Annotated in this window: 104 protein-coding genes and 1 tRNA gene (2 of these 105 only partly in view); 48 read left to right on the forward strand and 57 right to left on the reverse strand. The window is 72.1% G+C overall.

Features of this window, described 5'->3' with window-relative positions:
- Positions 1-1195 carry the 3' portion of a helix-turn-helix domain-containing protein gene (locus ACFQ58_RS14705; RefSeq protein ID WP_376951900.1) on the forward strand. The gene continues 320 nt to the left of window position 1, outside the view, so the window shows 1195 of its 1515 coding nt (coding positions 321-1515); its start codon lies off the left edge, out of view; the stop codon is at positions 1193-1195.
- A 39-nt stretch (positions 1196-1234) separates the two neighbouring features.
- Here ACFQ58_RS14705 and ACFQ58_RS14710 read toward each other — a convergent pair whose 3' ends face one another.
- Complete coding sequence (locus ACFQ58_RS14710) at positions 1235-1783, reverse strand: hypothetical protein (RefSeq protein ID WP_376951901.1); 549 nt, start codon at positions 1781-1783, stop codon at positions 1235-1237.
- Between the two features lie 115 nt (positions 1784-1898).
- Here ACFQ58_RS14710 and ACFQ58_RS14715 point away from each other — a divergent pair, with 115 nt between their 5' ends.
- The gene (locus ACFQ58_RS14715) at positions 1899-2975 is read left to right on the forward strand and encodes a serine hydrolase domain-containing protein (protein ID WP_376951902.1); all 1077 of its coding nucleotides are present in this window, start codon (positions 1899-1901) and stop codon (positions 2973-2975) included.
- A gap of 41 nt (positions 2976-3016) precedes the next feature.
- On the opposite strand, the gene ACFQ58_RS14720 is transcribed toward ACFQ58_RS14715, so the two are convergent.
- Positions 3017-3814: a glycoside hydrolase family 16 protein gene (locus ACFQ58_RS14720; RefSeq protein WP_376951903.1), complete on the reverse strand. Its 798-nt coding sequence runs from the start codon at positions 3812-3814 to the stop codon at positions 3017-3019.
- Between the two features lie 158 nt (positions 3815-3972).
- Between ACFQ58_RS14720 and ACFQ58_RS14725 the strand changes: the two genes are divergently transcribed.
- Both ACFQ58_RS14725 and ACFQ58_RS14730 read left to right on the forward strand, forming a co-directional pair.
- Positions 3973-5421, forward strand: coding sequence for an NAD(P)/FAD-dependent oxidoreductase (locus tag ACFQ58_RS14725; RefSeq protein WP_376951904.1), 1449 nt, complete (start codon positions 3973-3975; stop codon positions 5419-5421).
- A complete protein-coding gene (locus ACFQ58_RS14730; protein ID WP_376951905.1) occupies positions 5418-5792 on the forward strand; it encodes a cupin domain-containing protein in 375 nt (124 codons plus the stop codon). The genes ACFQ58_RS14725 and ACFQ58_RS14730 overlap by 4 nt, the downstream gene beginning before the upstream one ends.
- Before the next feature lie 31 nt (positions 5793-5823).
- Here the strand turns inward: ACFQ58_RS14730 and ACFQ58_RS14735 are convergent, their stop codons facing one another.
- From ACFQ58_RS14735 to ACFQ58_RS14750, 4 genes are all read right to left on the reverse strand, one after another.
- Positions 5824-7524 carry an alkaline phosphatase D family protein gene (locus ACFQ58_RS14735; protein WP_376951906.1) on the reverse strand — a complete coding sequence of 567 codons (1701 nt, stop codon included), beginning with the start codon at positions 7522-7524 and terminating at the stop codon, positions 5824-5826.
- A gap of 165 nt (positions 7525-7689) precedes the next feature.
- A complete protein-coding gene (locus tag ACFQ58_RS14740) occupies positions 7690-8445 on the reverse strand; it encodes a winged helix-turn-helix transcriptional regulator (RefSeq protein ID WP_376951907.1) in 756 nt (251 codons plus the stop codon).
- An 11-nt stretch (positions 8446-8456) separates the two neighbouring features.
- Complete coding sequence (locus tag ACFQ58_RS14745) at positions 8457-8915, reverse strand: VOC family protein (protein ID WP_376951908.1); 459 nt, start codon at positions 8913-8915, stop codon at positions 8457-8459.
- Between the two features lie 92 nt (positions 8916-9007).
- Positions 9008-10693: a PucR family transcriptional regulator ligand-binding domain-containing protein gene (locus tag ACFQ58_RS14750; protein WP_376951909.1), complete on the reverse strand. Its 1686-nt coding sequence runs from the start codon at positions 10691-10693 to the stop codon at positions 9008-9010.
- Positions 10694-10804: 111 nt separating this feature from the next.
- Here ACFQ58_RS14750 and ACFQ58_RS14755 point away from each other — a divergent pair, with 111 nt between their 5' ends.
- From ACFQ58_RS14755 to ACFQ58_RS14765, 3 genes are all read left to right on the forward strand, one after another.
- Positions 10805-12355, forward strand: a complete 1551-nt coding sequence (locus ACFQ58_RS14755) for a CoA-acylating methylmalonate-semialdehyde dehydrogenase (protein WP_376951910.1) — start codon at positions 10805-10807, stop codon at positions 12353-12355.
- 20 nt (positions 12356-12375) lie between these two features.
- The gene (locus ACFQ58_RS14760) at positions 12376-13782 is read left to right on the forward strand and encodes an aspartate aminotransferase family protein (RefSeq protein ID WP_376951911.1); all 1407 of its coding nucleotides are present in this window, start codon (positions 12376-12378) and stop codon (positions 13780-13782) included.
- A 226-nt stretch (positions 13783-14008) separates the two neighbouring features.
- Entirely contained in the window at positions 14009-15496 is a 1488-nt protein-coding gene (locus tag ACFQ58_RS14765) for an FAD-dependent oxidoreductase (protein ID WP_376951912.1), read from the forward strand.
- On the opposite strand, the gene ACFQ58_RS14770 is transcribed toward ACFQ58_RS14765, so the two are convergent.
- The 4 genes from ACFQ58_RS14770 to ACFQ58_RS14785 all read right to left on the reverse strand — a co-directional run bounded on the left by ACFQ58_RS14770 (position 15493) and on the right by ACFQ58_RS14785 (position 18792).
- Complete coding sequence (locus ACFQ58_RS14770) at positions 15493-16275, reverse strand: Pr6Pr family membrane protein (protein ID WP_376951913.1); 783 nt, start codon at positions 16273-16275, stop codon at positions 15493-15495. The two genes, ACFQ58_RS14765 and ACFQ58_RS14770, sit on opposite strands and share 4 nt — an antisense overlap.
- Before the next feature lie 34 nt (positions 16276-16309).
- Complete coding sequence (locus ACFQ58_RS14775) at positions 16310-17164, reverse strand: amino acid ABC transporter ATP-binding protein (protein ID WP_376951914.1); 855 nt, start codon at positions 17162-17164, stop codon at positions 16310-16312.
- The gene (locus tag ACFQ58_RS14780) at positions 17151-17816 is read right to left on the reverse strand and encodes an amino acid ABC transporter permease (protein ID WP_376951915.1); all 666 of its coding nucleotides are present in this window, start codon (positions 17814-17816) and stop codon (positions 17151-17153) included. The genes ACFQ58_RS14775 and ACFQ58_RS14780 overlap by 14 nt, the downstream gene beginning before the upstream one ends.
- Positions 17817-17973: 157 nt before the next feature.
- A complete protein-coding gene (locus ACFQ58_RS14785) occupies positions 17974-18792 on the reverse strand; it encodes an amino acid ABC transporter substrate-binding protein (protein ID WP_376951916.1) in 819 nt (272 codons plus the stop codon).
- A 256-nt stretch (positions 18793-19048) separates the two neighbouring features.
- On the opposite strand from ACFQ58_RS14785, the gene ACFQ58_RS14790 reads away from it, so the two are divergent.
- Positions 19049-21424 carry an arylsulfatase gene (locus ACFQ58_RS14790; protein ID WP_376951917.1) on the forward strand — a complete coding sequence of 792 codons (2376 nt, stop codon included), beginning with the start codon at positions 19049-19051 and terminating at the stop codon, positions 21422-21424.
- A gap of 155 nt (positions 21425-21579) precedes the next feature.
- Positions 21580-21909, forward strand: coding sequence for a hypothetical protein (locus ACFQ58_RS14795; protein ID WP_376951918.1), 330 nt, complete (start codon positions 21580-21582; stop codon positions 21907-21909).
- A 66-nt stretch (positions 21910-21975) separates the two neighbouring features.
- Here ACFQ58_RS14795 and ACFQ58_RS14800 read toward each other — a convergent pair whose 3' ends face one another.
- Positions 21976-22623: a GNAT family N-acetyltransferase gene (locus ACFQ58_RS14800; protein ID WP_376951919.1), complete on the reverse strand. Its 648-nt coding sequence runs from the start codon at positions 22621-22623 to the stop codon at positions 21976-21978.
- 184 nt (positions 22624-22807) lie between these two features.
- On the opposite strand from ACFQ58_RS14800, the gene ACFQ58_RS14805 reads away from it, so the two are divergent.
- From ACFQ58_RS14805 to ACFQ58_RS14815, 3 genes are all read left to right on the forward strand, one after another.
- Positions 22808-23578, forward strand: a complete 771-nt coding sequence (locus tag ACFQ58_RS14805; protein WP_376951920.1) for a FadR/GntR family transcriptional regulator — start codon at positions 22808-22810, stop codon at positions 23576-23578.
- Entirely contained in the window at positions 23559-24302 is a 744-nt protein-coding gene (locus ACFQ58_RS14810) for a hypothetical protein (protein ID WP_376951921.1), read from the forward strand. Before ACFQ58_RS14805 ends, ACFQ58_RS14810 begins: the two co-directional genes overlap by 20 nt.
- Before the next feature lie 107 nt (positions 24303-24409).
- Positions 24410-25774 (forward strand): NAD-dependent succinate-semialdehyde dehydrogenase, encoded by a 1365-nt coding sequence (locus ACFQ58_RS14815; RefSeq protein ID WP_376951922.1) that lies wholly within the window; start codon positions 24410-24412, stop codon positions 25772-25774.
- A 50-nt stretch (positions 25775-25824) separates the two neighbouring features.
- Here ACFQ58_RS14815 and ACFQ58_RS14820 read toward each other — a convergent pair whose 3' ends face one another.
- The gene (locus ACFQ58_RS14820; protein ID WP_376951923.1) at positions 25825-26973 is read right to left on the reverse strand and encodes a flavin-containing monooxygenase; all 1149 of its coding nucleotides are present in this window, start codon (positions 26971-26973) and stop codon (positions 25825-25827) included.
- Positions 26974-27060: 87 nt separating this feature from the next.
- Positions 27061-28695: a LuxR C-terminal-related transcriptional regulator gene (locus ACFQ58_RS14825; RefSeq protein ID WP_376951924.1), complete on the reverse strand. Its 1635-nt coding sequence runs from the start codon at positions 28693-28695 to the stop codon at positions 27061-27063.
- Between the two features lie 223 nt (positions 28696-28918).
- On the opposite strand from ACFQ58_RS14825, the gene ACFQ58_RS14830 reads away from it, so the two are divergent.
- A complete protein-coding gene (locus ACFQ58_RS14830) occupies positions 28919-30442 on the forward strand; it encodes an APC family permease (RefSeq protein WP_376951925.1) in 1524 nt (507 codons plus the stop codon).
- Here the strand turns inward: ACFQ58_RS14830 and ACFQ58_RS14835 are convergent.
- The 4 genes from ACFQ58_RS14835 to ACFQ58_RS14850 all read right to left on the reverse strand — a co-directional run bounded on the left by ACFQ58_RS14835 (position 30439) and on the right by ACFQ58_RS14850 (position 34592).
- Positions 30439-30813 carry a hypothetical protein gene (locus tag ACFQ58_RS14835; protein WP_376951926.1) on the reverse strand — a complete coding sequence of 125 codons (375 nt, stop codon included), beginning with the start codon at positions 30811-30813 and terminating at the stop codon, positions 30439-30441. The two genes, ACFQ58_RS14830 and ACFQ58_RS14835, sit on opposite strands and share 4 nt — an antisense overlap.
- A 94-nt stretch (positions 30814-30907) precedes the next feature.
- The gene (locus ACFQ58_RS14840) at positions 30908-32530 is read right to left on the reverse strand and encodes a LuxR C-terminal-related transcriptional regulator (protein WP_376951927.1); all 1623 of its coding nucleotides are present in this window, start codon (positions 32528-32530) and stop codon (positions 30908-30910) included.
- Between the two features lie 49 nt (positions 32531-32579).
- Positions 32580-34208, reverse strand: a complete 1629-nt coding sequence (locus ACFQ58_RS14845) for a LuxR C-terminal-related transcriptional regulator (RefSeq protein WP_376951928.1) — start codon at positions 34206-34208, stop codon at positions 32580-32582.
- Positions 34209-34235: 27 nt separating this feature from the next.
- The gene (locus ACFQ58_RS14850; RefSeq protein WP_376951929.1) at positions 34236-34592 is read right to left on the reverse strand and encodes an iron chaperone; all 357 of its coding nucleotides are present in this window, start codon (positions 34590-34592) and stop codon (positions 34236-34238) included.
- Between the two features lie 85 nt (positions 34593-34677).
- On the opposite strand from ACFQ58_RS14850, the gene ACFQ58_RS14855 reads away from it, so the two are divergent.
- Positions 34678-34947 (forward strand): acylphosphatase, encoded by a 270-nt coding sequence (locus ACFQ58_RS14855; RefSeq protein WP_376951930.1) that lies wholly within the window; start codon positions 34678-34680, stop codon positions 34945-34947.
- Between the two features lie 37 nt (positions 34948-34984).
- Positions 34985-35206 (forward strand): hypothetical protein, encoded by a 222-nt coding sequence (locus tag ACFQ58_RS14860; protein WP_376951931.1) that lies wholly within the window; start codon positions 34985-34987, stop codon positions 35204-35206.
- 104 nt (positions 35207-35310) lie between these two features.
- On the opposite strand, the gene rplA is transcribed toward ACFQ58_RS14860, so the two are convergent.
- The 6 genes from rplA to ACFQ58_RS14890 form a co-directional block, all read right to left on the reverse strand.
- Positions 35311-36000, reverse strand: a complete 690-nt coding sequence (rplA, locus tag ACFQ58_RS14865; protein WP_092672806.1) for a 50S ribosomal protein L1 — start codon at positions 35998-36000, stop codon at positions 35311-35313.
- A 98-nt stretch (positions 36001-36098) separates the two neighbouring features.
- Positions 36099-36527, reverse strand: coding sequence for a 50S ribosomal protein L11 (rplK, locus tag ACFQ58_RS14870; protein WP_092672809.1), 429 nt, complete (start codon positions 36525-36527; stop codon positions 36099-36101).
- 172 nt (positions 36528-36699) lie between these two features.
- Positions 36700-37623 carry a transcription termination/antitermination protein NusG gene (gene nusG / locus ACFQ58_RS14875; RefSeq protein WP_376951932.1) on the reverse strand — a complete coding sequence of 308 codons (924 nt, stop codon included), beginning with the start codon at positions 37621-37623 and terminating at the stop codon, positions 36700-36702.
- A gap of 66 nt (positions 37624-37689) precedes the next feature.
- The gene (secE, locus tag ACFQ58_RS14880; RefSeq protein ID WP_376951933.1) at positions 37690-37965 is read right to left on the reverse strand and encodes a preprotein translocase subunit SecE; all 276 of its coding nucleotides are present in this window, start codon (positions 37963-37965) and stop codon (positions 37690-37692) included.
- Between the two features lie 41 nt (positions 37966-38006).
- Positions 38007-38079 (reverse strand) — tRNA-Trp (locus ACFQ58_RS14885).
- A gap of 64 nt (positions 38080-38143) precedes the next feature.
- Positions 38144-41266: a hypothetical protein gene (locus ACFQ58_RS14890; protein ID WP_376952033.1), complete on the reverse strand. Its 3123-nt coding sequence runs from the start codon at positions 41264-41266 to the stop codon at positions 38144-38146.
- Positions 41267-41450: 184 nt separating this feature from the next.
- Between ACFQ58_RS14890 and ACFQ58_RS14895 the strand changes: the two genes are divergently transcribed.
- The 3 genes from ACFQ58_RS14895 (at position 41451) to dgt (ending at position 44788) form a co-directional block, all read left to right on the forward strand.
- The gene (locus ACFQ58_RS14895) at positions 41451-41864 is read left to right on the forward strand and encodes a hypothetical protein (RefSeq protein ID WP_376951934.1); all 414 of its coding nucleotides are present in this window, start codon (positions 41451-41453) and stop codon (positions 41862-41864) included.
- A gap of 180 nt (positions 41865-42044) precedes the next feature.
- A complete protein-coding gene (locus tag ACFQ58_RS14900; protein WP_376951936.1) occupies positions 42045-43262 on the forward strand; it encodes a pyridoxal phosphate-dependent aminotransferase in 1218 nt (405 codons plus the stop codon).
- A 14-nt stretch (positions 43263-43276) separates the two neighbouring features.
- Entirely contained in the window at positions 43277-44788 is a 1512-nt protein-coding gene (gene dgt, locus ACFQ58_RS14905; RefSeq protein ID WP_376951937.1) for a dGTP triphosphohydrolase, read from the forward strand.
- Here dgt and ACFQ58_RS14910 read toward each other — a convergent pair.
- Positions 44785-45684, reverse strand: coding sequence for a LysR family transcriptional regulator ArgP (locus tag ACFQ58_RS14910; RefSeq protein WP_376951938.1), 900 nt, complete (start codon positions 45682-45684; stop codon positions 44785-44787). The two genes, dgt and ACFQ58_RS14910, sit on opposite strands and share 4 nt — an antisense overlap.
- 70 nt (positions 45685-45754) lie before the next feature.
- On the opposite strand from ACFQ58_RS14910, the gene ACFQ58_RS14915 reads away from it, so the two are divergent.
- The 9 genes from ACFQ58_RS14915 to ACFQ58_RS14955 all read left to right on the forward strand — a co-directional run bounded on the left by ACFQ58_RS14915 (position 45755) and on the right by ACFQ58_RS14955 (position 55578).
- A complete protein-coding gene (locus tag ACFQ58_RS14915) occupies positions 45755-46474 on the forward strand; it encodes a LysE/ArgO family amino acid transporter (RefSeq protein WP_376951939.1) in 720 nt (239 codons plus the stop codon).
- A gap of 316 nt (positions 46475-46790) precedes the next feature.
- Complete coding sequence (locus ACFQ58_RS14920) at positions 46791-47795, forward strand: isopenicillin N synthase family dioxygenase (protein WP_376951940.1); 1005 nt, start codon at positions 46791-46793, stop codon at positions 47793-47795.
- A gap of 227 nt (positions 47796-48022) precedes the next feature.
- A complete protein-coding gene (locus ACFQ58_RS14925; RefSeq protein WP_376951941.1) occupies positions 48023-48859 on the forward strand; it encodes a YciI family protein in 837 nt (278 codons plus the stop codon).
- Positions 48856-50181, forward strand: a complete 1326-nt coding sequence (locus tag ACFQ58_RS14930) for an RNA polymerase sigma factor (RefSeq protein ID WP_376952034.1) — start codon at positions 48856-48858, stop codon at positions 50179-50181. The genes ACFQ58_RS14925 and ACFQ58_RS14930 overlap by 4 nt, the downstream gene beginning before the upstream one ends.
- 92 nt (positions 50182-50273) lie before the next feature.
- Complete coding sequence (locus ACFQ58_RS14935; protein WP_376951942.1) at positions 50274-51173, forward strand: ABC transporter ATP-binding protein; 900 nt, start codon at positions 50274-50276, stop codon at positions 51171-51173.
- Positions 51170-52057: an ABC transporter permease gene (locus ACFQ58_RS14940; RefSeq protein ID WP_376951944.1), complete on the forward strand. Its 888-nt coding sequence runs from the start codon at positions 51170-51172 to the stop codon at positions 52055-52057. Before ACFQ58_RS14935 ends, ACFQ58_RS14940 begins: the two co-directional genes overlap by 4 nt.
- A 36-nt stretch (positions 52058-52093) precedes the next feature.
- Entirely contained in the window at positions 52094-53296 is a 1203-nt protein-coding gene (locus ACFQ58_RS14945; protein ID WP_376951945.1) for a sensor histidine kinase, read from the forward strand.
- Positions 53293-53958, forward strand: coding sequence for a response regulator (locus ACFQ58_RS14950; RefSeq protein ID WP_376951946.1), 666 nt, complete (start codon positions 53293-53295; stop codon positions 53956-53958). The genes ACFQ58_RS14945 and ACFQ58_RS14950 overlap by 4 nt, the downstream gene beginning before the upstream one ends.
- Before the next feature lie 33 nt (positions 53959-53991).
- Positions 53992-55578: a phosphatase PAP2 family protein gene (locus tag ACFQ58_RS14955; RefSeq protein ID WP_376951947.1), complete on the forward strand. Its 1587-nt coding sequence runs from the start codon at positions 53992-53994 to the stop codon at positions 55576-55578.
- Here ACFQ58_RS14955 and ACFQ58_RS14960 read toward each other — a convergent pair.
- The 5 genes from ACFQ58_RS14960 to ACFQ58_RS14980 form a co-directional block, all read right to left on the reverse strand.
- Complete coding sequence (locus tag ACFQ58_RS14960) at positions 55575-56831, reverse strand: UDP-N-acetylmuramate dehydrogenase (protein ID WP_376951948.1); 1257 nt, start codon at positions 56829-56831, stop codon at positions 55575-55577. The two genes, ACFQ58_RS14955 and ACFQ58_RS14960, sit on opposite strands and share 4 nt — an antisense overlap.
- Position 56832: 1 nt before the next feature.
- Positions 56833-57279 (reverse strand): MaoC family dehydratase, encoded by a 447-nt coding sequence (locus ACFQ58_RS14965; protein ID WP_376951949.1) that lies wholly within the window; start codon positions 57277-57279, stop codon positions 56833-56835.
- Positions 57279-57725 carry a MaoC family dehydratase N-terminal domain-containing protein gene (locus ACFQ58_RS14970; protein WP_376951950.1) on the reverse strand — a complete coding sequence of 149 codons (447 nt, stop codon included), beginning with the start codon at positions 57723-57725 and terminating at the stop codon, positions 57279-57281. The genes ACFQ58_RS14965 and ACFQ58_RS14970 overlap by 1 nt, the downstream gene beginning before the upstream one ends.
- A gap of 54 nt (positions 57726-57779) precedes the next feature.
- Positions 57780-58358, reverse strand: a complete 579-nt coding sequence (locus ACFQ58_RS14975; protein ID WP_376951951.1) for a DUF937 domain-containing protein — start codon at positions 58356-58358, stop codon at positions 57780-57782.
- Between the two features lie 135 nt (positions 58359-58493).
- Positions 58494-59111 (reverse strand): TetR/AcrR family transcriptional regulator, encoded by a 618-nt coding sequence (locus ACFQ58_RS14980; protein ID WP_376951953.1) that lies wholly within the window; start codon positions 59109-59111, stop codon positions 58494-58496.
- A 184-nt stretch (positions 59112-59295) separates the two neighbouring features.
- Here ACFQ58_RS14980 and ACFQ58_RS14985 point away from each other — a divergent pair, with 184 nt between their 5' ends.
- The 4 genes from ACFQ58_RS14985 to ACFQ58_RS15000 all read left to right on the forward strand — a co-directional run bounded on the left by ACFQ58_RS14985 (position 59296) and on the right by ACFQ58_RS15000 (position 63536).
- Positions 59296-60570 (forward strand): MFS transporter, encoded by a 1275-nt coding sequence (locus ACFQ58_RS14985; RefSeq protein ID WP_376951954.1) that lies wholly within the window; start codon positions 59296-59298, stop codon positions 60568-60570.
- Positions 60567-62216, forward strand: coding sequence for an amidohydrolase (locus ACFQ58_RS14990; RefSeq protein WP_376951956.1), 1650 nt, complete (start codon positions 60567-60569; stop codon positions 62214-62216). Before ACFQ58_RS14985 ends, ACFQ58_RS14990 begins: the two co-directional genes overlap by 4 nt.
- Positions 62217-62440: 224 nt before the next feature.
- The gene (locus ACFQ58_RS14995) at positions 62441-62884 is read left to right on the forward strand and encodes an ArsR/SmtB family transcription factor (RefSeq protein WP_376951957.1); all 444 of its coding nucleotides are present in this window, start codon (positions 62441-62443) and stop codon (positions 62882-62884) included.
- A gap of 1 nt (position 62885) precedes the next feature.
- On the forward strand, positions 62886-63536 hold the full coding sequence (locus ACFQ58_RS15000) for an SRPBCC family protein (protein WP_376951958.1): 651 nt from the start codon (positions 62886-62888) through the stop codon (positions 63534-63536).
- A gap of 15 nt (positions 63537-63551) precedes the next feature.
- Here the strand turns inward: ACFQ58_RS15000 and ACFQ58_RS15005 are convergent, their stop codons facing one another.
- Both ACFQ58_RS15005 and ACFQ58_RS15010 read right to left on the reverse strand, forming a co-directional pair.
- Entirely contained in the window at positions 63552-64217 is a 666-nt protein-coding gene (locus tag ACFQ58_RS15005) for a LuxR C-terminal-related transcriptional regulator (RefSeq protein WP_376951959.1), read from the reverse strand.
- Entirely contained in the window at positions 64210-65400 is a 1191-nt protein-coding gene (locus ACFQ58_RS15010; RefSeq protein WP_376951960.1) for a PspC domain-containing protein, read from the reverse strand. Before ACFQ58_RS15010 ends, ACFQ58_RS15005 begins: the two co-directional genes overlap by 8 nt.
- 113 nt (positions 65401-65513) lie before the next feature.
- On the opposite strand from ACFQ58_RS15010, the gene ACFQ58_RS15015 reads away from it, so the two are divergent.
- Together ACFQ58_RS15015 and ACFQ58_RS15020 are read left to right on the forward strand one after the other, a co-directional pair.
- Positions 65514-67061 carry a PspC domain-containing protein gene (locus ACFQ58_RS15015; protein ID WP_376951961.1) on the forward strand — a complete coding sequence of 516 codons (1548 nt, stop codon included), beginning with the start codon at positions 65514-65516 and terminating at the stop codon, positions 67059-67061.
- On the forward strand, positions 67058-67423 hold the full coding sequence (locus ACFQ58_RS15020; RefSeq protein ID WP_376951962.1) for a hypothetical protein: 366 nt from the start codon (positions 67058-67060) through the stop codon (positions 67421-67423). The genes ACFQ58_RS15015 and ACFQ58_RS15020 overlap by 4 nt, the downstream gene beginning before the upstream one ends.
- Positions 67424-67538: 115 nt before the next feature.
- On the opposite strand, the gene ACFQ58_RS15025 is transcribed toward ACFQ58_RS15020, so the two are convergent.
- From ACFQ58_RS15025 to gabT, 6 genes are all read right to left on the reverse strand, one after another.
- Positions 67539-69098: an APC family permease gene (locus ACFQ58_RS15025; RefSeq protein WP_376951964.1), complete on the reverse strand. Its 1560-nt coding sequence runs from the start codon at positions 69096-69098 to the stop codon at positions 67539-67541.
- Positions 69095-69982, reverse strand: a complete 888-nt coding sequence (locus ACFQ58_RS15030; RefSeq protein WP_376951966.1) for a universal stress protein — start codon at positions 69980-69982, stop codon at positions 69095-69097. The genes ACFQ58_RS15025 and ACFQ58_RS15030 overlap by 4 nt, the downstream gene beginning before the upstream one ends.
- Positions 69979-71379, reverse strand: a complete 1401-nt coding sequence (locus tag ACFQ58_RS15035; protein WP_376951968.1) for a flavin monoamine oxidase family protein — start codon at positions 71377-71379, stop codon at positions 69979-69981. Before ACFQ58_RS15035 ends, ACFQ58_RS15030 begins: the two co-directional genes overlap by 4 nt.
- Positions 71380-71480: 101 nt before the next feature.
- Positions 71481-72950 carry an NAD-dependent succinate-semialdehyde dehydrogenase gene (locus ACFQ58_RS15040; RefSeq protein ID WP_376951969.1) on the reverse strand — a complete coding sequence of 490 codons (1470 nt, stop codon included), beginning with the start codon at positions 72948-72950 and terminating at the stop codon, positions 71481-71483.
- A 38-nt stretch (positions 72951-72988) separates the two neighbouring features.
- A complete protein-coding gene (locus tag ACFQ58_RS15045) occupies positions 72989-74266 on the reverse strand; it encodes a Glu/Leu/Phe/Val dehydrogenase (RefSeq protein ID WP_376952035.1) in 1278 nt (425 codons plus the stop codon).
- Positions 74267-74286: 20 nt separating this feature from the next.
- Positions 74287-75645, reverse strand: a complete 1359-nt coding sequence (gene gabT / locus ACFQ58_RS15050; protein WP_376951970.1) for a 4-aminobutyrate--2-oxoglutarate transaminase — start codon at positions 75643-75645, stop codon at positions 74287-74289.
- Positions 75646-75788: 143 nt separating this feature from the next.
- On the opposite strand from gabT, the gene ACFQ58_RS15055 reads away from it, so the two are divergent.
- The 3 genes from ACFQ58_RS15055 (at position 75789) to ACFQ58_RS15065 (ending at position 78517) form a co-directional block, all read left to right on the forward strand.
- Complete coding sequence (locus ACFQ58_RS15055) at positions 75789-77339, forward strand: PucR family transcriptional regulator (protein WP_376951971.1); 1551 nt, start codon at positions 75789-75791, stop codon at positions 77337-77339.
- A 164-nt stretch (positions 77340-77503) separates the two neighbouring features.
- Positions 77504-77692, forward strand: coding sequence for a DUF1918 domain-containing protein (locus ACFQ58_RS15060; RefSeq protein WP_376951972.1), 189 nt, complete (start codon positions 77504-77506; stop codon positions 77690-77692).
- A 42-nt stretch (positions 77693-77734) separates the two neighbouring features.
- Positions 77735-78517, forward strand: a complete 783-nt coding sequence (locus ACFQ58_RS15065) for an SGNH/GDSL hydrolase family protein (protein ID WP_376951973.1) — start codon at positions 77735-77737, stop codon at positions 78515-78517.
- Positions 78518-78531: 14 nt separating this feature from the next.
- Here ACFQ58_RS15065 and ACFQ58_RS15070 read toward each other — a convergent pair whose 3' ends face one another.
- Both ACFQ58_RS15070 and ACFQ58_RS15075 read right to left on the reverse strand, forming a co-directional pair.
- A complete protein-coding gene (locus tag ACFQ58_RS15070) occupies positions 78532-79026 on the reverse strand; it encodes an FBP domain-containing protein (RefSeq protein ID WP_376951974.1) in 495 nt (164 codons plus the stop codon).
- A gap of 68 nt (positions 79027-79094) precedes the next feature.
- Complete coding sequence (locus tag ACFQ58_RS15075; protein ID WP_376951975.1) at positions 79095-80411, reverse strand: aminotransferase class V-fold PLP-dependent enzyme; 1317 nt, start codon at positions 80409-80411, stop codon at positions 79095-79097.
- Positions 80412-80701: 290 nt separating this feature from the next.
- On the opposite strand from ACFQ58_RS15075, the gene ACFQ58_RS15080 reads away from it, so the two are divergent.
- Entirely contained in the window at positions 80702-82345 is a 1644-nt protein-coding gene (locus ACFQ58_RS15080) for a stealth family protein (RefSeq protein WP_376952036.1), read from the forward strand.
- A 24-nt stretch (positions 82346-82369) separates the two neighbouring features.
- Here the strand turns inward: ACFQ58_RS15080 and ACFQ58_RS15085 are convergent, their stop codons facing one another.
- The 4 genes from ACFQ58_RS15085 to ACFQ58_RS15100 all read right to left on the reverse strand — a co-directional run bounded on the left by ACFQ58_RS15085 (position 82370) and on the right by ACFQ58_RS15100 (position 87617).
- On the reverse strand, positions 82370-83317 hold the full coding sequence (locus tag ACFQ58_RS15085) for a phosphodiesterase (RefSeq protein WP_376951976.1): 948 nt from the start codon (positions 83315-83317) through the stop codon (positions 82370-82372).
- Positions 83318-83713: 396 nt separating this feature from the next.
- On the reverse strand, positions 83714-84307 hold the full coding sequence (locus tag ACFQ58_RS15090) for a hypothetical protein (protein WP_376951977.1): 594 nt from the start codon (positions 84305-84307) through the stop codon (positions 83714-83716).
- A 128-nt stretch (positions 84308-84435) separates the two neighbouring features.
- Positions 84436-86796, reverse strand: coding sequence for a phosphoketolase (locus tag ACFQ58_RS15095; protein ID WP_376952037.1), 2361 nt, complete (start codon positions 86794-86796; stop codon positions 84436-84438).
- On the reverse strand, positions 86796-87617 hold the full coding sequence (locus tag ACFQ58_RS15100) for a universal stress protein (RefSeq protein ID WP_376951978.1): 822 nt from the start codon (positions 87615-87617) through the stop codon (positions 86796-86798). Before ACFQ58_RS15100 ends, ACFQ58_RS15095 begins: the two co-directional genes overlap by 1 nt.
- Positions 87618-87812: 195 nt before the next feature.
- Between ACFQ58_RS15100 and ACFQ58_RS15105 the strand changes: the two genes are divergently transcribed.
- The gene (locus ACFQ58_RS15105; protein ID WP_376951979.1) at positions 87813-89450 is read left to right on the forward strand and encodes a GAF domain-containing protein; all 1638 of its coding nucleotides are present in this window, start codon (positions 87813-87815) and stop codon (positions 89448-89450) included.
- Positions 89447-90088 (forward strand): response regulator, encoded by a 642-nt coding sequence (locus ACFQ58_RS15110; RefSeq protein WP_376951980.1) that lies wholly within the window; start codon positions 89447-89449, stop codon positions 90086-90088. The genes ACFQ58_RS15105 and ACFQ58_RS15110 overlap by 4 nt, the downstream gene beginning before the upstream one ends.
- Positions 90089-90186: 98 nt before the next feature.
- On the opposite strand, the gene rhaS is transcribed toward ACFQ58_RS15110, so the two are convergent.
- From rhaS to ACFQ58_RS15130, 4 genes are read right to left on the reverse strand one after another with little or no spacing between them, the layout of a single operon-like run.
- Positions 90187-91236, reverse strand: coding sequence for a rhamnose ABC transporter substrate-binding protein (gene rhaS / locus ACFQ58_RS15115; protein WP_376951981.1), 1050 nt, complete (start codon positions 91234-91236; stop codon positions 90187-90189).
- A gap of 52 nt (positions 91237-91288) precedes the next feature.
- Positions 91289-92365, reverse strand: a complete 1077-nt coding sequence (locus tag ACFQ58_RS15120) for an ABC transporter permease (RefSeq protein WP_376951982.1) — start codon at positions 92363-92365, stop codon at positions 91289-91291.
- The gene (locus tag ACFQ58_RS15125; protein WP_376951983.1) at positions 92362-93402 is read right to left on the reverse strand and encodes an ABC transporter permease; all 1041 of its coding nucleotides are present in this window, start codon (positions 93400-93402) and stop codon (positions 92362-92364) included. Before ACFQ58_RS15125 ends, ACFQ58_RS15120 begins: the two co-directional genes overlap by 4 nt.
- Positions 93399-94982 carry a sugar ABC transporter ATP-binding protein gene (locus tag ACFQ58_RS15130; RefSeq protein ID WP_376951984.1) on the reverse strand — a complete coding sequence of 528 codons (1584 nt, stop codon included), beginning with the start codon at positions 94980-94982 and terminating at the stop codon, positions 93399-93401. Before ACFQ58_RS15130 ends, ACFQ58_RS15125 begins: the two co-directional genes overlap by 4 nt.
- An 82-nt stretch (positions 94983-95064) precedes the next feature.
- Here ACFQ58_RS15130 and ACFQ58_RS15135 point away from each other — a divergent pair, with 82 nt between their 5' ends.
- The 4 genes from ACFQ58_RS15135 to ACFQ58_RS15150 all read left to right on the forward strand — a co-directional run bounded on the left by ACFQ58_RS15135 (position 95065) and on the right by ACFQ58_RS15150 (position 98342).
- On the forward strand, positions 95065-96081 hold the full coding sequence (locus ACFQ58_RS15135) for a LacI family DNA-binding transcriptional regulator (protein WP_376951985.1): 1017 nt from the start codon (positions 95065-95067) through the stop codon (positions 96079-96081).
- 78 nt (positions 96082-96159) lie between these two features.
- Positions 96160-97062 carry a VOC family protein gene (locus ACFQ58_RS15140; RefSeq protein WP_376951986.1) on the forward strand — a complete coding sequence of 301 codons (903 nt, stop codon included), beginning with the start codon at positions 96160-96162 and terminating at the stop codon, positions 97060-97062.
- Complete coding sequence (locus tag ACFQ58_RS15145; RefSeq protein ID WP_376951987.1) at positions 97059-97691, forward strand: alpha/beta hydrolase; 633 nt, start codon at positions 97059-97061, stop codon at positions 97689-97691. The genes ACFQ58_RS15140 and ACFQ58_RS15145 overlap by 4 nt, the downstream gene beginning before the upstream one ends.
- Positions 97692-97772: 81 nt before the next feature.
- A complete protein-coding gene (locus ACFQ58_RS15150; protein ID WP_376951988.1) occupies positions 97773-98342 on the forward strand; it encodes a GIY-YIG nuclease family protein in 570 nt (189 codons plus the stop codon).
- 151 nt (positions 98343-98493) lie between these two features.
- Here ACFQ58_RS15150 and ACFQ58_RS15155 read toward each other — a convergent pair whose 3' ends face one another.
- Positions 98494-100347, reverse strand: a complete 1854-nt coding sequence (locus ACFQ58_RS15155) for a DEAD/DEAH box helicase (protein WP_376951989.1) — start codon at positions 100345-100347, stop codon at positions 98494-98496.
- Between the two features lie 199 nt (positions 100348-100546).
- Between ACFQ58_RS15155 and ACFQ58_RS15160 the strand changes: the two genes are divergently transcribed.
- On the forward strand, positions 100547-100834 hold the full coding sequence (locus ACFQ58_RS15160; RefSeq protein WP_376951990.1) for a HesB/IscA family protein: 288 nt from the start codon (positions 100547-100549) through the stop codon (positions 100832-100834).
- A 172-nt stretch (positions 100835-101006) separates the two neighbouring features.
- On the opposite strand, the gene ACFQ58_RS15165 is transcribed toward ACFQ58_RS15160, so the two are convergent.
- Positions 101007-103022 (reverse strand): FG-GAP-like repeat-containing protein, encoded by a 2016-nt coding sequence (locus tag ACFQ58_RS15165; protein ID WP_376951991.1) that lies wholly within the window; start codon positions 103020-103022, stop codon positions 101007-101009.
- 175 nt (positions 103023-103197) lie between these two features.
- Between ACFQ58_RS15165 and ACFQ58_RS15170 the strand changes: the two genes are divergently transcribed.
- Positions 103198-103746, forward strand: coding sequence for a hypothetical protein (locus ACFQ58_RS15170; protein WP_376951992.1), 549 nt, complete (start codon positions 103198-103200; stop codon positions 103744-103746).
- Here ACFQ58_RS15170 and ACFQ58_RS15175 read toward each other — a convergent pair.
- Positions 103656-104528 (reverse strand): helix-turn-helix transcriptional regulator, encoded by an 873-nt coding sequence (locus ACFQ58_RS15175; RefSeq protein ID WP_376951993.1) that lies wholly within the window; start codon positions 104526-104528, stop codon positions 103656-103658. The two genes, ACFQ58_RS15170 and ACFQ58_RS15175, sit on opposite strands and share 91 nt — an antisense overlap.
- Positions 104529-104629: 101 nt before the next feature.
- On the opposite strand from ACFQ58_RS15175, the gene ACFQ58_RS15180 reads away from it, so the two are divergent.
- The 3 genes from ACFQ58_RS15180 to tal all read left to right on the forward strand — a co-directional run bounded on the left by ACFQ58_RS15180 (position 104630) and on the right by tal (position 108222).
- Positions 104630-105937, forward strand: coding sequence for a multidrug effflux MFS transporter (locus ACFQ58_RS15180; RefSeq protein WP_376951994.1), 1308 nt, complete (start codon positions 104630-104632; stop codon positions 105935-105937).
- Between the two features lie 25 nt (positions 105938-105962).
- On the forward strand, positions 105963-107021 hold the full coding sequence (locus tag ACFQ58_RS15185; protein WP_376951995.1) for a zinc-dependent alcohol dehydrogenase family protein: 1059 nt from the start codon (positions 105963-105965) through the stop codon (positions 107019-107021).
- An 88-nt stretch (positions 107022-107109) separates the two neighbouring features.
- Complete coding sequence (gene tal / locus ACFQ58_RS15190; protein ID WP_376951996.1) at positions 107110-108222, forward strand: transaldolase; 1113 nt, start codon at positions 107110-107112, stop codon at positions 108220-108222.
- Between the two features lie 44 nt (positions 108223-108266).
- Here tal and ACFQ58_RS15195 read toward each other — a convergent pair whose 3' ends face one another.
- The 7 genes from ACFQ58_RS15195 to ACFQ58_RS15225 form a co-directional block, all read right to left on the reverse strand.
- The gene (locus tag ACFQ58_RS15195) at positions 108267-108773 is read right to left on the reverse strand and encodes a DUF2231 domain-containing protein (protein ID WP_376951997.1); all 507 of its coding nucleotides are present in this window, start codon (positions 108771-108773) and stop codon (positions 108267-108269) included.
- A 63-nt stretch (positions 108774-108836) separates the two neighbouring features.
- Positions 108837-109154, reverse strand: coding sequence for a YciI family protein (locus ACFQ58_RS15200; protein WP_376951998.1), 318 nt, complete (start codon positions 109152-109154; stop codon positions 108837-108839).
- A 174-nt stretch (positions 109155-109328) separates the two neighbouring features.
- Complete coding sequence (locus ACFQ58_RS15205; protein WP_376951999.1) at positions 109329-110225, reverse strand: phosphogluconate dehydrogenase C-terminal domain-containing protein; 897 nt, start codon at positions 110223-110225, stop codon at positions 109329-109331.
- Positions 110222-111016, reverse strand: coding sequence for a sugar phosphate isomerase/epimerase family protein (locus ACFQ58_RS15210; RefSeq protein ID WP_376952000.1), 795 nt, complete (start codon positions 111014-111016; stop codon positions 110222-110224). Before ACFQ58_RS15210 ends, ACFQ58_RS15205 begins: the two co-directional genes overlap by 4 nt.
- Positions 111013-111789, reverse strand: coding sequence for a triose-phosphate isomerase family protein (locus ACFQ58_RS15215; protein ID WP_376952001.1), 777 nt, complete (start codon positions 111787-111789; stop codon positions 111013-111015). The genes ACFQ58_RS15210 and ACFQ58_RS15215 overlap by 4 nt, the downstream gene beginning before the upstream one ends.
- The gene (locus ACFQ58_RS15220; RefSeq protein WP_376952002.1) at positions 111789-112259 is read right to left on the reverse strand and encodes a ribose-5-phosphate isomerase; all 471 of its coding nucleotides are present in this window, start codon (positions 112257-112259) and stop codon (positions 111789-111791) included. Before ACFQ58_RS15220 ends, ACFQ58_RS15215 begins: the two co-directional genes overlap by 1 nt.
- On the reverse strand, positions 112252-112409 hold the end of the coding sequence (locus ACFQ58_RS15225) for a dihydroxyacetone kinase family protein (RefSeq protein ID WP_376952003.1). Its footprint extends 1609 nt past the window's final position; 158 of the gene's 1767 nt are visible here — the last part of the coding sequence; its start codon lies beyond the right edge, outside the window; the stop codon is at positions 112252-112254. The genes ACFQ58_RS15220 and ACFQ58_RS15225 overlap by 8 nt, the downstream gene beginning before the upstream one ends.

Genomic DNA, 112409 nt, shown 5'->3' on the forward strand with positions numbered 1-112409 from the left:
CGCCGTCGAGCGCGCGCAGCGGGGACCGGTCTTCGCCGCCCTCGGCCTCGAGCCGTTCCGCGTGGCCAAGACGATGTCCGACCAGACCCTGCAGACGATCCTCGCCCTGCACCACGAGATCGACCGCCTGCACCGCGAGCGCGCGGCGACGCCCGAGGAGGCGCGTCGTGCCAACGCCCAGCTGCGCGCCGAGATGCGCGCCCGCGACAACTTCTACCCCGAGCTCGAGGCGAAGGCCGCCGAGTTGCTCGAGGCCGTCGGCCACTCGGGCGGCCCGGTCTCGCACCAGCTCGTCGCCGACATGGCCAGCCACCTCGGGTACTCGCTGCACTACGTCGGCGACCTGCCGCATTCGACGCGGTCCGTGACCGACAAGCGCAACGGGCGCATCTACCTGCCCACGCAGCAGTCCCCATCGCGCGACTCGCGTTCGCCGATCCTGCAGGCGCTCGCCTCGCACCTGCTCGGACATGAGGAGCCTGCGAGCTACGGCGACTTCCTGCGCCAGCGGATCGAGACGAACTACCTCACGGCCGCCATCCTGCTGCCCGAGCAGGCCGCAGTGCGCTACCTCACCGAGGCGAAGAACCTGCGCCGCATCTCGATGGAGGAACTGCGCGACCACTTCGCGGTCTCGTACGAGACGGCCGCGCACCGGTTCACGAACCTCGCCACGGCGCGCCTCGACATCCCGGTGCACTTCATGAAGGTGCACGAGTCGGGCACCATCATCAAGGCGTACGAGAACGACGCGGTGCGCTTCCCGTCCGACGCGCTCGGCGCGGTCGAGGGCACCACGGTCTGCCGCAACTGGACCGCGCGGACGGTGTTCGACATCGAGGACCGCTTCAGCCCGTGGTACCAGTACACCGACACGCCCACGGGCACGTTCTGGTGCACCTCGCGGATCGAGAAGGCCAAGGAGGGCGAGTACTCGGTGTCGGTCGGCGTGCCGTTCGAGCACGTCAAGTGGTTCCGCGGTCGGGAGACTCCGCATCGTGCGGTGTCGCGCTGCCCTGACGAGTCGTGCTGCCGCCGCGCGCCGTCGGCGCTCTCCGAGACGTGGGCGGATGCCTCGTGGCCGGCCGCGCGCACGCCCACATCCCTCCTCGCGGCGCTGCCGACCGGCACGTTCCCGGGCGTCGACCAGACCGAGGTGTACCAGTTCCTCGAGGCGCACGCGCCTCGAGGATGACCGACGCGGGCTCGAGGCGCACGCGCCTCGAGGGTGCGGCTACTCGACGACCGGTTCGGATGCCGCGAGCTCGCGGAACCACGTGAGCGCGGCGCGGTGCGCCATCACGCCGTAGTCGAGCGTGGCGCGCTGGAAGCGGAACACCTCGCGGTACTCGGCCGGGATCGACGCCGCCTGGGCGTCGAGCGCCACCGCGTATCCCTCGAGACCGGCGAGCTCGCCCTCCAGCTCGGCCGCGATGCCGTCGATGATCTCGCGGCGCTCGTCGGCGTCCTCGACGAGCCCGAGCAGGAACAGCCGCGAGAGCGCGGCGACCTCGAGGTCGCCGCCGGCCAGGGGCGATCGGATCCAGGCGTGGAAGGCGGACGTCCCGCCATCCGTGATCGCGTAGATCTTCTTGTTGCGCCCGCCCTCGATCGCCTCGCGGACGGTGACGTGCTCGGCGGCGAGCAGCCCGCGCAGTGCGCTCTGGAGGCTGCCGAAGCTCGCGCGGTAGAACAGCGATGGCCCCTGCTCGAACTGCTTGTTCAACGAGTACAGCGTCTGCGGCCCGAGCAGCAGGAGCAGGCCGAGGATCACGTTGCCCACAGGCACTCCCTTTCTCGCGGGTCGGCTCTTGCCGGGATCGGCCCGGATCAGTATATTCCTACTCGTGATATCCCGTTTCGTGATATCACGAGACGGGATGAAAGGATTCTCGCAGATGACCGCCGCGAACGAGTTCGCCACGCGACTGGATCGGCATCTCGCCCGGACGACGGCTCGCCGGGGTGCCCTCGGAGCGCCGCAGGTCGCGGTGAGCGCCCCGCGGCTCGGCATCGAGTACCGCTCGGGCGAGGCTCGACCGTTCCATGTCGCGAGCGTGGGCAAGCTCTTCACCGCCACGCTCGTCATGCAGCTCGTCGAATCCGGCGTGCTCGCGCTCGATGGGCGGGTCAGCGGGCTCCTGCCCAGCGCCGAGCTCGAGCGGTTGTTCGACACGACTGATGAGCCCGATGTCGCGGGCACCGCGACGCTCGCGCAGCTGCTCACCCACACGGCCGGCGTCGCCGACTACTTCGAGGGCCCCGTCACCGCCGGGCACACATTGGTGGACCTCGTCGTCGACGAGCCCGACACCCTCTGGACGCCGGCCGACCTGCTCTCCTTCAGCCGCGACCGGCAACGACCGGTGGGCCGCCCCGGCGAGCGCTTCGCGTACTCCGACACGGGATACGTGCTGCTCGGCCGCATCCTCGAGGAGGCGACGGGCCAGGCATTCCACGACCTCCTCCGCGAGCGGATCTTCGCGCCGCTCGATCTTCGCGACAGCTGGCTCTGCTTCCACTCGACCCCGGAGAATCGGCCCGCCGACACCGGCATCGCCCCGCTGTGGATCGGCAGGCATGAGCTCAGCCGCGCCCGCAGCCTGAGCTGCGACTGGGCGGGCGGCGGGATCGCGAGCACACCCGAGGACCTGCTCGCGTTCAGCTCGGCACTCCACGGCGGCCGCCTCCTGACGCCCGAGAGCATGGCCTACCTGGCCGAACCGCGCCATCGGTTCCGTCCCGGCATCCGCTACGGCGCGGGCATGATGCAGCTGCGGTTCGAGGGCTTCTCGCCGTTCCTCCGTGGGATGCCGCGCCCGGTCGGGCACCTCGGCGTGCTCGCGACGCACGTCTTCCACGATCCCGTGCACGAGGCAGAGATCGTGCTGAACTTCGCGTCCACGAAGGAGATGGTCCGCAGCGTCCGCACGCTCATCGAGGTCGAGCGACTGCTCGCCCGCGCGGCCGGCTGAGCGACCGGCGCGGGCGCCGGCGGGCGCCGCCGGCATGACCGTCACCCGAGCCGGTACCCGCGCACCGCGTGCACCGCGAACGACTCGGGATACGCCGCGGCGGCCGGCGGCGCCGGCGGGAACGCGAACACGTCGAGCATCAGCTGCATCGGGTACTGCGGCGACTGCGCGACGCGCTTGACGACGACCCCGTCGATCGAGAACACGACCTCGTCGGGTCGCCAGTCGACGGCGTACCGGTGCGGCTCGCGCACGTCGCCCGCGAACGGCAGGCGCTCGAACTCGTCGGTGATCGACGGGTCGCCGAACGGATGCACGCCCATGCCGACGAGCGCACTGCCGTCGGGGCGGATGTCGCGACCGAATACCTCGAACACGCAGATCTCCGCCGACTGCGTCGGCTCCTCCTCGAGCCCGATCATCCACAGCGCGGCCATCGCGTGCTCGTCGATGCCGTCGATCGCGACGGCCGCCTCGACGCGGCCGAAGTGCGGCGTGTAGCAGCGCCGGTCGCCCTGCGCTTCGTGCACGACGAGCCCGTCGCGGAACGGGTGCTGCCCGACATCCGACCCCACCGGACCAGACCGGACGGCCGTCTGCAGGTTCGACACCTGGGTCGCACCGTCGTACGCGGGCGACCAGGCGGGCTGGCCGGCATCGACGCGCAGCCGCAGCACCCCGTCGCCGACGTCGTAGCGGGCGCGCGTGCGCTCGCGGCTGGACCATTGCGGCAGGTAGTACGGCAGCCACTGGTCGAGGTCGAGCTCGGGACCCGAGAAGTCGGCATCGAACTCGAGCAGGTCGGGCGGGGGCGGGGGCACGGGCGGGGCGGGCGGCATGCCGCGATCCTGCCCTCACCTCCCGACATCCGGCGCATGGCCGACCGTGGCGACGGACGGATCGTCCGGCGAGACCGCCGAGCCGGGACACCGCGCTATTGTCCACGCGTGCAATAGATGCGAGGATGGGGGCAACGACCGACTTGGAGTGATCCCCCGTGGGAACGACCGTCTACGAACGCCGCCGCCCCGCGGCATCCGTCATCGAGCGCAGCGTGGCCGACACCCGGCAGTCCGTGTTCTGGCTCGAGGACGTGCCCGACGAGGCGAAGCAGCCCCGGCCCCGCCTCGAGGGCACGCGCGTCGCCGACCTCGCGATCGTCGGCGGCGGCTACACCGGCCTGTGGACCGCCGTGCTCGCCAAGCGCGCCGACCCCGACCGCCGCGTGGTGCTGCTCGAGGCCAAGCAGGTCGGCTGGGCGGCCTCCGGCCGCAACGGCGGCTTCTGCGAGGCGAGCCTCACGCACGGTCGCGACAACGGCCTCTCGCGCTGGCCCGCGGAGATGGACGAGCTCGACCGGCTCGGCCTGGCCAACCTCGACGCGATCGAGGCGAGCGAGGCCGAGTTCGGCATGGACGTCGAGTTCGAACGCAACGGCTCGCTCGACATCGCGGTCGAGCCGCACCAGGTCGAGTGGTTGCACGAAGCGGCGGCCGATGCGGCCTCGCGCGGCGACGACAGCGTGCGACTGCTCGACGAGCACCAGGTGCGCGCCGAGCTGGACTCGCCCGTGTTCCTCGGCGCCGTGTGGAACACGCGCACGAGCGCCATCCTGCACCCGGCGAAGCTCGCCGCCGAACTCGCCCGCGTCGCCGAGGAGGCGGGCGTCGAGATCTGCGAGCACTCCCCCGTGACGCGCCTCGACACCCCGGGTTCGACCGGCGTCGTGCGACTCACCACCGAGCACGGCCGCGTCGACGCGACCCGCGCGGTGCTCGCGACCAACGTCTTCCCGTCGCTGCTCAAGCGCAACCGGTTCATGACCGTGCCCGTCTACGACTACGTGCTCATGACCGAGCCGCTCTCTGCCGAGCAGCAGGCATCGATCGGCTGGGCGCACCGGCAGGGCGTCGGCGACATGGCGAACCAGTTCCACTACTCACGGCTGACGCGCGACGGCCGAATCCTCTACGGCGGGTACGACGCGATCTACCACGCGGGCGGCCGGATGCGAACGCGCTACGAGGATCGCCCCGAGAGCTTCGCGAGGCTCGCGAGCCACTTCTTCACGACCTACCCGCAGCTCGAGGGCCTGCGCTTCACGCACCGGTGGGCCGGGGCGATCGACACCTCGACGCAGTTCACGGCGTTCACCGGGCTCGCCCGCGACGGCCGCGTCGCGTACGCGTCGGGCTTCACCGGCCTCGGCGTCGCGTCGACCCGCTTCATGGCCGAGACCATGCTCGACCTGCTCGCCGGCCGTGAGACCGAGCGCACCGCGCTCGAGATGGTGCGGTCACGCCCGATGCCGTTCCCGCCCGAGCCCGCGGCATCCGTCGGCATCAACCTCACGCGATGGTCGCTCGACCGCGCCGACCACCGGCAGGGCCGGCGCAACCTGCTGCTGCGCACGCTCGACGCGGTCGGCCTGGGGTTCGACTCGTGACCGGCGAGACGCACCCCGTGCAGCTCGCTGCGGGTGCGGTGACGGATGCCGCGACGCGGCCGCTCGCGCACGAACCCGTGCCCGACGACCAGGTCGTGGCCGGCACGCCGACGACCGCATACGCCGAGCTCGACGTCGCCGCCGACGGCGGGCGCGAGCTCGGGGTGTGGGAGATGACGCCCGGCGCGATGCGCGACACCGAGGCCGACGAGGTGTTCCTCGTCATCGCGGGCCGGGCGACCGTCGAGTTCGTCGATCCCGCCCTGCCCGCGATCGAGCTCGGACCCGGGTCGCTCATGCGCCTCGAGGCGGGCATGCGGACGGTGTGGACGGTGCACGAGACCCTGCGCAAGCTGTACGTCGCGCCGTAGCCGCGGCCGCGCCATCCGGTCGGGCCGCGCGTCAGACCGACAGCTCGACGTCGCGGTCGGCCGGCACCGTGATCGACGCGACCTCCTTCAGGCGCGGATGCCGCTCGTCGCCGTGGTCGACCACGCCCGTGTTCCACGTCAGCAGCAGGCCGTCGGGCCCGTCCCGCAGCAGGGCGAGGTTGTTGTCGAACCAGGGCCCCTTGACGGTGTGCCATTCGAACGGCGCGTCGGGCACCTTGACCGAGCGTGCGGCGGCGGCGCCGACCGGTGTCGCGACGCCGTACGACATGACCACGGCGAACCACCGCAGGAAGCGCGGCAGCGGATTCCGCACCGGCGAGCACACGGCCTGCAGGATCCGTCCGCCGTGCCCGCGCTCGACCTCGGCGAGGTACGAGTAGTGCACGTCGCCCGAGAGGAACAGCACGTTCTGCGGGGCCGGCCCGCGCGCGCCGTCGGCGAGCTCGGACACCATCCGCGCCACCGCCTGGAACGTGTTCTCCCACGCGGCCCAGTGCTCGAGGTCGACCGCCTGCCGGAGCCGCTCGCCGATGCGCGCCGCCGGCCGCCCCCACGCGCCCTGCGAGATCGCCTCGTCCCACGCCTCGACGTGGTGCAGCCCCATGGGCAGCAGGAACGGAAGGGACGTCGCGATGATCACCTGCCGGAAGCCGCCGCGCAGCTGCTCGTCGAACCAGGCGAGCTCGTCGCGGTCGAGCAGGCCGCGCGCGCTGGGCGTCAGGTCGCGTGCGGCGCGCGAGTCGACCACGATGAGCCGCACGTCGTCGAGGTCGCGCGCGTAGCTCCAGCGCACGCTGGTCGGGTCTCGGTCGCTGCGGTCGGCGAACGCGTCGAGCGCGTCGCTCAGGTCGAGCTCGCCCTGGCCGCCGCTCCGCTCGTGCGCGACGACCCGCTGCCAGAGCTCGTCCTCCGCCCGCTCGCTCGGTGACAGGTTGCCGAGGTGCTGGTACACCCAGTACGAGCCGAGGCCGGCGACGATGCGGCCATGCCACCACGATGTCGCCTCCATCTCCTGCTTCCAATCGAACGAGGCGTTCCAGTCGTCGCGCACGTCGTGGTCGTCGAAGATCATCGCGGTCGGCACGGTCGAGAGCAGCCAGCGGTTCGCGCCATCCGACCAGGCCAGCCGGTAGAGGTGCGCGTACTCCTCGTAGTCCTTGAGCTCCTTGCCCGGCTCCTCGTGGATGTCGCGGCGGCTGCGGATGAAGTCCTGCATCTGCTTCGAGGTCAGGTCGGCGTAGACCTGGTCGCCGAGGAAGAGCAGGAGGTCGGGCGGTTCCTCGTCGCCCGCGGCCATCGCGAGCGCGAAGGCACGCATCGCGTCGACGCCGTGCGTGCGATTACCGTGCGAGTCGTGCGGCACGCTCGTGCGACACGACCCGTAGGCCAGGCGCAGCCGCCGGCCGGGCGCTCGCGTGGCGATCACCGAACCCGGGAACGCGATGTCCTCGTCGGACTCGGGGTCCGGGTCGGGCCACGCGGTGACGCCGTCGACCTGGACCTCGTACGGCAGCACCGTGTCGGGCTCGAGGCCGTCGACCTCGACGAGCGCATAGTGGTGGTCGTGCACGCGGAAGGTGCGCGCGTGCCACTCGCGGCCGCCAGCGCGCACGCGTACGGTGCTGGCCGCGCGCGTCTCGACCCAGATGCTCGCGGAGGTCTCGTCGACGTGCCGCAGCATCGGGCCGAGCACGAGCGGCGATTCGGCCATGCACATGTTTCTACCGCGTCGGCGCGCGACGTGCCACGGGTTGCGGGGCGCGACGCATCTTCGCGGGAGGAGTTCGCTCGCCCGGGAGGAGGATTCGCGCGCGATGGTCCTCCCGAGCGTGCGATCTCCTCCCGCGCCGGCGCGGATGCCGGGCGCGGGAGCAGGTCAGGCGACGGATGCCGCGGAGCCGCCGGTATCGGACGCGGCCTCGGTGCCCGCGCCATCCGCCCCGGCCGGACCGCCGACCGGCTCGATGCGGAACGTCTGCACGAAGTGCTCGACCGACGCGGCCTCGCCAGCGAGCACCCGGACCGCGCCGGGCGCGAGGCGCCCCGCGAGCAGGTCGCGGAACTCCGGCGGGTCGAGCGCCAGCTCGACGCTCGCCTCGAACGCCGGCTCGGGCCCCTCGCGCCGCGGCTGCGGCACCGCGCCCGGGCCGATCGACACGACGTCGAGCGTGCCGCCCACCACGACGGCCGCGACCGAGGCCTCGGCCACGTGCAGCACGTACTCGGTGGGCGGCGTGCCGGCCGCGCCATCCGGTCGGAAGGCGGCGCGCAGCGCCGTGGTGACGGCCTCGCGCGTGACCGACTCGCCCTCGGCGGGTTCGCCGAGGGCCGACCAGCCCCAGCGCTCGAGCGCGAGCACGACCGGGGCCAGCTCGCGACCGAGCGGAGTGAGTTCGTACCCGCCGCGCACGGTCGGGACCCGGCGGATGACGCCCGACTCCTGCAGCTCCTTCAGCCGGTCGGCCAGGATGTTCGTCGGGATGCGCGGCAGGCCGGCCTTGAGGTCGCCGTAACGGCGCGCGCCGATGAGCAGGTCTCGGACGATGAGCAGCGCCCATCGCTCGCCGACCCGCTCGATCGCCCGGGCCACGCCGTCGTACTGGCCGAAGCCGCGCGCGGCGCGCGTCGCCATGGCTCGGCCCGTCAGGCTGTGCCGGTGCCGGCGGCGCCCTGCTGCGCCATGTAGGCCTCGGGGCCCATCTCGGCGGCGGCGGGCTCCATGAACAGGAAGGAGAGGTTGTTGCCGTCGGGGTCGTCGAGATCGCGCGAGTACATGAATCCGTAGTCCTGCGCCTCGCGCGGCTCGCTGCCGCCCGCGGCCAGGCCCTTGGCGAGCACCTCGTCGACGCCCTCGCGGGTCTCGCGGGTGAGCGCGATCGAGACCTGCGCCTGGGTCTTGGGGTCGATGATCTCCTTGTCGGTGAACGTGCCGAGGTACTCGCGGGTGAGCACCATGAAGTAGATGGTGTCGCTGAGCACGACGCACGCGGCGTTCTCGTCGGTGAAGTTGGGGTTGATGGTGAAGCCGAGCGACTCGTAGAACGCCTTGGAGCGCTCGAGGTCGGTCGTCGGGATGTTCACGAAGATGCTGGTGTCGGCCATGGTGGTCCTCCGTCGTGGATGTCTCGGATGATGCCTGATGCGCCTAGCTTGCTCTTTGCAAGTGAACTTGTCAATAGCAAGTAAGACGGAACTCACCGCGTGGCGCTGCGCCGCACGAGCAGCGCGAGGTGCAGCGCCGTGAGGGTCTCGCCGTCGTCGAGGTCGACGTCGAGCAGGTCGCCGATGAGCCCGAGGCGCTGGTAGAACACCGACCGCGACAGGTGGCTCGCCTGCGCGGCGGCTGTGCGGTTTCCGGGGTGCGCGAGCATCGCGCCGAGCACGTCGAGCAGGTCGCCGCCGCGCGCGAGGTCGTGCTCGATGAGCGGCGCGAGCATGTGCTCACCGAGTTCCTGCAGGCGGTGGTCGTCGCGCAGCGACGTGACGAGACGCACGAGCGGGCGGTCCTGGGACCGTCGCACGATGGGGCCCCGCGCCTTCGGCGGCAGCGGCGTGCGCGCGAGGTCGAGCGCCTCCTGCACCGAGACGAGCAGCCCGTCGAGGTCGTGCGCCGGCCTGCCGATCGCGAGCGCGACGCCCGCGGCATCCGCACTGCCGGCGTCGGACCCGGCGAGCGCGGCGGCGAACGCGCGCGCCGCAGCATCGTCGAAGCGCGTGCCGGCCGGCAGCGACAGCAGCAGCACCCGAGCGGATGCCGGTGCGCCGCCCGCCTGCGGACGGCCCTCGAGCGCACGCCCGCCGAGCCGGCGCGCCGCCTCGTCGACCGTGCCGTCGCCGATGCGACCGGATGCGACGACGCCGTACAGGTCGGCCCCCGCGAGCGCGAACCCGGCCGACTCGAGCCGGGCGGACGCGCCGCCTGCCGTGCCGAACCGTCCGGTGAGCAGGTGCTCGACGAGCCGCTGGCGGCCGATGCGGGCCCATGTGTCGTCGTCGCCGTCGGCGAGCCGGCCGAGCGCGAGCGCGATCGCCCCCTGCTCGAGCACGCTCGTGCGGCCGGCGGGGTGCGCCGGGCCCGGCATCGCGATCACGTGCCCCCAGCGGATGCCGCGAGCCTCGACCGGCACGATGAGCCAGGCGTCGGACCGGCCAGCCGCCACTGCCGCGCCGCCGAGGCTCGCGCGCCGGTGCGCATCGCGCGAGCGCAGCTGCCATCCGCCGAGGAGTTCCTCCTCTGCCTCGGGCGGCAGGTCGGCCGCGACGACCTCGTGTGCGAGGTTCTCGAGCACCACGGGTGCTCCGAGCGTGCGCGCGAGCTGCTGCACGATGTGGTCGGCCGGAGCACCGCGCAGGGCGAGGGCCGTGAATCGCTCGCGCACCTCGTCGCGCGCGTGCAGCGCGGCCGTCTGCTCGGAGATGATCCGGCGGTGCACGGCCTCGGTGAGCGCGACGAACTTCACCTCGCGGTGCAGCGCCGCGAGCGCGAGGCCGTGCTCGGTCGCGGCGTCGACGACGACCGCGGGCACGTAGCGGTAGTGCGCGCCGAGCTCGAGCACCAGGCCCGCGATGCCGGCCTCGACGAGCCCGGCGAGGAGCGCGCGGAGCTCGGCCGGTTCGGCCGGCCAGCCCGATCCGGTCGAGAGCAGGAGCTCGCCGCCGTCGAGCAGCCGGGCGACCCCCGCGCTGTCGGAGACGTGCAGCCACCGCACGCGCGCGTCGAGCGCCGAACCGCCCACGAGCACCTCGGGGACACCCGCGGCCACGGCCTCGAGGGAGAGGATCTCGCCGACGGTGGGCAGGCCCTCGTCGGCGGCGGCGCTCGCCGCAGCGGAGGCCGGACGATCCGTCCGGATGTCGGTCGCTTCGCGACGATATGGCACAGGAGCCGCCTCGCTCTCTCTGTAAGACTGGGGAAACGCCAGCTTAGACGATGCCGGTCGATCTGTCCGGATCCAGCGTCGACCAGCACCGCCATTCACCGAAGGACTGCCATGAGCCTCACCGAGACCGCCACCCCGCCCGCTGCGACCGTCGACGTGCCGCAGATCGGGCACTGGATCGACGGCGCGCTGCGCGCGTCCTCGTCCGGGCGGACCGCGCCCGTCTACAACCCGGCGACCGGCGCCGTCCAGGCGCAGGTGGCCCTGGCCGACCAGGCCGAGATCGATGACGCGATCGCCTCCGCCCAGCGCGGGTACGAGGTGTGGAGCCGCTACTCGATCGCGAAGCGCCAGACCGTGCTCTTCGCGTTCCGCGAGCTGCTCAACGCGAGGAAGGGCGAGCTCGCCGCGATCATCACCGCCGAGCACGGCAAGGTGCGCTCCGACGCGATGGGCGAGATCCTGCGCGGCCAGGAGGTCGTCGAGCTCGCGACCGGGTTCCCGCACCTGATCAAGGGCGCCTTCTCCGAGAACGCCTCGTCGGGCATCGACGTCTACTCGCTCAAGCAGCCGCTCGGCGTCGTCGGCGTCATCAGCCCCTTCAACTTCCCCGCCATGGTGCCGATGTGGTTCTTCCCCATCGCGATCGCCGCCGGCAACGCCGTCGTGCTCAAGCCCAGCGAGAAGGACCCCTCGGCCGCGCTCTGGCTCGCCGAACTCTGGAAGGAGGCCGGCCTGCCCGACGGCGTGTTCACGGTCCTCCAGGGCGACAAGCTCGCGGTCGACGGCCTCCTGACCTCGCCCGTGGTGCAGTCGATCTCCTTCGTCGGATCCACCCCGATCGCCCAGTACATCTACGAGACGGCGTCGAAGCACGGCAAGCGCGTCCAGGCCCTCGGCGGCGCGAAGAACCACATGCTCGTGCTGCCCGACGCCGACCTCGACCTCGTCGCCGACCAGGCCGTCAACGCCGGCTACGGCGCAGCGGGCGAGCGGTGCATGGCGATCAGCGTCGTGCTCGCCGTCGAGCCCGTCGCCGACGAGCTCGTCGCGAAGATCACCGAGCGCATCGCGAAGCTGAAGATCGGGAACGGTGCCGGGATCGACGGCGTCGAGCCCGACATGGGTCCGCTCATCACCGACGTGCACCGCGACAAGGTCTCCTCGTACGTCGACATCGCCGAGGCCGACGGCGCGACGGTCGTGGTCGACGGTCGCGGTCTCTCGGTCGACGGCCACGAGGACGGCTTCTTCTTCGGCCCGACGCTGCTCGACCACGTGCCCACCACGTCGCGCGCCTACACCGAGGAGATCTTCGGACCGGTGCTCTCGGTCGTGCGGGTCGCCTCGTACGACGAGGGCCTCGAGCTGATCAACTCCGGCGCGTTCGGCAACGGCACCGCGATCTTCACCAACGACGGCGGCGCCGCACGGCGATTCCAGAACGAGGTCGAGGTCGGCATGATCGGCATCAACGTGCCGATCCCGGTGCCCGTCGCCTACCACTCGTTCGGCGGATGGAAGCAGTCGCTGTTCGGCGACAGCAAGGCCTACGGCGTGCACGGCTTCGACTTCTTCACCCGCGAGAAGGCCGTCACCAGCCGCTGGCTCGACCCGGCCACCCACGGCGGCATCAACCTCGGCTTCCCCCAGAACCACTGACCCCGCGAGGAACCTCCACCATGACCGACACCCTGATCGAGACGGCGACCCACGTCGATCGGCGCGGCACGCGCCATCCGCTGCCCGACCCCGCAGCGGATGCGCAGGTGCGCGCCGACGACCGGGCCCACGTGTTCCACTCCTGGAGCGCGCAGGCGCTCATCGACCCGCTGCCCGTCGCTGCGGGTGAGGGCTCGACGTTCTGGGACTACCAGGGCAACGCCTACCTCGACTTCTCGTCGCAGCTGGTGAACCTCAACCTCGGCCACCAGCACCCCGACCTCGTCGCCGCGATCCAGGAGCAGGCCGGGCGCCTCGCGACCATCCAGCCGGCGCTCGCCAACGACGTGCGCGGCGAGCTCGCGCGCCGCATCGCCGAGGTGGCCCCCGGCGACCTCGACAAGGTGTTCTTCACCAACGGCGGCGCCGACGCGAACGAGCACGCCGTGCGGATGGCTCGGGCCGTCACCGGCCGTCGCAAGGTGCTGTCGATGTACCGCAGCTACCACGGCGGCACCGCGACCGCGATCTCACTCACGGGCGACCCGCGCCGCTGGGCGAACGAGCCGAGCGACGGCAGCGTGGTGCACTTCCTCGGGCCCTACCCGTACCGCTCGTCGTTCCATGCCTCGAGCGAGGCCGAGGAGACCGAGCGCGCGCTCGCCCACCTCGAGCAGGTCATCACGCTCGAGGGCGCGAACACCGTCGCGGCCATCATCCTCGAGACCGTCGTCGGCACCAACGGCGTGCTCGTGCCGCCGCCCGGCTACCTGCAGGGCGTGCGCGAGATCTGCGACCGATTCGGCATCGTCTACATCGCCGACGAGGTCATGGTCGGCTTCGGCCGCGTCGGCGAGTGGTTCGCGGTGAACCACTTCGGCGTGACGCCCGACCTCATCACGTTCGCGAAGGGCGTGAACTCGGGCTACGTGCCGCTCGGCGGCGTCGTCATCTCGCAGCGCATCGCGTCGCACTTCGACACGGTCGCGTTCCAGGGCGGGCTCACGTACTCGGGCCACCCGCTCGCGTGCGCCGCGGGCGTCGCGACGTTCGAGGTGTTCGAGCGCGAGGGCATCCTCGAGCGCGTGCGCGACCTCGGCACGCGGGTGGTCGAGCCGCGCCTGCGGGCGATGGCAGAGCGCCATCCGTCGGTCGGCGAGGTGCGCGGCCTCGGGCTCTTCTGGGCGATCGAGCTCGTGCGCGACCGCGAGACCCGCGAGCCGCTCGTGCCGTTCAACGCGTCGGGGGCGGATGCCGCGCCGATGGCGAAGGTCGCGGCCGCCTGCAAGCAGGCCGGGCTCTGGCCGTTCATCCACTTCAACCGGATGCACGTCGCCCCGCCGCTCGTGATCACCGAGGAGGAGCTGATCCGCGGCCTCGACATCATCGACGAGGCGCTCGACCTCGCCGACGCCGAGCTCGCCTGACGCGACGCAGGAGAATCCGGGTCACGGGCCCGCCACGGCGCCCGGATCCCGGATTCTCCTGCATCGTCGTCCGCACCGGAGGGAGGGCTTCGCGTGCTGCGGAGGACACCTCGCGCCGGTCGGTCCTCCCCAGCGCGCGATCTCCTCCCGCGGCGTTCGCCGGGGCAGAACGCACGCCGGGGCAGCACGCCCGGGGCAGACGGGACGAACGGCTAGCCTGAGGCACATGGACGCACGGGGCCCGGCCGGGGGGATGCCGCGACGCGCGTTCCTCGCCGCGGCGCTCGGCGGCGTCGCCGCCGTCTCGCTGAGCGCCTGCACCGACGGCGCGCCCGAGCCGACCTCCCCGCCTCCCGTCCCCACGCCACCCACCGGCACCCCGTCGCCCACCCCCGGCGGCGTTCCACGCCCCGTGGCCTTCCGGCGCTCGCGATGGAGCGCCGACCCGTTCGTGCGCGGCGCCGCGAGCTTCGACTCGGTCGGGACGACGCCCGACCTGCGCCGTGAGCTCGGCCGGCCGGTCGCCGATCGTCTCGTCATCGCGGGCGAGGCGACCTCCGCCGAGGCGCCCGGCACCGTGCACGGCGCCTACGCCGAGGGCCTGCGTGCCGCACGCGACATCGCCGAGCTGGCCGAGCCCGACGATCGCATCGCCGTGATCGGCGCCGGGATCGCCGGCCTGGCGGCCGCCCGCGCGCTCGTCGACGGGGGCTTCGAGGTCGTCGTCATCGAGGCGAGCGACCACCTCGGCGGACGCCTCCTCACCGTCGAGGACCGCGACTTCGACGATCCAGTCGTGCTCGGCAGCCCGTTCGCCTCGGATCGCGGGTCGATGCGCTCGGTGCTCGCCGAGGCCGGCGTCGCCACCCGGCCATTCACCCCGGTGATCGGCCCGCGGACGCCCGAAGGGATCGCGGCAGCGCCATCCGCCGCCGGATGGGACGTCATCGCGTCGGCCCAGGCGTGGGCTGCGGGCCAGTCGAGCGACGTCGCGCTCGCCACGGCCCTGGTGCGGTCCGGCGCCGTGCCCACGTCCGACGAACCGGGCGCAGACGGCCTGAGCACGCAGGACTGGTTCGTCAACGCGCTCACGAGCGGCGTCGAGCCCACGACCGGCGCGACCGCCACCCGGGTCTCGGCGCAGCGGTTCGATCCCGACCTGGTCTGGCGCCCGACCGCCCAGGTCACGAGCGGATGGACTGGCCTCATCGAGCACCTGGCCGACGGCCTCGACATCGGGGGCTCGAGTGCGGTCACCGACATCGCCGTCGACGACGAGGGCGTGAGCCTGCGCCTCGACAGCGGGGAGTCGCTGCGCACGCACCGCCTCGTCGTCACGGCGTCCATCGGCGTGCTGCGCACCGACACGATCACGTTCGACCCGCCGCTGCCGCTCCTGCACCAGCGGGCGATCTCGACGATCGGCATGGGCGCGATCGACCTGGTCTGGCTCGCCTTCGACGAGCCCTTCTGGCGGTCGACGCCGGATGGCTCGGCCGAGGGCGAGCCGAACGTGCTCACCCTGGTGGGCGCGACCCCGACGGTCGCGGCGTGGCTGGACCTCGGCGTCGACCCGCGGCGACCCGTGCTCGTCGGGATGCTCGCCGCCGAGCACGCCCGCCGCGTCGCGGAGCTCGATGACGACGCGGCGCTCGAGGTCGTGCTCGAGGGGCTCGAGCCGTTCGTCGTCGAGTTCGGGCCCGCCGCGGACTAGGGCGTGCCGGGCTCGGACCTCGGCGCAACCGCCCGCAGCCGTCCCGCCTCGGCACGCCGCCGGACCGCGCGGCGCGCGAGCCGCCGGTGCACCGCCACGAGCAGCGCGGTGAGCACCACGAAGATCAGCAGCACGAGCACGCAGTACGCCGCCACCCCGGCGTAGCCGCCGACCTGCGTCGCGTCGAGGAAGAAGTACGGGTACCAGCCGACGTCCGCGCCGCGGAACAGCGTGTAGGCGAGCCACGCCGACGGCAGCACGAGCACGATGCCGACCGTCGCCCACGGCACCGGCGGGTTCACCGCCATGACGGCATCGACGGTCCACGCGACGAGCGCGAGCAGCGGGACGACGAAGTGCAGAACTGTGTCGGACCACGGCACCTCGACCCGGTAGTCGCGCGTCGAGGCCTGCACCACGATGAGCGCGAACACGATGCCCGAGACGAGCAGGTACACGGTCACCATCGTCCGGAACGCGCCGAGCAGCGGCGGGTCGACGGGCCGGAGCAGCGCGTACGCGCCGGCCACCAGCAGCGTGACGACCGCGAGCATCGCCGACTGGATGGTGAAGTAGCTGAAGAAGTTCACCGATGCGAAGAGCGGGAACTCCAGCACGTACTGGAAGTTGGCGACGAGCGCCACGATCTGGACGACGGCGATCGCGAGCCGGAAGACGCCCAGCGCGCGCCGGGCGTTCGCGGTGCCGATGCGCGGCTCGGGCCCCGCGGCATCCGCGCTCGTCACCGCTGCGGCGGAGCCGGTGACGGTCGCGGGCATGTGTTCACGCTACCGGCGCCGCCTCCGCGGGTCCTCAGTCCATCGGCCGCAGGATCCGGTCGAGGAAGCGTCGGGTGCGCTCCTCGCGCGGGTTGGTGAAGATCTGGCCGGGCGCGCCGCGCTCCACGATCACGCCGCCGTCCATGAACAGCACCTCGTGCGCCGCCTGGCGCGCGAACGCGAGCTCGTGCGTGACGACGACCATGGTCCAGCCCTCGTCGGCGAGCTCCTTGATGACGTGCAGCACCTCGCCGACCAGCTCGGGATCGAGCGCGCTCGTGGGCTCGTCGAACAGCAGCAGGTCGGGCTTCAGCGCGAGCGCGCGCACGATGCCGACGCGCTGCTGCTGGCCGCCCGAGAGCTCGAAGGGGTAGGCGTCGCGCTTCTCGGCGAGGCCGACGCGATCGAGCAGCGCCTCGGCTGCGGCGATCGCCTCGGCCTTCGGCACGCGCTGCACGCGGATCGGGCCCTCGACGACGTTCTCGATCACGGTCATGTGCGGGAACAGGTTGTGCTGCTGGAACACCATGGCCGAACGGTCGCGCATCGCGATCCGGTCGGCCTTCGCGAGGGGACGCGAGAAGTCGACGGTCGGCCCGCCGTCGAACGCGAGCTCGCCGCCATCCGGGGTCTCGAGGCCGTTGAGCGAGCGCAATACGGTCGTCTTGCCCGATCCGCTCGGTCCGATGAGCGTCACGACCTCGCCGCGCCGCACCGAGAAGTCGATGCCGCGCAGCACCTCGTTCGTGCCGAACGACTTGCGGATGCCGCGTGCGGACAGCAGCACCGCGGCATCCGTCGACCCGGTCTGCGGTGGGGCGAGCGGGTCGCCGCCCGACGGCGGCGGCACCGGCGGCTGGGGCGGCCGGGGCGGATCAGTGGGCGACATAGCGGTCCAACCTCTTCTCCAGCGCGGACTGCCCGCCCGACAGTGCCAGGCAGATGACCCAGTAGATCAGGGCCGCCTCGAGGTACACCAGCATGAACTCGCTGCTGAACGCCGCGATCTGCTGCGCGACGCGGAACAACTCGGTCACGAGGATGAGCGAGGCGAGCGAGGTGTCCTTCACGAGCGAGATGAAGGTGTTCGAGAGCGGCGGCACCGAGACGCGCGCGGCCTGCGGCAGGATGACGCGGCGCAGCGTCGTCGCCGACGACATGCCGATGGTGTATCCGGCCTCCCACTGCCCCTTCGGGACCGACAGGATGGCGGCGCGGATGATCTCGGCCGCGTACCCGCCGACGTTGAGCGAGAACGCGGCGATCGCGCTCGGCCACGGGTCGATCGTGAGGCCGATCGAGGGCATGCCGTAGAAGATCACGAAGAGCTGCACGAGCAGCGGCGTGCCGCGGATGACCGAGACGTAGAACCGGGCGATGTTCGACACGACGCGGTTCTTGGAGAGCCGCATGAGCGCGACGGCCAGCGCGATCACCAGGCCGAGGGCGAATGAGGCGAGGGCGAGCGGGATGGTGCCCGTGACGGCGCCCACGACCAGGGGGCCGACCGACTCCAGCAGGAGCTGCAGGTTCTCGTTCACGGGCTCACGTCCTTCCGGGCGCACGGATGCCGCGTGCGCGGACCCTGCGCCCCATGTTGCCATTCGCGGCGAGGCCGACCATCAGCGCGGCGACCTCCGGCGCGAACGGACGGCGGTGCCGCACGCGATCGCGCGGCACCGCCGGAACCGGTGCGGACTACTCCGAGACGTCGGCGCCGAAGTACTTGTCGCCGATCTCGGCGAGCACGCCCTCCTCGCGGAGCTCGGCGAGCGCCTCGTCGACGGCCTCGACGAGCGCCTCCTTGTTCTGCGTGAAGGCGAACGCGCTCTCGGAGGTCTCGTCGGTCTCCGCGGCGACCTCGATCGCGGCATCCGGCGTGGTCGTCAGGTAGTCGAGGAAGGTCAGCTCGTCGTTGATGGTCGCGTCGACCCGGCCCTGCTCGAGCAGCGCGACGGCCTGCGCCCAGCCCTCGACGGCCTCGACCTGCGCGCCCGACTCGGTCGCGAGCTCGTACCAGTTGCTCGTGAGCGACTGCGCGGTGGTCTTGCCCTCGAGGTCGTCGAACGACGAGATCGACGAGTCGCCCTCGTTCACGACGATGACGCCGCGCGAGACGGTGTAGGGCTCGCTGAAGAGGTACTGCTCCTCGCGCTCGGGCGTGATGGAGACCTGGTTGCCGATGACGTCGAAGCGGCCCGCGTCGAGGCCCGCGAAGATCGCGTCCCACTGCGTCTCCTGGAACTCGACCTCGAGGCCGAGCTGCTGGGCGACGGCCTCGGCGACCTCGACGTCGTAGCCCACGAGGTCGCCCGAGCCGTCCTCGTGGAAGCTGAACGGCCGGTACGTGCCCTCGGTCGCGACCGTGAGCGTGCCGTCCTTCACCAGGCGGTAGTCGTCGCCCGCGCCGCTCGCGTCGTCGGACCCCGAGCCGGCGTTGCCGCTCGAGCACGCGGCGAGCGCGAGGACGGCGGCGGATGCGGCGGCGATACCGAGGATCGTGCGGGTACGTGACATGGGTGGTGCTCCGTTCGTGACGTTCGGGGTGTGCGCGAGTGGCGCAGGGCGGTGGCTCGGGTGGGCCTCCGGCAGGACGAGTCCATCACGGCCGGGCCAAGGGGTGAAACCGGATGACGCCCCGTTTCCATTCCCGATCGGCCCGAATCCGCACCCGCCGGCGGCGGGACGGAAGTCCCGGATCGGCCGGAGGCCATGCCGTTCGATGACGGAAAGACCCCCGCGCGTCCCGCACGTGGAGGGGAAGGGGAACATCATGTCCGATCACCACGACGTCGCCGACGCTGCCCGACGGTCGACGCTTCCGCTGCCCGACCGGGCGAGCCCCCGGTACACCGCGTTCGAGGCGACGGACCCCGCCGCGGCCGACGAGCCGATCCGCCCGCTGCGTCCGCCCGCCGGAGCCCCGAACGTGCTCCTGATCCTGCTCGACGACATCGGCTTCGGCGCCGCGGCGACCTTCGGCGGCCCGGTCGCGACGCCGACCGCGGACCGCCTCGCGGAGCGTGGACTGCGCTACACGCGATTCCACACGACCGCGCTGTGCGCACCCACGCGGGCCGCGCTGCTCACGGGCCGCAATCACCATGCCGTGGGCATGGGCGCCGTGACCGAACTGTCCACGTCGCCGGCCGGGTACTCGGCGGTCCGGCCGCGCTCGGCCGCGCCGCTCGCCGAGGTCCTGCGCCTCAACGGCTACTCGACGGCGCAGTTCGGCAAGTGCCATGAGGTGCCGGTGTGGGAGGCGAGCCAGGTCGGCCCATTCGACGCCTGGCCCACCGGCGGCGGTGGGATGGAGCACTTCTACGGGTTCATCGGCGGTGAGACGAACCAGTACTACCCGTCGCTGTACCAGGGCACCACGCCGGTCGAGCCGCCTCGCACCCCCGAGGAGGGGTACCACCTCACCGAGGACCTGGCCGACCACGCGGTGGATTGGCTGCGCACGCAGCACTCCCTCGCCGGCGACCGCCCGTTCTTCCTCTACTTCGCCCCGGGCGCGACGCACGCGCCGCACCACGTCCCCCCGGGATGGGCGGAGCGCTACGCCGGCGCGTTCGACGACGGCTGGGATGCGCTGCGCGAGCGCACGTTCGCGCGCCAGAAGGAGCTCGGCGTCATCCCGGCCGACGCGGAGCTCACTGCACGACCGGCCGAGATCCCCGCCTGGGATGAGATGCCGGCCGGACTCAAGCCAGTGCTCGCCCGGCAGATGGAGATCTTCGCGGGATTCCTGGAGCACGCCGACCACCACGTCGGCCGCCTGATCGACACCCTGGAGGAGCTCGGGATCCTCGAGGACACCCTCGTCTTCTACCTCATCGGCGACAACGGCGCGTCGGCCGAGGGCACGGTCAACGGCAGCTTCAACGAGTCATTCGTCTTCAACGGCGCCGCACACCTCGAGACGCCCGAGTTCATGGCTTCGCGTCTCGACGAGTTCGGCGGACCGACGGCGTACAACCACTACGCCGTCGGCTGGGCGCACGCGACCGTCACGCCCTACCAGTGGACGAAGCAGGTGGCCTCGCACTGGGGCGGCACGCGCAACGCGATGGTCGCGCACTGGCCGCGCGGCATCGAGGCCGCGGGACGCCGTGACCAGTTCGCCCACGTCCTCGACATCGCGCCGACCGTGCTCGATCTCGCCGGGCTGCCGGTGCCCCGATCGGTGAACGGGGTGGAGCAGATGCCGCTGCACGGCACGAGCCTGGCCCCCACGTTCTCGGACGCCGAGGCGGCCGAGACGCACGACCTGCAGTACTTCGAGTGCTTCGTGAACCGCGGCGTCTACCACCGGGGATGGACCGCAGTGACCCGCCACAGCACGCCCTGGGTCGCCGAGCCGCTGCCGGCGATCGAGGAGGACGTGTGGGAGCTCTACGGCCCCGACGACTGGACGCAGTCGCGAAACCTGGCGGCGGAGCATCCGGAGAAGCTGAACGAGCTGCAACGGCTGTTCCTCATCGAGGCGGTCAAGTACGGGGTCCTGCCGCTGGACGACCGGCGGATCGAGCGGTTCAACCCCGACCTCGCAGGCCGTCCGACGCTCGTCTCCGGGACGACGCAGCGGCTGTTCCCGGGCATGGGGCGACTGCCCGAGAACTGCGTGCTCAACGTGAAGAACCGCTCCTTCGCGGTCACGGCCGCGATCGACGTGCCCGCAGGAGGCGTCAAGGGCGTGGTCGTCGCACAGGGCGGGGCGTTCGGCGGATGGAGCCTCTACGCGCTGCACGGCCGGCCGGCGTTCTGCTACAACCTGCTGGGGCTCGCGCGCGTGAAGCTGGTCGGCACCGAGCCGCTCGCGGAGGGCGTCCACGAGCTCCGCATGGAGTTCGCGTACGACGGCGGCGGGCTCGGTCGCGGCGGAGCCCTCCGCCTCGAGGTGGACGGCGCGACGGTCGCCGAGGGCCGGCTGGAGCAGACCGTCCCGATGATCTTCTCGGCCGACGAGACGACCGACATCGGAGAGGACCTCGCCTCGCCCGTGAGCGACGACTACGCCTCGGGCGGCAACGCGTTCACGGGCCGGATCGCGTGGGTGCAGATCGACCTCGGCGACGACGCGCTCGACCAGGAACACCTCATCACGGCGGAGGATCGGCTGCGGATCGCCATGGGCCGGCACTGACCGCCCGCCCGAGTCCGGTATGCCGCGGGCGGCATACCGCAATCCGCGCCGGGCCCGCAACCGTCGGCGGCACGGATCGCACGCCCGCTACGCTGGCGCCGTCGAGGGAACGGATCCCTCGTCGCGGTGACCCCACACCAACCCGAAGGAATCCCATGATCACTCTGACCTGGCTCCTCATCATCGCCCTCGCCGCCGGCGTGCTGGCCGTCGTCGACGGCATCTGGCGTCTCCGGGCGCGCGGCGGCTCGACGGTCGTCGGCATCCTCGAGATCATCATCGCCGGACTGTTCCTGCTCTCGCTGTTCCTGCCGGGCATCCCGTTCGGATCGCTCGTGCTGGGCATCGCCACGCTCGTGATCCTCGCGGTGGCGCTGTTCGCGGGCGGGCGCACCGGGCGCACGCTGACCATCATCGCGCTCGTGCTGATCGTGATCTGGCTGATCCTCGTCAACCGCTGGCTCATCATCCCCGGCATCAACTGACGCCACGATCCCATCGGCTCGAAGGCCGGCGCCCTTGACGGGTGCCGGCCTTCGGCGTTCCCGGCCCTACTCCAGCCCCAGTTCGCGCCGCGCCTCGGCGGCACCCTCGACCTCGAGCGTCCAGTCCGGTCGCACGAGCCATCCGGGTTCGAGTCGGAATCGCATGTCGATCGAGACCTCACCGGGCCGGGTCTCCAATCGGCTCACGCCGTTCTCGCGGTACCCGAGCCCACGGGTCACGCCTTGCGAGGCGCCGTTCCAGTCGGCCGCGCTCGTCTCGGCGACCTCGGCGCCGAGGTGGTCGAACGCCCAGATGAGGACGGCGGCGCGCATCCCCTTGCCGAGCCCGAGCCCCTGCTTCGAGGCGGTGAGCCACGAGCCGGTGGAGATCGTCCGCCGCGCGGGGAACCGGTGACCGCGCACGTCCTGCAGGCCGACGGGCACGCCGTCGTGCAGCACCGCGAAGAGCAGCGTCCACTCGTCGCGCTCGAGTCCTGCCCGCTGCCGCCAGACGTGCTGCGCGAGACCGCGCCGTTGCACGTCGGGCGCCGCGTCGGTCCAGGGCGCGGCGAACGGCATGACCGAGGGATCGTGGATGCCGGCGAGCGCCGCGTCGACGAGGGGCCCGAGGTCCTCGTCGCGCGCGAGCCGCAGCTCGAGTCGGGGCGTGCGCAGGCGGAGGCGGAACAGCGGCCAGACGTCCTCGAGGTCCATCGCACGACCCTATCGGCCGCGCCATCCGCCCTTTGCCTCGCCGCGAGAGCATGCCGAACCACGCCGTACCCCGACCGTTCCCGACGTTCGGCATACTCTCGCGGAAGCGGGGATTCCTCCTAAAGCGGATGATTGGGCGGCGGGGCGCCGGTCGCTCCCGATCCGCTCGACTAGCCTGAAGCGCATGGAGACGAGGGTGGGTCCGGGCGCGCGCGAAGCCGTCTTCGCCCAGCTCGCCGACGCCGGCCGCGCGGAGCAGGTCGCCCAGCGCCTGACCGACGGCATCGTGCTCGGCGTCCTCCACGCCGGCGAGCGCCTGCCGAGCGAGCCCGAGCTCGCCCGACGGTTCGGCGTCGCGCTCATCACCGTGCGCGAGGGGCTCGGCATCCTCCGCGAGTCCGGTCTCGTCGAGACCCGGCGGGGGCGCGACGGCGGCAGCTTCGTGGTCGAAGACGAGGGCGGGCACCGCTCGCTCCTGACCGCACGCCTGCGCGGGCTCGCGCAGGTCGAACTCAGCGACATGGCCGTCTACTTCGGCGCCATCCTCGCGGGATCCGCCGAGCGTGCGGCTGAGCGCGCGGCCGAGGCCGACGGCGAGCGCCTCGGTGCCTGGCTCGACGCCGCCGACTTCGGCGCCGCGGCATCCGCTCGCACGAACCAGGGCGGCTTCTTCCTCGAGGTCGCCGTGCTGAGCCAGTCGGCGCGGCTCGTGCGCGAGCAGATCCGCCTGCAGGCCGAGTTCGGGCCCCTGCTCCTGCTCGGGCTCGACGACGACGGGGCACGATCCGACGTGGTCGCGCACGACCGCGCGATCGTCCGGGCCATCGCCGCGCACCGTCCGGCACGGGCGCGCGAGGCCGCGGGCGCCCTCGTTCGCGGCCTGTCCGAGCAGCTCCTGGCCGCCAAGGCGCGCATCGAACGCGGAGGTGGGCTCGATGAGCCGATCGGCGCCTGAGGTCGCCGCGGCCGTGACGCGGGTGTTCACGACGGTGTTCGACCAACTCGCCGCGTGGCGCGAGCCCATCGAGCAGCTCATCGCCCGCTCCCCCGAGATGCGGCCCGTCGACCTCGACACGGCCGTCGCCGACCTCGTGATCCCGCACCTCGTCGAGGACGACCCGTTGCTCGTCGGTGCGGGCTTCATCGCCGACGGCGAGATCGTGCGGGGACGCGACGTGCACTTCGCGTGGTGGCTCGGGCCCCTCGAGGCCAACCCGGTGCTCGGCTCGACGACCGAGCCCACGCGCCTCGACCTCTCCACGCGCGGCTACACCGAGTACCTCCGCGACTTCCGCGCGCTCGAGTGGTACCGCATCCCCGCGACCACGCGGAACGCGCACGTGACCGGCCCGTACGTCGACCACCTCTGCACGTGCGACTACATCCTGACGCTGACGATGCCCGTGCACGCCGACGCCGCCACGACCTCCGGCGACGCGCGCATGGTCGGGGTCGTCGGGGCGGATGTCGCGGTGCGCCGCCTCGAGCACGAGCTGCTCGCCGCGTTCCTCGACGTGCCCGAGCCGCTCGCGCTCGTGAACGAGGACGGCCGCGTGGTGCTCTCGACCGAGCCGACGCTGCAGGTCGGACAACTCGCGGTCGCGTGGGCCTCCGTGGAGCCGTGCTCCGGCACACCGTTCCGCGTGCTCGCGGACCCCGCGGCATCCGTCTCGAAATAAATCATGCGCTGATATATCTTTGAACGACGAGCGTATGCACCGCGGCAGACGACCCTTCGACAGGTTCAGTGACCGATGGCGCGATGCACCGAGAAGGAGAATCCCCAATGAGCTATGCCGTGACCAACCCTGCCACGGGCGAGGTCCTCACGACCTACCCGACCATCACCGACGACGAGCTGCAGGCGGCCATCGCCGCGGCCACCGAGGCGCACCGCACCTGGGCGAAGTCGACGACCGTCGAGGAGCGCGCCGCGCTCATCCGCCGCGTCGGCGAGCTGCACGTCGAGCGCCGTCAGGAACTCGCCGAGATCATCGTGCGCGAGATGGGCAAGCCGATCGAGCAGGCGCTCGCCGAGGCCGACTTCGCGGGCGACATCTACACGTACTACGCCGACCACTCGGCCGACTTCCTGAAGGACGAGCCGGTCTCGCTCCTCGCCGGCGAGGGAACCGCCGTCATCCGCCGCAGCTCGCTCGGCGTGCTGCTGGGCGTCATGCCGTGGAACTTCCCGTACTACCAGGTGGCGCGCTTCGCCGGGCCGAACCTCATCATCGGCAACACCATCCTGCTCAAGCACGCCGAGCAGTGCCCGGAGTCGGCTGCGGCGATCCAGCAGATCTTCGTCGACGCGGGCTTCCCGGCGGGCGCCTACGTCAACATCTACGCCTCGCACGCGCAGATCGAGACGGTCATCGCCGACCCGCGCGTGCAGGGCGTGTCGCTCACCGGCTCCGAGCGCGCCGGCGCGGCCGTGGCCGAGGTCGCGGGCCGTCACCTCAAGAAGGTCGTGCTCGAGCTGGGCGGATCCGACCCGTTCATCCTGCTCTCGACCGACGACCTCGACACCGCCGTGCAGAACGCCGTCGACGCCCGCCTCGACAACAGCGGCCAGTCGTGCAACGCGGCCAAGCGCTTCATCGTCGTCGACGACCTGTACGAGTCGTTCCTCGAGAAGTTCACGGCGAAGCTCGCCGAGGTCGAGGCGACCGACCCGACCTCGTCCGACTCGGCCCTCGGACCGCTGTCGTCGCTCAAGGCGGCCGAGGGCCTCGAGGAGCAGGTCAAGCGCGCGGTCGAGCACGGTGCGAAGCTCGTGCACGGCGGCACGCGCGACGGCGCGTTCTTCCAGACGACGGTGCTGACGGATGTCGCGTCCGACAACCCCGCGTCGAAGGAGGAGTTCTTCGGCCCGGTCGCGCAGGTCTACCGCGCCACCGACGAGAGCGACGCGGTGCGCATCGCCAACGACATCCCCTTCGGCCTCGGCTCGTACGTCTACACGACCGACCCCGAGCAGGCCGACCGCGTCGCGAACGGGATCGAGGCGGGCATGGTGTTCGTCAACGTCGTGCTGGCGGATGGCGCGGAGCTGCCCTTCGGCGGCGTGAAGCGCTCTGGCACCGGCCGCGAGATGGGCCGCCTCGGCGCCGACGAGTTCGTCAACAAGAAGCTCATCCGCGTCGGCTGACGCCAACCGCGTACGAGCCCCCGGACCGTACGGTCCGGGGGCTCGTCGCATCAGGCCGCACGCGCGGCGGTCGTCTCGTCGCGAGCGGCACCGGTCGTCGACGGTACCGCGGGGCGGGCGCGCATGCGCCGCGCGAGGTACGCCGCGTCGCGGCACGCTCCTGGCAGGGTCGCGGAGGTCACGGCATACATGAAGTCCTGCCCGATCGCGTAGAGGCCGGGAACCCCGTCCACGACGCCCCGCTCCTGCCGGAGCGTCCCGTCCTCGTCGAAGGCCGGCAGCTCCAGCCACGTCAGGTCGTCGCGGTAGCCCGTGCACCAGATGACGTTCGCCACGTCGAGCGCCGTGCCCTCGGCGGTCACCGGTTTGCCATGCCGGACATCGACCACCCGCCCGACCCGGGCCACACCCGCCGCATCGAGGTCGGCGCGCTTCGTGCGGATCAGCGGCGCCGCGCCGGCGGCGAGCTTCGGCAGCGCGCGCCGGCCGACCGGGGTCCCGAGCGTGAGGACGTGGAGTCCCGCGAACCGCACGACGGGCAGCACGAACCGCGCTGCCGCCCGGCCGTGACGCACGGGAAGCTCGCCGCTCGGCGTGCCGGCGATGGTCGTCGCGTGCGTGCGGCTCACGTCGAGCGCGATCTCCGCGCCCGAGTTGCCCATCCCGACGACGAGCACCGGGCCGGGCCGCAGCTGCTCCGGGTTCCGGTACTCGCTCGAATGGAGCTGCAGCACGGAGGCCCCGATCCGCTCGGCGAGCCCGGGAACCCGCGGCACCTGGTGGCCGCCCGTCGCGATCACGACGTTCCGGGCCGTCCAGCGGCGGTCGCTCGCCTCGATCAGGAACCGGTCGCCGTCGCGGCGAACGCGGTCCACGCGGACGCCCGTCAGGACGGGCAGGCCGAAGCGAATCGCGTACGACTCGAGGTAATCGGCCAGTTCGTCCTTGGTCGGGAACGCGAGCCGGTCGCCCGGGAACGGCAGGCCGGGGAGGCCGTCGTACTTCGCCGGCGTGAACAGCCGAAGCGAATCCCAGCGCAGGCGCCACGCATCGCCCACGCGCTCGTGCGCGTCGAGGATCAGGAGGTCGCGGCGCTGCCGCGCCAGGTGGTAGCCGATCGCCAGCCCGGCCTGCCCGCCGCCGATGACGACGGTATCCAGGACCCGAGCCGACTCGTTGGTGTGGCGTGTCTCGTTCATGGACGGCACGCTAGGCGTGCGACGCCGGTCCGGCGTCGGGAGAATCCCCCATTCGCCGGACGGCATCACGCCGTCGGGCGCATCCGATCAGTCGGCGAGCCCGTGGCGGAAGGCGAACGCGGTGGCCGCGGTCCGGGACGACAGCCCGAGCTTGCCGAAGATGTTGCTGAGGTGCCGGTCCACCGTCTTCTCGCTCAGGTAGAGCTCGCCCGCGATCTCGCGGTTCGTGCGGCCGGACGCCACGAGCCGCAGCACCTCGACCTCCCGGGCGGTCAGGCCGCCCGGCCTCGGCGCGCGGGATGCCGACCACTCCGCGTCCGCCGCGGCGATCGCCTGCCCGGCGCCGAGGTCCGCGAACGCCGCCAGGGCGGCGTCGAGTTCCATCGCGGCGGACGCATCGTCCCCGAGTGCCCGGCACGCCCGTGCCGCGAGCATGCGGCAGCGCGCCGCCTCGTACGGGACATCGAGCTCCAGCCATCGCGCCCACGCGTGCCGCGAGGCGGTGAGCGCCGCCCGGGCGTCGCCCTCGCCGAGCAGCACGGCCGCCTCGGCCTGCTCGGCGATCGCCCGCAGCATGGGCGCGGCGATCGAGCGGGTCAGCGTCGCCAGTTCGTCGGCGGCCTCGCGCGCGGCGGGCACGTCGCCCATCGCGAGCTGGATCTCCACGACGGCCGCGAGGAGAACTCGGCGCTCCGCCTCGTCCACGCGCTCCGCAGCCGCGAGGATCATCGATCGCGCGAGCTGCGCCTCACCTGCCGCGAGCCGCAGGAGCGCGAGTCCGGGCTGCGGCTCCCAGCCGGTGCCGGCGGCCCGCGAGTACGAGGCCTCGGCGGCGGCCGCATCGCCGCGCAGGCGCAGGACCTCCCCGTGCTGGTACCACGCGTTGAAGAGGCCGTCCGGATCGCCGCGCTCCGATCGCAGCTGCGCCTCCTGGGCGGCGGCGAGCGCCTCGGACCAGGCCCCGTGCAGCAGGAAGAGCGCCGCCCGCTGCGCGTGGCACTGGCCGGTGAACGAGACCATGTCGGGCCGCTGCTCGCACCAGTGGTCGAGGGCGCGGGTCCACTCGTGGGCCCGCTCGACGTCGAACGCGAGACGGCAGCACTGCAGCATCCCGCAGTAGACGATGCCCGACGGGATCGGCGACACCTCGCCGGCGGTGACCGCGACCATCATCTCGTCGAGGAGCGCCAGGCCCGCCTCGATGCGGCCGAGCATGATCTCGGCCTGCCCGAGCCCGAGCCCGGCGACGGCGACGAGATCGGCGTCGTCGGCCGCGCGGGCGAGCTGCCCCGCCCGCTCGAACACGACCGCGGCATGTTCGCCGTCGCCATCGTAGAACGCGGCGAGGCCCTCGGGGATGAGGAGGAAGCCGTGGTCTGGGTGCGCCGGCTCATGCTGTTCCACAAGGCGTTGCGCGCGTGCGAACCACCCGCCCGCGCGAGCCCGATCGCCACGGAGCATGAACTGCATGCCGAGCCACGCAGCGCACCGCACGGCGCCATCGACATCGGCGTCGCCGAGGTACGCCTCGTGGGCCCGAGTCAACCGGTCGACGCCGTCCTCGAAGCGCCCGACCAGCATCGCCGCGGTGGCGAGGTGCTCGAGGTCCGACGCCGTGACCGCGCCCTCATGATCCGCCGCGTCGAGGCCGGTGACGGCGGCGGTCCAACGGTGTTCCCGATATGCGGTGCGACCCTGATCGAGGGCGGTCGGTGCGTCCATGACGCCTCCAACGGATGACTCGGCGACGGCCATGACGGCGGTGGACACCATCGCCGCGGACCGACGTTCACGGTCAGGCTAGCCCCGAGGGAACGGACGCGGCAACGCGACTCCGAGGTGAATCATCCGGTGCTATAGCTTTAGTGCCGAAGGTATGGCAAGCTGGCGACCGGCGCCCGGGGTGGGAGGGCGCGATCAATGACGATCACCCCGAAAGGCAGATATGTCCGAACCCGCGAAGCCGGCCGAACTCGGCGACGGCGAACACCTCCAGGTCCTCGGCTACGAGGACTCGTTCAATCGCTCCATGAGCCTCTGGGCGAACTTCGCCCTCGGCTTCACCTACCTCTCCCCGCTCGTCGGCGTGTACTCGCTGTTCGCGCTGGCGCTCACCGTCGGCGGGCCGCCGTCGATCTGGTGGATCGTCATCGTCGGAGCCGGCCAGCTGCTCGTGTCGCTCGTCTTCGGCGAGGTCGTCTCGCAGTACCCGATCCACGGCGGCATCTACCCGTGGGCGCGGCGCCTCTGGGGCCGCCGATACGCCTGGATGGCGGCATGGGTCTACATCTGGGCGATGATCGTGACGATCACCGCCGTGGCCGAGTACGGCTCGGGCTTCACCGCGAGCCTCTTCGGCGTCGAGCACACCGCCGACACCACGCTCTGGATCACGCTCGGGCTGCTCCTCGTCGCGCTCGGCATCAACCTCTCGGGCACGCGGTGGCTCGCGCGCGTCGCGCGCATCGGCCTGGCGGCCGAGCTCATCGGCGTCATCGGCCTCGGGCTCTACCTGCTGGTCTTCCAGCGCAAGCAGGAGTTCTCGATCTTCTTCGACACCATGGGCGTCGAGGGCGAGGGCAGCTACGTGACGGCGTTCTTCGGCGCCGCGCTCGCCGGGCTCTTCCTCTTCTACGGCTTCGAGGCGTGCGGCGACGTCGCCGAGGAGGTCGCGAACCCGGCCCGCCGCATCCCCCGGGCGATGATGCTCACGATCCTCGTGGGCGGCGTCTCGGCGTTGTTCTCGTTCGGCGGCTACGTGCTCGCCGCACCCGACCTCCAGGCCATCGTCGCCGGTGAGGACGCCGACCCGATCCCCGCCATCCTCGAGTCCACGCTCGGACCGGTCGGCGCGAAGCTGTTCCTCGTCGTCGCGATCACCGCGTTCCTCTCGTGCGTGCTGAGCCTCCAGGCGGCGGCGAGCCGCCTGCTCTTCTCGTTCGCGCGCGACGGCATGATCCCCGGCCACCGCTGGCTCTCGAAGGTCACCGAGGGCAGCAGGATCCCCGCGAACGCGCTCATCGTCGCCTGCACCGTGCCGGCGCTCATCGCCGTGCTCGTCTGGCTGAACGCCGACCTGCTGTACCCCGTGACCGCCTTCGCGGTGCTCGGCATCTACGTCGCGTTCCAGATGGTCGTGCTCGCCTCGCTCCGGCAGCGGTTCCGCGGCTGGAAGCCGGCCGGACCCTTCTCGCTCGGCCGCTGGGGCATGGTCGTGAACGTCGCCGCACTCGCCTACGGCGTGTTCGCGATGGTCCTGCTCGCCACGCCCGGCGCCTCGGGCGACCTGGTCACCGACTGGATCGTGCTCATCGGGCTCGGCGTCGTGCTCGTCACGGGGCTCGTCTACCTGCTGGTGGCGCGGCCCGACCGGCTCTCCGACGCCCCCGCGGGCGACGCGATCGAGGTGGCCGAGCGGCTGCGCGCGCACCGGGGGCAGCGCGCCGAGCAGCCGGCGGCGGTCCGCTAGGCGGAGACGCCCGACGCGACGACGCCTCGGTGCCCACGGGTGCCGGGGCGTCGTCGCGTGCCCGGCCGCGTGTCGTCGATCGGCCGACCCTCGCCGGCACGGCGGGCGGCGGCGGCGCGTCGCTGCATCAGGCACAGGGCGAGCATGATGGCGCACGAGACGAGGTAGAACGTGTGCAGCGCCCAGACCGGACCGGCCGGCAGGCTGAAGACGTAGAGCGAGTACGCCCCGTTGGCCGCGTTGATCATCGCGATGCTCGACAGGCTGTACGACGACAGATCCCGAGTGCGCAGCGCCTTGCGCAGCATCGGCAGGTTGCTGACCGCGAACACGACGGTGGAGACCGTACCGGCGATGATCGGGATGTCCATGGTGGAAACGGTAGGGCGAGGCCCCGTGACGCCGCGTCGGCAGGACATCCCATCTTCTGCGGACCGGCCGAATGGGTAATCCTATGCAGACGGCTCACACGAGCCCGTTCTCGTACGCGTACGCGGTGGCGGCGGCTCGCGTCGAGAGGCCGAGCTTGCCGAAGATGTTGCTGAGGTGCCGGGCCACGGTCTTCTCGCTGAGCGAGAGCTGCTCGCCGATCGCCCGGTTCGTGAGTCCGGTCGAGACGAGTCTCAGCACCTCGACCTCGCGGTCGGTGAGGATGCTGCGCCGGCGCCCTCCGACGATGTCCGCCAGTTCGCCCAGTGCCGGTTCTGCCCCGAGGTCGCGGAAGATGGTGCGAGCGGCGTCGAACTCCGCGATCGCCTGGGCTGCGTCGCCGGTCGCGAGGTGAGCGCGTCCGACGAGCACCCTGCTCCGGGCGTGCTCGTACGGGATCCCGAGCTCGCGCCAGGCGTCGGCCGCGGCACGCGCGACGAGAAGCGCGGCCGCGACGTCACCCTCGGCGAACTGCACTCGGGCCTCGGCGTACGTCCGCGCGGCAGCGAACATCGGCGTCGATGCCGAGCCGGCGAGCGCTTCGAACTGCTCGAGCGCCCGCCGTGCGGCACCGGGATTCCCGGCGGCGACCTCGACGTCGATGAGCGCGGGAAGAAGGCTGCGTCGCGTGAACCGGTCGGCGGCGGCGGCGGTGCGAACCAGCTCCTCGCGAGCCCGGTCGACCTTCCCCTCGGCGAGGTGCAGCAGCGCCGAGCCGGGCTGAGGGTCCCAGGGTGTCTGCCCGGCCCGACGGAACGACTCCGCGGCGGAATGGAACGCTCCCCGCAGTCGCTGGACCTCGCCGAAGTAGTACGGCGCCCCGAACACCGCGCGGGTGTCGCCGGCTCGGAACCGCGACAGCGCGAGCTCGGCCGAGGCGGCCGCCTCCGACCACGATCCCTGCAGCAGCAGGACGGCCGCGCGCAGGGCATGCCGCTGACCGCTGTAGGTGACGAGCTCGGGCTGTTCGCGACACCAGCGGTCGAGCGCCGCCGACCATGCAACCGCCCGCTCGAAATCGAAGCCGAGGAGGGCGTCGGCGACCGACGTGCAGAGGATGACACCTGCACCGAAGGGTCGTACCTCGCCCCGCTCCACCGCGGCCACAGCGGCGTCGAGGCACGCGAATCCCTCCTCGTCCTCGCCGAGCTCGGCGAGGGCGTTCCCTCGGCCGAACCTCGCGAGCGCCCCGAGATCGCGGTCTCCGGATGCGTCGGCGAGCTGCTCGATCTCGCGGAACTGTCCTGCCGCGCCCCGTGGATCGCCGCTGGCCATCTGCGCGATCGCGGCCGGCATGCGGACGAACGCGCCCACGGAACTGGAGGCCGGGAGCCCCTCCGCAAGGCGAAGTCCCCGCGGCGCCCACTCGACGTAGTGCACCATGTCGCCGAGCTCGATGTGGTACAGGGCGAGCCAGGCCGCCGTCCTCGCTGCCTCTTCCGCGTCATCCGCCATCGCCCAGGCCGCATGGGCCCGTGACAGCACGTCGACCGCCTCCGCCGACTCGCCGCGGAGGAATGCCGCCGTCGCCAGCGTCTCGAGGTCGAGCGGCCCGAGCCCCCCGGCCGCGTCGGCGAGGGCGAGACGCTCGTATGCCTCCGCCCAGCGCCGCGCCGCGAACGCCGTTCGACCCGCCTCGAGCGCGGTGGACGCCGTCATCCCATGCCCTCGGCGTCACTCGGACCCGAACAGGACCGCCTGCCGCGGGTCACACGAGGCCGTTCTCGTACGCGTACGCGGTCGCGCCGGCGCGAGTCGACAGGCCGAGCTTGCCGAAGATGTTGCTGAGATGCCGAGCCACGGTCTTCTCGCTGAGCGAGAGCCGCTCGGCGATCGCCCGGTTCGTGAGCCCGGTCGACACGAGCCGGAGCACCTCGATCTCCCGTTCGGTGAGGGGGCCGCCGGCGCGACCGAAGCCGGTGATCCGGTCGAGCCCGGTGAGCGCGGGGGCGGCGCCGAGCTCCGTGAACGTCGCGCGTGCCGCGCCGAACTCGATCCGCGCGCGATCCATGTCGCCGAGGGCCCGGAAGGCCCGCCCGGCGAGCACGCGACTGCGGGCGAGCTCGTAGGGGACGCCGAGACCGCGCCATCCACTTTCGGCCTCGCGCGCCGCCGCGAGCGCCTCGGCGGGATCGCCCTCCGCGAGCCGCACCTGCGCCGTCGCGAACGCGATCACGGCCGCGAGCATCGGCGACGGGGGCGCGCCGGACCGCGCGCGCAGTTCGTCGAGCGCCCGACGCGAGGCTGCGAGGTCTCCCGCCGCGATCTCGATCTCGATCAACGCGGGAAGCCGCTGCCGCCGCATGAACCGGTCCGCATCGGCAACGCTCCGCCGGATCTGCTCCTGCGCCCGCTCGACCTTGCCCTCGGTGAGCAGGAGCATCGCCCCGCCCGGCTGCGGATCCCAGGCCGCCTCGTCGGCTCGCCGGAACGACTCCGCGGCGGAGTGCAATGCGCCGCGGAGCCGCTGGAGTTCGCCATACCAGTAGGGCGCTCCCCACATGGCGCGGAAATCGCCCGCCCGGAAGCGCGCCATCCCGAGCTCCGCCTCGGTCGACGCCTCGTCCCAGGCACCCTGCAACTGGAGAAGGGCGGAACGCAGCGCATGACGCTGGCCGTCGTACGCCACGAGTTCGGGCTGGCCCCGACACCACTCGTCGAGGACCGCCGTCCACGCGACGACCCGGCCCAGGTCGAACCCGATGTGCGCCATGCCGACGCCGGTGCACAGGATGAATCCGGAGAAGACCGGTGAGGTCGCCCCGCTCGCCACCGCACCCACCGCTCGGTCCATGTACACGAAGCCCGCCTCGTCGTCGCCCAGCTCGAGCAGGCAGTAGCCGCCCAGGAAGGCCCCCATGGCGGCGAGATCCCGATCGTCGAACGCGACCGCGATCTCCTCGATCTCCGCGGCCTGTCGCTCGGCGCCGCGATAGTCGCCACTCGCGATCGACGCGACCGTGGTGGGCACCATCGCGAGCCCGACGACGGACGTCGACGGTTCGGGGAGCGAGGCAAGGAGGCGACGAGCCCTCGGGATCCACTCGAAACTGTGCGAGAACTCGCCGAGCTCGATCTGGTAGACGGCGATCCACGCGGCGGCGCGGGCCCCGCTCTCCACATCGCCTCGGACGACGTAGGCCTCGTGGGCCCGCATCATCACGGCGAGGGCGGCCCTCCCCTCGCCTCGCAGCAGGGCGGCGGTCGCGAGCAACTCCAGGTCGGGCGGTGCGAGACCGCCGTCGGCGTCGACGACGGCCAGTCGCTCGTACGCCTCCGCCCAGTGCCGCTCCGCCACCGCGGCGCGACCCGAGTCGAGGGTGCTGGACTGGGTCATCTCGCTCCGGGGCCTGGGGCCTTCTGGTCAGCGGTCGGATGCCGCGTCGATCTCGTCGCGGCGCAGGGCGACGATCCGGTCGACGAGTCCGTCGGGCAGGGGATGGTCGGCGGTGAAGCGGATGGTGCCCTTCGAGAACGAGTAGCCGCCGAGTTCGCCCGCCACCGCGTCGACCACGGCAGGGCTGTACGGGTAGAGCCCGATGTGCCCCTTCGCCTGCATGACCGACAGCAGCGGCCGATCGCGGTACCGCAGCGCGGGCATCCCGTAGCTCACGCCCTCGACCGCGTCGGGCACGAGATCGAGCGCCGCGCGCTGCACCTCGGCCATCGCCGACCTGTCCGGTTCATCGATCCCCGCGATGTAGTCCGTCATCTCCCCCATGCGCGTCATGGTACGCGCGGGCGGCGCGCCGCGGCATCCGTGCGCTGCCCCCTCATGCGGTCTACCCTCATGACGAGGGGGTCGCATGATCCGGCAGCGCGTCATCGTCCACGGCCGTGTGCAGGCGGTCGGGTTCCGGTACAGTGCGCTCCTCGAGGCCAAGCGCCTCGGCGTGGCGGGATGGATCCGCAACCGCTCCGACGGCGCCGTCGAGGCCGAGATCGAGGGCGACGCGCCCTCCGTCGACGCCATGCTGGGATGGCTCGACGACGGACCGCCGGGGGCGGACGTCACGTCCATCAGCACGACGAACCTCGAGCCGACGGGCGAGCGGGGCTTCCGCGTCACCGGGTGACGGATGCCGCGACGACCCGACCACGGAAGGAGCACCCATGAGCGACGCCTGGGGCGACGACCCCGCCGGTGAGGACGAGGAACAGTGGCGCGAGCACGTGATCAACGACGCCGTCGCAGGCGAGCACGTGCCCACTGACCAGGAGCTCGACCTGGACGCGCTCGAGCGCGAGGGGGTCTCCGAGGTCGACGAGGTCGACGAGGACGACGAGCTGGACGAGGACGACGACTTCGGCGACGCCCTCGACGACGACCGCTGATCCTCACCGTCGAACGTGAGAGACGACGAAGGGCCCGTCGGCGAACCGGCGGGCCCTTCAGGTCTCGATACGCGCTGGGCGCGACTCGACCGACGAGTCGGAACTCAGATGGAGTTCACGTCGAGCGGGATGCCCGGGCCGAACGTGGTCGACACGGCGCCCTTCTGGATGTAGCGACCCTTGGCGCTCGACGGCTTGAGGCGCACGACCTCCTCGAGGGCGGTCTTGAGGTTCTCGTCGAGCTGCTCCTGCGAGAACGACGCCTTGCCGACGACGAAGTGCACGTTGGCGTGCTTGTCGACGCGGAACTCGATCTTGCCGCCCTTGATGTCTTCCACAGCCTTGGCCGGGTTCGGGGTCACGGTGCCGGTCTTGGGGTTCGGCATGAGGCCGCGCGGGCCGAGCACCTTGCCGAGACGGCCAACCTGGCCCATGAGCTCGGGCGTGGCGACGGCCGCGTCGAACGCGGTGTAGCCGCCGGCGACCTTCTCGATGAGCTCGGCGCCGCCGACCTCGTCGGCGCCTGCGGCGATCGCGGCCTCGGCGGCCGGGCCGGTCGCGAACACGATGACGCGCGCGGTCTTGCCGGTGCCGTGCGGGAGGATGACGGTGCCGCGCACCATTTGGTCGGCCTTGCGGGGGTCGACGCCGAGCTTCAGCGCGACCTCGACGGTCGAGTCGAACTTCGCCGAGCCGGTCTGCTTCGCGAGGGCGACGGCGTCGGTCGGCGTGTAGTACTTGCCGGCCTCGATCTTCTCGGCCGCGGCCCGGTAGGCCTTGGACTTCTGTGCCATGTTGGTTCTCCTTGAGAGAGTGTGGTCATCGCGCCTGGCGGGCGCTGCCACGAATGAGAGTTCTGTGGTGACGGATGCCGCGGCATCCGCTCGGAGTCCTATTCGACCGTGATGCCCATCGAGCGAGCGGTGCCCGCGATGATCTTCGACGCGGCGTCGATGTCGTTGGCGTTGAGGTCGACCATCTTGGACTCGGCGATCTCGCGGACCTGGGCCTGCGTGATCTTGCCCACCTTGGTGGTGTGCGGGACGCCCGAACCCTTGGCGACGCCGGCGGCCTTCTTGATGAGCTCGGCGGCGGGCGGGGTCTTCAGGACGAACGTGAACGAGCGGTCCTCGTAGACGGTGATCTCGACCGGGATGACGTTGCCGCGCTGGGCCTCGGTCGCGGCGTTGTACGCCTTGCAGAACTCCATGATGTTGACGCCGTGCTGACCCAGCGCCGGACCGATCGGCGGGGCGGGGTTGGCGGCGCCGGCCTTGATCTGAAGCTTGATCAGACCAGTGACCTTCTTCTTCGGTGCCATGATTTCTCTCTTCCTGTGTCGAACGCCCGGTCGAATCGGCCGGGGCACTCTCCCGCAGGTCCGGCGGATCCGGGCTGCGGTGGTCTGTTGTCGTGTTGATCCAGTACTGCCTGGACGCAGCACAACCCTCCGATGATACCGGAGGGTCGCTGCGCGCTGTCTGTGTGCGGTTCTAGAGCTTGGTGACCTGGTCGAAGCTGAGCTCGACCGGGGTCTCGCGCTCGAACAGCGAGACGAGCACGGTGAGCTTGCCGCTCTCGGGCTTGATCTCGTTGATCGTGCCGGGCAGGCCCGCGAACGAGCCGTCCTTGATGGTGATGGTCTCGCCGATCTCGAAGTCGACCTCGGCGGGGATCTGGCGTGCGGCACCGCCTGCGGCAGCGCCCTTCGCACCCTTGGCGGGCGCGACATCCTTGATGTCGACGAGGCTCTTCAGCATGTTGAAGGCCTCCTCGAAGCGGAGGGGCGTCGGGTTGTGCGCATTGCCGACGAAGCCGGTGACGCCCGGCGTGTGGCGGATGACCGACCAGCTCTCCTCGTTGAGGTCCATGCGGACGAGCACGTAGCCGGGCACGCGCACTCGCGTGACCATCTTGCGCTGGCCGTTCTTGATCTCGACGACGTCCTCCATGGGGACCTCGACCTGGTGGATGAAGTCGGCCATCGCCATGGTCTCGCGACGCTGCTCGATGTTCGCCTTCACGCGGCGCTCGAAGCCGGCGTAGGAGTGGACGACGTACCACTTGCCCGGGAGGAACCGCAGCTCGTTCCGGAACGCGTCGTAGGGGTCGTGCTCCTCGTCTTCTTCGGTGACGGCCTCGAAGGCGGCCTCGGCCTCTTCGGCCGAGTCGATCTCGAGTGCGTCGTCGACGACGGCGTCGGCCTCGGGGTCGGTCGCCTCGGCGAGCGAGTCGAGCACGGCGTCGAGGTCGATGTCGTTGCCCTCGTCGTCGACGACGTGCACCGCACGGTGCTCGGCCGGCTCGACCGAGTCCTCGTCGTGCTCCTGGGTGGCGCCCTCCTGGGACTCCTCGACCTCGGACGACTGCTCAGCGGCGGTGGCCCAGTCGACGTCCTCGCGCTCGTTCCTGGTCACTGTTCCTCAATCCTTCTCTGCTGCCGTGCCGCGCGTTCGCGCGGCGGGTGCGGGCCGACGGCCCGATCAGACCCCCGGCGTGCCGAAGACGTACACGACCAGCAGGCTGAACACCTGGTCGAGCCCCCAGACGATCGCCATCATGATGATCACGAAGACCAGGACCACCGTGGTGAAGCTGAAGAGCTCCCGGCGGGTGGGCGTGACGACCTTCTTCAGCTCGCCGAAGACCTGCCGGATGAACAGGGCGATCCTGGCGAAGGGGTTGCGCCGTGCCGCGCGCTCGCGCTTGGCATTGGCGACGACGTCCTCGCTGGGCTCGTCGAGTACTTTCCGGGCCACCTCGTACACCTTTCATGGGCCGGCCATCGCCGGCCGGCTCGCAGGGCGGACAGGACTCGAACCTGCAACCTGCGGTTTTGGAGACCGCTGCTCTACCAATTGAGCCACCGCCCTATGCGATCCGGCGGCGCCGGATCACAGGGTCGAAGCCGCCTGCCGGACGCCTGTTCTGCGGGGTTCACCCCGCCGGAAGGCGCGATCGATCTTGGTCGACTTCAACAACCTCACCAAGTGTATGCGACGCCGTGGGGTGCGCCAAACCGGGCCGGCTCCCCCGGGCGCGCCCGCGGAACAGGAGCATCGCGAGGCCGCCGAGCGCCAGGATCGCACCCGCCGCGGCGACCCACCAGGGGGCGTCCGCGGGCACGTCGAGGTACACGGTGATGCCGAGGATGCGCGACAGGCCCCACGGCAGGAGCGCCATCTGGTCGTTCCACGCGGTGAGGGCGCGCTCGAGGCCGATGAGGCCGACGAGGGTCGCGATCGCCGCGAGGGCCGTTCCGGCGGCGAGGGCGACGGCGCCGATCGCCCTCCGCGTGCCGACCTGGGCGGCCAGCGCCCATGCGCCCGCCACGAGCACCCAGGCGAACAGCGCGAACGCCACGGTCACGTAGGCCGACCGCGCCGCCGGGTCGGTCCAGAAGCCGAACCAGTACCCGCCGGGGCCGGTCGGCGCCAGCACGGCCGAGAGGAGGGCGACGCGCAGCAGCGCCGCCCCACCGACGGCCGCGGCGAGCGGCGTCCACGGCACTCTCGCGACGAGCGCCACGACGGCCAGCACCACCGCGAACACGGCCCACGCTCCGAGCGTGGCGACCAGGTGCGCCGGTGCCGCGAACCAGGTCAGGATGGCGCGACTCAGCACGAGCGCGATGGCGGGCACCGCGACGAGCAGCACCCGGTCGCTCGCGCGCAGGGACGTCGCGGCCTCGGCCGCCCGCCAAGGTCGGGTGCCGCCGATCCAGAGCGCCCGCGCCGCGCGGGCTCCGGTCCAGCGCGCGATCCGCGGGGCGCGCGCCGCGGCTCCGAACGCGAGCCACGCGAGCGTCACGACGAGCATCGCCCCCGAGGCCCACGCCATCCCGGGGTCGCGCTCGGCGCGTTCGAGCCCCAGTCGCGACGCCGTCAGGTTGAATGCGGGCAGGTACGGGTCGCCCGCATACGTCGCCTCGTGCGACTCGGCCCGCTCGAGGAACGCCGCGCGCGCGGCATCCCACGCGGCGAATGCCTCGGGCGAGCGGGTGTCATGCCACTGCGCCTTCCGCTGCACCGTCTCGCGGTACTCGGCGAGCATGCCGAGCGTGCTCGCCTCGTAGTCGAGCGTGTCGAGGAACGCCCGGTGCAGGGCGGGATCCCGCCAGGTCGCGGCATCCGTCGCGGCGATGGCCGCTCGCATGCGGTCGACCGCATGGAGCGCCCGCTCGCCGCCCGCGATCGCCTCGTCGAGGTGGTCCCGCGAGATCTCGTAGATCACGTCGAGCGAGGCGCTGTCGCCCGTGAGGATGTCCCATTCGAAGATCCACATCATGGGCGGGGGCTCGAGGCCGATCGCGAACACGCGCCGGTCGGCGAAGGGCCCGATGTAGAGGCCGTCCGTGATCGCCTCGCGCGACGACGCCATGGCCTCGGCGATCGCGCGCACGGTCTCCGGATCATCCGAGAACCAGCGTCGGGCCCAGTCGGCGGTGACCTCGGCCGGGTCGAGCGACGGATCGCGCGCGAGCCGGACGGCGAGCTCGGTGTTGAGCTCGGCGAGCTGCCAGAAGCCCGCCTTCAACTCGAGCGAGAGCGGCCCTGCGCGCCATGGTCCGCCGTCCTGCGTCCAGGTCCAGATGCCCTCGATCTGCGGATTCGCCGCGAGCAGGCGGTCGAAGGCGTGGGCGTAGAGCGGTCCGAGGTCGTTCGGGAACGCGCCGAAGTTCTCGAACTCGCGGCGGCTCTGGAACTCGATGATGCGGCGGTGGTCGCCGACCTCGAGCGTGTCGTTGATCGGCAGGTGGCTGTAGAAGTCGCCGAGCGAGTACTTGGTCGACACGATGAGCCGATCGGAGTCGATGCCGTCGAGCACCGCCCCATACGAATCGGGGTCCGTGTGCATGTCGCCGACGGCGCCGACGCCGACGCTCCAGGTGCGGAAGATGAGCTCGCGGTCGGCCCGCTCGGCCTGCGCAAGCAGGGTCGTGAGCATCGCGCGGACGGCGTCGACCGTCGTGACGGCGAGCTCGCTGCGGTAGTCCCACTCGGGCAGGTCGTACACCTGGCCGGCCTCGCCGATCCGGATCAGCACGCCGTCGAGGTACGGCATCTCGCGGTAGAGCTCGTCGAGGCCCGCCGCGTAGACCTCCCAGAAGGCCGGGTCCTCGGTGGCGAGGCCGCCGAACCGCTCTTCGAGGTACTCCTCGAGCGGGGTGGTGACCACGAGCATGTCGGTGCGGAGGAACACCTGCAGGCCCGCGTCGTGCGCGGACTCCCACATCGGACCGAACGCCTCGCGCATCGCGACTGCCCGCGCGACGTGCTCGTCGTCGGCGTCGTAGACCTCACTGCCGTCGCCGACGTCGGAGAACGTGAGGTACTCGAGCAGCCCGGGCACCGCCACCGCGGTGTAGCCCTCGGCGAGCAGGTGCGCGACGTAGGCGTCGAACTCCTCGCGCGCGACCGCGAGGGCGTCCTCGTCGATGTAAGGCGCAGCCGGCAGGATGACATCCTCGAACGCCTTCGAGTTGTGCGAGTAGTCGTCGCCGGCCGCCCAGGCCGCCTCGTCGACCGCGACGCCGACCGCGCCGAGGTCGGCCATGCGGAACGGCAGGCGCGACTCGACGGTCTCGCCGAGGCGTCCGGCGACCGGACGGCCGTCGCGCACCGCGGCGGCCAGGTCGTAGACGCCGCGCACCGCCCCGGCCTCGGTCGCCGCGGCGATCACCAACGCGTCGGGCGTGCCCTGCAGCGCGTACGTCTCGTCGATGCGATCGATCCCGTCCGAGACCGGCTTCGGCTCGGACGCGATCGCCACGCGGAGTGTCGCGGTCCCCGCCGTCCCCGACGCCGCGGCGACGGCGGAATCGAGTTCGTCGACCGCCGCCCGCACGCGCGGCAGGTCGGGCGCGTCGATGTCCGTGAAGCGGGGCGGCAGGGCGGTCGGCGCGATCTCGGCGACGGACGCCGTCTCCGCCGGGATGTCGGCCGGCTCCGAGCGGATTCCGAGCGCGTCGGTGAGCAGCACGGCGATGCCCGCCCCGAGCGCGAACAGGATCAGGATCGCGACCCCGACGCGCAGGGGCCGTCGCCGGGGGTGCGTCATCACGCGGCGCAGCGTAACACGAGTGGGACGATCGTCCCACTTCTCGCGCCCATCATGTCCCCGAAAGCGCCATCCGCACGGGACGTATGGCCCACACCGGGCCACCCGCCAGGCGTACCGTGTCCGCCATCGGCAGGCTCGTCGCGCCCCGCAGCGGCCGCCGCTCAGAGAGGAGTACCGCCACATGACGACTGACACTCCCCGCGTGACCGGGTGGGTCGGCTGGGGCTGGTTCGCCGGCACCATCCTGATCATCGCCGGCGCCATCGACGCGATCTACGGCCTCATCGCGATCCTGCAACCGGGGAGCGCGTATTTCGTGGCGACCGAGGAAGGCCTGTTCCTGTTCGACGTGTCCGGCTGGGGCTGGTGGCACCTGCTGATCGGCATCGTGCTGATCCTGGTCGGCCTCGCGCTCTTCACGGGCGCGACGTGGGCACGGGTCGTGGCCATCATCCTCGCCGCGATCAACGCGATCAGCCACCTCTTCCTCCTGACCTCGCAACCCTGGTGGTCGTTGATCGTCATCGCGCTCGACATCCTCGTCATCTACGCGCTGACGGTGCACGGCAAGGAGCTCGCAGTCAGGGACGCCTGACGACGAGGGCGCGCCCGTGGGGGCGGGCGCCGGCGCCGCGGCCTGGGGAACCGCCGCGGCGCCCTTCCGTGCCCGGCCAGGCGTCCCGCGCGATCGCGTCCGGACGATCCGTTCGATTCCGGGCGGATGTCGCGAACCGCGCCGCTGACACGCGGGGATGCCTCGTCCTAGGCTGGGTGCGTGACCGATCAGCGCCGTCTCTCCGCACGCATCTCCGCCATCGCCGAGTCCGCCACCCTGAAGGTCGATGCGAAGGCGAAGGCCCTCCAGGCCGAGGGCCGGCCGGTCATCTCGTACGCCGCCGGCGAGCCCGACTTCCCCACTCCCGGGCACATCGTCGAGGCCGCCCTCGAGGCGGTCCGCGATCCTCGGAACCACCGGTACACGCCCGCCGCAGGCCTCCCCGAGCTGCGCGAGGCGATCGCGGCGAAGACGCTGCGCGATTCGGGCCTCGAGGTCGGTGCGGGCCAGGTCGTCGTCACGAACGGCGGCAAGCAGGCCGTCTACCAGGCCTTCCAGGTGCTGCTCGACGACGGCGACGAGGTGCTCGTGCCCACGCCGTACTGGACCACGTACCCCGAGGCGATCAAGCTCGCGGGCGGCCGCCAGGTCGACGTGTTCGCGGGCAGCGACCAGGGCTACCTCGTCACGGTCGAGCAGCTCGAGGCCGCGCGCACCGAGCGCACCCGGGCCCTGCTGTTCGTCTCGCCGTCGAACCCGACCGGTGCGGTCTACGCGCCCGAGCAGGTGAAGGCGATCGGCGAGTGGGCGCTCGAGCACGGCATCTGGGTCATCTCCGACGAGATCTACCAGAACCTCACCTACGCCGACGACGAGTCGGCGACGCCGCCGCGCGCGCTGTCGATCGTCGAGGCGGTGCCCGGCCTGGCCGAGCAGGCGATCCTCGTGAACGGCGTCGCGAAGACGTACGCGATGACCGGATGGCGCCTGGGCTGGATGGTGGGCCCCGCCGACGTGATCAAGGGCGCCGCGAACCTGCAGTCGCACCTCTCGTCGAACGTGTCGAACATCTCGCAGCGCGCCGGCATCGCGGCGCTCACGGGCCCGCAGGACGCTGTCGAGGAGATGCGCCGCGCCTTCGATCGCCGCCGCCGCACGATCGTCGCCGAGCTCTCGAAGATCGAGGGCATGTCGGTGCCCGTGCCGCAGGGGGCGTTCTACGTGTACCCGGATGTCTCGGGGCTGCTCGGGCGCGAGTGGGACGGCGTCACCCCGACCACCTCGCTCCAGCTCGCCGACCTCATGCTGGAGCGGGCCGAGGTCGCGGCGGTCCCCGGCGAGGCGTTCGGGCCGAGCGGGTTCCTGCGGTTCAGCTACGCGCTCGGCGACGCGCCGCTGCTCGAGGGCGTCCAGCGCCTGCAGCGCCTCTTCGCCTGATCGGGAGCCCGCGTATGGATCGCGCGTCCCGCCTGGTTCACGAGCCGCGCAGCAGCGCCGACGTCATCGGGGAGCACTCGCAGTTCCGCCTCGACCTCGAGCGCATCCGGTTCTCGCCGTACTTCTCGCGGCTGTCGGCCGTGACGCAGGTCATCGCTCAGCCCGGCGCCGGCCCGCTCATCCACAACCGGCTCACGCACTCGATCAAGGTCACTGCGGTCGCGCGCGCGATCTCGGTGTCGCTGACGGATGCTGCGTCGCCGCACCGCGCGTTCGCGCTGGAGCACGGCTGCGATGCGGTGGTCGTGCAGGCCGCCGCGAGCGCGCACGACCTCGGCCACCCGCCGTTCGGGCACCTCGGCGAGCGCGTGCTCGGCCGGCTCGCGCGCGACACGCTCGGACTGACCGACGGCTTCGAGGGCAACGCGCAGAGCTACCGGATCATCACCGCGCTCGACGTGAGCGAGGCCGCGCCGCGCGGGCTCAACCTCACCGCGGCGGTGCGCACGGCGGTGGCGAAGTACCCGTGGACGCGGTACCTCGACGTCGACGCGCTCGGCGACGGACCGCTGCCGCGCGGCCTGCGCCGCACGCCCGACGGCATCGACGTGCCGAAGTACTCGGCGTACGGCATCGACGCGGCCGACCTCGAGGAGGCCCGCCGCGGGCACCCGCCGCTGCGGCAGTCGCTCGAGTGCTCGATCATGGATGTCGCGGACGACATCGCCTACTCGATCCACGACGTCGACGATTTCCACCGCGCCGGCCTGCTCAGCCAGGGTGCCGTCGCCCGTGAGTTCCGCGGATGGATCGAGTCGGGCCTGCAGCTCGGCGAGCTCGCGCCCGACGAGCTGCTGGGGCGTGGGGCCCCACCCGGGAGCGCGCTCGAGGCGCTCCGGCGCAAGCTGAAGTCGAGCGATCCGTGGATCGCCGACGACGAGACGTTCCGAGCCGCGGTCGGGGTCGTTGCCGACGACCTCGTCGACGGCCTGCTCGCGAGCCCGTTCGACGGGTCGATCGCGTCGGAGCGGGCGCTGTCGTCGTTCACGAACCGGTGGATCACGCACCTGCAGTCGTCGGTCGTGCCGACGCCCGACGGGATCGTGCGGGCCGGACTCGTGACGCTCGACGGGCTCGCCTGGCACGAGGTCGAGATCCTCAAGTTCGTGCACCGGCACTTCATCCTCGACCGCTCCGACATCGTGATGTACCAGCGCGGGCTGAGCCGCGTGCTGACGCGCGCGGTCAAGGGCCTCACCGCGTGGATCCGCGACGAGGACGACCGCGACCGCGTGCCGCAGCGCCTCAAGGAGCTCGTCGAGATCGGAAGCGACGGGTACGAGCGGCTCCGCACGACCCGGCCCGAGGGCGTGCCCGTGCCCGACCGGCACGAGGTGCGCGCGCTCGGCGTCGGTCGCGGGGTGATCGACTACGTCGCGTCACTCTCCGACGACCAGGCGCTCGCCGTCTCCGAGGCGATCGACGGACGCCCTGACCGCCTCTGGGACATCGGGCAGAACCTCTAGGCCACGGGCGCCAGTGCGATCCGGGCGTCGCGCGTGATCCCGTCGGCGATCGCGTCGAGCAGCGGCGAGCCGAGGTTCCACTGCTGCCAGTACAGCGGCACGTCGATCGGCGGACCGCCGATCCCTACGAGCTCACCGCGCGCGAGCTCCGCGTCGGACTGGAACCCGGGCAGGAGACCCCAGCCGAGCCCGAGCTTCACGGCGGTCGCGAAGTCGTTCGACGCGGGCACGTAGTGACGCGGCGGCTCCGAGCCGTCCGCTCCCAAGCGCCGCAGGTACTCGGCCTGCAGGTCGTCGCGCCGGTCGAAGTCGACGCGCGGTGCGATGCCGAGTGCTCCGACGTCCACTCCGCCGGGGCACCAGCGCGCGATCCAGTCGGGCGTGGCGACCGCGGTGTAGCGCATGACGCCGAGCGGCCGGACGAGGCATCCGGCGACCGGCGTGGCCTGCGAGGTGACCGCGCCCATCACCGAACCCGACTCGAGCAGCTCGGCGGTGAAGTCCTGGTCATGGCGGTGCAGGTCGAAGACCACGGGGTGCCGTTCGGCGATCCGGGCGAGCGCGGGAAGGAACCACGTGCCGAGCGAATCCGCGTTGACGGCGAGCGGCACGGTCGTGGGGCGAGCGGATGTCGCGTCCTCGCCGCCGAACGCGGCGAGCGCGTCGTGCTCGAGCAGCGCGAGCTGGCGCGCGAGCCGGACGACCGCCGCACCCGCTTCCGTCACGCGGACCGGCTTCGAGCGCACCACGAGCACGCGGCCGAGGCGCTGCTCGAGCTGCTTGACGCGCTGCGACACGGCGGACGGTGTCACGCTGAGGTCGGCCGCCGCCGCCTCGAACGTGCCGGCGTCGACGACGGCGGCGAGCGTGCGGGCGAGATCGAGCGGTATCTTCATGAAACGATGCTAATGCCGATGAAGAATCCTGAGCTGGATTTCATGTTGCGGGCTGCCTAGCCTCGATCGCATGGACCTCACCGCGCTCGTCGCCGGCCTCGGCCTCGGCTTCTCGCTGATCGTCGCGATCGGCGCACAGAACGTGTTCGTGCTGCGCCAGGGCATCCGGCGCGAGCACGTGCTCATCGTCGCCGCGATCTGCGCGGTCTCCGACGCCGTGCTGATCGCGGCGGGCGTCGGCGGGATGGGTGCGGCCCTGCAGGCGGCGCCGTGGCTCATCGGCGTCGCGCGCTGGGCCGGCGCGGCGTTCCTCGTGGGGTACGGACTGCTCGCGGCGCGCCGCGCGCTCCGCGGGGGCGAGTCGGGCCTGCGCGTCGACGACGAGGAGCCCACCGGTGGTCGAGGAGCGTCGCAGGCGCGGACCGAAATCGGTTCGCGCGAAGGTGGTCTCGGTACGGTCGCTGTCGCGACCTCCTCTACCACCGGAGTGCGAGCTCGACCGACGGTGGTACTCGTGGTGCTCACGTGCCTCGCGCTCACGTGGCTGAACCCGCACGTGTACCTCGACACGGTGATCCTGCTCGGGTCGGTCGGCGCCACCCACGGCGACCAGCGCTGGATCTTCGCCGCCGGGGCGATGCTCGCCAGCCTCGTCTGGTTCTTCTCGCTCGCGTACGGCGCTCGGCTGCTCGGCCGCGTGCTGGCGAGCCCGCGCGCGTGGCGCGTCCTCGACGGCATCATCGCGGTCGTCATGGTCGCGATCGCCTTCTCGCTCGTGCTGCCCGCCTGACCCGAGGCCTTCGCCCCGAACTGGGGTTGCGGATGCCACGCCCGCCCGTGCTAGCGTGTCCGCATCGTGAGCACCATCACCTGTCGCTGCTGTCGCCGCTAGGCGATCGTCTCCCCGACGATCCCAGGGCGCGATTCCTCACGCGCCGCCGACCGCAGCCCCTGGCTCACGCCGCATCCGACGCGTCCGCGTCAGCTCCGCGACATCCCACCTCGAGGCACCTCCCTCGATTCGGATGCCACGGAGCCGACCTCAACGGATGCCGGGGCCGCCACACCGTCGGCGCACCACCCCGGCACCTTGAAAGGACCAGCACATGTCCGGCATCCCCGTCCTCGACCTCTCCCTCCTCAACGGCACCGCCGAGCAGCAGGCGCAGTTCCGCGACGACCTGCGTCGCGCGACCCACGAGGTCGGCTTCTTCTCGCTGATCGGCCACGGCGTGCCGGCCGAGCTCGTCGAGCGCGCGTACGCCGCTGCTCGCGCCTTCTTCGCACTGCCCGAGTCGCACAAGCTGGCGATCGAGAACGTGAAGAGCCCGCACTTCCGCGGCTACACGCGCATGGGCGGCGAGCGCACGCTCGGCCGCGTCGACATCCGCGAGCAGATCGACATCGGCGCCGAGCGACCTGCCGTCGAGATGACGGCCGACACCCCGGACTACTGGGTGCTGCAGGGGCCGAACCTGTGGCCCGCGGCGCTGCCCGAGCTGCGCGACGTCGCCGAGGAGTGGATCGCGCGCCTCGACGAGGTCGGCACGCGACTGCTGGGTGCGTGGGCCGAGGCGCTCGGCGCGCCATCCGACACCTTCGACGCCGCGTTCGCACAGCCGTCGCCATACATGAAGATCGTGCGGTACCCGGGCGTCGAGTCGGAGCAGCCCGCGCAAGGCGTCGGCGCGCACAAGGACCTCGGCGTGCTCACCCTGCTCTCGGTCGAGGACGGCAAGGCCGGACTGCAGGTCGAGAAGGACGGCGAGTGGATCGACGTGGTCGCCCCGTCGGGCGCGTTCATCGTGAACATCGGCGAGCTCCTCGAGATCGCCACGAACGGCTACCTCAAGGCGACCCTGCACCGCGTGGTCTCCCCCGCGCCGGGCACCGAGCGCATCTCGATCCCCTACTTCCACGGCCCGGCGCTCGACGCCACGGTTCCGACCATCGACCTGCCGCCGGCGCTCGCGGCGGAGGCACCGGGAGTCACGCAGGACCCGGCGAACCCGCTCCACGCGGTCTTCGGCGAGAACTGGTTGAAGAGCCGGCTCCGCGCGCACCCCAACGTCGTCGAGGCGCAGCACCCGCGCCTCCTCGTCGGCGCCTGAGCGTCGGTGGTCGAGTCGCGCCGCAGTCGCGTACCGAGACCCTCTCGTCTCGTCGCGACATGGCATCCCATCTCAGAACCCGGTGGAAAGGTATCCGCCGGATACCTTTCCACCTGATTCGCGAAGGACATCACGTCTCCCGATCGCCAGCAGACGCATCCGTGTGTCGAAATCGGGTTCCTCCGTTCGTCGTACCTGCGTAGCGTGACCGAGAGGAAGGAACCCCCATGGAATACGTGCTGTTCTACGCGCAGGGCGACGACACCCTGCCCTACGTGCCTGCCGAAGACAACGTGGGCGACTGGGTCGACGAGGTCGAGGCCCGCGGCGTCTCCGAGTACGGTGAGCGGCTGCGGCCCGCGCAGGATGCCACGACCGTCCGCGTCCGCGGCGGTGAGGTGCTCGTGGTCGACGGGCCGTTCAGCGAGGCGAAGGAGGCGATCGGCGGCTTCGACGTCATCGATGCGCGCGACCTCGACGAGGCGATCGAGATCGCGTCGAGGCATCCGGTGGCCTCGTTCGGGCGGGTGGAGATCCGCCCGTTCGTGCAGTGGCCCGATGCCGAGCCGGGCTCGCGCGTGGTCCCCACGGGCTTCGCGGGGCGTCCGGTGCGCGGGCGTCGCTATCTGATGCTCGTGGTCGCCGAGCCGAGGGACGAGCAGGCCGCAGCTGCCGACGACGCCTCCGAGGACGACGATCCCGAGGCGTGGGTGCGGGAGATGGACGGCCGCGGCGTGCGGAAGTTCGGCGAGGTGCTGCGTCGTCCGGGTGATGCGACGTTCGTCCGCCGGCGCCACGGCGAGGTGCTCGTCACCGACGGCGGATTCGCCGAGGCGAAGGAATGGGTCGCCGGGTTCGACCTCATCGAGGTGCGCGACCTCGCAGAGGCCATCGAGGTCGCGGCGAAGCATCCGATGGCCCGCGGAGGGGCGATCGAACTGCGCCCGCTCTGGCCGTTCGACGTGCACGAGGACCACGTGGCGCGCGCCGAGCGCGAGGCGGCGGACCTTGCCGTCCGACTCGAGCCGGCCGCCGCCGAGGCGCTCGCGGGGGCCGCCCTCTGACGACCGACGCGGATGGCGCACCGTCGGGTGCGGGCGGGTCGGAGCCGCTCGCACCCGAGGTCGCCGTCGCGCTCCGCGACGCGTACCGCTCCGAATGGGCACGCGTCGTCGCGACGCTCATCCGGGTCACGGGCGACTGGGACGTCGCGGAGGAGGCCGCCGCCGCCGCGTTCGAGCGGGCCGCACACACGTGGCCGCGCGACGGAGTGCCGCGCAATCGCGGCGCCTGGCTCACCACCGCAGCACGCAACCTCGCGCTCGACCGCCTGCGGCGCCGCGGCGTCGAGGTCGAGAAGGTCAGGGAGTGGATCGCGATGGAGGAGGTCTCCGGCCGAACCGGCGGGCCGTCCGACCCGGCGGCGATCGCCGCCGAAGACGCGCTCGACCGTGACGACCGCCTGCGGCTCATCTTCACGTGCGCGCATCCCGCCCTCCCGATGGAGTCGCGGGTGGCGCTGACCCTCCGCACCGTCGGCGGCCTCGACACCGGCGAGATCGCGCGCGCGTTCCTCGTGCCGGAACCGACCATGGGGCAGCGCATCTCGCGCGCCAAGCGCAAGATCCGTCATGCTGGCATCCCGTACCGGGTGCCCACGGCCGACCTGCTGCCCGAGCGCCTGGGCGGCGTGCTCGCGGTGCTGTACCTGATCGCCAACGAGGGCTACCTCGCGTCGCGCGGCGATTCGTTGCAGCGACTGGACCTGACCGCCGAGGCGATCCGCCTCACCCGCCTCGTCGTCGCCCTGCTGCCCGACGCCGACGAGTCGCGCGCCCTGCTCGCGATGCTCCTCCTGCAGCACGCGCGCTCGGCCGCGCGCGTCGACGCCGCGGGCGACCTGGTGCCGCTGCCCGAGCAGGATCGCTCGCGATGGGACGCCGCGCAGATCGCCGAACGGCTGGCGCTCCTCGATCGGGCCGGCGACGAATCGCCCGGCCCGTACCGCCTGCAAGCCGAGATCCAGGCCGTGCATGCCCGCGCCGCGACCGCGGACGACACCGACTGGCCCGCGATCGCCGGGCGGTACGACGCACTCGCGATGCTCGCCGACTCGCCGTTCGTCGAGCTGAACCGGGCGATCGCGCACGGCATGGCGTACGGCCCGCGACACGGACTCGACGAGCTCGCACTGGTCGCAGCATCCGGCCGGCTCGACGGCTACCACCTGCTGCCGGCTGCGCAGGCCGACCTGCACCGGCGGCTGGGCGAGACGGATGCCGCGGCCGCCTGCTACCGCGAGGCGATCGCGCTCGCGCCCACCACGCCCGAGCGCCGCTTCCTCGAACGCCGCCTCGCCGAGCTCACGCCACCGCCCGCCGACTAGCCGCGAGCCCGCGGCATCCACCGATCGGTGGAGGCGGAAATCGACCGGATCACGGCTGCCGCCGCGCTCCGCCGACGGGCAGTCTCGATGGCATGGACCACATGACATCCGAGGCGGCGCCCGCGGTCCGCATCCGCGGCCTCCGCAAGGACTACGGCGACACGGCCGCGGTCGACGGCATCGACCTCGACATCCACCGCGGCGAGACCTTCGCACTGCTCGGCCCCAACGGGGCGGGCAAGTCGACGGCGATCGAGATCCTCGAGGGCTACCGGATGCGGACGGGCGGCGAGGTCAGCGTGCTCGGTGTCGATCCCGCACGCGGCGGACTCGACTGGAAGGCCCGGCTCGGCATCGTGCTGCAGTCGGCGAGCGAGCCCGGACAGTACACGGTGCGCGAGCAGCTCGCCCACTTCGCCCGTTTCTACCCGAGCCCGCGCGACGTCGACGAGGTGATCGCCTCCGTCGGCCTCGAGGCCAAGGCGCGCACGCGCATCGCCAAGCTGTCCGGTGGGCAGCGCCGGCGGGTGGATGTCGCGCTCGGCATCATCGGCCGTCCGGAGCTGCTGTTCCTCGACGAGCCGACGACCGGCTTCGACCCCGAGGCGCGGCGCGAGTTCTGGCAGCTCATCCGGTCGCTGAAGCACGAGGGCACCACCATCCTGCTCACGACCCACTACCTCGACGAGGCGGCGCAGCTCGGCGACCGTGCCGGCGTGATCGTCGGCGGACGCCTCGTCGACGTCGCGCCGATCGACGAGCTCGGCGGCGACGATGCGCGAATCCCGCTGGTCCGCTGGCGCGACGCCGGGGGCACCCCGCGCGAGGCGCGCACCGAGCTCCCGGCCGAGTTCGTGGCCTCCCTCGCCCGCGACCTCGGCGGCGAGCCGGAGGGGCTCGAGGTCATCCGACCGAGCCTCGAGGACATCTACCTGGACCTGGTGGGCGCGGCCGAAGCCGCCACCCTCGATGAGGAGGAGGCGCTCGCATGAGCACCACGACGACCACCGCCGCGAGCGCGCGGCGCGACATCCGCTCGGCCCGAACGGAGACCGCCACGGCTCGACCCGGCCGCCTCGCCGTCGGCGTCGCCCGGATCGGGCACGAGGTCCGCGGCTACTTCCGCTCGCCCGACACCGTGTTCTTCACGTTCCTGTTCCCGTTCATCATGCTCGGGATCTTCACGGCGGCGTTCAGCTCGGCCGGCGAGATCTCAGCCGGACCCGGCTCGGAGTCGATCTCGGTCGGCGCCTACTACCTGCCCGGCATGCTCGCCGCGGGCATGTTGCTGTCGGGCGTGCAGAACCTCGCCGTCGACATCGCGGGCGAGAAGTCGGATGGCACCCTCAAACGCCTGGGCGGGACACCGCTCTCGCCCGTGTCCTACTTCCTCGGCAAGATCGGCCAGGTCTTCGTGACCGGCACGCTGCAGGCGGGCCTGCTCTTGCTCGCCGCCGGCACGATCTTCGGCATCGCCCTGCCGACCGAGCCCGAGGCGTGGATCACGTTCGCGTGGGTGTTCGTGCTCGGCATCGCGACCTCCGCACTGCTCGGCATCGCGCTGTCGTCGGTTCCGCGCTCGGGCAAGTCGGCGAGCGCCGTGGTGGTACCGATCATGCTCGTGCTGCAGTTCATCTCGGGCGTGTACCTGCAGTTCTACGCCCTGCCGGAGTGGATGCAGAACATCGCGAGCCTCTTCCCGCTGAAGTGGATGGCGCAGGGCATGCGCGCCGTGTTCCTGCCCGAGGACTTCGCGGTGCTTGAGCAGAACGAGACGTGGAACCTCGGCTGGGTCGCGATCGTGCTGGTCGCGTGGCTCGTCATCGGGCTCGTCATCAGCCGGATCACCTTCCGCTGGATCCGGCGCGACGCATGAGCGACGCCGGCTCGGGCCCTGTGGGAGTCTGACTCCATGCAGAACGTGCGGTGGTGGGATGCCGCGGCGATCACGGTCTCGGCCGTGATCGTCGCGCTCTCGCTCATCGAGCCGCCGTACGGGCCACGCGACGTCGGCGTCTGGATCGTGGCCGGCGTCTTCCTGCTCATGCACCTGCTCTGGGGCCGCCGATGCGTGCCCGTCGTCGGGGCCCGCCAGCACCTGGCGATCTCGATCGCCTACGCAGTGCTGCTCGCGGTGGGCACGTCGATCGACCCGACCTTCTCGATCCTGCAGGCGTTCCTGTATCCGTTCGTGTGGTCGACCGCCCCGTCGGTGCGCAGCGCGATCGTCGCCAACGTGCTCGTCGCGGTCGCCCTCGTCGTCGGCTACACCGTGCGCTTCGGCCTGGAGGGGCTCGCGACCGGGGCGGCCGTGGCCGCCCTGTCGGTCGTGTTCAGCATCGCGCTGGGCCTCTGGATCACGCGCATCGCCGAGTACGGAGAGGAACGCGCGAGGCTGCTCGCCGAACTCCAGGCGGCTCAGGGGCAGCTCGCGGCGATGCATCGCGAGGCCGGCGTCGCCGACGAACGCGGCCGGCTCGCCCGCGAGATCCACGACACCATCGCGCAGAGCCTGACCGGACTGGTGATGGTCGCCCAGCGCACGGGCCGTCGCCTCGCCACGATCGAGGGCGACGCCGCAGCATCCGCTCGGGACGACGTCGAGCTCATGGAGCAGATGGCGCGCGAGGCGCTCACCGAGGCGCGCGGGCTCGTCGCGTCGCTCGCGCCGGTCGACCCGTCGGCAGGGCTGGCCGATGCGCTGCAGCGGCTGGCGACCGGGTTCGAACGCGAGACGGGCGTGCGCGTGTCGGTCGATGCCGACGTGACGGGGCTCGACCGCGAGCTCGAGGTCGTGCTGCTGCGGTGCGCGCAGGAGGCGCTGGCCAACGTGCGCAAGCACGCGCGCGCCTCGGCGGCGACGGTCGCGGTCTCGGCGGACGGCGGCGAGGTCGTGCTCGAGGTGCGCGACGACGGCGTCGGGCCGGGCGACGCCGTGCCGGGGGCCGGCGGGTTCGGTCTCGCGGGCATGCGCGACCGCGTGGCGCTCGTCGGCGGGCGACTCGAGTTCGGTCCCGGCGACCCGGCCGGCACGAGGCTGCGCGTGATCGTGCCCTCGGCCCGAGCGGATGCCGCGACCCGCGCCACGACGGAGACGGAAGCGAGCGACGCATGAGCCTGCCCATCCGCGTGGTGGTCGCCGACGACCACCCCATCGTCCGCGCCGGCATCGTGGGGCTGCTCGACGCGGAGCCCGGCATCGAGGTGGTCGGCGAGGCGGTCGACGGCGCCGAGGCCGTCGCGCTCGCCGCCGAGCTGCGGCCCGACCTCGTGCTCATGGACCTGCGCATGCCCGTGCTCGACGGTGCGGAGGCGACCGAGCGGATCCTCGCCGCGGCGGGCGCCGCGGGCGGGGCGGGCACCGCGGCCGGCACGCGCGTGCTCGTGCTCACGACCTACGAGACCGACGACCACATCCTCGCCGCGATCGAGGCGGGCGCGAGCGGGTACCTCCTGAAGGCGGCGCCGCAGGAGGAGATCATCGCCGGCATCCGCTCGGTGGCCGCCGGCGAGACGGTGCTCGCGCCGTCGATCGCCGCGAAGCTCGTGCGCCGCGTCCGCGCCGAAGCGACGGCGCCGGTCGCGCCGTCGCTGTCGCCGCGCGAGCTCGAGGTGCTGCGGCTGGTCGCCGACGGCCGGTCGAACCCCGAGATCGCGCGGATGCTGCACATCGGCGAGGCGACGGTGAAGACGCACCTCATCCACGTGTTCGAGAAGCTCGAGGTCGGCGACCGCACCCGCGCGGTGACGCGCGCGATGGAGCTGGGACTCCTCTGACCCGGACGCACTGCTGCACCGTACGCTGGGCGGGTGGGTGTCGTCGCCGGGGTACGCGTCGCGGCTCGTCGGGCGCGCGTGCTCCCGACGTGGGTGAAGCGAGCGGATGCCGCGGCCACGCGCCGCATCAACGGCTGGCACTCGCATCCGCACGTCGACCAGTTCTGGTGGAGGTTCACGGGCTTCGCCGACAAGGGCGTGCTGTGGTTCACCGCGGCGGGCGCCCTCGCGGTCGTCGGACGTCGACGGGCGGCGGCCCGCGGCATCCTGTCGCTCATCACGGCGAGCGCCCTCACCAATCTCATCGCGAAGCGCGTGTTCGGCGGCGACCGACCCGCCCTCGAGGACGTGCCGATCGGACGCCGAGTGCCCGTGCAGCCGTCGAGCCGAACCTTCCCCTCGGGACACTCGGCGAGCGCCGCGGCATTCACCGCCGGCGTCGCGCTCGAGTCACCGCGCGTCGGTGCCGCGCTCGCCTCGCTCGCGCTGGGCGTCGCGTACTCGCGGCTCCACACGGGCGTGCACTGGTTGTCGGACGTGATCGGCGGGCTCGCGATCGGCGTGGGCGTCGCCGCGGCCGGCGCCGCGATCGTGCGACCGCGACCCGGCCCTCCCCCGCCGCCCGTGCCGCCCGGCGCCGACCGCATCCTGCCCGCCGCCCCAGACGGCGAGGGCGTCTTCATCGCCGTGAATCGCTCGGCGGGCACCAGCGTGGTGCGCGCCGACCCCCTCGACGTGCTCGCGGAGCGCCTACCGCGCGCGGAGCTGCAGGTGCTCGAGTCCGACGAGGACCCGGGCGAGGCCGTTGCCGCGGCGCTCACGCGCGCGACGCCGCCGAGGATCGTGGGCATCTGCGGCGGCGACGGGTCGGTCGCGTGCGTCGCGGACGAGGCGCGGCGAGCCGGGGTGCCGCTGCTCGTCATCCCGGCTGGGACGTTCAACCACTTCGCCCGCACCGCCGGCCTGGCGTCGGTCGATGCCGCCGTCGACGCGGTGCAGCGTGGCGAGGGCGTCCGCGTCGACCTCGCCGAGCTGACCTTCGGCGCCCACGAGCCGCTCACCGTGACGAACGTCGCGTCGGTCGGGGTGTATCCCGACTTCGTCGCCGAGCGCGAGCGGGTACAGGGTCGCATCGGGAACAAGTGGCTGGCCGCGGTGGTCGCGGCGGCCCGGGTGCTGCGACGATCGGATCCGGTCACGGTCGTGGTCGACGGGCGCCGCGCCGAGGTCTGGACGCTGTTCGTGGGCGTCGGCCGGAACGAACGCGACCTGCCCGCGCCGCTGCAGCGACGGACGCTCGACGACGGCCTGCTCGACGTCCGCGTGCTGCATAAGGGGTCGCGCACGGGCGCGATCGCGTCGCTCGCGTTCGGGCGCCGGACGGCTGCGGTGCTCCGAGGGCTGGGGCTCGTCCCGCAACGGGTGGAGTCGTTCACGACGACCGAGCTCACGGTCGACGTGCGACCCCGCCACGGGCAGCCGCCCGGGTTCGCGCACGACGGCGAGGTCGCGCTCGACGAGCCGGCCGCGGCATCCGCCCACCTGTCGGCGCCCGGCTACCGCACGACGATCCGCGTCCTGCCGAGCGCCCTCGACGTGTACCGACCCGCTACTCGCTAGAGCTCGAGGCCGACCAGCATCGGCTCGGGATGCAGCACGATGCCGAACTCGGCCTGGACGCGCTGCTGCACGAAGCGCGCGAGCTGCGCCACCTCGTCGGCCGAGGCGCCGCCGCGGTTCGTGAGCGCGAGCGTGTGCTTCGTCGAGATCGCGGCGTGCGAGCCCGGCAGGCCGAACCCTCGGTGGATGCCGCTGCGCTCGATGAGCCATGCGGCCGACAGCTTCACGAGCGGCGGTGTGGCCGAGCCATCCGCCGCATGCTCCTGGACCTGCTCGAGCCCGGCCTGGTGCGCGAGGAACGCGTCGAGCGGCGACTCGGCGGCGAGCTCGGCGAGCGGGGTGACCTCGTCGGGTTCCTCGGGCTCGACGTACCAGCGCGGCGCGTCGCCGGGCAGCGTGCGCGCGACGTGCTCGGTCACGATCGGGTTGGTGAAGAACGACCCGGCGCTGACCGAGTCGACGTCGTCGGGGTCGAGCACCATGCCCTTGCCGGCGCGCAGCGCCAGCACGGCCTCGCGCACGCGCGCGAGCGGCACGCGGTCGCCGAGCTGCACGCCGAGCGCATTCGCCAGCTGTGCGTAAGCGACCGGGGTGCCGAGCGCCTCGCCGAGCACCTCGCGCTCGGCGGTCGTGTCGTGCAGCACGAGCTCGACCGACACGACGACCCCCCGCAGGCCCTGCTTGAGCACCGAGGTGCGGTAGCCGAGCTCGAGCTCGTCGGCCGACATGACGCGCGGTGCGTCCTCGCCCTCGCCGAGGAACTCGATGCCCAGCAGCGCGCTCGAGAGCTCCTGCCCGTACGCCCCGATGTTCTGCACGGGCGACGCGCCGACCGAACCCGGGATGCCCGAGAGCGCCTCGAGGCCGGCGAACCCGCGCTCGACCGTGAACGCCACGAGCTCGTCCCAGTTCTCGCCGGCCTGCACGCGCAGGTGCACCGTGCCGTCCTCATCGCCGGGTCGCACGTCGATGCCGCGCGTCGCGATGCGGATCACGGTGCCGTCGAAGCCGTCATCGCCGACGAGCACGTTCGACCCGCCGCCGAGCACCATCCAGTGCCCACCCGAGTCCTCGGCGTCGCGCACGAGCTCCACGAGCTGGTCGGCGGTCGTCGCCGTGACGAGCCGGGTGATGGGGCCGCCCACCCGCAGCGTCGTGAGGTCGGCGAATCGGATGTCGCGGGCCCCGCGGGGCTCGACTGCCCCACGGGGCTCGACCGGCTCGGGCGTCTCGGGCGTTCCGGACTCGCTCATCTCAGGCGAGCACCACCCGCACCTGCGCCTTGCCGAGCACGGTCGCGCCCTCGAAGGTGACGGTGAGGTCGATGCGAGCCGCGCGCGCCTCGGGGTCGAGCAGGCCGACCTTCGCGGTGACCAGGACATCGGCCCCGGCCTCGGGGTCGACGACGACGGGGCGCGTGAACTTCGTCTGGTAGTCGACGACGCGAGCCGGATCGCCCGCCCAGTCGACGACCGGCTGCACGGCGAGGCCCATGGTGAGCATGCCGTGGGCGAGCACGCCGGGCAGGCCGACCGAGCCGGCCACGTCGTCGCGGTAGTGGATCGGGTTGAAGTCGCCCGACGCGCCGGCGTAGCGCACGAGGGATTCGCGCGTGAGGTGGAACTCGCGCTCGGCGACCACGTCGCCCACGGCGAGCGCGTCGAAGTCGGGGGTGGTGGCCGCAGTGGTGGCGTCGGGCATCAGTCGTCTCCTCGCACGACGAGGGTGGAGATCGCGGTCACGACGTGCTCGCCCGCGGCGTCGGTGACGACCGACTCGGCGGTGACCATCGCGTGCGCGCCGAGCGTCTTCACGCTCGCGACCGTGAGCGTCGCGGTGAGCTCGTCGCCCGCGACGATCGCGCGCGACGAGGTGAACCGCTGGTCGCCGTGCACCACGCGCGAGAAGTCGATGCCGGCGTCGGGCTCGGCGAGCAACTGCGCGAGCGTGCGCTCCTGGATCACGACCGCGAACGTCGGCGGCGCGACGATGTCGGCGTGGCCGGCGGCGCGCGCGGCGTCGACGTCGAGGTTGATCGGGTCGGTCGCGAACACCGCGCGCGCGAACTCGCGCACCTTCTCACGACCCACGAGGTACGGCTCGGTGGGCGCGAACACGCGGTCCTGCAGCTCGGGGTTCACTGGCACCGTGCCAGTCTACGCAGCGCTCGAACAGCGGGCGGATGGCGCGTGGCGGGCGCCTCAGCGCTTGCCGCCGCCGAGCAGGCCGCCCAGCAGGTCGCCGAGTCCGCCGAGCATGCCGCCGCCTCCGCCACCGGTCGCGCCGCCGCCACCGCCGCCGAGCAGGCCGCCGAGGATGTCCCCGATCCCTCCACCGCTGCCGGGGGCATCCGCCTGCGCCGTCCCGCCGCCCTGCCGTCGCTTCGAGAACTGGGCGGCGAGGAAGCTCAGCACGATCGGCGCGAGGATCGGCAGCAGCTTCTGGATGAGCCCCTGGTCGCCGGCGCCGCCCGACGAGCCGAGCTTCTGCACCACCTGGTCGGTGTTGGAGCCGAAGACGTTGTGGACGATCTTGTCGCCGTCACCCTCGTCGACCTCGTCGAGGTTCACGCCGCCCTCGTACAGCCGTGGGGAGTGATGCTCGACGGCGCGCTCGAGCGATGCGGCGCCCGCAGGGTCCTGCGCATTGGCGCCCATACCGCCGAGCAGCGCCGGCAGCGCCTGGTCGACGGCCGACCGCGCGGTGGACTCGTCGACGCCGAGCCGTGCGGCCAGGTCGGAGATCGGGATGTTGGCGATGATGTCGTCGTACGAGGTCATTCGAGCTGCTCCCCTTACGCGCCGTCGTCGGGCGCTCCACGGCTCACCGTATCGGGCATGCACCGGACGGTCGAGGGGTTGCGACCCTGGCAGTGAGGGAGGCGCAGAAGGCGCGCCGCCGCGACCGACGACGCCTCAGTCGTCCTCGCGCAGCCGCGAGAGGCGCAGCCGGAGCGAGTCGAGCAGCAGCTCGAGCCCCTCCTCGAACGCCCGGTCGGACCGCTCGGCGCCGCGCGCCGCGCCGGCCAGCAGTCGCCCGAGCGTCTCGGTCGGCCCCTGCGGCTGCCAGATCTCGTCGGGCGACGCGAGGTCGAGGCCGAAGCCGAGCGCGAACGAGTCGAGGATGGCGACGACGACGAGCACCTCGTCATCGGGGAAGCCGGCGCCGAGCAGGGCGGTTGCCAGGTTGTCGTAGCTCGCGATGACGAGGGGGTCGGTGATGGTCTTGCCGACGATCAGCGGGATCGCGTTCGGGTGTCCCGCATACAGGCGACGCTGGGCTCGGAGCGTCTCGGACACGACGTGGTCCCAGGGTCCGCTCGGCAGGTCGGGCAGGTACTGCTCGGCGAGCCGACCGCGGATGAGCTCGATGATCTCGTCGCGGCCGCGCACGTGGTTGTACAGGGAGGACGGCGTCACTCCGAGCGAGCGCGCGAGCGCGTTCACGCCGAACGGCTGCCCCGAGTCGACGAGTTCGAGCGCGGCGTCGGCGATGCGGTCCGTCGACAGCAGCGGCACCTTGGGCCTGGGCATCCGTACCTCCTCGTCCGGGCCAGCCTAGGGCCGCGCGCGGACGCGATCGGAAATTCCCTCTTCCCCGCACCGGGTTGAACGTGAATAATAAACGAACACCATTCATTTAGCGGATGCCGCACCCGGCGTGCCGCGCACAGATTCCCCGCACAGTGTCGTGCACCGTTCCGACTGGAGTCCTTCCGTGACCGCAACTCCCACCTCCCGGGTGCCGCTCCGGCTCCCGAGCGCCGTCGCCACGTTCGGCGTCGGCATCGCCGGCTACCTCGGCGTCAACCTCTCCCCGTACATGATCGCCGCGCTCCAGACCGCGCTCGGCGTCGACGTCCTCACCGCGAGCTGGATCGTGACGGCCACCCTGTTGGCGACCGCGATCACCGGCCTCGGCGTCGCCCGACTCTGCGCCGGCCCGCGACGGCTCGCCGTGGCGCGCCTCGGCCTGATCGTCGCCACGATCGGCTTCGGCATCGCCGCGTTCGTGCCCGTTCCCGCCGCCGTCGTGGCCGGCCTCATCGCGGGCGGCATCGGTGCGGGCGGCGCGGTCGCGTCGTCGGGCGCGGCGCTCGCCGCCTTCATCAACCCCGAGCGGGTCGCCGGATGGAACGGGCTCGCGAACCGCGCCGTCATCACCGTGATCCTGGCCGTCGTGCCCATCATCGGCCTCGCGCCCGCGAGCGTGTTCGGCGTGCTCGCCGGGTTCTCCGCGGCGATGCTGCTCACCACCGCGTGGCTCCCCGCGGCGCCCATCCTCGACGCGGCGTCGCACGCGGCGGCTGCGACATCCGGCTCGGCACGTGCGTCCGCCACGCCCGCCGCGCCACGGGTCACGATCGCCGGCGTCTCCCTGCTCGCCTGCTTCGCGCTGTGGGCCGTCAGCGAGGACTCGCTGTGGGCCATGGCCGGCGTCATGGGCGCCGAGCAGGCCGCCCTCACGCCCGAGGGACTCGGCATCGCGCTGAGCGGAGCCACCGCGGGCGGCATCTTCGGCGCCATCCTCATCACCGTCGTCGGCGACCGATTCGGTCGCGCGCTGCCGCTCGCCCTGCTGCTCGGCGCCGGCGGGATCCTGAAGATCGTCGAGTCGACCGTCACCGACCCCACGACGTTCGTCGTCGTGTTCATCGCGTGGAACACCATCTACGCCATCGCGTTCCTCTACTTCGTCTCGACCGCGGCCGCGCTCGATGCCGACGGTCGCTGGTCGGGCCCGCTGCTGGCCGTCTACCTCGTCGGCTCGGCGCTCACGCCCGTCATCGGCGCGGCGCTCGTCGAGGCGCTCGGGTTCCTCGGGTTCGGCATCGTGCTCGGCGTCGCGAGCTTCGCGCTCATCACCCCGGTCGTGCTGGTCGCGCGGTTCTCGCGCGAGGTCCAAGCGGCGGAGCAGGCGGCGGATGGCGCGCCCGTGCCCGCGGCGGCCGGGACGGATACAGGCGCCGCTGCCGAGGGGGTGCGCGCATGAGCCGCGTCGCCTACGTCAACGCACGCGTCTTCACCGCATCCGACGCCCCCGAGTGGGCCGAGGCGATCGCGGTCGACGGCGACCGCATCGTCGCCGTCGGCGACGCCTCGGAGGTCCTCGCCGCCGCGGGTCTGGGCGCCGAGGTGGTCGACCTCGACCGGCGACTGGTCGTGCCCGGCTTCGTCGACGCGCACACGCACCTCGTCATGATGGGCGAAGCGCTCGGCCGGGTCGGGCTCACCGATGCGCGCACCCTCGACGAGATCCAGGCTCGGCTGCGCGCCGCCCGCGCCGCCGACCCGGATGCGCCGCGCCTGCTGGGTCGCGGCTGGCTGTTCGATTCGGTTCCGGATGGCGCGCCCACCGCGGCGATGCTCGATGCCGCGGTCGCCGACGTGCCGGTCTACCTCGACGCCAACGACTACCACTCCTGCTGGGTCAACTCGGCCGCGCTCGCCGAGCTCGGCATCACGCGCGAGACCCCCGACCCGATCGGTGGGAGCATCGGCCGCGACGCCGACGGCGAGCCGAACGGCATGCTCTTCGAGACGGCCGCGCAGCAGCACGTGTGGGAGCACCTCGCCGCGCAGGCGACCGACGAGGATCGCGACGCCGCCGTCGAGCGCACCCTCGCGGCGTACCTCGCCACCGGCGTGACGGGGGTCGTCGACATGGCGTTCGACGAGCTCGGGCTCGCGGCGTTCCGCCGGGCGGCCGAGCGGCGCGGCGGACGCCTGCCGATCCGCGTCGTCGCGCACTGGTTCGTCGCGAACACCGGCGACGAGGCCGCGAACCTCGCGCAGGTGGAGCGCGCGGTCGAGCTCGCGCGCGACGTCGACTCGACGTGGCTGCGGATCGCGGGAGTGAAGCTCGTGCTGGACGGCGTCATCGACGCGTGCACGGCCGCGATGCGGCATCCGTACGCCGACGGATCGAACGCCGACCCGATCTGGCCGCTCGACGCGCTGAAGCCCGTGGTCGCGGCCGCCGACGCCGCGGGCCTGCAGGTGGCGATGCACGCGATCGGCGACGCGGCGAGCGGCATCGCGCTCGACGCGCTCGAGCACGCGATCGCGGTGAACGGCGATCGTGACCGGCGGCACCGCATCGAGCACCTCGAGTACGTCGACCGGGCGGATATCGCGCGGCTGGCGAAGCTCGGCGTCGTCGCGTCGATGCAGCCGGTCCACGCCGATCCGGCCATCTGGGCGAACTGGGCCGCGATGCTCGGCGACGAGCGCGCCGATCGCGGGTTCCCGTGGACCGAGATCACCGACGCGGGCGGCGTCCTGGCGTTCTCGACGGACGCGCCGACCGCGCCGCACGAGGCGCTGCCGAACCTGTACATCGCGGCGACGCGGCGGTCGGCGCTCGACGACTCGTTCCCGCCGAACCATGCGGAGTACGCCGTGCCGCTCGCGGACGCGGTGCGGCACGCGACGCGCGACGCCGCGTACTCGTGCCGCGAGGAGCACGTGCGCGGTCAGCTCGCGGCCGGGCTGGCGGCGGACTTCGCGGTGATCGACCGCGACCCGTTCGCGCTCGGCGACGCGTCGCTGCTCGAGGCGCACGTCGTTCGAACCGTGGTCGCGGGCCGCACCGAGTACGAGGCGGACGCGGGCGAAGCCGAGCGCGCCGTCGCCTGAGTTCGCACGCCTCAGCTCCCTGGGTCGAGAAGTCGCGGATGGCGCGATCCGCTCGCCATCCGCGACTTCTCGATCACGTGATCCCGCGCTCAGCCGCGCCTCCCGATCCGAACGTCGCCGATGGTGCGTCCGGTTCGCCATCCGCGACCTCTCGATCGAGAGGGTCATGAGGGGGAACAAAATTCAGGCTTGACTTATATAAGTCGCAGGTGAAGGATAGGCGCATGCACGCGCTCGACATCCTCGGCGATCCGGTCCGACGCCGGATCGTGGAACTGCTCGCCGACGGCGAGCAGCCCGCGGGCGAGGTCGGGCGCGTCGTGCAGGCCGAGTTCGGCATCAGCCAGCCCGCGGTGTCGCAGCACCTGCGCGTGCTCCGCGAGTCGGGGTTCGCCACGGTGCGCGCCGCGGGCACGCGACGGCTGTACGCGCTCGACCCCGAGCCGATCGCGCAGGCCGCGCAGTGGTTCACCCCGTTCGAGCGGTTCTGGCGACCGCACCTCGACGCGCTCGGCACCGAGCTGGCCAGGTCGGCGCGCACGCGCCGGCTGGCGGCCGCGGCCACGCCGCCGGCCGCGCCCGGTCCGCCGCGCCCGCCCGGCCCACCGGACCCCCCGCGGCAACCGGGCCCGCCCACCACGACGCAACCACCTGAGAAGGAGCAGTGACATGGACATCGAGACACAGATCGAAGCGGTCGACCGCGGCCTGACGAGCGGCACGCGCGACGGCGCCGCCACCCACGTGCAGACGATCGCGCAGACCTACCGCGCCCCGATCGACGACGTGTGGGATGCATTCACCTCGCCGGAGCGGATCCCCCGCTGGTTCCTTCCGGTGAGCGGTGACCTGCGCCTCGGGGGCCGTTACGCCATCGAGGGCAACGCGAGCGGCACGGTCGAGTCGTGCGACGCGCCCCGCTCGTTCGGCGTGACCTGGGAGTACGGCGGCGGCGTCACGTGGGTCACCGTTCGCCTCGACGAGGTCGACACCGAGCACACGCGCGTCGAGCTCGAGCACGTCGCGCTCGCCGACGACATCGGGGCCGAGATGTGGGACCAGTTCGGGCCCGGCGCGACCGGCCTCGGCTGGGACGGCGCGATGCTCGGCCTCGCGCAGCACTTCACGACGGGCGAGGTCCGGCCCGACAACTCGGCGGAGTGGATGCAGACCGACGAGGGCGTGCGCTTCATGCGCCTGAGCGCCGATCGCTGGGCCGACGCCCACATCGCGAGCGGGGCGGATGCCGCGACCGCCCGCCGCGCGGCCGACACGACGTTCGCCGCGTACACCGGCGCGGAACCGGCGCCGATGAGCTGAACCCTCCCGCGCCCGTCAGAGCAGGCGGCGGGCCGTCGCCCACGCGGTGAGCTCATGCCGCGACGAGAGCTGCAGCTTGCGCAGCACGCTCGACACGTGCGACTCGACCGTCTTCGCCGAGATGAACAGGGTCGCCGCGACCTCCTTGTACGCGTATCCGCGTGCGATGAGCCGCATGACCTCCTGCTCTCGGGCCGAGAGCCGGTCGAGCTCGTCGTCGGCCGCGGCCGTCTCCCCCACGGCGGCGCCGAACGCGTCGAGCACGAACCCGGCGAGCCGGGGCGAGAAGACCGCGTCGCCGCCCGCGACGGCCTGCACCGCGCGACTCACCTCGTGGCCCGACGCGCCCTTGGTGATGTAGCCGCGGGCGCCCGCGCGGATGACCCCGACGACGTCTTCGGCCTTGTCGGACACGCTCAGCGCGAGGAACCGTGTCGATGGCACCTCGGATGCCACGCGCTGCAGCACCTCGGCACCGCCCGAGACCGAGGCATCCGAGCCGCCCGGCAGGTGCACGTCGAGCAGCACGACGTCGGGCCGCTTCGCGGCGATCACGGCGACCGCCGACGGGACATCCGCCGCCTCGCCGACGACCTCGATCGAGCGGTCGAGGTCTGCGCGGAGGCCCGACCGGAAGATCGAGTGATCGTCGACCACGACCACGGTGAGCGTGTCAGCCATGCTCCGCCCTCGTCTCGAATCGCAGGTGCACCTCGGTGCCCTCGCCGCCGGCGCCCGGCCGTACGGTCGCGCTGCCGCCCGCGCGGCGCATCCGACCGATGATCGACTCGCGCACGCCGAGCCGGCCCGGCGCGACCCGCGCCGGGTCGAACCCGGGGCCGCGGTCGCGCACGTACACGTCCACCGCGTCGGCCGAGCCCTCGAGGTACACCGACACCTCGCCGCCCGCATGGCGGGCCGCGTTGAGCATCGCCTCGCGCGCGGCCGCCGCCAGCTCGCCGCTCGCCCGCTCGTCCGACATGCCGACCGCCACCACGTCGATCCGCACCGGGTAGTCGAGCTCCAGCGCGGCCGCGAAGTCGCGCAGGTCGGTCGCGAGGTCGCTGTCGGCCGGGGCGTCGCCCTCGTACAGCCAGCTGCGCAGCTCGCGCTCCTGGGCGCGCGCGAGCCTCCCGGCCTCGCTCGACGCCCCGGCACGGTTCTGGATGAGCGCGAGCGTCTGCAGCACCGAGTCGTGCAGGTGCGCGGCCATCGCGCTGCGCTGCTCGTCGCGGATGCGCCGGACGCGCTCGCCCTCGAGGTCGCGCCAGAGCTTGACGAGTGCAGGGAGGTACACCAGCCCGATGCCGAGCAGCGCGCCGAACGCGGCCAGCACTGCGACGACGGGCCACGCCTGCGCGGCGGGTCCGAGCACGAGCACGATCGCGAGCAAGGCGAGCGCGCCGGTCAGCGCCGCGCGGACCCCGACTTCGAGGCGCCTCCCGCGGGCGGGATCCGGGCGGTCGATGAAGCTCACCCACGCTCCGGCGCCCGCGGCGAGCAGCACGGCGAGCACGGTGGGCACGAGCCAGTCGGGCGCGCTGCCGTCGGCGGTGCCGTCGTCGAGGATCGCGAGCAGGATGGCGAGTACCGTGGCGCCGAGCGCGCCGGCCGTCGCCACGATCGCCACGGGAGCGCGCCGCATGACGTGGTCGTCGGGGCCCGAGGCATCCGCCCATGGCGTGAACGCCCACAGCCATGCGTAGAGCAGCGCGCCCGCACCGGCGAACAGCGCCGTCACTGCGAATGCGATGCGCACGACCCGCACCGGCCATCCGAGGTGGTCGGCGAGGCCGCCCGCGACGCCCGCGACGAGGCAGTCGCGACGACGCACGAGCGCGGGGGCCGCCGGTGCCGTGGTCATGCTCCGATCCAAGCAGAACCGGGATTGCCCCGACACGGCTCGGCCGAGGGATCAGGGTCGAGTCAGGGAGGTTCCGGATGGCCGGCCGAATGCCCGCGCGCGACGATCGACCCATGACCTCGACCTCGACCCCGCCCGCGACGGGCGAACCCGGCGGTGCCCGTCCAGGCGCCACCGCCCCGCCGCCCTCCGACGACCGCTTCTTCGCCTGGCTGCGTTCGCTGGGCGTGCCACGGCAGCCCGGCTGGATCGGCGGCGTCGCCGCCGGGATCGCCGCCAGGATCGGCATCGACCCGATCATCGTGCGGGGCGTCCTCGTCGTCGTCGCGCTGTTCCTCCCGGTGGCGTTCCTGGCCTACGGCGCCGCGTGGCTGCTGCTGCCCGACACGACGGGCCGGATCCAACTCGAGTCGATGCTGCGCGGCGTGTTCGACAGCGCGCTCGTCGGCATCGCGGCATTCGTGCTCGTCGGCCTGCTCGGTTTCGGCGGGCCGTGGTGGTTCGGCAGCTGGGGATGGGACCCCGGGGACTGGGTCAGCCCATTCCAGTGGTTCGGCGTGATCTGGCTCCTGCTCGTGCTCGCCGGCATCGTCACGCTCATCGTCTGGCTCGCCCAGCGGGCCTCGCCGGGCGCGCCCGTCCCGCAGACGGATGCCTCGGCCACGGCCCCGTCCGCATCGGCGGCGGGCGCCGCGGCGTCGGGTGCCTCCGCGGGCACCGCGACCGCGGCGACCGTCCCGCTGCCGACCGCCGCCCTGGCCGCCGAACCGGTCGCACCGCCGCCGCCGCCGACCGCTCATCACGGCAGCGAGGACTACGCGGCGTGGAAGGTGCAGCAGGATGCCTGGCGTGCGGAGCACGACGCGTGGCGGCGCAGCCAGGACGAGGCGAACCGCGCGGCCCGCGCCCAGCTCGCCGCCGAGAACCGGGCCCGTACGCTCGCGTTCCAGGCCCAGGCTGAGGAAGCCCGGCGCATCCGGCGGCTCACCCGCCCGCGCACGAGCTTCGCCTACGTCGTCGCCGCCCTCGGCGCCGCCCTCGTCGCCGGGGCGATCGCATCGTTGGCCGCCCTCGGCTCGGCGGAACTGGCACCGCAGTCCGTGACCATCGGGCTCGCCGTGGGGGCGATCGTGACCGCACTCGCGATGGTGCTCGCCGGATCCCTGCGGCGACGCAGCGGCTTCCTCGCCTCCGTGACGATCGTGCTGCTGCTCGCGACGTTCGTGACGGCCGTCGTGCCGCAGCCCCCTCGGCTCGTGCTCGGCGGCGTCGCCGAGTCCGCGCGGACGACGAGCGTCGTGCAGCCCATCGGCGCGGTCAGCCTCACGGTCGACGATCAGGTCGCCGCCGCGGCCGAGCCGGTCCAGTGGACGCTCGCCCAGGGCGTCGGATCGGTCTCGATCGACCTCCGCGATGGCGCTCGAGTCGCGCTGACCGTCCGGTGCGTCGACTGCACGATCACGCACGCCCGCTTCGACGCGGACGGCGACCGGTCCATCGTCGATGAGTTCGACCTCGGATCGGGACAGTCGGCCGCCCGATGGAGCGACGAGATCGGCGAGGGTCTGCAGGCCGGCGACGTCGACGCCGAGATCCGCATCCAGGCCATCGCCACCGAGGTCCACGTGACCGAGTTCGAGCCCGAGGGGAACCGACCATGAACAACGACGACGACACGACCGAGGCGCTCGGCTTCGACGAGGCGCTGCGGCCTCCGGCATCCGTCCCCCCGAACACGAGCACGGGCACGGCCACGGGCACGGCCACGGGCACGGCCGAGTCGCCCGAGCTCCGCCCGCGCATCCGGTGGGCCGGGATCATCTGGGGCCTGGTCCTCGGGGGGATCGCCGCGACCGTGCTGTGGATCGTGATCGAGCCCGCCCGCATCGAGCTCGTCGCGGACTGGTGGGCGACGCTCACGCCGGCCGGCCTGCTGCTCACCGTCCTGCTCGTGCTCGGCGGCCTGCTGCTCATCGCGGGGGTCTCGGGCCTCGCCCGACGGTCCGCCCGCGGGGCAGGCTGACCGCCCGCGGCATCCGCTCGCGACGGAACGACCGCGACCAAGACAGGACCGCCCCCGGTGTCGCGGGGGCGGTCCTGCGGGCGCTCTCGCGAGCGGAGGCCGGATCGGCGGGACCTCAGTCCTCGGCAACCGCCCGCGAGAGGGTCTCACCGCGGAAGAACGCGGGACGCTTGAACGCCTGCCAGATCATGATGACGATGCCGGTGAGCAGCACCACCATCCCGAGGATGAACACGAGGCCGAGACCGAACAGGTGCGAGCCCGAGCCGTACTCCGGGTCCATGCTGTCGATCAGCGTGGTGAAGAACAGCACGGCGAGGATCACGCCGCCGACGAGCGGGAACAGCAACGTGAAGAAGAACTCGCGCACCGACCGGAACCACGTCTTGCGGAAGTACCACACCGCCGCGAACGCCGTCAGGCCGTAGTAGAAGCAGATCATCATGCCGAGGGTGGTGATCGTGTCCCAGAGCACGTTCTCGCTGACGAACCGCATGACGGCGTAGAAGACGGATGCCACGACCGCCGAGACGATCGTCGCGTACCCGGGCGTGAAGAACCGGGGGCTCACCTTCGCGAACTTCTCGGGCAGCGCGCCGTAGTGCCCCATGGCGAGCAGCGTGCGCGCGGGCGAGACGAAGGTGGACTGCAGCGACGCGGCCGACGACGACAGCACCGCGATCGACACGAGCACCGCGAGCGGGCCGAGCACCGGGCCGGCGAGCGCGAAGAAGACGTTGTCCTGGATGTCGGGGTTGCCGAGGCCGAACTCGCCCGTGCCGACACCGGCGAACGCGATGAGCGACACCGAGATGAGCAGGTAGAGCGCGACGATGATGACGACCGTGAGCGTCGCGGCGCGACCCGGCGTGGTCTCGGCGCCCTTCGTCTCCTCGTTCATCGTGAGCGTGACGTCCCAGCCCCAGAAGATGAAGATCGAGAGCGACAGGCCCGCCGCGAGTGCGCTGAAGTCGCTCACCGCGAACGGGTTGAACCAGCTGAGCTCGATCGGCGTCGCGTCGAACGCGGTGCCGTTGGCGACGCCCACGAGAGCCGCGACCGAGAAGAGCACGAGCACGACGACCTGGAAGCCGACCAGCCAGTACTGCACCTTCTGCGTGGTCTGCATGTCGCGGTACGAGATCCACGTGGCGCCCAGCATGAAGAGGAGGCAGACGACGACGTTGACGAACGGGTTCGCCGCGAGGTCGGCGATCTCGGGATTGGCCGCGACCTGCGAGATGAGCAGGAAGAGGAAGTCCACCGCGATGCCGGCGAGGTTCGAGAGTACGAGGATGGTGGCCGCGATGAGCCCCCAGCCCGCGAGCCAGCCGATCCAGGGACCGAACGCGCGCGTGGCCCACGTGAACGACGTGCCCGAGTCGGGCATGCGACGGTTGAGCTCGCGATAGCCGAACGCGACGAGCAGCATCGGGATGAAGCCGAGCAGGATGATCGCCGGCACCTGGGTGCCGACCTCCGACACGGTCGGGCCGAGCGCGGCGGTGAGCGTGTAGGCCGGCGCGATGCACGAGATGCCGATCACGATCGCGCCGATGAGGCCGACCGAGCCGGCCGAGAGGCCCTTGCGGGTGATGCCGCCCTGCGGCGCGTCGACGGCGCGCGTCGCCTCGGTGAGCGGTGCTCGGGACTCGGGCTGCGGTTGTTGCGTCATTGCGATGTCTTTCCGTGGGTGGTGCGCGGTACCACGATCATGGGTACCGGGAGCTCGCGCAGCACCTTCGCCGCGGTCGAGCCGAGGAAGAGTCGGCGGGGTGCCGCGAGGCGGCTCGAGCCGACGAGTACGAGTTCACCCTCGTGCCAGTCGAGCCCGCGCACGGCGTCCTCGATGGTGGATCCACGCGCGATCTCGACGGTCGCCTCGAGGCCGTCGGGCAGGGTGCGGTGCGCGTCGTGCAGCACCTGCTCGGCGTGCGTGGAGCTCGTGAGCTCGGCCAGGTGCGTGTCGAGGCCCGCGGGCAGGTCGATCGGCACGAGCGAGAGGAGGCGCAGCGGGGCTCGAGTCGCGCGTGCGAGCGCGGTCGCGGCCTCGAGCTGCTCGTCGGCGCCCGGACGAGTGCCGATGCACGCCGTGATGCGCGTGACGCCCTGCCCGGCCGTGATCTCGCGCGCGCCGGGCGGAGCCAGGGCGACGGGCACGTCGGAGGAGTGCAGCAGCTCGTTCGCGACCGAGCCGACGCGCGCGTGCGCGCGGCGTCCGCCGCCGGCCGCGCCGACGACGATGAGGTTCGCGTCGAACTCATGGGCCGCGTTGATGAGCCCCTCGGCGAACGACTCGGCGTAGCGGATGTGCAGCTTGGACGCGACATCCGCCCCCAGGTGCGTGGACGCCTCGGTGAGCCACTCGCGCGACTGCTCGCGCAGGTAGCGCAGGTAGCCCTGGTCGACGGGGACCCGCGCGTTGTGCGCCTCGGACGGCAGCACCATGACGACCTCGAGCACGCCCTCGGCGGCGCTCGCCACGCGGTTCGCGAGGGCGAGCGCGTCGGCACCGGACTCGTTGGCGGTGTACCCGACGACGATCCGGAGGTCGCTCATCGCGCGGTCGCTTCAGCCGGGGTCGACTCGAGCACCTGCGACGCGACGAGGCGACCCATCCGGATGGCACCGTCGACGTGCTGGTACCCCTTGCCGGCCATGTCGGAGCAGGCGAACCGGATCGGACCGACCGGCGTGCGCAGGTCGGCGCCGTAGCGCGCCAGGCCGCCCATGTCGAAGCTCGCGGCATACGCGCCGCGGGTCCACTCCTCGGAGCCCCAGTCGCTCTCGTAGTACACGACCGGGTGCTTGGCCTGCTCGCCGTAGTAATGCGACATCGACTCGAGGATGGCGGCCTTGCGCTCCTCGGCCGAGAGCTGGAACACGCCGTCGGCGGCCTCGTCGGCCACGAAGCCCACGAGCGTGCCGCGCGGGTCGTCGTGGTCGGAGTTGTCGTATGCCTCGTGCACGAGCTCCCACGGGCTGAACGCGGTGCCCGACAGGCCCTGCTCGCGCCAGAACGGGGTCTCGTAGACGGCGTGCACCTTGATCACGAAGCCCATCGAGAGGTGCTGGTGCAGCTGGTGCTGGCGGCGCGGGAGCGGCGGGTCGTACGAGATGCGGTTGACGAGCACCGGCGGGACGGCGAGGATCGCCTGCCGCGCGTGGACCTCGAGCTCGTCGGTGACGGCGACGACCGCGGACTCGGCGGCCGCGCCATCCGTCGATTCGGTCGACCACCGGAGCGTGCGCACCGGCTGGCCCAGGCGGACGCGGTCGCCGAGGCGCTCCGCGAGCCCGAGCGGCACGAGCTGGAGCCCGCCGACCACGCGACGGTCGAGGATGAAGTCGGCGTCGACGAGGTTCGAGAACGATCCCGCGGATGCCGCCATGAGCAGCGCCTGCAGCGCCGAGAAGGCGTGCGCGGGCTTGGTGAGCATCGCGCCGGCGATGAACATGCCGACGTTCTCGCGCGCCTCCTCGTCGTCGGTCTGCGTCTCGAGCCAGTGCGCGAACGAGATCTCGTCGAGCTCCTTGGCCCGCGGGTGAGCCCACGGCTCCTCGGGGTCGATCTCGGCGACGAGCGCGTCGAGCTTCTCGATGAGCGTGACGATCTCCTGCTCGGTCGCGGGTGGGACGGGGAAGATGTCGCCCTCGAACTTCTTCAGCTCGCCGCCGGGACCGATGTAGACGTTGACGCCCTCGCGGTACCGCGGGTACGTCTCGAGGCCGAGGTCGTCGAGGGTCTCGATGAGCGCGTCCTGGTCGGGCGAGACCCACTGGCCGCCGATCTCGAGCATGGCGCCGTCGACGTCGCCGGTCCAGAGGCGGCCGCCGACGCGGGCGCGCGCCTCGAGCACGACGACGTCGCGCCCGGCCTTGACGAGTTCGGTGGCCGCGGTGAGGCCCGCGGCGCCCGCCCCGACGATGACGACGTCGGTGTCGATCCGTTGCATGGTGAATGACGCTTTCGTGTGGTGGTGCATGAGAAGACGAGCGGATGTCGCGGCGTGCGACGGACGTGCGCGGCCGCGCCGCGACATCCGCTCGACCCGGCCTACGCCGGGATCAGGGTGTACTTCGTGTCGAGGAACTCGTGGATGCCCTCGAAGCCGCCCTCGCGGCCGATGCCCGACTGCTTGACGCCGCCGAACGGGGCGGCCGCGTTCGACACGAGGCCCGTGTTGAGGCCCATCATGCCGGTGTCGAGGCGGTCGATCATCCGGTGGCCGCGGGCGAGGTCCTGCGTGAAGACGTAGGAGATGAGGCCGTACTCGGTGGCGTTCGCCAGGCGCACCGCCTCGTCCTCGTCGGCGAAGGTCGTGATGCCGAGCACCGGTCCGAAGATCTCCTCGCGCAACAGGCGCGCGTCGGCCGACACGTCGCCGAGCACGGTCGGCGCGTAGAACGAGCCGGTGCCGTCGATCGGCGAGCCGCCCGCGAGGACCGTCGCGCCCTTCGAGACCGCGTCCTGCACGAGCTCGTCGGTCGAGGCGACCGCGTCGTCGTCGATGAGCGGGCCGATCGCGACGCCGTCCTCGGTGCCGCGGCCGACGCGCATGCCCGAGACGCGCTCGGTCACGCGGCGCGCGAACTCAGGGGCGACCGACTCGTGGACGATGAACCGGTTCGCGGCGGTGCACGCCTGGCCGATGTTGCGGAACTTCGCGACGAGCGCGCCCTCCACGGCCTTGTCGAGGTCGGCGTCCTCGAAGACGACGAACGGCGCGTTGCCGCCGAGCTCCATCGAGGTGCGCAGGATGCCCTGGGCCGACTGCTCGATGAGCTTGCGGCCGACCTCGGTCGAACCGGTGAACGACAGCTTGCGCAGGCGCGGGTCGGCGATGATCGGGCCCGAGACCTTCGACGAGCTCGTGGTGGTCACCACGTTGACGACGCCCTTGGGCAGGCCGACCTCTTCGAGCAACTGGACGAACGCGACGGTCGTGAGCGGCGTGAGCGCGGCGGGCTTGACGACCACCGTGCAGCCCGCGGCGAGCGCCGGCGCGATCTTGCGCGTGGCCATCGCGAGCGGGAAGTTCCACGGCGTGATGAAGTAGGACGGGCCGACCGGGCGCTGCGCGACGACGATGCGGCCGGTGCCCTCGGGGTTCCAGCCGTAGCGACCGGTGATGCGCACGGCCTCCTCGCTGAACCAGCGGAGGAACTCGCCGCCGTAGTTCACCTCGCCGCGCGCCTCGGCGAGCGGCTTGCCCATCTCGAGCGTCATGAGCAGCGCGAAGTCCTCGCGACGTTCCATGAGGAGGTCGAACGCGCGCCGGAGGATCTCGCCGCGCTCGCGCGGAGCGGTCTTGGCCCACGCGTCCTGTGCGGCCACGGCCGCGTCGAGCGCGCGGATGCCGTCGGCGGCTGACGCGTCGGCGATCTCCTTCAGCACCTCGCCCGTGGACGGGTCGCGCACCTCGAAGGTCTTGCCGCCCTCTGCCGCGACCCACTCGCCGCCGATGAAGAGGCCGTCGGCGACGCGATCGAGGAGGGCGGATTCCTGCGTTGCAGTGGTGGTCATGGGATGTCCGTTCCGTGTCGTGCGCGGGTCTCGCGCGATCAGGGGTAGAGGCCGCGGAGGCGGTGCGCCTCGGCGACGCGTTCGACGGCGAGCGCCGTGGCGGCGGTGCGGAGCGAGAGGTCGCGGGCCTCGGCGTAGCCGAGCACGTGACGCCAGGCGTTCAGCATCCGCTCCTCCAGTCTGCTCTCGACCTCGTCGGCCCGCCACCAGTACGCCTGGTTGGCCTGCACCCATTCGAAGTACGAGACGATGACCCCGCCCGCGTTGGCGAGGATGTCGGGGACCACGAGCACGCCGCGCTCGCGGAGGATCGCATCGGCCGCAGGCGTCGTGGGGCCGTTGGCGCCCTCGACGACGACCGAGGCGCGCACGTCGGCGGCGTTCCCGCCGTGCAGCACGCCCTCGACCGCGGCCGGAACGAGCAGGTCGACGTCCTGCAGGAGCAGCGCGTCGCGGTCGAGCTCGTCGGCGCCGGCGAAGCCGACGACCGAGCCCGTCTCGCGGACGTGCTCGGACAGCGCGTCGATGTCGAGCCCGCCGTCGTTGCGGACGGCCCCGTACTGGTCGCTGACCGCGGTCACCTTCACGCCCGCCTCGGTGAGGAACCGCGCGGCATCCGCACCGACCTTGCCGAAGCCCTGCACGGCCGCGGTCGAGCGCGCGGGCTCGAGTCCGGCGTGGCGCAGAGCGGCGAGCGCGATGTGCGTGACGCCGCGGCTCGTGGCCGACGCGCGGCCGAGCGAGCCGCCGAGCGAGATGGGCTTGCCGGTCACGATGCCGGGCACGGTGTACCCCGAGTTCACCGAGTAGGTGTCCATGATCCAGGCCATGGTGCGCTCGTCGGTCCCGATGTCGGGGGCCGGGATATCGCGCTCCGGGCCGATGATCGGCAGGATCTCGCTCGTGTACCGACGGGTCACGCGCTCGAGCTCGGGGACCGAGTGCTCGCGCGGGTCGATCGCGAGGCCGCCCTTCGCGCCGCCGTACGGCACGTCGAGCAGGGCGCACTTCCACGTCATCCACATCGCGAGCGCGCGGACCTCGTCGAGGTTCACGTTCGGCGCGTAGCGGAGGCCGCCCTTGGCGGGTCCGCGCGAGAAGTTGTGCTGAACGCGGTAACCGAGGTACAGCCGGCTGTCGCCCGAGTCCATGCGCAGCGGCACGGCCACGCTGAGCTCGCGCCGCGGGGTCGCGAGCATCTGGTGGAGGCCGTCGCCGAGGCCGAGCAGGTCGACCGCCTCGGCGAGCTGGGCCCGCGCGTCGGCGAGCGGGGTCGGCTCGAGGGTGACGGATGCCGCGGCATCCGTCGGCGACATCGTCGGCGCCGTCACGGGGTTCATGCCTGCTTCAGCCCCTCGGCGAGCACGTCGAGCGCCTCGATGAGCAGCTCGTCGCTGATCGTGAGCGGCGGCAGGAACCGGATGACATTGCCGTACGTGCCGCACGTGAGCACGAGCACGCCGTTCGCGGCGGCGAAGGCGGCCAGCCTGCCGGTGAGCGCCGCGTCGGGCGCGCCGGTCTCGGGGTCGACGAGCTCGATCGCGACCATGGCGCCGCGGCCGCGGACGTCGCCGATGCGGGCGTCGACGGTGCGGAGGGCGTTGAGCCGCCCGATGAGCAGCGAGCCGATCTCGAGGGCGCGCTCGATGAGGCCGTCCTCTTCATACGACTCGATCGCGGCGAGCGCCGCGGCGCACGCGAGCGGGTTGCCGCCGTAGGTGCCGCCGAGGCCGCCGGCCATTGCGGAGTCCATGAGGTCGGCACGGCCGGTGACCGCCGAGAGCGGCAGGCCGCCGGCGATGCCCTTCGCGGTGACGACGAGATCGGGCACGATGCCCTCGTGGTCGCTCGCGAACCAGGCACCGGTGCGGCCGAAGCCGGTCTGCACCTCGTCGGCGATGAACACGACGTCGTTCTCGTTGGCCCACTTCACGAGCGCGGGCAGGAAGCCCTGGGCCGGCACGATGAAGCCGCCCTCGCCCTGGATCGGCTCGATGATGATGGCGGCGAGGTTCTCGGCGCCGATCTGCTTCTCGATCTGCAGGATGGCGCGAGCCGCCGCCTCGGCGCCCGAGAGGCCGCCGTCGCGGAAGGGATAGCTGAGCGGCGCGCGGTACACCTCGGGCGCGAACGGGCCGAACCCGTGCTTGTACGGGATGTTCTTCGCCGTGAGGCCCATGGTGAGGTTGGTGCGGCCGTGGTAGGCGTGGTCGAACGCGACGACCGCCTGCTTCTTCGTGTGGTGACGCGCGATCTTGACCGCGTTCTCGACGGCCTCGGCGCCCGAGTTGAACAGCGCCGAGCGCTTCTCGTGATCGCCCGGGGTGAGCTCGTTGAGCTTCTCGGCGACCGCGACGTACGACTCGTACGGGGCGACCGTGAAGCACGTGTGCGTGAAGGCGTTCAGCTGCGCAGTGACCGCGTCGACGACGCGCGGGTTGGCGTTGCCGACGCCCGTGACGGCGATGCCCGAGCCGAGGTCGATGATCGAGTTGCCGTCGGCGTCGACGATGACGCCGCCACCGGCCGCGACGACCGAGACGGGAAGCGTGGTGCCGACGCCCTTGGCGACGGCCTGGGCCTTGCGGGCCATGAGCTCCTGCGAGCGCGGGCCGGGGATGCTGGTGACCAGGCGGCGCTCCTGCGGGAGGGCAGGGCCGCCGACGGCGGTGGCCGGGGAATCGACGAGGGTCATGGGGTGCTCCGATGCGGTGACGACGATGGCGGGGAGGTTGCGACCTCCGAGGCGATGGTAGGCAGGGCCGAGCGGATGGCACCCCCTCCCGGATGTACACTCGTGGCACCTCTGCTCGACGCCGCGTACATTCTGGAGATCCCGTGAAGCCCACCGTGCGGACCCTGCTCGACCGGGACGACCTCGCGCTCACCCTGCGCACCGACGCGGCGTCGCTTCCCGACGGGGTGCTCGACACGCCGGTGCCGTGGGTGCACAGCTCCGACCTCGACGATCCGGCGCCGTTCCTCGAGCACGGGCAGGTGCTCCTCACGACGGGCACGCAGTTCGGCACCGACGCGGGGCACGACGATCCGGCGGCATTCGACTCGTACGTCACCCGGCTTCGCGAGGCGGGCATCGCCGCACTCGGCTTCGGTACCGAGGTCGTCCGGGCCACCCCCGACCTCCTCGTCGAGGCGTGCGCCCGGCACGGGCTGCCGCTGCTCGAGGTGCCGTACCGCGTGCCGTTCATCCGCGTGGCTCGAACGATCGCCGACCTGAACGCGGCCGACGCGAACGCGCGGCAGGCGTGGGCGCTGCAGGCGCAGCGCGCGATCTCGCTCGCCGCGCTCCGGCCCGACGGCCTGGGCGCCACGCTGACCGAACTGAGCCGCCGCCTCGACACGTGGGTCGGGCTGGTGGACTCCGCGGGCGCGCTCGACCGCGAGGCGCCCGTCGGGGGGCTCGGCCAGCCGGCGCTCGGCGAGGTCGTCGGCGAGGCGCGCTCGATGCTGCGGCGCGGCCAGCGCGCGAGCCGCACGCTCGAGGCCGCCGTCGCGGTCGGGCGGCCGCAGCGGATGACGCTGCAGACGCTCGGGGCGGGCGGCGCGCTGCGCGGCGTGCTGGTCATCGGCGACTCCGCCGAACTCGACGCGGCGGGTCGCGAGGTCGTCACGGCCGTGATCGCGCTGGCCGGACTCGCCCTCGAGCAGAATCGCGACCTCGATCGGGCCCGCGGGCACCTCCGGTCCGGCCTCCTGCGGTCCATGCTCGCGGGCGACATCGAACTGGCCGCCGGCGTCTCCGCCGAGATGTGGGGCCCGCTGCCACAGGACCCCGTGCGCGTCGCGATCTCCGACCTCCCCGCGGAGCACGACGACCGCATGGCCGAGTTCCTCGAGCTCCGCGCCGACGAGAAGCACGGGCGGCTGTTCTTCGGCCGTGACGGCGAGCAGGTCGTCGTCATCGCCGAGGACGCCGACCAGGCCGTCGCCGATGAGCTCGCGGCCGAGTTCGACGTGCCCGTGGGCATCTCCGACGCGGCAGCCGTCGCCGACCTCGCGCGCCTGCACGAGCAGGCGACGCGGGCGCTCGAGCGGTCCCGCGAGACCGGGACCGGCGTGACGTGGTTCGACGACATCAGCCGGCAGGGCGTGCTCGCATTCCTCGCCCGCACCGACGCCCGCGCCGTCGCACGCGCCACCCTCGAGCCGCTCATCGAGTACGACCACGCGAACGGCACCGCGCTGCTCGAGACCACCCGCACCTGGCTCGAGCACGGCGGCCAGTTCGACGCGACCGCGCAGGAGCTCGGCGTGCACCGGCACACCGTGCGCAGCCGCATCGCCCTCGCCGAGAAGCTGCTCGGCCGCGACCTGTCGGGCTTCCACGCGCGCGCCGACCTGTGGGCGGCACTGCTCGCCACGGAGTAGCGACGAGGGCCGGCGTCACCGCCGGTCGGGAGGAGATCGCGCGGGAGGGAGGGCCCCTCCCCGGATTCCGTCCTCCGATCCGTGCCATGTCCTCCCTTCCCTGCGCGGGTGGCCCCGGCGTACGGTGGAACGAGGGACGGGGTCTCGCGACGAGGGGGGTACCGATGCAGGCGACGGTCGGCGATCGACTGGTCATCCACGGCAAGGCCGTGGGCAACGCGGAGCGGCACGGCGAGGTCCTCGAGGTCCGCGGTGCGGACGGCAGCCCGCCGTACCTCGTGCGCTTCGACGACGGGCACGAGGCGCTGCTCTACCCGGGCAGCGACTGCGAACTGGAGCACGCGCCGCACTGACGCCCGGGATGCCGCTCAGGCGCGCACGATAGCGTGGAACACATGGTCTTCCACTCGTACGCGGCGATCGGCGACAGCTTCACCGAGGGCGTGGGCGACGACCTCCCAGACAGCAGTACCCGCGGGTGGGCCGACTTCGTCGCGCTCGGGCTGGCGCTCGCGGCCGCACCCGAACCCGTCGGCTACGCCAACCTCGCGATCCGCGGCCGCAAGCTCGGGCCGATCGTCGATGAGCAGCTCGAGGCCGCGATCGCCCTCCGGCCCGAGGTCATCAGTTTCAACGGCGGCGGCAACGACATGCTCCGCCCGCGCATGCCCGAGGAGCTCGTGGCCGAGCGCTTCCGCCGGGCGATCCACCGCATCCACGACGAGGGCATCCACGTGCTCATGCTGAGCGGCGCGAACCCGACCGACCACCTCCCGCTCGGCCGGGTGTTCGACGCGCGCGGCGCCAGGCTCACGCACCAGCTCCGCGACCTCGCGCAGCTCGACGGCGTGACGTTCGTCGACAACTTCGGCGACCGGACGCTCCGCGACATCCGCTACTGGTCGCCCGACAAGCTGCACCTGAACTCGCTGGGCCATGCCAAGGTCGCCTCGAACGTGCTCACCGCCCTCGGCGTGCCGGTGCCCGACGAGTGGGGCGTGGCCGAGGTCGCCGCCGCTCCTGCGGGCCCGCGCAGTCGCAACACCGCCACGTACTACCGCGAGTACGTGCTGCCGTGGGTCGGCCGCCGCCTCACGGGCCGCTCGTCGGGCGACGGACGCACGGCGAAGCGCCCGGCGCTCGAGCCGGTCGCGCTCGACGCACCGGTGGGCGAGTAGCGCGGCGGCCGCGCTCAGTCGGCGAGCACGCCCTCGACGAACGCGCGCGTGCGGCGGGCGAGGCCGTCGATGCGCGACCACGCGTGCGCCCCGCTGCGCACCTCGGCCGGCGCGAGCGGCGCGTGCAGGCGCACGTTCTCCTGGCACGAGAGGTCGCTGCAGAGGTAGGTGCCGATCGTGTTGCCGTTGCGTCCGGCCTCGCCAGCGCGGCGCGCGGAGAACATCGTGACCTGGTTCGCGGGCTGCTGCGTGTGGCAGAGGTTGCACATGCCGGCGCGGAACCGCGAGGCGGGCGGGTCGGCCGCGCGCAGCACGACCCCGACCGGCTCGTCGTCGATGAGCGTGATGAGGTAGCCGCGTCGGCTCGCCTTGCGGTCGCGCCACGCGAGCGCATCGACACGATCCCACTCGACGAGCAGGTACTCGAGCGGCAACTCGAGCTCCTCGAGCTCGCGATCGGTCGCGTTCACGAACGACGACCGGAGCTCGTCTTCGCTGATGGGACGCATCCGACCCCCTTCGACCCGAACCAGTGTAGGCGCGTCCTCGGCGCACGCCACCGCGCGCACCCGCGCGCTCAGGCGAAGGTCGGTCGCGGCCGGTCGTCGACGCGCGGGCACCAGCCTGCGGGCGTGCGGTCGTACTCGTGCGCTGGGCCGTCCGCGACGAGGCGGGCGAGCGCGTCGACGAAGCAGTCGACGTCGTCGGCCGAGGAGCCCGCGCCGAGCGAGGCTCGGAGCCCGTTCGCTCGGCTCGCGACGCGGTCGAAGAAGGGGTGCGCGCAGAACCGTCCGGCGCGCACCGAGATGCCGTGCTCGGCCGCCAGCGCGGCGGCCACGAGGCCGACGGATCCGCGCTCGAGCTCGATCGTGGCGATGCCGAGCCGGTCGTCGGCGTCATCGAAGCCGCGGATGACGCGCACGCCGGCGATCCCGGCGAGGCCGCCGTGCAGTCGCGACGTGAGAGCGTCCTCGTGCTCGCGACGCGCCCGATCACCCAGCCGCTCCAGCTCGACGAGCGCGCGGGCCAGCGCCGCGATGCCGAGCACGTTGGGCGTGCCCGCCTCGTGCCGTTCGGCGCCGCTCTTCCACGTCGCACCGTCCACGCGCACCGACTCGACGGCGCCGCCGCCCTGGAGGTGCGCCGGTCCGGCGTCCAGCCAGTCGGCGCGTCCGACGAGCGCCCCCGCACCATACGGCGCGTAGGCCTTGTGCCCAGAGAAGGCGAGGTAGTCGATGCCGGATGTCGCGACGTCGACCCGCCGGTGCGGCAGCAGCTGCGCGGCATCCACCGCCAGCCGCGCGCCGTGCTCGTGCGCGAGCGCCGCGATCGCGGCGACGGGCAGGACCTCGCCGGTGACGTTGGACGCGCCCGTCACCGAGACGAGCGCGGCAGGTCGGCGGCGCAGCTCCTCGGCGAGCGCGTCGATCGTCTCCGCGACAGTCGGACGGGCGACGACGACGCGGCGCCCGCGCCGCTCCCACGGCAGGAGGTTGGCGTGGTGCTCGAGGTCGAGCACGATGGTCTCGCCGGGCACGACCCCCGCGAGGAGGTTGAGCGCGTCGGTCGTGTTGCGCGTGAACACGACGAGATCGTCGCGGCGGGCTCCGACGTGGCGGGCGACGACCGCCCGAGCGTCGTCGACGAGCGCGGTCGAAGCCTGCGACGGGTAGCCGGTGCCGCGATGCACGCTCGAGTAGTACGGCAGCACGCTCGCGACGTGCGCGCTCACCGCCGAGAGGGCTGGGGCGGATGCCGCGACGTCGAGGTTCACGTGGCGCACGCGCCGTCCGCCGAGCACGGGCACCTCGAGGCCGGCGTCGTCGAGCACCGCGAGCGGCCCGGTGCGCAGCGCCGGCGCGCCGACGGATTCGGCGGTCGCGGACCCGGACATGGCGCCTCCTCGGACGTGGTTCGCACGAGGCTACGGACGCCGACTCGACGGCCTCAACCATGCGCGTCACCGTGCGTCACGTCGTGAAACGGGGCGCAACATGCAACCCCGTCCGCGGCATCCGGACCGGCCGTACGATTGGAGCATCCGGCGCCCCTCGCCGATCCCCCTACCCTGGAGCACCCCACGACGTGACGACCCACGAGACCGACCAGTTCCCCGACGACCGCACGACCGCGAACGGCGACGCCTTCCGCCGACCGGTGCCCGATCCCGGTCGAGGGCTGCAGCTGAGCGACGTCCCCGAGCTCGTCCTCGTCACCTCGCACGCCGAGCACTCCAGGTTCGACCGCGACGACCTCGTCGTCCGCAAGGGCCAGTACGCGCTCGCGAACGGGCACGCGACGCCTGACGAGTCGATGGTCGAGGACCTGCTCGCCGTGGCATCCGCCCTCGACGCCGCCGGCGTCGAGTACCTGCTGATCCGCCGCGACGGCGGGCGGCCGGTGCTCGCGGTCGATCGCGCCGCGCGCAAGCGGGTCGTCCGCGCGCTCACCCGCGCCTTCGCGAACGAGCCGTTCTACTCCGCGACGATCGTGCCCGAGAAGGCCGTGGACGCGCGGCACGTGCTCGTCGCCGACGGCATGCTGTCGTCCGAGCGCAAGCCGCGCGCCGTCCGGGTGTACCGACCGCGCATCGAGCCGGTCGGCCGCCTGCGCTACGGCGCCGAATCCGCCGTGCAGCTGGAATTCTGGCGCTTCGGCGAGGAGATCATCGAGGCGCCGTGCGAGAACGCGCTCATGCGCCGCACCCTGCCGCGCTCGGAGGCGATCGAGGACACGGTGCACCTGCACGGGCGCGACTGGCGCACGATCGAGCACATGTGGTCGCCGCTCGCGAGCGACGTCGACTTCGAGATCGACATGGTGTTCTCGTGGGTCGACGGCTCCGACACCGAGTTCCTGCGCGAGCGCGCGCGCCGCATGCAGACGTACGTGGTCGGCGAGGGCGACGAGTCCGAGGCGCGCTACCGCCAGATCGACGAGTTGAAGTACGCCCTTCGTTCGGTGCACCTGTTCGCGCCGTGGGTGCGCCGCATCTTCATCTGCACCGACTCGCCCGCGCCCGGCTGGCTGGCCAGGCACCCGAAGGTCACCATCGTGCGCAGCGAGGAGATGTTCGCCGACCTCTCGGTGCTGCCCACCTACAACTCGCACGCCGTCGAGAGCCAGCTGCACCGCATCGAGGGGCTCGCCGAGCACTTCCTGTACTCCAACGACGACATGTTCTTCGGCCGTCCGCTCTCGCCCGACCTGTTCTTCTCGCCCGGCGGGATCACGAAGTTCGTCGAGGCGACGACGCGCATCGGCCTCGGCGAGACCGATCCGAGCCGCTCGGGCTTCGAGAACGCCGCCCGCGTGAACCGCGCCCTGCTCCGCGAGCGCTTCGGCAAGGTGACGACACGCCACCTCGAGCACTGCGCGGTGCCGCTGCGCAAGAGCGTGATGGCCGAGCTCCAGGACGCGTTCCCCGCGGAGTTCCGACGGACGGCGGCGAGCCGGTTCCGGTCGGCGACCGACATCTCGGTGACCAACTCGCTGTACCACTTCTACGCATTGCTGACCGGGCGGGCGGTGGTGCAGACCGACGCGAAGGTCAAGTACATCGAGACGACGCTGCGGCGTGCCCTGCCCGCCATGAAGCGCCTGCTGAAGCGCCGCGACATGGACATGTTCTGCCTCAACGACGGGAGCTTCCCCGAGATCTCGATCGAGGAGCGCACGAGCGCCGTCATCGACTTCCTCGACCGGTACTTCCCGTTCCCGGCGCCGTGGGAGAAGGGCGCCGCGGATGGCGCGTCCGCCGCCCCGGCCACGGGCGACGTGCCCTCGCTCGACGAGCTGCGTCGCGCGGCCGGCGACCTCTCCGCCTGACGCCGAGGCCGGCCGCCGGGGCCGCTACGCGAGCACGGGGATGGGCTCGGTGAAGGGCGGCTCGGACGTGCGCACGATCATCGGCGCCGCGGCATCCGGGATCACCAACCCGCCTTCGGAGAGCCGGCGCGCGGACTCCTCCGCGTCGATCCAGTCGAGCGCGGGGTGCTCGCCGAGCGGCACGACCGAGTGCAGCACCGTGTCGGGGTAGACGTGCACGAGGTTGAACGCGCGAGCGCCGTCGCGGCCGCGGGTGCCGCCGACCGGCACCGTGAGGTCCTGGGTGTAGCAGCTCGCCGAGGCGACCGAGACGGGCACGCCCGCGAAGGTCGCGGACGACGAGTAGTGCAGGTGGCCGCCGATGATCGAGCGGATGTCGCTGCCGGCGACGACCTCGGCGAGACCGGCCTGGTCGCGCAGCTCGACCGACACGGCGAGGTCGAGCACGCTCGGTACGGGCGGATGGTGCATCGCGAGGATCGTGCCGTCGGGTGCGGGGATGGACAGCTCCTCGGCCAGCCAGTCGAGCTGGTCGCTCGTGAGCTCGCCGTGGTGATGCCCCGGCACCGACGTGTCGATGGTGATCACGCGCAGGCCGGCGACGTCGTAGACGCGGTCGACCGGCCGCTGGCCCCCCGCGACGTCGCGGAACAGGCCGCGCCGGAAGGCGTCACGATCGTCGTGGTTTCCCATGACCCAGATCACCTGCGCGCCGAGCCGGGCGGCCGCGGGCTCGACGATCTCGCGGAGCAGCTCGTACGCCTCGGGCTCCCCGCGGTCGGCGAGGTCGCCCGTGAAGACGATCGCCTCGGGTCGCGCGCCCGACGCCTCGAACTGCGCGAACAGGTCGCGGAGGTGCGCGTCGGACGCGACCCGGTCGTAGAGTCGGCGTCCGCCCCCGAGCAGGTGCGTGTCGCTGATGTGCAGGAGGAAATGCGACGGCCGCGGATACTCGGCCCTCCGGGTGTTCACGAATGCTCCGTCTCGTTCGACTCTGCGGATCGTCCGGGTGTGACGAACCTAGCGCAGCAGCCTCGGCCGAACGCGCAGTGAACGCGGGGTGTGACGAAGCTGAACGTGCGGATCCGACCCACGTTCGAGGGACGTTGTCAAGGGCCTCCCGCAAGGACCTGCGAGCCCCGAGACTCGCATGCGAGGTGGTCGTCACCTCGTGGCAGGCCGATCGGTTGAGCCGAAGACCGTTCCCGTCCCCCGGGAGTCTTCTCCGATCGGCCTGCCGTTCCCCCGGGTCACCTTCGGGTGCCGCGGTCGACCGCCCTCGGGCATCGCGGTCGACCGTCGGGGGCCCGGGAGGCATCGCGGCCGGCGCGGGCCTGGAGGCATCGCGGCCGGCGCGCGGTCCGCGCGTCAGCCCTTCGGCTTGTCGGGGCGGTTCGTCGCGCCGGGCGGATCCGGGCGCCCGTTGGAGTCGGTCGTCGGATCGGTCGTCGGCTCGACCGGCTCGGTCGTGGGGTCGGCGTCGGAGGTCGGGGCCTGCGGCTCGGTGGTCGACCCCGGCGTGGGGGTCGGTGTCGGCGTGGGGGTCGGCGTGGGGTTCGAGGACGTGGGGACCGGCGAGGGCATCGTGAAGTCCGAGCCGGGCTGGGGTCTGACCGGCGAGTCACCGGTGAGTTCGCCTCCGACTGCCGGTCGCGGCACCTGGGCGATCATGGCGATCGTGCCGCCGATCGCCAGCGCCGAGACGATGAGGGCACCGCCGACCAGCACGAGCACGCGATGCGCCGAGACCCACGGCAGCACGGGTCCGGCCCGGAAGACCGCGAGCGCGTCGCCCCCGCGTCGACGGGCGGTGAGGAGTCCGGCACGGCTGACGGTGAGCCCGGCGGCGACGGCCGCGGCTGCGGTCTCGAGGGGTCCGACGGGCCCGACGGGGTCGGCAGCGCGGCGGCCTCGCCGCCTGACTGTCCCCTCCGCTCGGGCGTTCTCCATGTCGTTCACCATCTCGCTCGTCCGTTCGCCGGAGTAGCCTACCTGCCGCTTCCTGATCGGTCCTCATGAACGGGGATCGGCGGCGGGGGCTTGACACACGGCGCACCGGCTGCCCCGCCGCGGGCGGGGGGTCCGAGGGATCAGTCCCGCGCCGCGGCCATGAGCCGGTCGAGCCAGGCGGTCGACGTGACCTCGGGGCTGTCCTCCCCGAACTCGTGCGCGTGGGCTCGCATGCGCTCTCGCGTCGCGGCGAGGTGTGCGACGGCGTGCGGATGGCGCAGCTCGGCCCCCGGCACGTGGCGCAGCACCGCGAGCGCCAGCGTGTACCGGTCCAGCCCGTTCATGCGCAGCATGTCGAACGGCGTCGTCGTGGTCCCGCGCTCCGCGAAGCCGTGGACATGGAAGCTGCCGTGGTTCGGCTGCCGGTAGGCGAGCTGGTGGATGAGTGAGGGGTATCCGTGGAACGCGAACACGACGGGCGCGGCATCCGTGAACACCGCCGAGAACTCGGCGGCCGCGAGACCGTGCGGATGTTCGTCGAGCGCGCGGAGCCGCATGAGGTCGACGACGTTGACGACGCGGAGGCGCAGGTCGGGCACCGCCTCGCGGAGCAGCTGCACGGCCGCGAGCGCCTCGAGCGTGGGCACGTCGCCGGCGGCCGCGACGACGGCGTCGGGCTCGTCGCCCTCGACCTCGGTCCCGGCCCAGTCCCACACGCTGAGACCCCGCTCGCCGTGCGCGAGCGCCGCCTCGTACGACAGGAACGTCGGCTCGGGCTGCTTGCCTGCGACGATCACGTTGACGTGGTCGCGCGAGGCGAGGCAGTGCTCCGCGGTGACGAGCAGCGTGTTCGCGTCGGGCGGCAGATAGACGCGGACCACGCCCGGCCCCTTGTTCACCACGAGGTTCAGGAATCCGGGATCCTGGTGCGAGAAGCCGTTGTGGTCCTGGCGCCAGACGTGCGAGCTCAGCAGGTAGTTCAGCGATGCGACCGATCGCCGCCAGGGGACCTCGTCGGCGACCTCGAGCCACTTCGCGTGCTGGTTGAACATCGAGTCGACGATGTGGATGAAGGCCTCGTACGAGGCGAGCAGCCCGTGCCGCCCCGTGAGCAGGTAGCCCTCGAGCAGGCCCTGCAGCAGGTTCTCGCTGAGCACCTCGATCACGCGTCCGCTGCGGCCGAGGTGCACGTCGACGGGCAGGCGCTCGGCCATCCACTGCTTCGACGTCACCTCGAACACGGCGCCGAGGCGGTTCGACTCGGTCTCGTCGGGTCCGAACACCCGGAAGTCGCGCGGGTTCTCGCGGATCACCTCGGCGAGCCACCGGCCGAGCACGCGCGTCGACTCGGCGGTCGTGCCCGGCGCGATGCGGCGCGCCGCAGCATCCGGCAGCACCAGGTCGTGCAGCAGCTCGCCGCCGTTCGCCGCGGGCGTCGCGCTCATGCGGGCCTCGCCGCGCGGCCGGATCAGGTCGAGCTCGGGCACCGGCGCGCCCGCCTCGGTGAACAGCTCCTCGGGAATGTACGAGCGCAGCCACTCCTCGAGCGCCCGCAGGTGCGCCGGATCGGTGCGGACGTCCGTGAGCGGCACCTGGTGCGAGCGCCACGTGCCCTCGACGGGTTCGCCGTCGACCTCGCGCGGTCCGGTCCACCCCTTGGGGGTGCGCAGCACGATTATCGGCCAGGCCGGCCGGGCGGCCTCCGGATCACCGGCATGCTCGGCGCGGATGCCGTCGATGCGGTCGAGCGCGTCGTCGAGCGCGCTCGCGAACGCCTCGTGCACGGTCATCGGGTCGACCCCGACGTCCCCGCCGACGATCACCGGCGCATAGCCGTAGCCGCGGAACAGCTCGAGCAGCTGCGACTCCGGCAGGCGCGCGAGCAGCGTCGGGTTGGCGATCTTCCAGCCGTTGAGGTTGAGGATCGGCAGCACCGTGCCATCCGTCGCGGGGTTGAGGAACGCGTTCAGGTGCCAGCTCGCCGCAAGGGTGCCGGTCTCGGCCTCGCCGTCGCCGACGACGCACGCGACCAGTCGGCGGGGCGCGTCGAACGCGGCCCCGTACGCGTGTGCGAGGGAGTAGCCGAGCTCGCCGCCCTCGTGGATGGATCCGGGAGTCTGCGGCGCGGCGTGCGAGGGGACGCCCCCGGGCGTCGAGAACTGCCGGAACAGCTCGGTCATGCCGTGCTCGTCCAGCGACACGCGCGGGTACGACTCGGTGTACGCGCCGTCGAGCCAGGCGTTGGCGAGCATGGCCGGCCCGCCATGACCCGGCCCCGCGATGAAGAGGGCCTGCAGCGAGCGCTCGCAGATCGCCCGATTCAGGTGCGCCCAGACGAGGTTGAGCGCCGGCGAGGTGCCCCAGTGCCCGAGCAGTCGCGGCTTGATGTGCTCCGGGGCGAGCGGATGGCGCAGCAGCGCGTTGTCGCGCAGGTAGATCTGGCCCGCGCTGAGGTAGTTCGCCGCGCGCCACCAGCGGTCGACCGCGACGAGTTCGGGCATTACGCGGCGGTCCACCCCACGACCATGGCCTCGACGGAGGTGTGCGGCACCACGACGACGGGTCCCGCGAGGTTCATGAGCAGGTCGGTGTTCGTGCGGCCGAGCGGCAGGAATCCACGGCTGGGCACGCGGCGGCCGGTGACGGTCAGCACGGCACGCCGCGAGACGCCGATGAGCGCACCGGATGCCGGGTCGGCCGTCGAGCGCACCTCGATCTGGATGCCGGGGTGCACCGCCGCGGCGAGCGACGCGGCGCGGTCGCCGACGTTGGAGGCGTCGGGTTCCCCTCCGGCAGCTCGGAGCAGGACGAGCGGCTCGCGCAGCCGCCTCGCCTCCTGCGCCGCGAAGCGGACGGCGTCGTCGCTGTCCACCCCGTCGGCCACGCCGACGGCGACACCGCTCCGGCCCCGCCACGAGGTCACGGGCACGATCGCGCTCGGCACCGCCGAGACCGCTGCGAGCTGGAGGCTCCGCGAGCCCAGCGCGTGGCCGTGGAAGTAGCCGACCTTGTGCGTGCCGACCGCGATGAGGTCGGCGTCGCGGCCGGCCTCGGCCAGCGCGAGCATGGGGCTGCCCGTGGCGATGGCGCCGCGGACGTCGAGGCCCGCGGCCAGCTTGCGGGCGAAGCCCAACTCGCGTTCGGCGCGCTCCTCGGTGGTCTGCGTGAGCTCGGCGAGCGCCGATTCGCCGATGGACCCCCAGCCGTCGTCGACGACCGTGATCAGCGCCACGTCGTCGCGCATGGTGCGCGCCCGATCGATCGCCCAGGTGAGCGCAGCGCGGCTCGCGACACTCCCGTCAGCCCCGACCACGATCGTCATGGAGCAAGCATCCCGACCTGAACCCCCCCGAGCGGGGCCTTTGGTCCCCCTACGTCGCCGACACGCCCAGTGCTACAGTTTCGACTGTCGGGGGACGGGAGGTGAGCGCTGCAATCGTCGCCACTGTCGTTTCCGGAGGGCCCGCGAGTCGAGCTCGATCGTGCCCTTCGCGACCTCGTCGAGCGTGCTGACGAGGTGATCCACACCCAGAGCCGTCTGCGTGCGCTCCTGCACGCCACGCAGGCCGTGGTCGAGCAGACCGAGCTGTCCGAGGTGCTCCGGCGCATCGTCGAGGCCGCGGTCGAGCTGGTCGATGCCGAGTACGGCGCGCTCGGCGTGCTCGCGCCGCAGGCCGGGCTCGAGGAGTTCATCCACGTCGGCATGCCCGACGACCTCGTGCGTCGCATCGGCCACCTGCCCGAGGGGCAGGGCGTGCTCGGCGCGCTCATCGACCACCCCGAGCCCATCCGGTTGAAGGACCTCCGCGACGACCCGCGGTCGGTCGGCTTCCCCGAGGGCCACCCGCCCATGCACAGCTTCCTGGGCGTGCCGGTGAGCGTGCGCGGCGAGGTGTTCGGCAACCTCTACCTCACGAACCAGCGGAGCGGCGAGTTCTCCGAGGAGGACATCGAGCTGACCTCCGCCCTCGCCGCCGCGGCAGGCGTCGCGATCGACAACGCGCGGCGATACGACGAGGCCCGCATGCGCGAGGCGTGGGCCGCGGCATCCGCCCAGGTCGTCGCCGCCCTGCTCACCGACCCCGATACCGAGGGCACGGCGGCCCTGATCGTCGACGAGCTCGCGACGCGCGGCGCCGCCGACCGCATCGCGCTCCTCGTCGCGGTCGACGGCGGACATGCCCTGCAGGTCGTGGAGGCGCGCGGCATGGACGCCGCCGTGATCGACGGGGCGGTCATCGCCGCGGATCGCACGCTCGGTGCCGTCGTCCTCGAGGGCGGCGAGTCACGGGCGACGCCGGGGGGGCGCATCAACGGCGCCGCAGACGCGCTCGCACTCGAGCACGAGGGCCATGTCGGGCCGGTGCTGTTCGTCGTGATCCGCAAGGATGGCGCGCCGTCGGCGTTGATCGTCGCCGGACGTGAGCCGGGCAATCCGCACTTCACCGCCGCCGAGATGCGCATCGCCGAGGACTTCGCCGAGCGCGTGTCCCTGGCCCACGAGCTCGCGCGGGCCCGCGAGGCGCAGCAGCGCTCCGTGCTGCTCGAGGACCGGGCCCGGATCGCCCGGGACCTCCACGACCACGTCGTGCAGCAGCTCTACGGCGCCGGACTCGACCTGCACACGGTCGCCACCCTCTCCGACGACCCGGCGAGCGCGCGCATCGACGCGGCGGTCGCGGCGATCGACGAGGCCATCGCCCAGGTCCGGACGATCGTATTCGCGCTCACGCCGCGCGCCGACGGAACTCCGTCGCTGCGCCATCGCGTGCTCGACCTCGCCGCGTTCGCCTCGAGCCACCTGCCGAAGCCGGTCGCGGTCACCTTCACCGGGCCCGTCGACCTCGTCGCCGAGGGCGAGCTCGCCGACGAGCTCACCGCGTCGGTGCGCGAGCTGCTCTCGAACTCGGTGCGGCATTCCGGGGCGGCGTCGGTGCAACTCACCGTCGTCGCGGTCGACGGCGCCGTGACGGCCGAGGTCTCCGACGACGGGCAGGGCATCGACCCGTCCGTCGCGCGCCGCAGCGGGCTCGAGAACCTGCGCGTGCGCGCCGAGCGGCTCGGCGGGTCGTTCCTCATCGACACCGGGCCCGACGGCACGCACGCCAGCTGGTCCGTCCCGACGGAGCCGACGCGGACGGAGCGGGTGTCATGACCCGGGTGTTCCTCGTCGACGACCACGAGATCGTCCGCCGCGGCGTGGCGGAGCTGCTCGAGCGGGAGTCCGACCTCGAGGTGGTCGGCGAGGCGGGCACCGTCGCGCAGGCCCTCGCGCGGATCGAGGCGACGGCGCCCGATGTCGCGCTGCTCGACATGAGGCTGCCCGACGGCGACGGCATCGACCTCTGCCGCGAGCTGCGGTCGCGACATCCCGTACTCGCGTGCCTCATCCTGACCGCGTACGACGACGACGCGGCGGCGATGTCGGCCGTGCTCGCCGGAGCCGCTGGCTACGTGCTCAAGAACGTGCGCGGCACCACCATCATCGAGGACGTGCGCGCCGTCGCGAAGGGACGCCGGCTCATCGACCGGTCGCTGTCGGCGAAGGTCGTGGAGCAGGCGCAACGCGACGACCACGACGACCCGCGCTTCAGCGCACTGAACCTCCGGGAGCGGCAGGTGCTCGCCCTCATCGCCGACGGGCTGACGAACCGGCAGATCGGCGAGAAGCTCGGCCTGGCCGAGAAGACCGTGAAGAACTACGTCTCAGGTCTGCTCTCGAAGCTCGGCTTCGAGCGACGCACGCAGGCCGCGATCTACCAGCTCGAGCGACGCAACCACGACCCGGCCTGACCTTCGGTGGCCGGGTCGCGCCGCGCCGGGCATGCCGGAGGCCGGCCCCGGGCGGTGTCGCGCCCGGGAACCGGCCTCCGTGATACGGCGCCCGACTCCTAGAAGTCGAAGTCGCCGATGTTCTCCGCGTCGAACACGAACGGGTCGCCGAGGAGCACGGTCGCGTCGGCGCCGACCTCCTTTTCGCCGAGCTTGCCGGCGTCGAACGTGTCGCCCTCTTCGCCGGTGATCTCGCCCTCGATGAGGGCCTTCGCGGCGTAGGCGGCGAGGTAGCCCAGGTCGGCCGGGTTCCACAGTGCGAACGAGGTGACGGTGCCGTCCTCGACGTACTCGCGCATCTGGTTCGGGGTGCCGAGGCCGGTCAGCGCGACCTGGCCCTTGTACTCCGACGTCGACAGGTACCGGGCCGCGGCGGCGATGCCGACCGTGGTGGGCGAGATGATGCCCTTGAGGTCGGGGTAGGTCTGCAGCAGCGCGGCGGTCTTGTCGAACGAGGTCTGGTCGTCGTCGTCGCCGTACACGGTCTCGACGAGCTCGATGTCGGGGTGGTTGGCCGCGAGCTCCTCTTCCATGAGCGCGATCCACGCGTTCTGGTTGGTCGCGTTCGCCGACGCCGAGAGGATCGCGATCTGGCCCGCGTCGCCGATCTGCTCGGCGATCAGGTCGACCTGCACCTTCGCGATGCCTTCTGCGGTGGCCTGGTTGATGAACAGGTCGCGGCACTCGGGGTTGGTGTCGGAGTCGAACGTGACGACCTTGACGCCGGCATCGCGGGCCTCGTCGAGCGCGTCGCAGATCGCCTCGGGGTCGTTGGCCGACACGACCAGTCCGCCGACGCCCTGCTGCGCGGCGGTCTGGATGAAGCTGACCTGCGACGTCGGCGAGATCTCCGCCGGGCCGACCTCGGCGAACTCGCCGTCGAACTCGGTGACGGCCTCCTCGCCACCCGCGTTCGAGGTGTCGAAGTAGGGGTTGCCGAGGGCCTTCGGCAGGAAGGTGATCGACAGGTTGGCATCGCCGCCGCCCTCGCCGCCGCCGCCATCGCCGCCGTCGCCGCCACCGGCGCAGCCGGTGAGGACGAGCGCGGCGGCCGCCGCCATCGCCGTGAACGCCACGCCGAGGCGGCGCGTGCGGTGTTGAGTGAACATCGTTGTTTCCTTCCGTGGTGCCGGGGACCGGACTGTGATGACAGGTGAAGGGTCAGGACGACGGTGGTGCTGCCGCACTGCGTCCCTTCTTCTTCCCGATCGCCGAGATCCGCCGACGGCGGAGCCAGGCGAGGAGGCTCGAGGACACCACCGACAGCACGAGCAGCACGCCCGTGATGATGTTGATGATGTCGCTGGTGACACCGGCGAGCCGGAGTGCGCTGCCGAGGATGCCGATCAGCAGCACACCGGCGATGACGCCGTGCAGCGCTCCGCGTCCGCCGAAGATCGACACGCCGCCGAGGAGTACCGCGGCGATGACCGCGAGCTCCATGCCGGTGGCGTTGTCGCCGCGCGCGCTGCCGTAGAGCAGGGTGAAGTACACGCCCGCGAAACCCGAGACGGTGCCGCTGAGCACGAACAGCAGGAACTTCGCGCGACCGACGTCGACGCCTGAGAAGGCCGCGGCCTCCTTGTTCAGGCCGATCGCGTAGAGCGAGCGACCGAACGGCGTGAAGTGCAGCAGCACGGCGAACGCGATGGCGAGCACGACGAACGGGATCATGATGCCGGGGATCGGCGTGCCGGGGATGTTGTCCTTGGCCAGGTCGGTCCAGAACTCGGGGAAGTCCGTGACCGCCGTGGTGCCGAGCAGGCCGACCGCGATACCGCGGAACAGCGCGAGCGTGCCGATCGTGACGGCCAGGGAGGGCAGCCCCACCGCCGTGATGAGGGCGCCGTTGATCACGCCGCAGACCGTTCCGACGAGGATCGCGGTGATCGCGGCGACGGGCAGCGGCCACCCGGCCTGCGTGAGGATGCCGGTGATCACGCTCGTGAGGCCGACGATGCTCGCGACGGAGAGGTCGATCTCCTCGGTGATGATGATCAGCGTCATCGGCAGCGCGATCAGCAGGATCGGCGCGACATCCCGGAGCAGGTAGGTCGTCGTGAGCGGGCTGTCGAAGTTCGGCACGACCGCGGTCGCGACGGCGATCACGATGAGCAGCAGCGCGATGACCGCGGCCTCGCGGTTGAGCAGCACGCGCCGCCAGAGCGGGCTCGCGTACGGCTTGTACGTGCGTGCGGTCCGGGTGCCGGGCGCGGGTGCGGGGGCGGTCGCGGTCATCGGCCTTCCTCCCTGATCTCGAGCAGCTTGCGGGATTGTCGGAGCGCGAGGACCCGGTCGAGCACGATGGCGCCGATGATGAGGGCGCCGACCACCGCCCGCTGCCAGAAGTCCGGGATGCCGACGATCGGCAGTGCGCGGTTGATGGTGAGCAGCAGGTAGGCGCCCACCGCGGCGCCCCACACCGTGCCGACGCCGCCCGAGATGGCCACGCCGCCGATGACCGCCGCGCCGATTGCCTGCAGTTCCCAGCCGATGCCGGCCTGCGAGCTGACCGTGCCGTAGCGGGCGGCGTAGAGCACACCCGCCAGGCCGGCGAGCGCGCCGCTCACGAGGAAGGCGGTGAGGATGCGACGCGTGACCCGCAGTCCGTAGAGGTGCGCGGCGGCGGGGTCCGAGCCGATCGCGTAGAACTCGCGGCCGCTGCGGAGGTTCCGCAGCACCCACGCGGCGATCACGAGCACCACGACCGCGATGATCGTGAGGATCGGGATGTACAGGATCTGCCCGGTGCCGAGCCCCCGGAAGTCGGCCGGCAGGTCGGACGCGTTGATCCGGTCGCTGCCGGTCCACGCGACGTTGATGCCGCGGTAGATGTAGAGCGTGCCGAGCGTGATCACCAGGGCCGGCACCTTCGCGAACGCCACGAGCGCGCCGTTGATGAGGCCCAGGATGGCGCCGAACGCGACGCCCGCGAGGAACACCGCGATGAGCGGGATGCCGGGCACGTCGATGAAGAGGCGCCCCGTGAGGTAGGCCGTCAGGCCGAGCACCGAGCCGACCGAGAGGTCGACGTTGCGCGTGATGATGACGACCGCCTGGCCCACCGCGACGAGCAGGAGCAGGGACGGGGTGAGCAGCAGGTCCCGGAATCCGTCGGCCGAGAACAGGAAGTTCGGATTGACGATCGTCGCGACGACGATGACCGCGAGCAACGCGATGACGATGCCGGTCTCGCGCGCCTTGAACAGGCTCGAGACGACGCGCGTGGCCGGTGACGGCGCGGAGGGCGTGGGCGGGGCGGCGGTCGCGGTCACTTCGCGTCCTCCTTCTCGGCGGTGGCCGCGAACATCACGGACTCGGGGGTGGCTTCGGAGCGCGGGAACTCGCCGGTGAGCCATCCCTCGCGCATGACCAGCACGCGGTCGGCCATGCCGAGCACCTCGGGCAGCTCGGAGCTGATCATGAGGATGGCCAGGCCCTGCTGGGCGAGCTCGGAGAGCAGCCGGTGCACCTCGGCCTTCGTCCCGACGTCGATGCCGCGGGTCGGCTCGTCGACGATGAGCACCTTCGGCTCGGTCGCGAGCCACTTGCCGAGCACGACCTTCTGCTGGTTCCCGCCCGACAGCGTGCCGGTCTCGGCGTCGAGGGCGGCGGTCTTGACCTCGAGGCGGCTGGCCCAGACCTCGGCCGCGGCGTTCTCGGCGCGATTGGTGATCAGTCCGCCCTTGGCGAGCGAGTTGCGGATGGCGAGGGTGACGTTGCGCGAGACGGACTCGTCGAGCACGAGGCCCTGCTTGCGCCGGTCCTCGGGGACCAGCGCGAGTCCGCGCGCCATCGCGACCCGCGGGTTGCCCTTCGGCAGAGGCTGGTCTCCGAGCCGCACCGAGCCCGATTCGTACGGGTCGACGCCGAAGATCGCGCGTGCGACCTCGCTGCGGCCGGCACCCACGAGGCCCGCGAGGCCGACGATCTCGCCGGCGCGCACCGTGAAGCTGATGTCGTGGAACACGCCCGTCCGCGTGAGTCCCTCGACGACCAGCACGTCGTCGCCGATCTCGGCAGGCAGCTTCGGGAACAGCTCCGCGACATCCCGCCCCACCATCTGCCGGACGAGCTCGTCGACGCTGGTCTCGGCGATGGACTCGGTGGCGATGTAGCTGCCGTCGCGCATGACCGTGACGGTGTCGCACAGCGCGAACACCTCGTCGAAGCGGTGCGAGATGAACATGAGCGCGCGGCCCTCGTCGCGGAGGCTGCGCGCGACCGCGAACAGCCGCTCGACCTCGACGCCCGAGAGCGCGGCGGTCGGCTCATCCATGATCAGCACGCGCGCGTCGAGCGAGATGGCTTTGGCGATCTCGATGATCTGCTGGTCGGCGATCGAGAGGCCCTCGGTGATGCGGTCGGGGTCGATCGAGACGCCGAGGCGGGCGAAGATCTCCTTCGCCTCGGCGCGCATGGCCTTGCGGTCGATGCGGCCGAAGCGGTTGACCGGCTGGCGGCCCATGAAGATGTTCTCGGTCACCGACAGGTCGGGGAAGAGCGTGGGCTCCTGGTAGATCACCGCGATGCCGGCGGCCTTGGATGCCGCGGTGCTGTGGAAGTCGACCTCCTCGCCGCGCAGCAGGAACGTGCCCGCGTCGCGTCGGTACAGGCCCGCGATGATCTTGACGAGGGTCGACTTGCCCGCGCCGTTCTCGCCGATCAACGCGTGGATGGATCCCTGCTGCAGCGTGATGGTGCCGGAGCGGAGGGCGACGACGGCGCCGAACGACTTCACGACCTTGGACAGCTCGAGCACCGGGGGTGCGGGCGTCGTGGGGCTCTGGTCCACGGGCACGTCCTCCTCCTTGAGGTGAAAACTTATGAATCGATTCAGGCTCGATTCAGGCATACTCTATGGAGGACATCCGCGGCGGTCAAGTCGAGCCCGGACGGATGACACCGGCTGACGGATTCGATGGAGAAGGAGCGCGATGGCCCCGGCGAGCATTCGCGACGTCGCCCAGCACGCGGGCGTGTCGGTGGGCACGGTGTCCAACGTGCTCAATCGCCCCGGCGAGGTGTCGGCCGAGTCGATCCGGCGTGTGCACGAGGCGATCGAGACGCTGGGCTACGTGCGCAACGACGCGGCCCGGAAGCTCCGGGCGGGGGTGAGCACCACGGTCGGCTTCGTGGTGCTCGACGGGCAGAACCCGTTCTTCGGCGACGTCGTCCGTGGGGCAGAAGACGAGGCGTCCAGCCACGGCATCGCGATCCTCTACGGCAACACCGACGAGGACCCGAAGCGCGAGCGCATGTACCTCGACCTGTTCGAGGAGCAGCAGGTGCGGGGCGTGCTCATCTCGCCGTACGGCGACATCAACCCGCGGCTCGAGCGACTGCGCGCCCGCGGCATCCCGGCGGTCCTGGTCGATCGCTTCAGCGGCGACGGGCGGTTCAGCTCCGTGTCGGTCGACAGCGTGGTCGGCGGCCGGATGGCGGTCGACCACCTCATCGCGACCGGCCGTCGCCGGATCGCGTTCGTCGGCGGCCCGTTCGACATCCGCCAGGTCACCGACCGCCTCGCGGGCGCGCGGGCGGCCGCCGAGAACGCCGGTGAGCACGTCGACCTCGAGGTCGTCGCGACCGACGCGCTGACGGTGGCGGATGGCGCGGCCGCCGGCGCCCGCATCATCGCGCGACCTCGCTCCGCATGGCCCGACGCGATCTTCGCCGCGAACGACCTGCTCGCGCTCGGCCTGCTGCAGGCGCTCGTCGTCGACGGACGGCTGCTCGTGCCCGACGAGATCGCGCTGATCGGCTTCGACGACAACGCGTTCGCGGCGGCGGCGGCCGTCCCCCTGTCGTCGATGCGGCAGCCGAGCCGCATGATCGGCCGGACGGCGCTGCGGATCCTGCTCGAGGAGACCGCAGACCCCGAGCTGATCCCGCGGCAGACCGTGTTCCAGCCCGAGCTCATCGTGCGGGCGAGCACCGATCCGCGTCGCTGACGCGGGAATGCGCACCGGGGTGCGTCCGTTGCATCCATCAGGTATAGTTGTCGCTACAAGTAATGGCTGGAGTTCCTGATGGACGAGCGCATCCTCAACCCCTCGACGTCGATGGGCGCGGTGACCCTCCGCGTCGGCGACCTCGAGGGCATGTCGACCTACTACGCGAACGCCTTCGCGATGGAGCCGCTCGAGGAGCAGAGCCGGGGCCGCGAGGTCCACCGCGTGCTCGGCCGTGGCGCGACTCCTCTCGTGCGCCTCATCCACACGCCCGACCTGCCGGGCGTCGACCCGCGCCAGTCGGGCCTGTTCCACACCGCGTTCCTCTTCGACGACAAGCAGAGCCTCGCGGCGACCGTCCTCCGCGCGGCGCAGGACCCCCGCAGCCGGTTCGTCGGCTCGAGCGACCACCTCGTGAGCGAGGCGTTCTACTTCACCGACCCCGAGGGCAACGGCGTCGAGCTCTACACCGACCGCGATCGCAGCACCTGGATCCACGACGGCGAGCAGATCCGCATGGCGACCGAGTACCTGGACCCGAACGAGTACCTGCGCACCAACCTCACGGAGGCGGCCATCGAGGCCGGTCCGTCGCTCGCGGGCAAGGTCGGGCACGTCCACCTGCAGGTCGGCGACATCGCGACCGCGCGCTCCTTCTACGTCGACGCACTCGGCTTCGAGGCGACCCAGACCGGCTACCCGGGCGCCGTGTTCGCCTCCGCCGGCGGGTACCACCACCACATCGCCATGAACATCTGGAACAGCCGCGGCGCCGGACCCCGCGCCGCGAGCCTCGGCCTCGGCGACGTGTCGGTGACCGTGCCGGGTCGTGACGACCTCGACGCCCTCGTGGCCCGCCTGCATGGGCGCAGCCTCCGGTTCGCCGACGACGGCCGCTCGGTGGTCGTGAGCGACCCGTGGGGCACGCAGGTCACGGTGGCGCTCCCCGACCTCTCGACCGACGAGCTGCTCGCGCGATGACCCTCGTCGACCTCCGCTCCGGCGAGCTCCGTCCGGGCGCCGTCGCATCGGCGCCGCCCGCAGTCGCACTGCTGCTGCACGGGTTCGGCTCGAACGAGCGCGACCTCGCAGGGCTCATGCCTGCCCTCGACCTCGCCCTTCCGTGGGCGTCGCTCCGCGCGCCGCTTCCCGCCGGGCCCGGGTCGGCGTGGTTCCAGATCACGGCGCCGGGCAGCCCCGATGCCGCACCCGTCGAAGCCGCCACCACGGCGATCTGGGCGTGGGTCGACGAGCACCTGGATGCCGCGACCCGCGTCGTGCCGATCGGCTTCTCGCAGGGCGGGCTCATGGCCACGCAGCTCCTGCGGACGCGGCCCGAGCGCGTGCTCGCGCCGGTGGTGCTCGGCGGGTTCGTGCTCGGTGCGCCGCAGCCGGCCGACGAGCAGCTCGCGACATCCCGGCCCCCGACGTTCTGGGGTCGCGGCGCCGAGGACCGGGTGATCGCGGCGCACGCCGTCGCCCGCACCGCCGAGTGGCTCCCGCGCCACACCGACCTCGTCGAGCGCGTCTACCCCGGCCTCGCGCACGGCATCAGCGCCGACGAGCTCGCCGACGTGCGCGCGTTCCTCGCCGGGTCACTGCGGCAGTAGCCCGCGCCCCTGACCATCGATCAACGCTCGCGGCATCGCCGCTCCCCGGCGGGCGTCGGGGGTGGCGCGTAGGCTGCCGACGTGAGAGCGGATGGCGCGGCCTGCACCGCGGTCGATGAGCACGGCGCGTGCACGGCGCCGGTCGACCCGCGCGCGCCGCTGTCGTTGTGCACGACGCACCTGCTCGTCGCGTACGACTGGATCGCCCGCGACGAGGGCGTGACCGACGTGCTGCCCGGCGCGTGCCTCGTGTGCGGATCGAGGGTCGGCGTGCGCTACCCCTCGGGCTGGGTGTGCGCGGTGTGCGAGTGGCGGCTCGGCGACGTGCCCGACGCCGAGGTCGCACCCCCGCGCGTCGACGTCGTCTACTACGTGCGCTACCGGGAGCGGGTCAAGATCGGCACGTCGTCCAGGCCGCGGCAGCGCCTCGCGGTGATCCCGCACGACGAGGTGCTCGCGTTCGAACGCGGGGGTCGCGCGCTCGAGCAGCGCCGGCACGCCGAGTTCGCCGCGTCGCGGTGGCCGGGGTCCGAGTGGTTCCGCCTCGACGACCCGCTCATCCGCCACATCGCCGAACTCGCCGCGGGCGTCGAGGATCCGTGGGACCGCTACGAGCGCTGGCGCAGCGAGGAGCTCGCCCGCCGCGCCTGACGCACCCTCGCCGACCGTCTCGGCCCGGCCCTGCTCGGCTCGGCTCGATCGACGAGAGTATGCCGAACCGCGCCGAAGACGCGCCCATTCCGTCGATCGGCCTACTCTCGACTCCCCGTCGCCGCGGGAGCGGCGCGGAGCGACGTGCGCGTCAGCTCTTGGGGTGACGCGGCTTGCGGTACGGCTTGTCGTCGTCGCGCGGACTGCGGTCGTCGTCGCGGCGGCGCGCCCCGCGGTCGTCGCCGTACTCGCGCGGGCGGCGTGCGGGGCGGCGATCGTCGTCGTCCCACGAGCGCCGGCGCGGGCGACCCGAGTCGGGCCGCAGCTCGATGAGCTGGCCCGAGATCCGCGTGCCGGCCAGTCGGTCGAACACGTCGGCGGGCAGGTCGGCGGGCAGCTCGACGAGTGAGAAGTCCGACTTGATCTGGATGGCGCCGAAGTCGTCGCGCTGCAGGCCGCCCTCGTTCGCGAGCGCGCCGACGATCTGTCGCGGCTGCACGCGCTGCCGCTTGCCCACCGCGATCCGGTACTGCGCCATGGGCTTGGTCGGCCGGGGACGCCGGTCCGGGCGCTCGCCGCGCTCGCCGCGATCCCCGCGCTCCGGGCGGTCGCGATCGAACCGCTCGCGCACCGGGCGCTCGGGCTCGGGCTCGAGCAGGAGCGGCGACTCCCCCTGCGCGACCACGGCGAGCGCGGCCGCGACATCCGTCTCGGGCACGTCGTGGTGCCGCACGTAGTGCGCGATGATGTCGCGGAATCCGTCGATGCGGTCGGCCTGGCCCAGTGCGGCCGAGATCCGGTCGTCGAACCGGGCGAGGCGCGTGACGTTGACCTCGTCGACGCTCGGCAGCTGCATCTGCGTCATGGGCTGCTTCGTCGCCTTCTCGATGCGGTTCAGCAGGCTGCGCTCGCGCGGCGTCACGAAGCTGATCGCGTCACCCGTGCGACCGGCGCGCCCGGTGCGGCCGATGCGGTGCACGTACGGCTCGCTGTCGGTCGGGATGTCGAAGTTGACGACGTGGCTGATGCGCTCGACGTCGAGGCCGCGGGCCGCGACATCCGTCGCCACCAGGATGTCGAGCTTGCCCGACTTCAACTGGTCGACCGTGCGCTCGCGCTGGGCCTGCGCGATGTCGCCGTTGATCGCCGCGGCCTCGTAGCCGCGCGCACGCAGCTTCTCGGCGAGTTCTTCCGTGACGTTCTTGGTGCGGACGAAGATGATCATGCCCTCGAAGTTCTCGACCTCGAGGATACGCGTGAGCGCGTCGACCTTCTGCTGGTACGACACGACGAGGTAGCGCTGCGTGATGTTCGCGGAGGTCTGTGTCTTGGTCTTGACCGTGATTTCTTCGGGGTCGTGCAGGTACTGCTGCGACATCCGGCGGATCGAGGCCGGCATGGTCGCCGAGAACAACGCGACCTGCTTGGTGTCGGGGGTGTCTGCGAGGATCGTCTCGACGTCCTCGGCGAAGCCCATCTTGAGCATCTCGTCGGCCTCGTCGAGCACGAGGTACTTGAGCTCCGAGAGGTCGAGCGTGCCCTTGTCGAGGTGGTCCATGATGCGGCCCGGCGTGCCGACGATGATGTGGACGCCGCGGCGCAGGGCCGAGAGCTGCACCCCGTAGCCCTGACCGCCGTAGACGGGCAGGATGTGCACGTTCTTCAGGTGAGCGGCGTATCGCTCGAACGCCTCGCAGACCTGCAGCGCGAGCTCGCGCGTCGGGGCGAGCACGAGCGCCTGCGGGGTCTTCTGCGACACGTCGAGCCGCGCGAGGATCGGCAGCGCGAACGCCGCGGTCTTGCCGGTGCCGGTCTGCGCGAGGCCGACGACGTCGCGCCCTCCGAGCAGCGTCGGGATGGTCGCGGCCTGGATCGCGGACGGCGTCTCGTAGCCGACGTCGTCGAGCGCCTTGAGGACCGGGCCGTCGAGCCCGAGGTCGGCGAACGTCGTCTGAGCGGGCTCGACAGGAGCCTCGGCCTCGACGGGAGCATCGGCGGAAGTCACATTTCAGGGTAGACCCCGCGGCTGGGAGGCCGTCGGGACGGCGTTATCCCGCGCCGGGACCGGCGGTTCGGGCGGGCGCCGGCGGTCCGAGGGGCGCCAAGTGTGCGCCATCCGCCCGGATATCGCAACGGGGTGGGAGCGAACGCGATCGTCGTGAAGGGTGGATGGCTCGTGACCGCACTCGACTGAAGGAGGAGAGATGCTGACACTCACCGACGCGGCGAGCCTCGCCGTCAAGGAGATCGTCGACCGCAGCGGCGCGCCTGCCGGGTCCGGCCTCCGCATCGATGCCGAGGGAGACACGGGGACGCAGTTCGCCGTGGACATCGCCCCGGCGCCGGAGGAGCGCGACGCGATCGTCGAGCAGGCGGGGGCGCGCGTCTACCTCGCCGAGGAGGCCGCACAGGCGCTCGATGACAAGACGCTGGATGCCCGAGTGGATGAGGACGGACGCGTCGCATTCGACGTGCTCCCCCAGCGCATCTGACCAGCCCGAGACGGCGGCTCGGTGACGTGTCTCGGGTCGTCGCCTGCTGGACGGACATGCGGTGCCCCGGGCTTCGGCTCGGGGCGCCGGCCCGTCCGGGGGGCGAGGCTTTCCAGCAGGATGCCGCGCCAGGCGGCGTGGCTCAGCGAGACTGGGGTGACCCCCACCGCGGTCAACGCCTCACGGTGATGGTCACGCTGTTGCTGTTGACGATCCCCGAGCCGTTCGGCGCGCTGACGGCCAAGGCCACCACGTGCTGCCCGGTCATCCCCTTCGGGATCTTCACGTTGTACGAGAACTGATCCGAGCGCGCGCTGTACGTCGCGCACCCCGGCTGCAGGACGCCGTCGAGGGTGACCCGGACCAGGCAGGCCGCGACGAGCGCCTGGGCGTCGGCGTCGGAGATGAGCGCGCCGGTGTGATCTCGGAGCGTGAACTTCACGGGGACCGTCGATCCTGCGCGGTACGACATCTGCGGGATCGGTTCCTGGAACCCGCCGAACGCGAATCCGACCCGGTACTCGACGGTTCCCTGGGCCTCGTTGCCTGCGACGTCGGTCGCCGTGCAGCTCAGGGTCTTGACGCCCAGCGTGCCGGTCGACGGGGCGGAGCATCCGGACGTCGCCACGCCTGATGTGGCATCCGACGCGCCGGCGGTGGCGATGGCCGTCCCGCCCACCGGGACCGGATCCGGCGACACGGATCCGTTGATCGTCGGCGCGGTCTGGTCGACCGGCAGACCCATCGTTTCCGGTTCGCTCGTGTTGAAGCGGTCCGACGCGGTGCAGGAAAGCGCGTGGTTCCCGTCGCCGAGGGTGACGACCGCATGGTAGGTCTCCGCCGACACGGCGAGGTTGAGCACCTCGACGCCGTTGGAGGTGCAGGTGATGTTCCTCACCCCCATGGTGTCCTGCGCGAACACGTCGACCTTCACCCCATCGGTACCTGACGACTCCGCGTTGTACCAGCCGGTGAGCGCGACGGCGTCAGCCGAGTCGACAAAGAGCTGCAACGACGGAGGGAACTCGTCGGGTTCCGGCACGATGCTCCAGAGGTCCAGCGTCCCGATCTCCCTGTTGGCGGCAGCGAGCCCGGGTGTGTCATCCGTGCCGAACCTGCCGATCGCGACCCACTGGAGATTGCCCGTGGTAATGAGGTGCTCGCTGTCGAACTCGCCGTTCCCCTCGTTGATCTCGGCGATGATCGAGTTCGGGTCGCTGGTCCATTGCAGCGAGGACACGATGTCCACGTCGCCGTCGTCGTCGATGTCGGCGAACGCCGACGAGGTGAGGAAGGGACCGAAGCCCTCGAGCGACCAGTCCGTGAAGGTGCCGTTCCCCACGCCGGTGCGAATCTCCCGTGTGTGCCCGGCGCCGATGGACTTGTAGATGAAGAGGTCGAGGTGGCCGTCGCCGTTCATGTCGCGCAGGTCGATCTTCGACGGGTTGCTCCCGGTCACGTACGGGGTGACGAACGCGAAGGTACCGCTCCCGTCGCCGAACAGCAGGGCGATCTCGCCCACACCCGACCGGGTTACCGCGATGTCGCCGTGCCCGTCCTCGTTGATGTCCGCGACCTTCAGCGAGCGCAGGTCACCCGGTTCGCCCACCACCAGTGTCTGCCCCACGGTGAAGCCGCCGGCGCCATCGTTGTGCATCACGAACATGACCCCGTCGTTGATGTTGGCGACGGCGATGTCGGGAGCACCGTCGTCGTTGACGTCGCCGATCGAGATCGAGCTCGGGATGTCGCCCATCGGGTAGGTGGTGAACGTCGGGAACCCGCCGTTGACGTTGAGCAGCACCGAGATGCTGTTGATGTCGCCGTTGATCAGCGCGAGATCGGGGAGGTCGTCGCCGTTGAGGTCGCCGACGTCCATCTGGCCCGGATCGTCCCCGGCGGGATACAGCGCTGTCGCGCTGAAGCTCGCGTCCCCCTCGTTGAGCAGCACGGCCACCCGGTCGAACGGCGAATCGGTCGCGACCAGGTCGTCATAGCCGTCGCCGTTGAAGTCGGCAGCCTGCAGGAAGAAGGGCTGCGACCCCATCGGATAGCTGGGCGGGTTGAAGGGCTCGATCTCGACGTCGGCCGCCGCCGGCGAGACTCCGACGAACCCGAGGGCGACGACGGCGACTGCTGCGAGGCCGAAGCGCGCGATCCAGGTCTTGCGTGGGGTGGGGTTGGACATGTTCATCTTCGAACCGCCGATACTTCAGGGGGCACTCGCGCGCAATGTATCGAAAACCGGGCCCCCGTCGACATTCCCCAAAGAGGTGACAATAGATCACTTCTGGCGGGATGTCAGAGTGCTAACCATGCTGGATCGGCGGCGGCTGACCTGAGTTCTACGTATTGTAGAAGTCATGCACCGCACGACCTTCGCCCTGCGCCTGCTGCTGCCGACGTTCCTCATCGGCGCGATCGTGGCGATCTCGTTCCTCGAGGCGCCGCTGAAGTTCCAGGCGCCGGGCATCACCATCCCGCTCGGCCTCGGCATCGGCCGGCTCGTGTTCACGGCGCTGAACATCCTGACGGGTGTCGCGCTCGCCGTGCTCACCATCGCGAGCCTGCGTCGCCCGCGGGCCGGGCGCACTCCGCTCGTGCTGCTCGGTGCCCTCTGGGTCGTCTACCTCGTCGAGGTCGCCATCATCCGGCCGGTGCTCAATCGCCGCAGCGATCTCGTGCTCGCCGGGGCCGAGGCGCCCGGCACCGATTGGGCGCACTACGCCTACATCGCGGCGGATGTCGCCGTGCTGGCGCTGCTCGTCGCGCTCGTCGTCGTCACGGCCCGCGAACTCCTGCCGGCGGCATCCGCCCCGTCTCAGGCGCCCGTGGTCGCCGGCCGCTCGGCGCCCCAGGACGCGAGGAGTGCGAGCCGCTCGGCCGACGGCGATCCCGGCTCGGCGGTGTAGATCAGCATCACGAGCCCCGGCTCGGCGGTGAGCTGCAGTTCCTCGTAGGCGAAGGTCAACTCGCCGACGACCGGATGCCGGAACCGCTTGGTGCCCGTGCCGTGCGTGCGCACGTCGTGTGCACCCCAGAGGCGACGGAACGTCTCGCTCTGCGTCGACAGCTCGCCGACGAGGTCCTGCATGGCGCGATCGTGCGGGTTGCGGCCCGCCTCGGCCCGCATGATGGCGACGCACATCCCGGCGAAGAGCTCCCAGTCGGGGTAGAAGTCGCGCGATGCGGGGTCGAGGAACTGGAAGCGGGCGAGGTTCGGCGTCCGGCCGCCCTCGCCGATCAGTGGCGAGTAGAACGCGCGGCCGAGCTCGTTGGTCGCGAGCAGGTCCTGATACTGGTTGCGCACGAACGCGATGCCGCCGGTGATCGACTCCAACGCCCACTGCAGGCTCGGCCGGGACGGCGCCTGCCGGGGTGTGCGCCGACGCGGGCGCCCGGAGGTGGGGATGCCGTCGGCCGCGCGGGCGAGGTCGAGGAGATGCGCCCGCTCCGTGTCATCCAGTCGCAGCGCGTTCGCGATCGCGTCGAGCACCGCGGATGAGGCGCCCGCGATCGCGCCGCGCTCGAGCTTGGCGTAGTACTCGACGCTCACGCCGGCGAGCACCGCCACCTCGGTCCGCCGGAGTCCGGCGACGCGTCGATTCGGGCCACCCGGCAGGCCCGCCTGCTCGGGCGTGAGCTTGGCGCGGCGCGACATGAGGAACTCACGCACCTCGGCTCGGTTGTCCATGCTCACAGGGTAGGTCGCGGCCCGCGCGCCAGGGGTGCCCTGCGGGTACACCTCTCGACAGGAACTCCCCCGCGGGCTCGCGCGACGGTTCACTGGCTGTCATGTCCACCACCGGTTCTGCACCCACCCACGCTGCGACGCAGCCGGGCGGGCGGCTCCTCCCGGCCGTGCTGCTCCTGCTGACGGTGTTCGGTCCGATCTCGATGGACCTCTACCTGCCGCTGCTCCCCGCACTCACGCTCGAGCTCGACGCCGCCACGGCGACGGCGCAGCTGACCGTGACTGCGTGCCTCATCGGACTCGCGCTCGGGCAGCTCGTCGCCGGTCCGCTCTCCGACCGCTTCGGCCGACGTCGCCCGCTCCTCATCGGCGTCGTCGCCTATGTGGCCGCCTCGGCCTGGTGCGCGATCGCGCCCAGTGTCGAGCTGCTGATCGTCGCGCGCCTCGTGCAGGGCGTCGCCGGCGGCGTCGGACTCGTGATCGCGCAGGCGGCCGGGCGGGACCTCTACTCGGGCGGCGCCCTGATCCGCTACTTCGGTCGCGTGACCGTGCTCAGCGGCCTGGCGGCGATCGTCGGCCCTCTCGCGGGCGGGCTGCTCGCGACGGTCACGGACTGGCGCGGCCTGTTCGTCTTCCTCGCGGCCGTCGGCGGCGCCATCCTGCTGGTCGTCGCCCTGCGCTTCAGCGAGACGCTGCCCAGCGATCACCGCACCACGGGCGGATTCGCGCACATGGCCGCGGCCTACCGAACGCTGCTGTCCGACCGGCGCTTCGTGGGCGCGGTGCTGGTGAGCGGGTTCGTCAGCGCGGCCCTGTTCGCGTACCTCGCCGGCGCCACCTATGTGCTGCAGGGCATCTACGGACTCACGCCCCAGCAGTACGCACTCGCGTTCGGGCTCAACTCGGCGGGCTTCATGGTCTTCGGATGGCTCGCCGCGCGCGCCTCGGAACGCTGGAGCCTCCACGGCACGCTCGTGGCCGGCCTCGTGATGTGCGCGCTCGGCGCCGCGGGGCTCCTCGCGAGCGCACTCCTCGCACTGCCGGTCGCCGTCGTGATCGTCTCCCTGCTCACGATGGTGAGTGGCGTCGCGGTCACCACTCCGCCGACGACCACGATCGCACTGGCCGGCTTCCCGCAGATCGCGGGCACCGCCGCATCCCTGCTGGGGATGGCGCGCTTCGCGTTCGGCGGATTCGCCGCACCGCTCGTCGGCCTCGCCGGGGCCGGCACCATGCTGCCGCTCGGCATCGTCACCGTCGCCGGGATCGCGCTCGCCGCGGCATCCGTCGCACTGCTGGCCGCGCGTCGCGCGCCCGCCGCGGCCCTGCCCGGAACCGACGGGGCTTCGGCCCCACTCGACCCAGACCCGTCTGCCGACGGCGCGCTGTCGACGGCCGCAGGACGATAACCCCCGAAAGAGAAGGAGCACCTCCATGCGTGGTGTCATCATGTACGGCCCCGGCGACGTCCGCGTCGAGGAGCGCGAGCGGCCGACCATCGTCGAGCCCACCGACGCGATCATCCGCGTCACCTCCGCCTGCATCTGCGGTTCGGACCTCTGGCCCTATCGCGGTCAGGACGACTACGGATGGCCCGCCCCGATGGGGCACGAGTACGTCGGCGTGGTCGAGGAGGTCGGCGATGACGTCTCGACCGTGAAGGTCGGCGACTTCGTCGTCGGCTCGTTCTTCGCGTCGGACAACACCTGCGAGATCTGCCGCGCCGGCTACCAGTCGCACTGCGTCCACGCGGTCCCGATGGGCGGGCTCGGCACCCAGGCCGAGTTCCTCCGCGTCCCCCACGCGGACGGCACCCTCGTGGCCACGGCTACGCGGCCGACGCCGAAGCAGGAACGCGGCCTCCTCGCCGCCTCCGACGTGCTCGGCACCGGATGGTTCGCGGCCGTCGCCGCCGAGGTCGGCCCGGGCAAGACCGTCGCGGTCGTCGGCGACGGAGCGGTCGGCCTCCTGGGCATCCTCGCCGCGAAGCGCCTCGGCGCGGAGCGCATCATCGCGTTCAGCCGGCACGCCGACCGCCAGGCGCTCGCCCGGACGTTCGGCGCGACCGACATCGTCGAGGAGCGCGGCGACGCCGGTGCGGAGAAGGTCAAGGAGCTCACCGACGGGCTCGGCGCCCACTCGGTGATCGAGGCCGTCGGCACGCAGGAGTCGATGATGCAGGCCGTCCGCTCGACGCGCGCCGGCGGACACGTCGGCTACGTGGGCGTCTCGCACGACGTCGCCCTGCCCGGCCTCGAGCTGTTCTTCTCGGGTGCCCACCTGCACGGCGGGCCTGCGCCCGTACGGCGGTTCCTGCCCGAGCTCGTCGACCTCATCATGCGCGACGAGATCGACCCCGGCGAGGTCTTCGACCTCACCCTGCCGCTGGACCAGGCGGCGGAGGGCTACCGCGCCATGGACGAGCGGCGCGCGGTCAAAGTGCTGCTGACGACGGACGGAGCTGCGGACCAGGACGCACGCGACTCCGAGTGAGGCTCGATGGTGTGCCCGGTCGGTCGCCGTGCGCGATCAGGCCGGGCACTCCCTCGCCGCTCGTCCGGAAACGGACGAGACTGGGGCCATGAGCACGAACACACCGACGGCCGCGCTGTCGCAGGCCGGCGTCAGCATCTGGCTCGACGACCTGTCGCGCGAGCGGATCACGACGGGCGAACTCGAGCGACTCATCGCCGAACGCGACGTCGTCGGCGTGACGACCAACCCGACGATCTTCGCGACGGCCTTCGCCGACGGCGAGTCGTACCGCGAGGCCCTGCACGACCTGGCCGCCGACGGCGCCGACGTCGAACGCGCCGTGTTCGAGATCACGACGCACGACGTGCGCGAGGCGGCCGACCACCTCCGCCAGGTCTACGACCGGACGAACGGCGTCGACGGGCGCGTCTCGATCGAGGTGGAGCCCGGCGTGGCCCACGACACCGACGGAACCATCGCCGAGGCGCATGCGCTCTGGGAGAAGGTCGACCGCCCGAACGCCATGATCAAGATTCCGGCCACCGTCGAGGGCCTGGATGCGATCACGGCGGCCACGGCCGCGGGCATCAGCGTGAACGTCACGCTCATCTTCAGCCTCGACCGCTACCTCGGCGTGATGGAGGCGTACCTGACGGGTCTCGAGCAGGCGAAAGCCGCGGGCATCGACCTCTCGACCATCCACTCGGTGGCGTCGTTCTTCGTCTCGCCGGTCGACACCGAGATCGACTCGCGACTCGCGTCGATCGGCACCGACGAGGCGCTCGCGCTCAAGGGCAAGGCGGGCATCGCGAACGCGCGACTCGCCTATCAGCTGTACGATACGGTGTTCGGCGGCGAGCGGGCGACCGCGCTGCTCGACGCCGGCGCCAACCGCCAGCGCCCGCTCTGGGCGTCGACCGGGGTGAAGGATCCGTCGCTGCCCGACACGCTCTACGTGACCGAGCTCGTCGCTCCCGGCGTCGTGAACACCATGCCCGAGAAGACCCTCGAGGCGACGTTCGACCACGGCGAGATCCGCGGCGACACGGTCACCGGCTCGTACGACGAGGCCCGTGCCGTGCTCGAGGCACTCGCACGCGTCGGCGTCGACTACGACGACGTGACCGCGGTGCTCGAGCGCGAGGGCGTCGAGAAGTTCACGGTGTCGTGGAACCAGTTGCTCGACACGGTCCGCGCGGCGTTGGACGCGGCGCGCTGAGCCACGCCGCGGCGCGATGGGCGTCGCCGCGGCGTGCGCTGCCGTCAGAATCCCTCGGAGACCTGCGTCGCCTCATCCGCGACGCGGACGCCGTACCGGTACGCGAGCATGCCGCCGAGGTAGCCCGACACCGACAGCACGAGCACTCCGACGACGCTCAACACGAATCCCGTGATGCTGACCTCCTCGTCGGACGCGTTCAGCCGCACGATCAGGCTGATCGCGAACAGCGCCGTCACGAGCAGGTTGAGCGACATGTGGATCAACGCCGTGCGCCGGGCCCGGGTCCCCGACTGGATCTGCGAGAGATCCATGAGGCCCAGCGCTGCGGCGATGATCGCGCCCACGATTCCGATGAGGATGAGGAGCCGCGCCCCGGCGACGTACGGCTCGGGCTCGTCCACCGTGAAGCCCACGATGTCGAACACGACGCTCGCGATCCAGGTGCCGATCGGGATCGTCACCATGATCGGGTGGAACGGATGGCCGTACGGTCCCGCGAGGAAGCTCCGGGGCTGCTTGGCGCGGTGGAGTGGCCTGTCCTGCGTCATGGCTCCAAGATGCGCGGACTCACCGCACCCCGTCGAGCGCATTGCCGAACGGTCGCCGGGGTGCTAGCGCCACCCTCCCGCTTCGCCCCTCATGCCGATGAGCCACGGGCGAACCTCGGCGATGAGCGTGCCGTCGTGCACGGCAGGGTCGGCGGCGGCGATCTGGCGCACCTCGTCCTCCGGAATCCCCGCGACGGGGATCATCATGCCGCCGCTTCCGGCATCGAGGTGCGGCCCACCGAGCAGCAGTCGGTCGGACTCGAGCCACTGCCGGTAGTGCGCGACATGGGCGCGCACGCCGGGCTGCTCGAACATGTCCTTGCCCATGAGCCACGCGGGTCCGGGCGTGTGGAAGATGACGAAGCGGACATCCTGTGGCATCGGCGACTCCTCGAGGGCGGGCCAGCCAGCCTACTGCCGCGCGGTTACCACAGCGCGATTCTCGATGATGATCCTGCCGCTCACTTCGAACGCCGATGGACTGAGGGCGCCCACCCTCCACTGGTGGGCGCCCTCGGCCTCGTTCGACGGGCGGCGCGTTGCCGCCCGCCCGAATCAGCGCTCGATCTTGTCCAGGTGGAGCATGCGGGCGAGGTTCTTGTCGAGCTCGTCGTCCTGGAAGACCTTCTTCCAGTCGTCCTTGATGATGGTCGACTTGCCGTAGTCCATGGCGATGAGGCACGCGTCGCTGAAGGGGTTGTCGCCGCGCAGGCCGTTGGCGAGCGCGACCTGCGTGTGCCCGAGCAGGATGGAACGGGCCGCCGCCTCGGGCACGCCCATGGTGTTCACGGCCTCGTCGAGCGCCTCCTTGAGCAGGGCGCCGATCATGCAGGCGATGGTCTCGACGAGGGTCGGCTCGAGCTGCGCGAGCTGCTTGACGGTGACCCAGTGCACGTCGATGACGGGCGCGTAGATCGCGCGGACGGTCGCCTCGACGATCGCGGCCTTGGCGGGGTCGTCGGACTCGATCGCGGCGATCGCGTCCTGCGGGGCGGCGATGCCGCCGAACGTGTCCGCATACTCCTCGGGGGTGGTGCGCTGCAGGAAGACCGACGGGTGGCACGGGTGCGCGACGGCCTGGATGACGTCCTCGCGCGTGGTGAGCAAGCCCGCGTACGCCGCGGCCGGGTCGAGCGTCAGCACGATCGCGCCCGGCTTGAGCTGCGGCACGATGTCGGCGGTGACCGGGCCGAGCGCGAGGTCGGGCACGGCGAGGACGACGATGTCGGCGTCGCGCACGGCGTCGGACGTGGCGGTCAGCTCGCGGCCGGCGTCGCGGACGCGCTCCTGGCCGGCGGGCGAGTTCTCGCTGTAGAAGACGGTGTGCGCGGTCTTGACCAGGTTGTTCGAGACGCGCATGCCCATCTTGCCGCCGGCGCCGATGACGGCGATGACGTGGGTCTCGACGGGTGCAGCGGTCTCGGTGGGCGTGATGGTGTCGGTGGTGCTCATCGGATACTCCTCAAGTAGTCCAGTGCGGTGGCCGTCCACTCCTGCTCGGTGCGGACGGTGGTCTCGGGGTCGCCCTGCCAGGGCAGCCAGTGCTCGACGATCTGGTTCACGCCCCGCTCCTCGGGGCGCACCGTCTCGACGAGGTGCGGGTAGTCGTGGAGGCCCTCCCCCATGGGGGCGCCGCTGTAGGTGAAGCCCACCCAGCCGTCCTGCCGGGCGAACGCGAAGTCCTTGGCGTGGATGTTGCGGGTGAGCGGGGCGCAGCGCTCGACGGCGTCCTTCGGCAGTTCCAGTCCGGCCACGACGTTCGCCGGGTCGAGGCAGATGCCGACGCGGTAGCCGCCCACGCGCTCGACCAGGCCGACCAGCTCGGCGGTCGGAACCTGCTCGTACGTCTCGAGGGCGAGCGTGACGCCCGCCGCCTCGAACTCGGGCATGACCTCGTCGAGCATCCCGGCCGCCTCGTCGAGGCTCGGGCGGAAGCCCGGCGCGTACACCATGCTGCGCACCAGATCGGCGTCGAACACCTCGGCGAGGCGCAGGAAGGCGCGGAGGTGCGAGGGCGCGACGCCCTTGGTGCCGAGCTCGATCGTCAGCCCGAGCCGGCGTGCGGCCGTGGCCGCTTCGCGGAGCTCCGCGTCGGACATGCCGAGCAGCGGCGCGTAGTCGCAGACCTGGAACAGGTCGACGTCGAGGTCGCGTGTGCGCTCGAGCACGTCGACCAGGCCGAGCGGCTGCTCGACGCGGTCGGACTGCTGCCAGAAGAAGGCGTAGGTGCCGAGGCCGATCATGCGATCGCCTCCTCGCGGCGGTCGGCGAGCGCGGCAGCCTCGTCGAGCACGTCGGCGAGGGCTGCCGGGTCGTGCGCGAAGCGGCCGAGGAACAGCCCGTCGACCGCGTCGCCGAGCTCGGTCAGGAGCCCCGGACCGGCCGAGCCGCCGTAGATGACGAGGCTGCCCTCGCGTCCGGGCAGCGCGTCGAGCTCGCCGCGCAGGGCGCGCGCGACCTCGGCGATGTGCTCGACGGGCGCGGGCTCCGGCGCGCCGATGGCCCAGACGGGCTCGTACGCGACGAGCACGCGGCCCGCGGGCGCGTCGGCCAGTGCCGAGCGCAGTTGCGCGATGGTCGCGGATGCCGCGGTCGCGGCATCCGCTCGCTCGGTCTCGCCGATGCACAGGACCGGCGCGATGCCGTTTCGCAGGGCCGCGGCGGTCTTGGCGCCGACGACCTCCTCGGTCTCGCCGAAGAGCCGACGCCGCTCGGCGTGGCCGACCTCGGCGACGCGGACGCCGACCTCGGCGAGCTCGGCGGCCGAGACCTCGCCGGTGAACGCGCCCGAGTCCTCGGTCGCGACATCCTGCGCCCCGACCACGACGCGCGTGCCGGCGAACGTGTCGAGCGCCGGGAGCACCTGCAGGTAGCTCGGGATCACGAAGCACTCGACCCGGCCATCGACCAGGGCGGGGTGCGCGGCCAGTTCGGCGACGCGCTCGAACCAGCGGCGCGCGTCGGCGTGCCCGAAGTACATCTTCAGGCTCACCCCGACCGACACGCGCGGGAACATCAGCAGGACCCGGTGGTCTCGTACTGACCGATGACGGCGACCTTCTCGGCCGACGCCGACGCGGGGTCGAAGCGGTACGTCAGCCACTCGCGCACGAGGCGGCGGGCGAGCTCGATGCCGACCACGCGCTGGCCCATGGTGAGCACCTGCGCGTCGTTCGAGAGCACGCTGCGCTCGACCGAGAAGCTGTCGTGCGCGGTCGCGGCACGGATGCCGGGCACCTTGTTCGCGGCGATCGCCACGCCGAGGCCGGTGCCGCAGATGAGCAACGCCCGGTCGGCCTCGCCCGAGGCGACGAGCTCGGCCGCGGCGACCGCGACCTTCGGGTACGCGGTGTGCCCGTCGGCGTCCACGCCCACGTCGACGACCGAGACGACGCCGGTGTGCTGCTCGAGATCGCCCTTCAGGATCTCCTTGTAGGCGAACCCGGCGTCATCGCTGCCGACGACGATGCGGAGCTGATCAGGCATGCTGTGCTTCCTCTTCTTCCTTCAGGGCACCGGCGCTGCCGGCGAGGACCTCGCCCACCGCCGTGACGATGAGCGCGAACGAGTGGGCGCCCGGGTCGGGCGTGCCGAGGCTCTTCTCGGCGTGCGGGCGCGCGCGCCCCATGCGGGGCA

The organism is Agromyces sp. NPDC056523 (assembly GCF_042794545.1).
Classification (GTDB): domain Bacteria; phylum Actinomycetota; class Actinomycetes; order Actinomycetales; family Microbacteriaceae; genus Agromyces.

Coding starts and splice junctions, on each gene's coding strand:
- ACFQ58_RS14715 (WP_376951902.1), top strand. CDS start 1,899: ATGACCGCCGCGAACGAGTTCGCCACGCGACTGGATCGGCATCTCGCC.
- ACFQ58_RS14720 (WP_376951903.1), bottom strand. CDS start 3,814: ATGCCGCCCGCCCCGCCCGTGCCCCCGCCCCCGCCCGACCTGCTCGAG.
- ACFQ58_RS14735 (WP_376951906.1), bottom strand. CDS start 7,524: ATGGCCGAATCGCCGCTCGTGCTCGGCCCGATGCTGCGGCACGTCGAC.
- ACFQ58_RS14740 (WP_376951907.1), bottom strand. CDS start 8,445: ATGGCGACGCGCGCCGCGCGCGGCTTCGGCCAGTACGACGGCGTGGCC.
- ACFQ58_RS14745 (WP_376951908.1), bottom strand. CDS start 8,915: ATGGCCGACACCAGCATCTTCGTGAACATCCCGACGACCGACCTCGAG.
- ACFQ58_RS14755 (WP_376951910.1), top strand. CDS start 10,805: ATGAGCCTCACCGAGACCGCCACCCCGCCCGCTGCGACCGTCGACGTG.
- ACFQ58_RS14760 (WP_376951911.1), top strand. CDS start 12,376: ATGACCGACACCCTGATCGAGACGGCGACCCACGTCGATCGGCGCGGC.
- ACFQ58_RS14765 (WP_376951912.1), top strand. CDS start 14,009: ATGGACGCACGGGGCCCGGCCGGGGGGATGCCGCGACGCGCGTTCCTC.
- ACFQ58_RS14770 (WP_376951913.1), bottom strand. CDS start 16,275: ATGCCCGCGACCGTCACCGGCTCCGCCGCAGCGGTGACGAGCGCGGAT.
- ACFQ58_RS14775 (WP_376951914.1), bottom strand. CDS start 17,164: ATGTCGCCCACTGATCCGCCCCGGCCGCCCCAGCCGCCGGTGCCGCCG.
- ACFQ58_RS14785 (WP_376951916.1), bottom strand. CDS start 18,792: ATGTCACGTACCCGCACGATCCTCGGTATCGCCGCCGCATCCGCCGCC.
- ACFQ58_RS14790 (WP_376951917.1), top strand. CDS start 19,049: ATGTCCGATCACCACGACGTCGCCGACGCTGCCCGACGGTCGACGCTT.
- ACFQ58_RS14795 (WP_376951918.1), top strand. CDS start 21,580: ATGATCACTCTGACCTGGCTCCTCATCATCGCCCTCGCCGCCGGCGTG.
- ACFQ58_RS14800 (WP_376951919.1), bottom strand. CDS start 22,623: ATGGACCTCGAGGACGTCTGGCCGCTGTTCCGCCTCCGCCTGCGCACG.
- ACFQ58_RS14805 (WP_376951920.1), top strand. CDS start 22,808: ATGGAGACGAGGGTGGGTCCGGGCGCGCGCGAAGCCGTCTTCGCCCAG.
- ACFQ58_RS14810 (WP_376951921.1), top strand. CDS start 23,559: ATGAGCCGATCGGCGCCTGAGGTCGCCGCGGCCGTGACGCGGGTGTTC.
- ACFQ58_RS14815 (WP_376951922.1), top strand. CDS start 24,410: ATGAGCTATGCCGTGACCAACCCTGCCACGGGCGAGGTCCTCACGACC.
- ACFQ58_RS14820 (WP_376951923.1), bottom strand. CDS start 26,973: ATGAACGAGACACGCCACACCAACGAGTCGGCTCGGGTCCTGGATACC.
- ACFQ58_RS14825 (WP_376951924.1), bottom strand. CDS start 28,695: ATGGACGCACCGACCGCCCTCGATCAGGGTCGCACCGCATATCGGGAA.
- ACFQ58_RS14830 (WP_376951925.1), top strand. CDS start 28,919: ATGTCCGAACCCGCGAAGCCGGCCGAACTCGGCGACGGCGAACACCTC.
- ACFQ58_RS14835 (WP_376951926.1), bottom strand. CDS start 30,813: ATGGACATCCCGATCATCGCCGGTACGGTCTCCACCGTCGTGTTCGCG.
- ACFQ58_RS14840 (WP_376951927.1), bottom strand. CDS start 32,530: ATGACGGCGTCCACCGCGCTCGAGGCGGGTCGAACGGCGTTCGCGGCG.
- ACFQ58_RS14845 (WP_376951928.1), bottom strand. CDS start 34,208: ATGACCCAGTCCAGCACCCTCGACTCGGGTCGCGCCGCGGTGGCGGAG.
- ACFQ58_RS14850 (WP_376951929.1), bottom strand. CDS start 34,592: ATGGGGGAGATGACGGACTACATCGCGGGGATCGATGAACCGGACAGG.
- ACFQ58_RS14855 (WP_376951930.1), top strand. CDS start 34,678: ATGATCCGGCAGCGCGTCATCGTCCACGGCCGTGTGCAGGCGGTCGGG.
- ACFQ58_RS14860 (WP_376951931.1), top strand. CDS start 34,985: ATGAGCGACGCCTGGGGCGACGACCCCGCCGGTGAGGACGAGGAACAG.
- rplA (WP_092672806.1), bottom strand. CDS start 36,000: ATGGCACAGAAGTCCAAGGCCTACCGGGCCGCGGCCGAGAAGATCGAG.
- rplK (WP_092672809.1), bottom strand. CDS start 36,527: ATGGCACCGAAGAAGAAGGTCACTGGTCTGATCAAGCTTCAGATCAAG.
- ACFQ58_RS14890 (WP_376952033.1), bottom strand. CDS start 41,266: ATGACGCACCCCCGGCGACGGCCCCTGCGCGTCGGGGTCGCGATCCTG.
- ACFQ58_RS14895 (WP_376951934.1), top strand. CDS start 41,451: ATGACGACTGACACTCCCCGCGTGACCGGGTGGGTCGGCTGGGGCTGG.
- dgt (WP_376951937.1), top strand. CDS start 43,277: ATGGATCGCGCGTCCCGCCTGGTTCACGAGCCGCGCAGCAGCGCCGAC.
- ACFQ58_RS14910 (WP_376951938.1), bottom strand. CDS start 45,684: ATGAAGATACCGCTCGATCTCGCCCGCACGCTCGCCGCCGTCGTCGAC.
- ACFQ58_RS14915 (WP_376951939.1), top strand. CDS start 45,755: ATGGACCTCACCGCGCTCGTCGCCGGCCTCGGCCTCGGCTTCTCGCTG.
- ACFQ58_RS14920 (WP_376951940.1), top strand. CDS start 46,791: ATGTCCGGCATCCCCGTCCTCGACCTCTCCCTCCTCAACGGCACCGCC.
- ACFQ58_RS14925 (WP_376951941.1), top strand. CDS start 48,023: ATGGAATACGTGCTGTTCTACGCGCAGGGCGACGACACCCTGCCCTAC.
- ACFQ58_RS14935 (WP_376951942.1), top strand. CDS start 50,274: ATGGACCACATGACATCCGAGGCGGCGCCCGCGGTCCGCATCCGCGGC.
- ACFQ58_RS14940 (WP_376951944.1), top strand. CDS start 51,170: ATGAGCACCACGACGACCACCGCCGCGAGCGCGCGGCGCGACATCCGC.
- ACFQ58_RS14945 (WP_376951945.1), top strand. CDS start 52,094: ATGCAGAACGTGCGGTGGTGGGATGCCGCGGCGATCACGGTCTCGGCC.
- ACFQ58_RS14950 (WP_376951946.1), top strand. CDS start 53,293: ATGAGCCTGCCCATCCGCGTGGTGGTCGCCGACGACCACCCCATCGTC.
- ACFQ58_RS14960 (WP_376951948.1), bottom strand. CDS start 56,831: ATGAGCGAGTCCGGAACGCCCGAGACGCCCGAGCCGGTCGAGCCCCGT.
- ACFQ58_RS14965 (WP_376951949.1), bottom strand. CDS start 57,279: ATGCCCGACGCCACCACTGCGGCCACCACCCCCGACTTCGACGCGCTC.
- ACFQ58_RS14975 (WP_376951951.1), bottom strand. CDS start 58,358: ATGACCTCGTACGACGACATCATCGCCAACATCCCGATCTCCGACCTG.
- ACFQ58_RS14980 (WP_376951953.1), bottom strand. CDS start 59,111: ATGCCCAGGCCCAAGGTGCCGCTGCTGTCGACGGACCGCATCGCCGAC.
- ACFQ58_RS14990 (WP_376951956.1), top strand. CDS start 60,567: ATGAGCCGCGTCGCCTACGTCAACGCACGCGTCTTCACCGCATCCGAC.
- ACFQ58_RS14995 (WP_376951957.1), top strand. CDS start 62,441: ATGCACGCGCTCGACATCCTCGGCGATCCGGTCCGACGCCGGATCGTG.
- ACFQ58_RS15000 (WP_376951958.1), top strand. CDS start 62,886: ATGGACATCGAGACACAGATCGAAGCGGTCGACCGCGGCCTGACGAGC.
- ACFQ58_RS15005 (WP_376951959.1), bottom strand. CDS start 64,217: ATGGCTGACACGCTCACCGTGGTCGTGGTCGACGATCACTCGATCTTC.
- ACFQ58_RS15010 (WP_376951960.1), bottom strand. CDS start 65,400: ATGACCACGGCACCGGCGGCCCCCGCGCTCGTGCGTCGTCGCGACTGC.
- ACFQ58_RS15015 (WP_376951961.1), top strand. CDS start 65,514: ATGACCTCGACCTCGACCCCGCCCGCGACGGGCGAACCCGGCGGTGCC.
- ACFQ58_RS15020 (WP_376951962.1), top strand. CDS start 67,058: ATGAACAACGACGACGACACGACCGAGGCGCTCGGCTTCGACGAGGCG.
- ACFQ58_RS15025 (WP_376951964.1), bottom strand. CDS start 69,098: ATGACGCAACAACCGCAGCCCGAGTCCCGAGCACCGCTCACCGAGGCG.
- ACFQ58_RS15030 (WP_376951966.1), bottom strand. CDS start 69,982: ATGAGCGACCTCCGGATCGTCGTCGGGTACACCGCCAACGAGTCCGGT.
- ACFQ58_RS15035 (WP_376951968.1), bottom strand. CDS start 71,379: ATGCAACGGATCGACACCGACGTCGTCATCGTCGGGGCGGGCGCCGCG.
- ACFQ58_RS15040 (WP_376951969.1), bottom strand. CDS start 72,950: ATGACCACCACTGCAACGCAGGAATCCGCCCTCCTCGATCGCGTCGCC.
- ACFQ58_RS15045 (WP_376952035.1), bottom strand. CDS start 74,266: ATGTCGCCGACGGATGCCGCGGCATCCGTCACCCTCGAGCCGACCCCG.
- gabT (WP_376951970.1), bottom strand. CDS start 75,645: ATGACCCTCGTCGATTCCCCGGCCACCGCCGTCGGCGGCCCTGCCCTC.
- ACFQ58_RS15060 (WP_376951972.1), top strand. CDS start 77,504: ATGCAGGCGACGGTCGGCGATCGACTGGTCATCCACGGCAAGGCCGTG.
- ACFQ58_RS15065 (WP_376951973.1), top strand. CDS start 77,735: ATGGTCTTCCACTCGTACGCGGCGATCGGCGACAGCTTCACCGAGGGC.
- ACFQ58_RS15070 (WP_376951974.1), bottom strand. CDS start 79,026: ATGCGTCCCATCAGCGAAGACGAGCTCCGGTCGTCGTTCGTGAACGCG.
- ACFQ58_RS15075 (WP_376951975.1), bottom strand. CDS start 80,411: ATGTCCGGGTCCGCGACCGCCGAATCCGTCGGCGCGCCGGCGCTGCGC.
- ACFQ58_RS15090 (WP_376951977.1), bottom strand. CDS start 84,307: ATGGTGAACGACATGGAGAACGCCCGAGCGGAGGGGACAGTCAGGCGG.
- ACFQ58_RS15095 (WP_376952037.1), bottom strand. CDS start 86,796: ATGCCCGAACTCGTCGCGGTCGACCGCTGGTGGCGCGCGGCGAACTAC.
- ACFQ58_RS15100 (WP_376951978.1), bottom strand. CDS start 87,617: ATGACGATCGTGGTCGGGGCTGACGGGAGTGTCGCGAGCCGCGCTGCG.
- ACFQ58_RS15110 (WP_376951980.1), top strand. CDS start 89,447: ATGACCCGGGTGTTCCTCGTCGACGACCACGAGATCGTCCGCCGCGGC.
- rhaS (WP_376951981.1), bottom strand. CDS start 91,236: ATGTTCACTCAACACCGCACGCGCCGCCTCGGCGTGGCGTTCACGGCG.
- ACFQ58_RS15120 (WP_376951982.1), bottom strand. CDS start 92,365: ATGACCGCGACCGCCCCCGCACCCGCGCCCGGCACCCGGACCGCACGC.
- ACFQ58_RS15130 (WP_376951984.1), bottom strand. CDS start 94,982: ATGCCTGAATCGAGCCTGAATCGATTCATAAGTTTTCACCTCAAGGAG.
- ACFQ58_RS15135 (WP_376951985.1), top strand. CDS start 95,065: ATGGCCCCGGCGAGCATTCGCGACGTCGCCCAGCACGCGGGCGTGTCG.
- ACFQ58_RS15140 (WP_376951986.1), top strand. CDS start 96,160: ATGGACGAGCGCATCCTCAACCCCTCGACGTCGATGGGCGCGGTGACC.
- ACFQ58_RS15145 (WP_376951987.1), top strand. CDS start 97,059: ATGACCCTCGTCGACCTCCGCTCCGGCGAGCTCCGTCCGGGCGCCGTC.
- ACFQ58_RS15160 (WP_376951990.1), top strand. CDS start 100,547: ATGCTGACACTCACCGACGCGGCGAGCCTCGCCGTCAAGGAGATCGTC.
- ACFQ58_RS15165 (WP_376951991.1), bottom strand. CDS start 103,022: ATGTCCAACCCCACCCCACGCAAGACCTGGATCGCGCGCTTCGGCCTC.
- ACFQ58_RS15170 (WP_376951992.1), top strand. CDS start 103,198: ATGCACCGCACGACCTTCGCCCTGCGCCTGCTGCTGCCGACGTTCCTC.
- ACFQ58_RS15175 (WP_376951993.1), bottom strand. CDS start 104,528: ATGGACAACCGAGCCGAGGTGCGTGAGTTCCTCATGTCGCGCCGCGCC.
- ACFQ58_RS15180 (WP_376951994.1), top strand. CDS start 104,630: ATGTCCACCACCGGTTCTGCACCCACCCACGCTGCGACGCAGCCGGGC.
- ACFQ58_RS15185 (WP_376951995.1), top strand. CDS start 105,963: ATGCGTGGTGTCATCATGTACGGCCCCGGCGACGTCCGCGTCGAGGAG.
- tal (WP_376951996.1), top strand. CDS start 107,110: ATGAGCACGAACACACCGACGGCCGCGCTGTCGCAGGCCGGCGTCAGC.
- ACFQ58_RS15195 (WP_376951997.1), bottom strand. CDS start 108,773: ATGACGCAGGACAGGCCACTCCACCGCGCCAAGCAGCCCCGGAGCTTC.
- ACFQ58_RS15200 (WP_376951998.1), bottom strand. CDS start 109,154: ATGCCACAGGATGTCCGCTTCGTCATCTTCCACACGCCCGGACCCGCG.
- ACFQ58_RS15205 (WP_376951999.1), bottom strand. CDS start 110,225: ATGAGCACCACCGACACCATCACGCCCACCGAGACCGCTGCACCCGTC.
- ACFQ58_RS15210 (WP_376952000.1), bottom strand. CDS start 111,016: ATGATCGGCCTCGGCACCTACGCCTTCTTCTGGCAGCAGTCCGACCGC.
- ACFQ58_RS15215 (WP_376952001.1), bottom strand. CDS start 111,789: ATGTTCCCGCGCGTGTCGGTCGGGGTGAGCCTGAAGATGTACTTCGGG.
- ACFQ58_RS15220 (WP_376952002.1), bottom strand. CDS start 112,259: ATGCCTGATCAGCTCCGCATCGTCGTCGGCAGCGATGACGCCGGGTTC.